The sequence below is a fragment of the Paraburkholderia kirstenboschensis genome (assembly GCF_032806925.1).
GTDB lineage: Bacteria > Pseudomonadota > Gammaproteobacteria > Burkholderiales > Burkholderiaceae > Paraburkholderia > Paraburkholderia kirstenboschensis.
Genome location: NZ_CP136513.1, coordinates 1266041 through 1381383 on the forward strand (window position 1 = coordinate 1266041; position 115343 = coordinate 1381383).

General features: G+C 63.3%; 100 protein-coding genes and 2 pseudogenes (2 of these 102 running past the window's edge). 44 read left to right on the forward strand and 58 right to left on the reverse strand.

Annotated features, from left to right (window positions below; genetic code table 11):
• From RW095_RS28330 to RW095_RS28345, 4 genes are all read right to left on the reverse strand, one after another.
• On the reverse strand, positions 1 to 69 hold the start of the coding sequence (locus RW095_RS28330; protein WP_394365202.1) for an AAA family ATPase. It extends 3555 nt beyond the left edge of the window; only the first 69 of its 3624 coding nucleotides appear in the window; the start codon lies at positions 67 to 69; its stop codon lies beyond the left edge, outside the window.
• 243 nt (positions 70 to 312) lie between these two features.
• Positions 313 to 591: a muconolactone Delta-isomerase gene (gene catC / locus RW095_RS28335; RefSeq protein WP_317022079.1), complete on the reverse strand. Its 279-nt coding sequence runs from the start codon at positions 589 to 591 to the stop codon at positions 313 to 315.
• A 74-nt stretch (positions 592 to 665) separates the two neighbouring features.
• Positions 666 to 1793 carry a muconate/chloromuconate family cycloisomerase gene (locus tag RW095_RS28340; protein WP_317022080.1) on the reverse strand — a complete coding sequence of 376 codons (1128 nt, stop codon included), beginning with the start codon at positions 1791 to 1793 and terminating at the stop codon, positions 666 to 668.
• A 104-nt stretch (positions 1794 to 1897) separates the two neighbouring features.
• On the reverse strand, positions 1898 to 2821 hold the full coding sequence (locus tag RW095_RS28345; RefSeq protein WP_317022081.1) for a LysR family transcriptional regulator: 924 nt from the start codon (positions 2819 to 2821) through the stop codon (positions 1898 to 1900).
• A 176-nt stretch (positions 2822 to 2997) separates the two neighbouring features.
• Here RW095_RS28345 and catA point away from each other — a divergent pair, with 176 nt between their 5' ends.
• From catA to RW095_RS28410, 13 genes and pseudogenes are all read left to right on the forward strand, one after another.
• Positions 2998 to 3933: a catechol 1,2-dioxygenase gene (gene catA, locus RW095_RS28350; protein WP_317022082.1), complete on the forward strand. Its 936-nt coding sequence runs from the start codon at positions 2998 to 3000 to the stop codon at positions 3931 to 3933.
• A 106-nt stretch (positions 3934 to 4039) separates the two neighbouring features.
• Complete coding sequence (locus RW095_RS28355) at positions 4040 to 5398, forward strand: Rieske 2Fe-2S domain-containing protein (protein ID WP_317022083.1); 1359 nt, start codon at positions 4040 to 4042, stop codon at positions 5396 to 5398.
• Positions 5395 to 5883, forward strand: coding sequence for a benzoate 1,2-dioxygenase small subunit (gene benB, locus RW095_RS28360; RefSeq protein WP_128597727.1), 489 nt, complete (start codon positions 5395 to 5397; stop codon positions 5881 to 5883). The genes RW095_RS28355 and benB overlap by 4 nt, the downstream gene beginning before the upstream one ends.
• 39 nt (positions 5884 to 5922) lie before the next feature.
• Positions 5923 to 6945, forward strand: coding sequence for a benzoate 1,2-dioxygenase electron transfer component BenC (gene benC, locus RW095_RS28365; protein ID WP_317022084.1), 1023 nt, complete (start codon positions 5923 to 5925; stop codon positions 6943 to 6945).
• Positions 6942 to 7718: a benzoate diol dehydrogenase BenD gene (gene benD / locus RW095_RS28370; protein WP_317022085.1), complete on the forward strand. Its 777-nt coding sequence runs from the start codon at positions 6942 to 6944 to the stop codon at positions 7716 to 7718. Before benC ends, benD begins: the two co-directional genes overlap by 4 nt.
• A 34-nt stretch (positions 7719 to 7752) precedes the next feature.
• Positions 7753 to 7887, forward strand: a pseudogene (locus RW095_RS28375) (RidA family protein); the annotation flags it as partial.
• A 432-nt stretch (positions 7888 to 8319) separates the two neighbouring features.
• Entirely contained in the window at positions 8320 to 8814 is a 495-nt protein-coding gene (phaP, locus tag RW095_RS28380) for a phasin family protein (RefSeq protein WP_128584285.1), read from the forward strand.
• 157 nt (positions 8815 to 8971) lie between these two features.
• Entirely contained in the window at positions 8972 to 9493 is a 522-nt protein-coding gene (locus RW095_RS28385; RefSeq protein ID WP_317022087.1) for a hypothetical protein, read from the forward strand.
• A 493-nt stretch (positions 9494 to 9986) separates the two neighbouring features.
• Positions 9987 to 10208 carry a hypothetical protein gene (locus tag RW095_RS28390; RefSeq protein WP_394365203.1) on the forward strand — a complete coding sequence of 74 codons (222 nt, stop codon included), beginning with the start codon at positions 9987 to 9989 and terminating at the stop codon, positions 10206 to 10208.
• A gap of 321 nt (positions 10209 to 10529) precedes the next feature.
• Positions 10530 to 11300 (forward strand): gamma-glutamyl-gamma-aminobutyrate hydrolase family protein, encoded by a 771-nt coding sequence (locus RW095_RS28395; RefSeq protein ID WP_317022088.1) that lies wholly within the window; start codon positions 10530 to 10532, stop codon positions 11298 to 11300.
• A gap of 60 nt (positions 11301 to 11360) precedes the next feature.
• On the forward strand, positions 11361 to 12695 hold the full coding sequence (locus RW095_RS28400) for a glutamine synthetase family protein (RefSeq protein WP_317022089.1): 1335 nt from the start codon (positions 11361 to 11363) through the stop codon (positions 12693 to 12695).
• A gap of 39 nt (positions 12696 to 12734) precedes the next feature.
• Positions 12735 to 14177, forward strand: coding sequence for an aspartate aminotransferase family protein (locus RW095_RS28405; RefSeq protein ID WP_317022090.1), 1443 nt, complete (start codon positions 12735 to 12737; stop codon positions 14175 to 14177).
• A gap of 187 nt (positions 14178 to 14364) precedes the next feature.
• Complete coding sequence (locus tag RW095_RS28410) at positions 14365 to 14826, forward strand: TerB family tellurite resistance protein (RefSeq protein WP_317022091.1); 462 nt, start codon at positions 14365 to 14367, stop codon at positions 14824 to 14826.
• Here RW095_RS28410 and RW095_RS28415 read toward each other — a convergent pair.
• A complete protein-coding gene (locus RW095_RS28415; RefSeq protein ID WP_317022092.1) occupies positions 14799 to 15680 on the reverse strand; it encodes a LysR family transcriptional regulator in 882 nt (293 codons plus the stop codon). The genes RW095_RS28410 and RW095_RS28415 overlap by 28 nt on opposite strands.
• 132 nt (positions 15681 to 15812) lie before the next feature.
• On the opposite strand from RW095_RS28415, the gene RW095_RS28420 reads away from it, so the two are divergent.
• Together RW095_RS28420 and RW095_RS28425 are read left to right on the forward strand one after the other, a co-directional pair.
• The gene (locus RW095_RS28420) at positions 15813 to 16565 is read left to right on the forward strand and encodes a TerC family protein (protein WP_317022093.1); all 753 of its coding nucleotides are present in this window, start codon (positions 15813 to 15815) and stop codon (positions 16563 to 16565) included.
• Positions 16566 to 16633: 68 nt separating this feature from the next.
• Positions 16634 to 16927 carry a TFIIB-type zinc ribbon-containing protein gene (locus RW095_RS28425; protein ID WP_317022094.1) on the forward strand — a complete coding sequence of 98 codons (294 nt, stop codon included), beginning with the start codon at positions 16634 to 16636 and terminating at the stop codon, positions 16925 to 16927.
• A 103-nt stretch (positions 16928 to 17030) separates the two neighbouring features.
• Here the strand turns inward: RW095_RS28425 and RW095_RS28430 are convergent, their stop codons facing one another.
• On the reverse strand, positions 17031 to 18428 hold the full coding sequence (locus RW095_RS28430; protein ID WP_317022095.1) for an MFS transporter: 1398 nt from the start codon (positions 18426 to 18428) through the stop codon (positions 17031 to 17033).
• Positions 18429 to 18812: 384 nt separating this feature from the next.
• Here RW095_RS28430 and RW095_RS28435 point away from each other — a divergent pair, with 384 nt between their 5' ends.
• Together RW095_RS28435 and RW095_RS28440 are read left to right on the forward strand one after the other, a co-directional pair.
• Positions 18813 to 19766: a 2-hydroxyacid dehydrogenase gene (locus RW095_RS28435; protein WP_317022096.1), complete on the forward strand. Its 954-nt coding sequence runs from the start codon at positions 18813 to 18815 to the stop codon at positions 19764 to 19766.
• An 88-nt stretch (positions 19767 to 19854) separates the two neighbouring features.
• Positions 19855 to 20754: a LysR family transcriptional regulator gene (locus RW095_RS28440; protein ID WP_317022711.1), complete on the forward strand. Its 900-nt coding sequence runs from the start codon at positions 19855 to 19857 to the stop codon at positions 20752 to 20754.
• Between the two features lie 122 nt (positions 20755 to 20876).
• Here RW095_RS28440 and RW095_RS28445 read toward each other — a convergent pair whose 3' ends face one another.
• Positions 20877 to 21668 carry a phytanoyl-CoA dioxygenase family protein gene (locus RW095_RS28445; RefSeq protein ID WP_317022097.1) on the reverse strand — a complete coding sequence of 264 codons (792 nt, stop codon included), beginning with the start codon at positions 21666 to 21668 and terminating at the stop codon, positions 20877 to 20879.
• Between the two features lie 262 nt (positions 21669 to 21930).
• Between RW095_RS28445 and RW095_RS28450 the strand changes: the two genes are divergently transcribed.
• Positions 21931 to 22863 carry a LysR family transcriptional regulator gene (locus tag RW095_RS28450; protein WP_317022098.1) on the forward strand — a complete coding sequence of 311 codons (933 nt, stop codon included), beginning with the start codon at positions 21931 to 21933 and terminating at the stop codon, positions 22861 to 22863.
• Positions 22864 to 22914: 51 nt separating this feature from the next.
• On the opposite strand, the gene RW095_RS28455 is transcribed toward RW095_RS28450, so the two are convergent.
• The 10 genes from RW095_RS28455 to RW095_RS28500 form a co-directional block, all read right to left on the reverse strand.
• Positions 22915 to 25905 (reverse strand): winged helix-turn-helix domain-containing protein, encoded by a 2991-nt coding sequence (locus RW095_RS28455; RefSeq protein WP_317022099.1) that lies wholly within the window; start codon positions 25903 to 25905, stop codon positions 22915 to 22917.
• Between the two features lie 113 nt (positions 25906 to 26018).
• Positions 26019 to 26534, reverse strand: a complete 516-nt coding sequence (locus RW095_RS28460; protein ID WP_317022100.1) for a DUF3331 domain-containing protein — start codon at positions 26532 to 26534, stop codon at positions 26019 to 26021.
• 72 nt (positions 26535 to 26606) lie between these two features.
• The gene (locus RW095_RS28465) at positions 26607 to 27596 is read right to left on the reverse strand and encodes an MBL fold metallo-hydrolase (protein ID WP_317022713.1); all 990 of its coding nucleotides are present in this window, start codon (positions 27594 to 27596) and stop codon (positions 26607 to 26609) included.
• 11 nt (positions 27597 to 27607) lie between these two features.
• Positions 27608 to 29335: an FAD-dependent oxidoreductase gene (locus RW095_RS28470; RefSeq protein WP_317022101.1), complete on the reverse strand. Its 1728-nt coding sequence runs from the start codon at positions 29333 to 29335 to the stop codon at positions 27608 to 27610.
• 82 nt (positions 29336 to 29417) lie between these two features.
• Positions 29418 to 31016, reverse strand: a complete 1599-nt coding sequence (locus tag RW095_RS28475) for an alginate export family protein (RefSeq protein ID WP_317022102.1) — start codon at positions 31014 to 31016, stop codon at positions 29418 to 29420.
• Positions 31006 to 31956, reverse strand: a complete 951-nt coding sequence (locus tag RW095_RS28480) for a VOC family protein (RefSeq protein WP_317022103.1) — start codon at positions 31954 to 31956, stop codon at positions 31006 to 31008. The genes RW095_RS28475 and RW095_RS28480 overlap by 11 nt, the downstream gene beginning before the upstream one ends.
• Before the next feature lie 38 nt (positions 31957 to 31994).
• Positions 31995 to 32273, reverse strand: coding sequence for a DUF1427 family protein (locus RW095_RS28485; RefSeq protein ID WP_317022104.1), 279 nt, complete (start codon positions 32271 to 32273; stop codon positions 31995 to 31997).
• A 23-nt stretch (positions 32274 to 32296) separates the two neighbouring features.
• Positions 32297 to 32938, reverse strand: a complete 642-nt coding sequence (locus RW095_RS28490) for a phosphohydrolase (RefSeq protein ID WP_317022105.1) — start codon at positions 32936 to 32938, stop codon at positions 32297 to 32299.
• Positions 32939 to 33242: 304 nt separating this feature from the next.
• Positions 33243 to 34712: a mechanosensitive ion channel family protein gene (locus RW095_RS28495; RefSeq protein WP_317022106.1), complete on the reverse strand. Its 1470-nt coding sequence runs from the start codon at positions 34710 to 34712 to the stop codon at positions 33243 to 33245.
• 64 nt (positions 34713 to 34776) lie between these two features.
• A complete protein-coding gene (locus RW095_RS28500) occupies positions 34777 to 36648 on the reverse strand; it encodes an amidohydrolase (protein ID WP_317022107.1) in 1872 nt (623 codons plus the stop codon).
• 436 nt (positions 36649 to 37084) lie between these two features.
• Between RW095_RS28500 and RW095_RS28505 the strand changes: the two genes are divergently transcribed.
• The 4 genes from RW095_RS28505 (at position 37085) to RW095_RS28520 (ending at position 43266) form a co-directional block, all read left to right on the forward strand.
• Positions 37085 to 37603, forward strand: coding sequence for a Dps family protein (locus RW095_RS28505; RefSeq protein ID WP_317022108.1), 519 nt, complete (start codon positions 37085 to 37087; stop codon positions 37601 to 37603).
• A gap of 351 nt (positions 37604 to 37954) precedes the next feature.
• Complete coding sequence (locus tag RW095_RS28510) at positions 37955 to 38776, forward strand: alpha/beta fold hydrolase (RefSeq protein WP_317022109.1); 822 nt, start codon at positions 37955 to 37957, stop codon at positions 38774 to 38776.
• A gap of 442 nt (positions 38777 to 39218) precedes the next feature.
• Positions 39219 to 40133: a helix-turn-helix transcriptional regulator gene (locus RW095_RS28515; protein ID WP_317022110.1), complete on the forward strand. Its 915-nt coding sequence runs from the start codon at positions 39219 to 39221 to the stop codon at positions 40131 to 40133.
• A gap of 175 nt (positions 40134 to 40308) precedes the next feature.
• Positions 40309 to 43266, forward strand: a complete 2958-nt coding sequence (locus tag RW095_RS28520) for an ATP-binding protein (RefSeq protein WP_317022111.1) — start codon at positions 40309 to 40311, stop codon at positions 43264 to 43266.
• 49 nt (positions 43267 to 43315) lie between these two features.
• On the opposite strand, the gene RW095_RS28525 is transcribed toward RW095_RS28520, so the two are convergent.
• From RW095_RS28525 to RW095_RS28540, 4 genes are all read right to left on the reverse strand, one after another.
• Positions 43316 to 45163 carry an HAD hydrolase family protein gene (locus RW095_RS28525; protein ID WP_317022112.1) on the reverse strand — a complete coding sequence of 616 codons (1848 nt, stop codon included), beginning with the start codon at positions 45161 to 45163 and terminating at the stop codon, positions 43316 to 43318.
• Positions 45164 to 45201: 38 nt separating this feature from the next.
• On the reverse strand, positions 45202 to 46257 hold the full coding sequence (locus RW095_RS28530; protein WP_317022113.1) for a glycosyltransferase family 4 protein: 1056 nt from the start codon (positions 46255 to 46257) through the stop codon (positions 45202 to 45204).
• A 145-nt stretch (positions 46258 to 46402) separates the two neighbouring features.
• The gene (locus tag RW095_RS28535; RefSeq protein WP_128591008.1) at positions 46403 to 46669 is read right to left on the reverse strand and encodes a hypothetical protein; all 267 of its coding nucleotides are present in this window, start codon (positions 46667 to 46669) and stop codon (positions 46403 to 46405) included.
• A 34-nt stretch (positions 46670 to 46703) separates the two neighbouring features.
• Entirely contained in the window at positions 46704 to 47012 is a 309-nt protein-coding gene (locus RW095_RS28540) for a DUF2934 domain-containing protein (RefSeq protein WP_317022114.1), read from the reverse strand.
• Positions 47013 to 47272: 260 nt separating this feature from the next.
• Between RW095_RS28540 and RW095_RS28545 the strand changes: the two genes are divergently transcribed.
• Positions 47273 to 47998 carry a DeoR/GlpR family DNA-binding transcription regulator gene (locus RW095_RS28545; protein ID WP_128589429.1) on the forward strand — a complete coding sequence of 242 codons (726 nt, stop codon included), beginning with the start codon at positions 47273 to 47275 and terminating at the stop codon, positions 47996 to 47998.
• Between the two features lie 99 nt (positions 47999 to 48097).
• Here the strand turns inward: RW095_RS28545 and RW095_RS28550 are convergent, their stop codons facing one another.
• From RW095_RS28550 to deoC, 7 genes are all read right to left on the reverse strand, one after another.
• Entirely contained in the window at positions 48098 to 49192 is a 1095-nt protein-coding gene (locus RW095_RS28550; protein ID WP_317022115.1) for an ABC transporter permease, read from the reverse strand.
• A gap of 15 nt (positions 49193 to 49207) precedes the next feature.
• Positions 49208 to 50755: a sugar ABC transporter ATP-binding protein gene (locus RW095_RS28555; protein ID WP_317022116.1), complete on the reverse strand. Its 1548-nt coding sequence runs from the start codon at positions 50753 to 50755 to the stop codon at positions 49208 to 49210.
• Positions 50756 to 50815: 60 nt separating this feature from the next.
• Complete coding sequence (locus RW095_RS28560) at positions 50816 to 51820, reverse strand: autoinducer 2 ABC transporter substrate-binding protein (RefSeq protein WP_128589423.1); 1005 nt, start codon at positions 51818 to 51820, stop codon at positions 50816 to 50818.
• Between the two features lie 101 nt (positions 51821 to 51921).
• A complete protein-coding gene (locus tag RW095_RS28565; RefSeq protein WP_317022117.1) occupies positions 51922 to 52998 on the reverse strand; it encodes an ABC transporter permease in 1077 nt (358 codons plus the stop codon).
• 34 nt (positions 52999 to 53032) lie between these two features.
• Entirely contained in the window at positions 53033 to 53995 is a 963-nt protein-coding gene (rbsK, locus tag RW095_RS28570) for a ribokinase (protein WP_317022118.1), read from the reverse strand.
• A gap of 138 nt (positions 53996 to 54133) precedes the next feature.
• Positions 54134 to 56521 (reverse strand): aldehyde dehydrogenase family protein, encoded by a 2388-nt coding sequence (locus RW095_RS28575; RefSeq protein ID WP_317022119.1) that lies wholly within the window; start codon positions 56519 to 56521, stop codon positions 54134 to 54136.
• Positions 56522 to 56533: 12 nt separating this feature from the next.
• A complete protein-coding gene (deoC, locus tag RW095_RS28580; protein WP_317022120.1) occupies positions 56534 to 57547 on the reverse strand; it encodes a deoxyribose-phosphate aldolase in 1014 nt (337 codons plus the stop codon).
• 198 nt (positions 57548 to 57745) lie between these two features.
• Here deoC and RW095_RS28590 point away from each other — a divergent pair.
• The 3 genes and pseudogenes from RW095_RS28590 to RW095_RS28600 form a co-directional block, all read left to right on the forward strand.
• Positions 57746 to 59204: pseudogene (locus tag RW095_RS28590) on the forward strand (sugar ABC transporter ATP-binding protein); the annotation flags it as partial.
• Between the two features lie 133 nt (positions 59205 to 59337).
• Positions 59338 to 60201 (forward strand): ABC transporter permease, encoded by an 864-nt coding sequence (locus RW095_RS28595; protein WP_317022124.1) that lies wholly within the window; start codon positions 59338 to 59340, stop codon positions 60199 to 60201.
• 118 nt (positions 60202 to 60319) lie between these two features.
• The gene (locus tag RW095_RS28600; RefSeq protein WP_317022125.1) at positions 60320 to 61420 is read left to right on the forward strand and encodes a substrate-binding domain-containing protein; all 1101 of its coding nucleotides are present in this window, start codon (positions 60320 to 60322) and stop codon (positions 61418 to 61420) included.
• A 193-nt stretch (positions 61421 to 61613) separates the two neighbouring features.
• On the opposite strand, the gene RW095_RS28605 is transcribed toward RW095_RS28600, so the two are convergent.
• Positions 61614 to 62324, reverse strand: coding sequence for an NADPH-dependent F420 reductase (locus RW095_RS28605; protein WP_317022126.1), 711 nt, complete (start codon positions 62322 to 62324; stop codon positions 61614 to 61616).
• 85 nt (positions 62325 to 62409) lie between these two features.
• Between RW095_RS28605 and RW095_RS28610 the strand changes: the two genes are divergently transcribed.
• From RW095_RS28610 to RW095_RS28625, 4 genes are all read left to right on the forward strand, one after another.
• Entirely contained in the window at positions 62410 to 63309 is a 900-nt protein-coding gene (locus tag RW095_RS28610) for a LysR family transcriptional regulator (RefSeq protein WP_317022127.1), read from the forward strand.
• A 424-nt stretch (positions 63310 to 63733) separates the two neighbouring features.
• The gene (locus RW095_RS28615) at positions 63734 to 64297 is read left to right on the forward strand and encodes a DUF2760 domain-containing protein (protein ID WP_317022128.1); all 564 of its coding nucleotides are present in this window, start codon (positions 63734 to 63736) and stop codon (positions 64295 to 64297) included.
• Entirely contained in the window at positions 64294 to 66153 is a 1860-nt protein-coding gene (locus RW095_RS28620) for an Hsp70 family protein (RefSeq protein WP_317022129.1), read from the forward strand. The genes RW095_RS28615 and RW095_RS28620 overlap by 4 nt, the downstream gene beginning before the upstream one ends.
• Positions 66150 to 69212: an Hsp70 family protein gene (locus RW095_RS28625; RefSeq protein ID WP_317022130.1), complete on the forward strand. Its 3063-nt coding sequence runs from the start codon at positions 66150 to 66152 to the stop codon at positions 69210 to 69212. The genes RW095_RS28620 and RW095_RS28625 overlap by 4 nt, the downstream gene beginning before the upstream one ends.
• 6 nt (positions 69213 to 69218) lie before the next feature.
• Here the strand turns inward: RW095_RS28625 and phnX are convergent, their stop codons facing one another.
• Both phnX and RW095_RS28635 read right to left on the reverse strand, forming a co-directional pair.
• Positions 69219 to 70022: a phosphonoacetaldehyde hydrolase gene (gene phnX / locus RW095_RS28630; RefSeq protein ID WP_317022131.1), complete on the reverse strand. Its 804-nt coding sequence runs from the start codon at positions 70020 to 70022 to the stop codon at positions 69219 to 69221.
• A gap of 43 nt (positions 70023 to 70065) precedes the next feature.
• Positions 70066 to 71319, reverse strand: a complete 1254-nt coding sequence (locus RW095_RS28635; protein WP_317022132.1) for a 2-aminoethylphosphonate--pyruvate transaminase — start codon at positions 71317 to 71319, stop codon at positions 70066 to 70068.
• A 133-nt stretch (positions 71320 to 71452) separates the two neighbouring features.
• Between RW095_RS28635 and RW095_RS28640 the strand changes: the two genes are divergently transcribed.
• Complete coding sequence (locus tag RW095_RS28640) at positions 71453 to 72331, forward strand: LysR substrate-binding domain-containing protein (protein ID WP_317022133.1); 879 nt, start codon at positions 71453 to 71455, stop codon at positions 72329 to 72331.
• Between the two features lie 137 nt (positions 72332 to 72468).
• Here the strand turns inward: RW095_RS28640 and RW095_RS28645 are convergent, their stop codons facing one another.
• Positions 72469 to 73215, reverse strand: a complete 747-nt coding sequence (locus tag RW095_RS28645; RefSeq protein WP_128596819.1) for a glucose 1-dehydrogenase — start codon at positions 73213 to 73215, stop codon at positions 72469 to 72471.
• A 548-nt stretch (positions 73216 to 73763) separates the two neighbouring features.
• Between RW095_RS28645 and RW095_RS28650 the strand changes: the two genes are divergently transcribed.
• Positions 73764 to 75107 carry a TAXI family TRAP transporter solute-binding subunit gene (locus RW095_RS28650; RefSeq protein WP_317022134.1) on the forward strand — a complete coding sequence of 448 codons (1344 nt, stop codon included), beginning with the start codon at positions 73764 to 73766 and terminating at the stop codon, positions 75105 to 75107.
• 39 nt (positions 75108 to 75146) lie between these two features.
• On the opposite strand, the gene RW095_RS28655 is transcribed toward RW095_RS28650, so the two are convergent.
• Complete coding sequence (locus tag RW095_RS28655) at positions 75147 to 75992, reverse strand: ProQ/FinO family protein (protein WP_317022135.1); 846 nt, start codon at positions 75990 to 75992, stop codon at positions 75147 to 75149.
• Between the two features lie 155 nt (positions 75993 to 76147).
• Between RW095_RS28655 and RW095_RS28660 the strand changes: the two genes are divergently transcribed.
• Positions 76148 to 77059 (forward strand): LysR family transcriptional regulator, encoded by a 912-nt coding sequence (locus tag RW095_RS28660; RefSeq protein ID WP_214884378.1) that lies wholly within the window; start codon positions 76148 to 76150, stop codon positions 77057 to 77059.
• A 48-nt stretch (positions 77060 to 77107) separates the two neighbouring features.
• Here RW095_RS28660 and RW095_RS28665 read toward each other — a convergent pair whose 3' ends face one another.
• The 9 genes from RW095_RS28665 to RW095_RS28705 form a co-directional block, all read right to left on the reverse strand.
• A complete protein-coding gene (locus RW095_RS28665) occupies positions 77108 to 78493 on the reverse strand; it encodes an MFS transporter (RefSeq protein WP_317022136.1) in 1386 nt (461 codons plus the stop codon).
• Positions 78494 to 78572: 79 nt separating this feature from the next.
• The gene (locus tag RW095_RS28670) at positions 78573 to 80321 is read right to left on the reverse strand and encodes a GMC family oxidoreductase (RefSeq protein ID WP_317022137.1); all 1749 of its coding nucleotides are present in this window, start codon (positions 80319 to 80321) and stop codon (positions 78573 to 78575) included.
• A 47-nt stretch (positions 80322 to 80368) separates the two neighbouring features.
• Complete coding sequence (locus RW095_RS28675) at positions 80369 to 81175, reverse strand: enoyl-CoA hydratase/isomerase family protein (protein ID WP_317022138.1); 807 nt, start codon at positions 81173 to 81175, stop codon at positions 80369 to 80371.
• Between the two features lie 5 nt (positions 81176 to 81180).
• Positions 81181 to 82761, reverse strand: a complete 1581-nt coding sequence (locus RW095_RS28680) for an AMP-binding protein (RefSeq protein WP_317022139.1) — start codon at positions 82759 to 82761, stop codon at positions 81181 to 81183.
• Positions 82754 to 83287 carry a (2Fe-2S)-binding protein gene (locus tag RW095_RS28685; RefSeq protein ID WP_394365220.1) on the reverse strand — a complete coding sequence of 178 codons (534 nt, stop codon included), beginning with the start codon at positions 83285 to 83287 and terminating at the stop codon, positions 82754 to 82756. Before RW095_RS28685 ends, RW095_RS28680 begins: the two co-directional genes overlap by 8 nt.
• A gap of 32 nt (positions 83288 to 83319) precedes the next feature.
• Entirely contained in the window at positions 83320 to 84141 is an 822-nt protein-coding gene (locus tag RW095_RS28690; RefSeq protein WP_128587725.1) for an FAD binding domain-containing protein, read from the reverse strand.
• A complete protein-coding gene (locus RW095_RS28695; protein WP_317022141.1) occupies positions 84138 to 87203 on the reverse strand; it encodes a xanthine dehydrogenase family protein molybdopterin-binding subunit in 3066 nt (1021 codons plus the stop codon). The genes RW095_RS28690 and RW095_RS28695 overlap by 4 nt, the downstream gene beginning before the upstream one ends.
• Positions 87200 to 87856 carry a UbiX family flavin prenyltransferase gene (locus RW095_RS28700; protein WP_317022142.1) on the reverse strand — a complete coding sequence of 219 codons (657 nt, stop codon included), beginning with the start codon at positions 87854 to 87856 and terminating at the stop codon, positions 87200 to 87202. The genes RW095_RS28695 and RW095_RS28700 overlap by 4 nt, the downstream gene beginning before the upstream one ends.
• Complete coding sequence (locus RW095_RS28705) at positions 87849 to 89333, reverse strand: UbiD family decarboxylase (RefSeq protein ID WP_317022143.1); 1485 nt, start codon at positions 89331 to 89333, stop codon at positions 87849 to 87851. The genes RW095_RS28700 and RW095_RS28705 overlap by 8 nt, the downstream gene beginning before the upstream one ends.
• A gap of 324 nt (positions 89334 to 89657) precedes the next feature.
• Here RW095_RS28705 and RW095_RS28710 point away from each other — a divergent pair, with 324 nt between their 5' ends.
• Positions 89658 to 90581, forward strand: a complete 924-nt coding sequence (locus RW095_RS28710; protein ID WP_128595168.1) for a LysR family transcriptional regulator — start codon at positions 89658 to 89660, stop codon at positions 90579 to 90581.
• A 19-nt stretch (positions 90582 to 90600) separates the two neighbouring features.
• Here RW095_RS28710 and hpnK read toward each other — a convergent pair whose 3' ends face one another.
• The 3 genes from hpnK to RW095_RS28725 are packed head-to-tail and all read right to left on the reverse strand — an operon-like array spanning position 90601 to position 93256.
• Positions 90601 to 91530, reverse strand: coding sequence for a hopanoid biosynthesis-associated protein HpnK (gene hpnK / locus RW095_RS28715; protein ID WP_317015499.1), 930 nt, complete (start codon positions 91528 to 91530; stop codon positions 90601 to 90603).
• Positions 91520 to 92893 (reverse strand): bacteriohopanetetrol glucosamine biosynthesis glycosyltransferase HpnI, encoded by a 1374-nt coding sequence (hpnI, locus tag RW095_RS28720; protein ID WP_317015498.1) that lies wholly within the window; start codon positions 92891 to 92893, stop codon positions 91520 to 91522. The genes hpnK and hpnI (RW095_RS28720) overlap by 11 nt, the downstream gene beginning before the upstream one ends.
• A 12-nt stretch (positions 92894 to 92905) precedes the next feature.
• The gene (locus tag RW095_RS28725; RefSeq protein WP_128592529.1) at positions 92906 to 93256 is read right to left on the reverse strand and encodes a hypothetical protein; all 351 of its coding nucleotides are present in this window, start codon (positions 93254 to 93256) and stop codon (positions 92906 to 92908) included.
• A 394-nt stretch (positions 93257 to 93650) separates the two neighbouring features.
• On the opposite strand from RW095_RS28725, the gene RW095_RS28730 reads away from it, so the two are divergent.
• Both RW095_RS28730 and RW095_RS28735 read left to right on the forward strand, forming a co-directional pair.
• Positions 93651 to 94310: a response regulator gene (locus tag RW095_RS28730; RefSeq protein ID WP_317022144.1), complete on the forward strand. Its 660-nt coding sequence runs from the start codon at positions 93651 to 93653 to the stop codon at positions 94308 to 94310.
• Positions 94310 to 95782 (forward strand): ATP-binding protein, encoded by a 1473-nt coding sequence (locus tag RW095_RS28735; protein ID WP_317022145.1) that lies wholly within the window; start codon positions 94310 to 94312, stop codon positions 95780 to 95782. The genes RW095_RS28730 and RW095_RS28735 overlap by 1 nt, the downstream gene beginning before the upstream one ends.
• Here RW095_RS28735 and RW095_RS28740 read toward each other — a convergent pair.
• The 5 genes from RW095_RS28740 to RW095_RS28760 form a co-directional block, all read right to left on the reverse strand.
• Positions 95779 to 96876: a flippase-like domain-containing protein gene (locus tag RW095_RS28740; protein WP_317022146.1), complete on the reverse strand. Its 1098-nt coding sequence runs from the start codon at positions 96874 to 96876 to the stop codon at positions 95779 to 95781. The two genes, RW095_RS28735 and RW095_RS28740, sit on opposite strands and share 4 nt — an antisense overlap.
• Before the next feature lie 143 nt (positions 96877 to 97019).
• On the reverse strand, positions 97020 to 98186 hold the full coding sequence (gene hpnI, locus RW095_RS28745; protein ID WP_317022147.1) for a bacteriohopanetetrol glucosamine biosynthesis glycosyltransferase HpnI: 1167 nt from the start codon (positions 98184 to 98186) through the stop codon (positions 97020 to 97022).
• Complete coding sequence (gene hpnJ / locus RW095_RS28750; protein WP_317022148.1) at positions 98183 to 99604, reverse strand: hopanoid biosynthesis associated radical SAM protein HpnJ; 1422 nt, start codon at positions 99602 to 99604, stop codon at positions 98183 to 98185. The genes hpnI (RW095_RS28745) and hpnJ overlap by 4 nt, the downstream gene beginning before the upstream one ends.
• Positions 99605 to 99835: 231 nt before the next feature.
• Positions 99836 to 100273: a hypothetical protein gene (locus RW095_RS28755; RefSeq protein ID WP_317022149.1), complete on the reverse strand. Its 438-nt coding sequence runs from the start codon at positions 100271 to 100273 to the stop codon at positions 99836 to 99838.
• Positions 100274 to 100310: 37 nt separating this feature from the next.
• Positions 100311 to 100514: a cold-shock protein gene (locus RW095_RS28760; protein WP_006052818.1), complete on the reverse strand. Its 204-nt coding sequence runs from the start codon at positions 100512 to 100514 to the stop codon at positions 100311 to 100313.
• 324 nt (positions 100515 to 100838) lie between these two features.
• Between RW095_RS28760 and RW095_RS28765 the strand changes: the two genes are divergently transcribed.
• Positions 100839 to 102284: an NAD-dependent succinate-semialdehyde dehydrogenase gene (locus RW095_RS28765; RefSeq protein WP_317022150.1), complete on the forward strand. Its 1446-nt coding sequence runs from the start codon at positions 100839 to 100841 to the stop codon at positions 102282 to 102284.
• Positions 102285 to 102392: 108 nt separating this feature from the next.
• A complete protein-coding gene (locus tag RW095_RS28770; RefSeq protein WP_317022151.1) occupies positions 102393 to 102971 on the forward strand; it encodes a GNAT family N-acetyltransferase in 579 nt (192 codons plus the stop codon).
• Between the two features lie 44 nt (positions 102972 to 103015).
• Here RW095_RS28770 and kdgT read toward each other — a convergent pair whose 3' ends face one another.
• Entirely contained in the window at positions 103016 to 104032 is a 1017-nt protein-coding gene (kdgT, locus tag RW095_RS28775) for a 2-keto-3-deoxygluconate transporter (RefSeq protein ID WP_317022152.1), read from the reverse strand.
• 315 nt (positions 104033 to 104347) lie between these two features.
• Here kdgT and kduI point away from each other — a divergent pair, with 315 nt between their 5' ends.
• The 3 genes from kduI (at position 104348) to kdgR (ending at position 107015) form a co-directional block, all read left to right on the forward strand.
• On the forward strand, positions 104348 to 105184 hold the full coding sequence (gene kduI, locus RW095_RS28780) for a 5-dehydro-4-deoxy-D-glucuronate isomerase (protein WP_317022153.1): 837 nt from the start codon (positions 104348 to 104350) through the stop codon (positions 105182 to 105184).
• A 69-nt stretch (positions 105185 to 105253) separates the two neighbouring features.
• Complete coding sequence (gene kduD / locus RW095_RS28785) at positions 105254 to 106054, forward strand: 2-dehydro-3-deoxy-D-gluconate 5-dehydrogenase KduD (RefSeq protein ID WP_317022154.1); 801 nt, start codon at positions 105254 to 105256, stop codon at positions 106052 to 106054.
• A gap of 85 nt (positions 106055 to 106139) precedes the next feature.
• A complete protein-coding gene (gene kdgR / locus RW095_RS28790; RefSeq protein WP_317022155.1) occupies positions 106140 to 107015 on the forward strand; it encodes a DNA-binding transcriptional regulator KdgR in 876 nt (291 codons plus the stop codon).
• Positions 107016 to 107041: 26 nt separating this feature from the next.
• Here the strand turns inward: kdgR and RW095_RS28795 are convergent, their stop codons facing one another.
• The 3 genes from RW095_RS28795 to RW095_RS28805 form a co-directional block, all read right to left on the reverse strand.
• Positions 107042 to 107974: a TauD/TfdA dioxygenase family protein gene (locus RW095_RS28795; RefSeq protein ID WP_317022156.1), complete on the reverse strand. Its 933-nt coding sequence runs from the start codon at positions 107972 to 107974 to the stop codon at positions 107042 to 107044.
• A gap of 161 nt (positions 107975 to 108135) precedes the next feature.
• Positions 108136 to 108951, reverse strand: coding sequence for a Crp/Fnr family transcriptional regulator (locus RW095_RS28800; protein ID WP_317022157.1), 816 nt, complete (start codon positions 108949 to 108951; stop codon positions 108136 to 108138).
• A gap of 232 nt (positions 108952 to 109183) precedes the next feature.
• Positions 109184 to 109738 carry a cytochrome b gene (locus RW095_RS28805; RefSeq protein WP_317022158.1) on the reverse strand — a complete coding sequence of 185 codons (555 nt, stop codon included), beginning with the start codon at positions 109736 to 109738 and terminating at the stop codon, positions 109184 to 109186.
• A gap of 476 nt (positions 109739 to 110214) precedes the next feature.
• On the opposite strand from RW095_RS28805, the gene RW095_RS28810 reads away from it, so the two are divergent.
• From RW095_RS28810 to RW095_RS28820, 3 genes are all read left to right on the forward strand, one after another.
• Positions 110215 to 110337: a hypothetical protein gene (locus RW095_RS28810; RefSeq protein WP_317022159.1), complete on the forward strand. Its 123-nt coding sequence runs from the start codon at positions 110215 to 110217 to the stop codon at positions 110335 to 110337.
• Positions 110338 to 110390: 53 nt separating this feature from the next.
• Positions 110391 to 110789, forward strand: coding sequence for a hypothetical protein (locus RW095_RS28815; protein ID WP_317022160.1), 399 nt, complete (start codon positions 110391 to 110393; stop codon positions 110787 to 110789).
• 83 nt (positions 110790 to 110872) lie between these two features.
• On the forward strand, positions 110873 to 111142 hold the full coding sequence (locus tag RW095_RS28820) for a hypothetical protein (RefSeq protein WP_128590921.1): 270 nt from the start codon (positions 110873 to 110875) through the stop codon (positions 111140 to 111142).
• Between the two features lie 134 nt (positions 111143 to 111276).
• Here RW095_RS28820 and RW095_RS28825 read toward each other — a convergent pair whose 3' ends face one another.
• The 4 genes from RW095_RS28825 to RW095_RS28840 all read right to left on the reverse strand — a co-directional run.
• On the reverse strand, positions 111277 to 111528 hold the full coding sequence (locus RW095_RS28825; protein WP_317022161.1) for a hypothetical protein: 252 nt from the start codon (positions 111526 to 111528) through the stop codon (positions 111277 to 111279).
• A gap of 156 nt (positions 111529 to 111684) precedes the next feature.
• On the reverse strand, positions 111685 to 112863 hold the full coding sequence (locus RW095_RS28830) for a 4-hydroxybenzoate 3-monooxygenase (RefSeq protein ID WP_317022162.1): 1179 nt from the start codon (positions 112861 to 112863) through the stop codon (positions 111685 to 111687).
• 254 nt (positions 112864 to 113117) lie between these two features.
• Entirely contained in the window at positions 113118 to 114689 is a 1572-nt protein-coding gene (ilvA, locus tag RW095_RS28835; protein ID WP_317022163.1) for a threonine ammonia-lyase, biosynthetic, read from the reverse strand.
• 242 nt (positions 114690 to 114931) lie between these two features.
• A protein-coding gene (locus tag RW095_RS28840; RefSeq protein WP_317022164.1) for an alpha/beta fold hydrolase crosses the window boundary here: on the reverse strand, positions 114932 to 115343 show its 3' end. Its footprint extends 1454 nt past the window's final position; only the last 412 of its 1866 coding nucleotides appear in the window; its start codon lies beyond the right edge, outside the window; it ends in the stop codon at positions 114932 to 114934.

A 115343-nucleotide genomic window follows, 5' to 3' on the forward strand; every position in this document is an offset into this window, starting at 1 on the left:
CGATGCAAACTTCGTGGCGTGCCCACCGAGGCCAATCTGCACCAGCCATGTCGTCAGATCGTCCTTCATCGTTAGAACTCTGCTTTGCCGTCGAGAACTATGATCGGCGTGCTGACGCGACTTGTCCATGCACGTTCTCGCCCATTCCATCGATTGCCCGATCAGGCGACGGAATGTCAGGCGCGCGCGGCGGCACCGCTTAAGTAAGAGGAACGAACATTGCAGCGCCTGGCGACCCTGCAATCAGCGATGCCGGGCTCCTCCCAGACCGGCGGGAGCCTACGTTCGAATGCCGTCCTAACGGCGCTGGCTCTATCGTATCGACGATGGGTGACGTGCAAGCGCGGTCACCTCGATCGTCATGTATGGAAATAGCGGTAGGCCAGAAAGAATTTCGTGCAGTTCGTCGTGCGAGTCGACGTCGAAGATACTGTAGTTCGCATACTGACCAACGACCCGGTGCAACTGCTGCCATTTCCCCTGTCGTTGTAGCTCTTGCGAATATGCCCTTTCACGGGCCTTGATTTCATCGGCTTGAGCAAGCGGCATATCCTGCGGCAGGTGTACATCCATTCTTGCGAGATACAGCATTTTTGCTCCTTACGAGACGCTTCTTGAGTTGCTGGGTGATTGCGTCATTTCGACTGTCGAATGACCGGGTGTGCTCAGGCCTTTTTATCCCGGCGGTAGAAAGCGAGCTTCTCTTCATCGATATGGAGTCCGAGCCCTGGCCCTTCAGGAATGTGCAAGTCGAAATCGCGATAATGCGGGCGAGCCGTCACCACGTCATCCTTGAGCAGGAGTGGACCAAAAAGCTCAGTACCCCATGACAGTTGAGGAAGCGCGCCGAATCCATGCGCGGAAGCAATCGAGCCGATGCTGCCTTCGAGCATGGTGCCGCCATACAGCGCCACGCCGGCGGCGTCCGCGATGGCCGCAGTCCGCATCATTCCGTAGATGCCACCTGACTTCGCAATCTTTAAGGCGAAAACGTCAGCGCAGGACCCACGTACGAGTTCGAGCGCGTCTTCGGGACCCGTTACCCCCTCGTCTGCCATTATTGGCACGATGAAACGAGCAGCTAGCCGGGCAAGTGCGCCGCGTTGGTCGCGAGGCGTGGGTTGTTCGATGAGGTCGATGCCGGCGGCTTCCAGCGCGGCAATTCCCATCGCGGCATCAATTTCATTCCATGCCTGATTCACGTCCACGGTGATTCTGGCGCGGTCGCCGAAGGCTGCCTTGATTTTTGACACGTGAGCTACGTCGTCGCGAACGCTACGCCGTCCGATCTTCAGCTTGAACGTATTGTGCCGACGTTCAGCGAGAAGCATTTCAGCTTCTTCTATGTCGCGATCGGTGTCGCCGCTCGCGAGCGTCCAGAGGACCGGAAGGGTCTTGCGAACGGCTCCGCCGAGCAGCGCCGACATCGGCACGCCAAGACGTTTGCCCTGCGCATCCAGCAGCGCCGTTTCGATACCGGACTTGGCGAACCGATTGCCACGGGCAGCCTTGTTCAGCTTGAGCATCGCGTCGTTAACGTTCGTCGCATCCTGCCCCACCAACACGGGAGCCAGGTATGTGTCGATGGTCAGTTTGATGCCTTCGGGACTTTCTTCGCCGTAAGAGAGACCGCCGATGGTCGTGGCTTCCCCAATGCCCTCGATGTCGTCGCTCGCGCGAAGGCGGATGATGACCATGGTTTGTTGCTGCATCGTCGCCATGGAAAGCTGATGCGCGCGAATGGTTGGAAGGTCAACTAGGATCGCTTCGACGGAGGTGATTTGGGGGTTCATACCTGAGGGGACGAGGTTGGAGAGTTGCTGAAGTATTGCGCGCGCAATCTTCCCCTGTCCAAGACCATCGACGTCTAGTGTCATACCGCCAAGGTATAACCGGCTTACCGCCCCTCGTCTGTGCGGGCGACGGAAGCGACCTGCTCTTCCTCGTACAGTCGATAAATGAGATCGAGCATCTCGCTGATGTCGCGCGACTCGTCCATCGCACGCACACTCATGATGATTGGCGACACCAGAGTCGGGTCGTCCAGTTCCTTATAACTCACGTCGTCTCGCTTAAGGCCATAAACGCTGCTCGGGACGATGGAAATCCCCTCGCCGGCCGCGACTAGCCCCAACGCAATCTGAATTTCCCGGACTTCATAGATTTTTCGCGGCTTCAATCCTCGGTCGTGAAAGGCGGCGAGGACCTGGTCTGCGTAGCTCGGACGTGGCGTTTTCGGGTAGATGATCAGCGTTTCGTTGACAAGGTCCCGCAACGCTGAAACAGGCTTGGAAATAGAGAGCGGGTGGCCGAGAGGAAACGCGACAATCATCTTCTCTTCTCGCAGGACCACTCGCCGAATGTTCGCATCCTCTAGCCGGATGCGGCCAAAACCGACATCGATCCGCCCGTCCTTGAGCGCCCTTATCTGGTCTGTGGTCGACATCTCGTGAAGGCTGAGCTCGACCGTCGGATTCTCGTCGCGAAAGCGGCGAATTATTTTTGGCAGCAACCCGTATAGGGTCGATGCGACAAAACCGACAGACATGCTGCGCTCGATGTTGCCCACTCGTCGTGTCATCGACTCGAGCTCCGCAGTCTGCGCCAGCAATTGCACTGCGTGGCCGTAAAAGAACTTGCCCGTCTCTGTCAGTTTCAAAGGGCGCGAGTTTCTTTCGAAGAGTTGCACGCCCAAGGTCTCTTCAAGTTGCTGTATCTGCCGACTGAGCGGTGGTTGCGCGATATGAAGGCGTTGCGCGGCCCGCGTGAAGTTCCGCTCCTCGGCAACCGCCACGAAGTACCGGAGGTGTCGCAGTTCCATTCAATACCTCTCAGATATAGCCCAATACTAAATCGGTGTTGGACCGGTCCATTTGCCGTCAACTATCCTGCATTCATACCGAGTTTCACAGCCCGATTATACCTTCTGAGCATACTTCAACCGGGCAGAAACAAGGGTTAACCCCATCGAAAAATACAGAGAGTCAGGAGCAGACAATGAACGCCAAAGTGTTCGAAACAAACGAAGTGCAGGCCCTTCTCAAGGCCGCCGCCAATCTTGGTTGCGAGGACGGCAATGCCCGCACCAAGGAGATTACCCATCGCTTGCTGGGCGACCTCTTTAAGGCCATCGACGACCTCGACATCACCCCCGATGAGATTTGGGCAGGTGTGACCTACTTCAATAAACTCGGACAAGACGGCGAAGCCGCGCTTCTGGCTGCTGGCCTCGGTCTGGAAAAGTATCTCGACATCCGGATGGATGCGCAGGACCTGGAGGCAGACATTCATGGCGGCACGCCGCGAACCATTGAAGGGCCGTTGTATGTCGCTGGCGCGCCGCTGCGTGACGGTGTATCGAAAATCGATGTCAATCCTGACGAAGACGCTGACCCGCTCATTATCCATGGCACTGTGACTGGGCCCGACCGCGAGCCCGTGGCGGGCGCAGTGGTCGAATGCTGGCACGCCAATTCGAAGGGCTTTTATTCGCATTTCGACCCGACTGGCGCACAGAGCGAGTTCAACCTTCGCGGCGCAGTGCGAACCGGTGCCGATGGCAAATATGAATTCCGCACACTCATGCCGGTGGGCTATGGCTGCCCGCCGCACGGCGCCACGCAGCAACTGCTGAACATGCTTGCCCGGCACGGTAATCGTCCGGCGCACGTGCACTTCTTCGTCACCAGCGATAAAACGGGCAAGCTGACGACGCAAATCAACATCGAAGGCGACCCGCTGATTTGGGACGACTTCGCCTATGCCACTCGCGAGGAACTCGTTCCTCAAGTCGTCGACAAGACGGGCGGCATTGCCCTGGGTCTCAAAGCCGATGCGTACAAAGAAATCCAGTTCGACATCGCGCTTAGTCCACTGATTAAGGGTAAAGACAACCAGCTCGTCAACCGCCCGCGGGCATCAGCTGCGGCGTAACCGCTCGACAAGGCGGCTTTCTGACCGGCTAGCTGCCTGATTCTCCGCATAAATCATTGAACCGATGCAAGGGCTCGTCCGCGGAGTCCGCATAGGGAGAGCAGACATGTGTGCAACTATCGACAAGGCGTTGAAGCTGGAAGACCTGCTGAGCAACGCCGTGCAGGACGACAAAGAAAACGGTGTTTTCCGTTGTCGCCGCGACATCTTCACCGATGCCGATTTGTACGAACTCGAGATGAAGCATATCTTCGAGAGTAACTGGGTTTATCTGGCGCACGAAAGCCAGATTCCTGATAACAACGACTACTACACCACGTGGATCGGTCGCCAGCCGATAGTTGTCACGCGCGACAAAACGGGTGAATTACGCGCGGTCATCAATGCCTGCGCGCACAAAGGTGCAATGCTGTGTCGTCGCAAGCACGGCAACAAGAGCAGCTTCACCTGCCCTTTTCACGGATGGACGTTCTCGAACGCCGGCAAGCTCCTGAAAGTAAAGGATGAGAAGACCACCGAATACCCTGTGCAATTCAACAAGCAAGGCTCGCACGACCTGAAGAAGGTTGCGCGCTTTCAGAACTATCGCGGTTTCCTGTTCGGCAGCCTGAATGCCGACGTCATGCCGCTCGAGGATTACCTCGGTGAGACGAAGGTCATCATCGACCAGATCGTTGCGCAAGCGCCGGACGGCCTGGAAGTATTGCGCGGGAACTCCTCGTATATCTACGACGGCAACTGGAAGATGCAGATGGAGAACGGCTGCGACGGTTATCACGTCAGCACCGTCCACTGGAACTACGCCGCAACGATGGGCCGACGCAAGGACGAAGGCACCAAGGCAGTGGATGCGAATAGCTGGAGCAAGTCGGTCGCCGGCGTGTACGGATTCGAGCACGGTCATATCCTGCTGTGGACCAACACCATGAACCCGGAAGTGAGGCCGGTTTATCGGCACCGCGACGAAATCACAGCGCGCGTCGGCGAAGACAAGGGGAGATTCGTCGTCAACCAGACCCGCAATCTGTGCCTTTATCCCAACGTTTTCCTGATGGACCAGTTCAGCACGCAGATTCGTGTGGTTCGTCCGATTAGCGTCGACAGGACCGAAGTCAGCATCTTCTGCTTCGCCCCCAAGGGCGAGAGTGCCGAAGACCGCGCGACCCGCATTCGCCAATACGAAGATTTCTTCAACGTATCGGGCATGGGGACCAGTGATGACCTCGAAGAATTTCGCGCGTGTCAGTCCGGGTACGCCGGTTCAACGACGATGTGGAATGACCTCTCGCGCGGTGCTCCGCTGTGGATTCACGGACCGGACGAAAACGCGAGGAGCATGGGCTTGAATCCGCTCATCTCTGGAGAACGTAGCGAAGACGAGGGCCTCTTTGTGGTCCAGCACGAATACTGGTTGCAGGTGATGCGCGATGCCTTGCGAAAAGAACAAGCGGAGGCGACGGCATGAGCTTCGATTATCAAAAACTCTGTCGCGCCCTTTATCAGGAAGCCCGTTTCCTGGATGACCGTCAATGGGACGAGTGGCTCGCCTGCTACACAGAGGACGTCACCTACTGGATGCCGGCGTGGGACGACGATGACACGCTGACGGAGGACCCGCAGAGGCAGATCTCGTTGATGTACTACGCAGACCGAGGTGGCCTCGAAGACCGCGTATTCCGCATCAAGACCGAACGAAGCGGCGCTTCGATGCCAGAACCGCGCACGAGCCACAACGTGACCAATGTGGAAGTGCTGGCTGAGCGTGATGGCGAAGTGGACCTTCGATACAACTTCAACACGCTTATTCACCGCTACAAGATCACGGACCAGTTCTTCGGCACGATGTACGTAACCTTGCGCACGGTCGACGACCGTCTGCTGATTTCCAGCAAGAAGATTGCACTCAAGAACGACTATATCCGACAGGTGCTCGACGTCTATCACGTTTGATGCCACCGGTCGGATGGAGACAAGGAAGTAGGAGACAACATGTCCAGCTACAACATTGCACTGAACTTCGAAGACGGAGTGACCCGCTTCGTCGAATGCAAGGCCGGCGAGAAGGTTCTCGATGCCGCCTTTCGCGCCAGGATCAACTTGCCGATGGACTGCTCTGATGGCGTATGCGGTACCTGCAAATGCCGGGCGGAGAGTGGCAGCTACGATCTGGGCGATGACTACATAGAGGACGCGCTTACCGACGACGAGAAGCAGAGCGGTCTCGTCCTCACATGTCAGATGGTTCCCGAGAGCAATTGTGTCATTGCGGTCCCGGCATCGTCGACGGCCTGCAAGACTGAGCACAGCAAGTTCGCCGCCACGGTCACAAAGGTCGAGGAGCATAACGACGCGGCCGTCGTGCTCGAGATGGACGTGGACGGCGACCCGCCCGTCTTCCTTGCCGGTCAGTACGTCAACATCGATGTACCCGGCAGCGGCGAACATCGCTCCTACTCGTTCTCATCGTCGCCCGGCGAATCGAAAATCAGCTTTTTGATCAAGAAGATTCCCGGTGGCGTAATGAGCACCTGGCTCGAATCGGCCCAGCCTGGTAACAAGGTTCAGCTAACCGGACCGATGGGCATCTTCTATTTGCGTCCCGTCAAACGGCCCTTGCTGTTCCTCGCAGGCGGCACGGGGCTCGCCCCGTTCCTGTCGATGCTGGAAGTACTGGCCAGTGCGAACTCCCAGCAGACGGTGCACCTCGTCTACGGCGCGACCCGCGACCTCGACCTGGTGTTGGTCGAGGCCATCCAGGCATACACGGAAAAACTTCCGAATTTCACGTTCAGCACCGTTGTGGCCGCGGCCGAATCCAGCCACCCGCGCAAGGGCTGGGTGACCCAGCACATGCCCGCAGAATGTCTGAACGACGGAGATGTCGACGTGTACCTGTGCGGCCCGCCGCCGATGGTGGATGCTGTACGCAAATACTTCGACGAAAACGGTGTAGAGCCAATGAGCTTTCACTACGAGAAATTTACCCCCAACGTAGCACTGGTGGACTCATGAACGCGCAAAGGTTCGAAGGCAAGGTGATGGTAGTCACGGGAGCGGCGCAGGGAATCGGGCGCGGCGTCGCCCTGCGTGCAGCATCGGAGGGTGCGAAAGTGCTGTTGGTGGACCGCGCCGAGTTTGTCTCCGATGTCGCCGCCGAGGCGATTGGTGCCCAGACAGCCGGCTTCGTCGCAGACCTCGAGACGTATGAAGGTGCAGCTTCGACAATGGCTTTCGCGGCGCAAAAGTTTGGCCGGATCGACATTCTCGTCAATGCGGTGGGCGGTGCGATTCGCATGCGGCCTTTCGCGGAATTCGAACCGGCCCAGATCGATGCTGAAATCCGCCGTTCCCTGATGCCGACCCTGTATGCGTGCCACGCGGTCCTCCCTCAGATGCTGACGCAAGGCCGGGGAACCATTGTCAACGTCTCATCGAATGCCACACGAGGTATTCGCCGCGTGCCCTACTCGGCTGCCAAGGGCGGCGTCAATGCGCTAACCCAGTCGCTCGCGATGGAGTACGGCGAACGCAACATCCGCGTGGTCGCTGCTGCTCCGGGCGGGACAGAGGCGCCTCCGCGACGCGTGCCTCGCAACGCAGCCGGAGATAACGACCAGGAAAGGGCCTGGATGAGCGAAGCCGTGAAGCAGGTGGCTGAGTCCAACTTCTTCAAGCGCTATGGGACGCTTGAAGAGCAAGTCGCGCCGATTCTCTTTCTTGCATCCGACGAAGCTGGCTACATCACGGGTGCCGTGTTGCCGGTTGCCGGCGGCGACAACGGCTAGAGCCTTGAACCCAAATTAGTCAAGAGACGCCGCTATGAAGGAACGCAAAGCCGTCGTGCCGGCCGGAATGGAAGCGGTGTACGAAAGAATTCGCTACGCTCCGGCGGTCAAGGTCGGAAGCACCATATACGTGTCTGGCCAGATTGGTCGCGACGACAAGATGAAACTCGGGGGCACAGCTGGTTATATCGTTGAAATAAAGGCTGTCGCTGTGTTGCCTGATTAACCGTGGAGCGACCAATTTCCCGAAACACCGAGTCAACGTGCCTGGCGAAAGTGGCCGGCAAGCAACCCGCGATGCTGCTGCAGTACTGCCTGGTCGAGCGGACGACGCGGCAGGATTGGGGATTGTGCCCGACTACGACGAGCCCTTCATCGCAGTCAGCCAGAAGTACAACCACGGAAAAGGCCGACTGCCCGACCAGCTCATTGGGGGCGGCACGTTTGCCGTAGCGAACACATCCGCGGAGAAATAGTTTGACTTGCTGACGCCACCCCGTACAATAGGCTTCATGCTGCAGTGCAGCATTTCACCTTTCTGCCATGCTGACGCCTGTCTGGTTCACTCGTGGCCCTGCCGCCTTACCTTTCGGAGTTATGAATGACCACATTTACCCCCCAGCAGTTGATTGCCGCGCAGCAAGCGAACGTTGAAGCCTTTTCTGGCGCGCTCAACAAGGCATTCGCGGGCTTCGAAAAGCTGGTCGCGTTGAACTTGCAGGTCAGTAAGGCGGCTCTAGCCCAAAGCCAGGAAATCGTGATCAAAGCCGTTTCGGCGGGCAATCCGGGCGCTCTGTTCGCATTGCAAGCAGGCCTTTCACAGCCGGTTGCAGAAAACGCGGTGGCGTACGGCCGTAGCGTTCATGAAATCATGACCGAAGTTGGAAGCGACATTTCGGCCGCTGCGACAGCGCAAGGCGAAAAATTGCAGCGCGATACGCAAGCGTTTGTCGAAGGCCTTAAAAAGAACGCGCCCGCTGGAAGCGAATCGGCTATAGCTGCGTGGAACTCCGTCTTCTCTGCGACGAACGCGACCTACGAATCGGCCAGCAAGGCTGCGAAGCAGTTCGTCGCTACGGTGTCCACCGTACAGTAAGACCGCGGCCTCTTACCGCACTTGCAGGTCGACAAATGCGAACTTCGGTTCGCATTTGTCCTTCCGGCATTGGGTATATCGGGAAGCACGTTAGGCGACCGCACAAGACCTTTCCGCAAACAGCATCAAGCTACGATTGATTCAACGGACATGCAGCATGGACGACCGATTTGATAGACGAGAACTGTTACTCCATCTTGGCGACATTCTCCACGCTTTGAACTATCTGACCGCCAAGGCCAAACCTGGCATCTCTGTGACGCAAGTCCTGCAGAAAGACGATGCCTTGCAGACCTTCGGGTTCCTCCGCGCATTAACGCCGCAGATGACGGTTGCAGAGTTCGGCGCAGGGGTCGCCAGTGCGTTCTCCCAGTGGCCGAAGGAACTGCTTGAGACAGAGCTAAATAGGGACGCGCTTGCCTCAGCCGTTAAGGACAACCTTTTTCAGGGCAACGTTGACGGCTGGAATGCATACGTCGCTCACATTCGAAAGGATGTGCCCTGGTTTGGGATCGGGCCTCGCGAAGTGAAGCGGACAGAATTGCCGGAGCCGGTGAACCGAGCCGCAGGTGAGACGACGACAGCCGAGCCGAACGCCCGCGTTCTGTCAGCCGCCGGAGCTGACGTACGTAACGAAAAAAGGGGCTGGCCATGGCCGGAGCCAAGGTTGACGTCCTGAAGCAGGAAACCGGCGCAGTCAGCGCGCAGGTTGGGATCGTTTTCATGGACCCATGCCGCACCGAGAATATCGATGCCTATGCAATTCCGCATCTTTAGCCATCCTGATCGATTATCTAAACGGTGCCTGATGTAGTCCCGGGCCACACCGCTCCAACGCTTTTTGAATTCCACGCCGCGGCGACAAACCGCGAATGAATTGAAATACCCATTACGCAACAGTCCTTCTTTTTAGCGACGAAGTTGCGGATCGCCTCGGGAAAGCACGGAGCGCATTTTTCCAAAAATCGTTTGACGGCGTTATTGGCTCGTATATGCTGGCTTATAGGCGTTCGCCGTCCGCTCATCGCAGAACATCTGCTTATGGTTTTGCGCTGCAGCGAAATCGCTTCACAGCGGTTGCAGGCGATCATCCCAATGTCCTGTTTCTTTAAACGCCCCGTGCGAATGAGCAAGCCGTTCAATACTTTCAACGTTGCCAGTCGAGTGTAATCGTGAGAGTCCGTGGCCCTTTGGTGAGATGGAACCGCAATCAGGCGAGTTGTCCTCGCGCTGACGGCGCCATCGCCGACGGCAGCAGCGGCAGCCTTGCGTTCCGCCGCTTCGTGTCCGTCTTCACAATCCTTTCGCGTCGTTCAGTTCGACGTCACAACTCTATCTCCGCCCGCGCCTTCATTGCTGTCCGTACGGACGAAGTCGCCTCGCTGTTGCCGTAGCGCCTCCCTCTTTTTCGCCGTTGGGTTCGTCCGTTTGCGCGAGCGCGTTCGCTTGAGCCGCGCGTTTGCGCATGTGCGGTGCTCAATGCCGTCCACGTGTCTCGCACATGTCGGCCCGGCTGTGCAGCGCACCGGGCCTTATCGAACGGCCAATCTGATCATCACGCGCGGCGCGTTCCGTTGACGGCGACCGCCTGCCCTGCTCCGGCGGCTTGACGCGTCGCGTCCGGCTGTGGACTGGTGCCGCGCTGACATTCACGGTGCTCATGCCGCGTCCCGCATCTGCTGCGTCCCGCGGCTGAACACGCACGTCAATTCGTTATGCGAAAGAAACCTCTAATCGGCATTAGTGCTGATCGAACGACGACAGGCGCTCATCCGTCGCACGTGGTCGGTGAGAAATACATCGCAGCAATCGTCGACGGGTCGCAGGCGCTGGCAATGCTACTGCCTGCGCTCGGCGAGCGTCAGTCCACGGAAGATGTGCTGGCCACTGTCGACGGTCTGTTCTTCACCGGCAGCTATTCGAATCTCGAGCCGCACCTTTACGGCGGCGAGCCCAGTGTGTCGGGCACGCTGCACGACGCGGCCCGCGATGCGACGACGCTGCCGCTGCTGCGCGCCGCGATTGCGGCGGGCGTGCCGGTGCTCGCCGTATGCCGTGGCATGCAGGAAATGAACGTGGTGTTCGGCGGGACGTTGCATCAAAGCATTCACGCGATCGCGGGCTTCAGCGACCATCGCGAGAACAAGGCGGAGAGCCTCGACCTGCAATACGCACCGTCTCATACGGTCTCGCTTACGCAAGGTGGCTTGTTGCAGCGGCTTGCTGGCGGTGCAAACGAAGCACGCGTGAACTCCTTGCATGGCCAGGGCATCGGGCAGTTGGGCATGGGTCTCGTGATCGAAGCCACTGCGCCGGACGGACTGATCGAAGCGGTGAGCGTGAACGGTGCGCGCGCTTTCGCGCTGGGCGTGCAGTGGCACCCGGAGTGGAAGCATGCGAGCGACTCGCTCTCCACCGCGATCTTTCGTGCGTTCGGCGATGCGTGCCGCGAACGCATGCGTGACAAATACGAGAGCCGGCTATGACACCCGGCTTGCCGCCGCCAGGCAGGCCTGCGCGAGAGCGCAACAAAACGAGAGAAAATCATGTATGACATCGACGAATTTCTGAAGAAGAATCACGTCACCGAAATCGAAGCGATCATCCCGGACATGGCGGGGATTGCGCGCGGCAAGATCATTCCGCGCAGCAAGTTCGAGTCGGGCGAGTCCATGCGCTTGCCACAGGCCGTGATGATCCAGACCGTCACCGGAGATTATCCGGGCGACGGCACACTAACCGGTGTCACCGACCCGGACATGGTGTGCGTGCCCGACTCCAGCACGATACGGATGATTCCGTGGGCCGTCGATCCGACCGCTCAGGTGATTCACGATTGCGTTCACTTCGACGGCACGCCGGTCGCCATCTCGCCCCGCCGCGTGCTGCGCCGTGTGCTCGAACTGTACAAGGCGAAGGGCTGGAAGCCGGTCATCGCACCCGAGCTCGAGTTCTATCTGGTCGACATGAACAAGGATCCGGATCTGCCGTTGCAGCCGCCCATTGGCCGCACCGGGCGCCCCGAGACCGGACGTCAGGCGTATTCAATAGAAGCCGTCAACGAGTTCGACCCGCTCTTCGAAGACATCTACGAGTATTGCGAGGTTCAGGAACTGGAAGTCGATACGCTGATTCATGAGGTGGGCGCCGCGCAGATGGAGATCAACTTCATGCATGGCGACCCGCTCAAACTCGCGGACAGCGTGTTCCTCTTCAAGCGCACGGTACGCGAAGCGGCATTGCGTCACAAGATGTACGCCACTTTCATGGCCAAGCCCATGGAAAGCGAGCCGGGGTCGGCCATGCACATGCATCAAAGCCTCGTCGACGGGGAAACCGGCCACAATCTTTTTACCGGCGCCGACGGCAAGCCCACGTCGCTCTTCACCAGCTACATAGCGGGCTTGCAGAAATACACGCCCGCGTTGATGCCGATTTTTGCGCCGTACATCAACTCGTATCGGCGCCTCTCGCGCTTCATGGCCGCGCCGATCAATGTTGCCTGGGGATACGACAATCGCACAGTCGGCTTCCGCATTCCGCATTCGGGGCCGGCCGCGCGCCGCATTGAAAACCGTATTCCCGGCGTGGACTGCAACCCGTATCTCGCGATAGCGGCGACGCTCGCGGCTGGCTACCTCGGCATGACGCAAAGGCTCGAAGCTACCGAGCCGCTGCTGAGCGACGGATATGGGTTGCCGTACCAACTGCCGCGCAATCTCGAAGAGGGGCTGACATTAATGGGCGCTTGCGAGCCCATTGCAGAAGTACTCGGCGACAAGTTCGTGCAGGCCTACCTTGCATTAAAAGAGACCGAATACGAAGCGTTCTTCCGCGTGATCAGTTCGTGGGAACGCCGGCATCTGCTGCTGCACGTCTGAAGCGAACGCAAATGCGGATGTGAGAAAACTGGAGGCTGTATGAGCTACAGAACAGAAGACATTGCTTACGTGCAAGCCGCCGAACCCGCGGCAAGCACACCCACCGCGCAGCAACGCAGCACCGCCGAGTATCGCGCGCTCGATGCCGCGCACCATATTCATCCGTTTTCCGATATGGGCGCGCTCAATCGCAGCGGCAGCCGCGTGATCGTGAAAGCCCACGGCGTGTACTTGTGGGATTCGGAAGGTAACAAGATCATCGACGGCATGGCGGGCTTGTGGTGCGTCAATGTCGGCTATGGGCGCAAGGAACTCGCCGATGCGGCGTACGGGCAAATGCAGGAATTGCCTTACTACAACACGTTTTTCAAAACCACTCACCCGCCCGTAATCGAGTTATCGGCTTCGCTCGCGGAACTTGCGCCGGAGTCGTTCAATCACTTCTTCTACTGCAATAGCGGGTCGGAAGGCAACGATACGGTGCTGCGTATCGTCCATCGATATTGGGCGACGCTCGGCAAGCACTCGAAGAAGGTCGTGATTTCCCGCAAGAACGGCTACCACGGCTCGACAATCGCAGGCGGCACGCTTGGCGGCATGGAGTATATGCACGAGCAGATGCCGTCGAAAGTCGAGAACATCGTGCATATCGATCAGCCATATTTCTTTGGCGAGGCGAAAAGCAATCAGACACCAGAAGAGTTCGCGCTGGCGCGGGCGCAACAACTCGAAGCGAAGATCCTTGAAACAGGCGCGCAAAACGTGGCTGCGTTTATCGGTGAGCCTTTCCAGGGCGCGGGCGGCGTGATCTTTCCGGCCTCAACGTACTGGCCGGAAATTGAGCGTATCTGCCGCAAGTACGACATTCTGCTCGTCGCGGACGAAGTCATTGGCGGCTTCGGCCGCACCGGGGAATGGTTCGCCCATCAACATTTTGGTTTCGAGCCCGATCTCATCACAATGGCGAAAGGGCTCACGAGCGGTTATGTACCGATGGGCGCGGTCGGGCTGAACGACCGGGTCGCAAAAGCCATTGTCGAGAACGGCGAGTTCAATCACGGTCTGACATACTCGGGCCATCCGGTGGCCGCCGCTGTTGCGGTAGCAAATCTGAAGCTGCTGCGCGACGAAAAGATTGTCGAACGCGTCAAGACCGATACGGGACCCTACTTCCAGAAGAAACTGCGCGACACCTTCGCGCACCATCCGATTGTCGGCGAGATTGCGGGTGCCGGACTCGTGGCGGGATTGCAGCTCGCGGAAGAGCCCGCATCGCGCAAACGCTTTGCCAATGGCGGCGATGTGGGCGGCGTTTGCCGGGACTTCTGCTTCAACGGCAACCTGATCATGCGCGCGAGCGGCGACCGTATGTTGCTGTCGCCGCCGCTCGTCATCAGCAGACAGGAAATCGACGAGCTTGTTTCGAAGGCGAAGAAGGCGATCGACGCGACGGCACAGCAACTCGGCATTTCTCAACGTTAGATCCTACCGGCATGGGTGCACGCATTGCACGCATGCCGGTAAAGCCGATCCGTGCCGCGATTGACAACGATGTGAAGCATCGGGTTTTTCGAACCTGATCTTCGCGATTAACAGCTTTATCCGATTCGGGTATTGCCGCAGACTGGGCTCACTCCAACCCAGACATCGTCTACGAAAGGACCCGATCATGCGAACCTATCCGCGTAACAGCCCCCAGGCAGCAGCACGTATCGTCGCGCTGGCCCTCACTTCTGACGGCCATGTGTGCAGCTCCGAAGAACGCGTGTTGGAGAAACTGAACATCGCGGGCGAACTCGGCCTCGCGCCGGCGCAATTCGCGCACATCGTGCAGACGCTCTGCGAAGATCGCTCGATTGCGCAGATGTCGTCCGCGCCTCCGATGGGCCGACTGGACGCGGCCATGCTAACAACACTCATCGACGAAATCGACGATCCCGTGTTGCGTCGCAAGATCATCCGGCTATGTTTTGCGGTAACGGTCGCGGACGACTATCTGGCCGACGGAGAGATTGCGTTGCTTGCTGCGGTGTTCAACGCATGGGGACATGATCTGAAACCGGCAGCGGCCCGCGCGGGGCTCACGTCGCCTGCGTTGCGCACTTATGGGCGCGCAGTGGCCACCACCTGAGAAGCCAGCGCGTGATGCTGGCCTCGGCGCGAGCGGATGGCGTGAATCTCTTCGATCACGCCGTCCGCGCGGCCAAGCCAGCGCAAGCCCCGCAGTAGCGACAGATCTTCCGCACCCAGTTCAGCGAGCGGAAATACGCCCAGGCCGCGCGCGGCGAACACCGCCATCAGCGCGCTGTCCTCGAATTCGCCGACGACGCGTGGCCGGATGCCCTGCGAATCGAACCAGCGGTCGAGCCGCCCACGCAACGCGGCGTGGCGCGTCGGCAGGAGCACTGGCAAGTCGGCAAGGCACTGCGGAAACCCCGCGCGCGCCGATTTGCGCGCGATTTCAGCAGGGCCGTACCAGTCCACCGGCGAACCGACGAGCCGCTGGCTCAGCACACGCAGGTCGGAATTGTGCGGCGCCGGCTGGCAAGCGAGCACGAGATCGAGCCGGTGCAGTGCAAGTTCGGATAACAACTGCGCGTGCTCGCCTTCGTGACACAAGAGCCTGAGCGACGGCGTACCGAGCACCGGCGCGAGCAGCGCGTGCGCCGCCAGCTTCGAAATACCGTCGGACAGGCCGACCGCCAACCGGGCCACGCCCTCTCCGCCCGCGTCGCGCATGTCATCGAGCAACGCCTCACCTAGCTGGAAAATCTGCTCTGCGCGACTAAACGCGGTCTCGCCGGCTTCCGTCATCTCGACGCCTCGGCCAGCGGGTTTGAGCAACTGGCGCCCAATCGACTTTTCAAGTTCGCGCACCTGCGCGCTGATCGTTTGAACGGCCATATCGAGCCGCTCAGCCGCGCGCGCGAAGCCGCCCTCCTTCACGACGATCCAGAAATAGTACAAGTGACGGTAGTTGAGCACGTAGGTGGCCCGTAACGATGAACTTCGGAAAAAACGATCTATCGATCAGATTAACACTGGTTTATCCGATTCCCGCGCGCGGCGATCATGATCGCTATTCCACCGTTATTCAATCATAAGCAGACGAACACCATGGACACCCTCCTCACACTCGCTGCCGACCCTGCCGCGTGGGTTGCTCTCCTCACGCTGGTCGTGATGGAGATCGTGCTCGGCATCGACAACCTCATCTTCATCTCGATCCTCAGCAACAAGCTGCCTGAGGCACAGCGCGCGCGCACGCAGCGTCTTGGCATCATGCTCGCGCTAGGGCTGCGACTCGGGCTGCTCGGTACGGTTGCATGGATCGCGCAGTTGACCGCGCCCGCCATCACCCTGCTCGGCCACGCGTTCTCATGGCGCGATCTGATTCTGCTCGGCGGGGGCCTCTTCCTCGTGTGGAAGGCAACGCGTGAAATGCATCATCACGTGGTTTCCGCGGAAGAAGAACGCAGCAGCGCAGGCAGCACCGTTCAATTGACCGTGGCCGGCGCGATCGGCCAGATCCTGGTGCTCGATATCGTGTTTTCAGTAGACAGCATCATCACGGCTGTCGGCATGACCGATCACATGCCGATCATGTTTCTCGCCGTCATCAGCGCCGTCATGGCGATGCTGTTCGCTGCGCGCCCGCTGTCACGCTTCATCGACCGCAATCCGACCATTGTGACGCTCGCGTTGAGCTTTCTACTCGTCATCGGCATGACGCTGATTGCGGAGGGCTTTGGAACGCATGTGCCGAAGGCCTATATCTACGTGGCGATGGCGTTCTCCGCGTTCGTCGAGGCGGTGAACATGCTGGTACGCCGCGCCAAAACGAAACGCGCGATGGTTACCGGCGAATGACTGGAATGGGCGGCGTGTCCAGTCGGGCACCCGGCGTCTTTGTACTTGTACTCTAGAGGAGCGACACCATGAAATGCCCTGCTTGCAAGACAACTGATCTGCTCATGACCGAGCGCCGCTCGATCGAGGTCGACTATTGTCCCAACTGCCGCGGCGTGTGGCTGGACCGTGGCGAGCTCGACAAGCTGATCGCACAAGACGCCGCAGACACCGACCTGCGCAGTGCGGCGCGGGCGAGCCGCGATGACCATCGGGATCGTGACCGTGCTTACGACAACGACCGCCGGTACGAAGATCATCGCTCGGGTTATCGAACGCACAAGAAGAAGCGCTCGATTTTCGACGTGTTCGATTTCGACTAAGCGTTCACGCCCGTTCGTCCATGTATGGCTTCGACGTGGTGGCCGAATCAACGGGCCGCCGCGTATCAACGCGTACCACCGCGCACCACCGCTACTCACGCTGTTATTTCGCCTTCCCCTCCGATACATCGCCGTGCCGCGCGGCAATCGGCTCGATCACGCTGAAGAGCAGCAGCAGGCACAACAGCGCGGTGCCGACCATATAGAGGAACACGCTCGTCCAGCTGTACCGGTCGAGCAGAATGCCGACGACAAGCGGCGCGCATGCACCACCAATCTGGCCCACGCAGTTCACGATGCCGAAGGCCGCCGGATACGTGGACTTCGTCGCGAGTCCCATCGGATATGCGGAATATCCTGCAAAGCCGATGCCGAGCATCAGGCCCGCGAGTATCAGCGCGACACCGAGATACGCGACACTGTCGGGCGCGTCGACTAGCAAAAGCATCATCAGCATGGTGCCGAGCGCGCCGAGCATCATCGTCGGCTTGCGGCGGCCGCCCAGCAGACGGTCGGAGATCACGCCGCCCAGCATGTTGCCGGCCACCGCGCCAATGAATGGCGCCGATGCGAGAAAGCCCATCTTTACCGACGTAAAACCCTTGACGGTCACGAGATACGTCGGCATCCACGACATGAAGATATTGCTGATCCCGATCATGCAACCGTAGCCGATCGCGACGCCCAGGATATTCCATGAGCCGAACACCTGCCGGATCGTCTCGAGCTGCGCAACGCGCCTCGTACGATTGAACGCGTCCAGATACGGAATATCCGCGACCTCGTTGCACCGCGACGCGTGCGCGCCGTGGGCCTGGCGCGGCGCATCGTCGGCGATGTAGCGTTGCTCGGCCTCGGAACAGAAGCGGTTCTCGCTCGGCGAGTTCGTCACCGTGAACATCCAGACTATGGCGAGCAGAATGCCTGGCACAGCGAACACATAGAAGATTTCTCGCCACCCCCACAACTGGATCACGACGATGCACACCGACGGTACGATCAACGGGCCGAGCTTCGACGCCGCGATCCAGAGTCCCGTTGCCGTGCCCTTCTCTTTCGCGGGAAACCAGCGATTGATCACGTTCGTGCAGCCGATGCCCAGCGGCCCTTCCGATAAACCCAGACCCACGCGGTATGCCTGCAACAGGAACACCGACGACGTGGTACCCATGAGACCCGTGAACACCGATGTGAGAATCATGAAGATCGAAAACAGAAACCCGGTGGTCTTTTCGCTGAGCCGTTTGTAAAGCAGGCCGACCGGTATCTGCACGAAGCCGTACGCAAACGAAAAGAGACTCACGATCAGTCCCGCCTGCGTGTTCGTAATGCCGTATTCCTTCTTCAGGTACGGCAATGCAATGCCGAAATTGGCGCGATCTGCGCAGGCAATCGCCCAGATGCAGAAAATGAGCCCCATCACGATCCAGCGGTGGCCGGTGCGCTTCTCCGCGACCGGCTGCGCGTTCGCGCCCGCGACGACACCCTCGGCATTGTTCATACCGGACCCCTCGGGGTGTTGCGTCGGGATGGGAGCGTAAAGGTAGTGGGCGTGATACGGCGGCACGTTTTCACGTTTGTCTCCAATGTGCTTGAAACTTATTTTCCCTTCCCTGCTGGGAAGTGGGCGAAGGAATGCTCCTTCTGACGCTTTCGATTCTGGCCGCCGTGCCATGCGCCGTCCAATCTTTTCTCGCTATTACTTGATGCCAGGATTGAATCGATAGCGCTCGCCCTTCACGCTTCGATCTGTGGATCAACTGATAGCGTTTTGGGATTGGACGTGGCAACCGAAAAAGCCCATCATCCGCCGACATTGCGACTCGATGCGTGCGTCCACTACGGCGCAGCGACGATCGCCAACTACAACAAAGGAGCGCACGGAATGAAACCGAACATTCTGCAACTGAACCCGATTCTGATTCCCGCGATCAACGACACGCTCGCCTCGCTCTATACCGTGCACCGCCTGTTCGAACAGAGCGACAAGGACGCGTATATCCGCGAGCATGGGCAGTCGATCAGAGGCGTGATCACCGGCGGCCATACGGGCATCGCAAACGACATGATTCAACGGTTGCCCGCATTGGAAGTGATTGCGGTGAACGGCGTGGGCACCGATGCGGTGGACCTCGAATCCGCGCGTTCGCGCGGCATTCCGGTCACGGCAACGTTCGGCGCCTTGACCGAAGATGTCGCCGACCTCGCCATCGGTTTGATGCTCGCGGTGTGCCGCGAAATCTGCGCGGGCAACGACTTCGTCAAATCGGGCAACTGGCAGAAAAATCCGCATCCGGGCGCATTGCCGTTGTCACACCGTCTGAGCGGCAAACGTGTAGGCATCGTCGGGATGGGTAAGGTCGGTCGCGCGATTGCGCAGCGAGCCACCGCGTTCAATTGCCCCATCACGTACACCGACTTGCGCCGCATGGACGATATTGCGTATCCGTTCGTTGCCGATCTGCTGTCGCTCGCGCGCGGTTGCGATTTTCTGGTGCTGGCGGCCGCCGCCGACAAGGCGCAAGGCATCGTGAATGCCGCGGTGCTCGACGCGTTGGGCAAGCAGGGCTATCTGATCAACGTGGCGCGCGGCAAGCTGGTGGTCGAAAGCGATCTGGTCGACGCGTTGCGTGGCGGCGTGATTGCAGGCGCGGGTCTCGACGTGTTCGTCGACGAACCGAATGTGCCACCCGCGCTCTTCGAGATGGACCGTGTCGTGCTGCAGGCGCATCGCGCGAGCGCCACGGTCGAATCGCGCACGGCGATGGGTCAAATGGTGCTCGCAAGTCTCGCGCAGGCACTGGCCGGGCAACGTCCCGAGGGCAGCCTCACGACCTGATACAGCGGCTGTCAGACCATGTCCGGATCGAGCGCGAGCGTGCGCACCTATAATGACCGTCGACTTCCCCATCCATGTCGATACAAGAATGCTCGATCTCGGACAAGTGCGTTGCTTCGTTGCGGCGGCGACAGAACTGAACTTCAGACGTGCGGCCGCGCTGCTGAACATGACGCAGCCGCCGCTGAGCAGACAGATCCAGTTGCTCGAAGACAACGTGGGCGTAATGCTGTTCGAGCGCATTGGCCGCACGGTCAAGCTGACGACAGAAGGCCGCGTCTTTCTCGCGGACGCCACGAGTCTGCTCAATTTCGCCGAGCAGGCCGAAAGCACGGTACGGCGCGCGAGCAAGGGCAAAACCGGGCGCGTGCGTCTTGGCTTCACCGGCGCGGCCGGCTACGAACTGATTCCCGAGTTGCTGGTGGCGGCAGCCGACGTGCTGCCCGAGATCGACGTCGTATTGCTCGAACTGGTTTCGGCCGCGCAGATCGAAGCGTTCGCCGCGAACACGATCGATCTCGGCTTTCTCCGGCCGCTGCCATCCAGGCAAAAGCTGGAGTTTCTTCTCGTCGATGAGGAGCCGTTGATCGTCGCGCTGCCGAAGCGGCATATGCTGTGTCAATTCGAGCAGATCGCATTGAAGCAACTCGACGAGCATCCGTTCATCATGCATTCGCCCACGCAAGGCAAGTACTTTCACGACCGCATCATGGGCATGCTCGCGACCGAAGGCGTGAATCTGAACATTGCGCAGTACATCGATCAGACGCCTACCATTCTGTCTCTCGTGCGCGCTGGGCTAGGCGTTGCAACTTTGCCCGCGTCGGCGCAGCGGTTCCATTACGACAACGTCGAATTCCGGTTTATTGCCCAACATTCGATTCAGGCAGAGATGAGCATGGCCTGGCGAGCGGATCAGGACAATCCGGCCGTCATTGCTTTCCGCTTGATGGCGGCGGAGTACTTTGCGCGCAAGGCGCGGGGCTGATTGTTCGGTCCATTCGCTCCACTCAGGGGCAATGGCAACAGACCATCGCGACACTTTGCAAAGTCCAGCAGCCCGGCAGCCCCTAACTCCCAACGCATCAAACGAAAGGCAAAAAACAACCGTCAATAAGCAAACTTTCGATACTGCTCGGCACCCGGCGCAGTATCCAGTTCCTCGACCCGCGGCATATATCGCAACAACCGTTTGCCCCGCGCGCTCAACTGATCGTAGACAGCCGCAGGTACGTCGATATGCACTTCCGGCCGGAAGTACCAGCTTCTGCTGTAACCGATCACGACCATCGGACGCGGCACGTCGGTTTTGTTCGGCGTGCCGCGATGCAGCGCACGCACGTCGCGGATCATCACATCGCCGAGTTTCATTGGAATCGCCTGCAATGGCAAACGCCCTTCGCGCCACGCCTGCAACGCTTCGTCCGAGCGCATACGATGCGTGCCGAGCGTGGTCTCGAACGGACCGTTTTCCAGCGTGACGTCGCATAACGGGAAGTTCACCGCAAGCTGGAACGAAGGCGTTTCCGGCTCGCCGTCGAAAAGCGCCGGCGTGTCGCGGTGTACGTCCTGATAGGTCGAGCCATTGAGCGGCGTGTCGGTGGCGAGTTGGCACATAACCGGATCGTCGCCGGCCACGCGCTCGACTATCGCGAGCACGTCCGCATCGCAAAAGATCGTTTCGTCGGCAAAGACGCCGGTAAACGGCAGCGTGATGTAGTGCCGGTTTTCACCGCGTACGGCCGTCGCTTTCGATGCAAGCCGCTCGTCGAGCAGCGGTTTGAAAGCCTCGGCCCATGCGCGAAGCTTCTCTGCCGGAAAATGGTTCCTCAGCATCACCATTCCGTCGCGCTCGAAGGCCGCGCCGAACTCGTCAAGCTGTTCTTCTGAATAGCGTCCCACTTTTGTCTCCGTGATTTTTTGTGCGGACTTCAAATGTACCGCGTCGTCGGCGCGCTGTCTCGATCGTTGAAAAAATCGCCCTGCGAACGAGCCGGCGAAGAGGTCCGGACATACGCCCGCCGCCATGCAAGCTTCGCTGTCGCCAAACGGTCGCATCGCGTGACGGGATAAGAAACGCAGCGACGAAGCCCTCGCGATCGTGATGAAATCCAGTATGCTGGGTGCTTCCGCCGTCCGGCCCAGATGAATTTCTCTCTTCGCCATGAACCTTTCCTTTGAAGTTCTCCAGGTACTCGACGCCGTCGATCGAACCGGCACTTTTGCAAGCGCCGCCGAAACGCTGCATAAGGTGCCTTCGTCGCTTACGTATCTGGTGCAGAAGCTCGAACTCGATCTTGGCGTCAAGCTGTTCGACCGCAGCGGCAGGCGCGCCACCCTCACGCATGCGGGGCGCGTGGTCGTCGAGGAAGGCCGCCGTCTGCTGGCGGCGGCGGAAGACCTCGAATGCAAGGCAAAGCGCATTGAGCAAGGTTGGGAGTCGGACGTCTACGTGGCCGTCGACGAAATCATTCCCTTCGCGCTGCTGTGGGACCACGTCGACGGGTTTTACGGGCTGAAGCTCGACACGCGCCTGCATCTTTCCAAAGAAGTGCTGGGCGGTTCGTGGGATGCGCTGCTCACACGCCGCGCCGATCTGATCGTGGGGGCCGCGGGCGATCCGCCGCCGATCCCGAACCTCGTCGCGAAGCCCATCGGCTCGCTGCGGCACGTGTTCGTGGTGGCGCCGCAGCACCCGCTTGCGTCGTTGCCCGGACCGCTGACGCTGGATGTAGTCGCACGTCATCGCGCGGTGGCGATTGGCGATACATCGCGCGATCTCGCGCCGCGCAGCGTCGCGCTTGCGAGTAGTCAGGAAGTGCTGACCGTGCCCACGCTCGAAACGAAGCTCGCCGCGCAATTGCGCGGGCTCGCAGCGGGCACGATTCCCGAGTGCCTCGCCATCGACGCGCTCAGGCGCGGTGAACTCGTCAGAAAAGAAGTGCTCGGCATGCGTGACGTCACGCACTTTTATCTGGCGTGGCGCGACGACGAGACGGGTAAGGCACTGCGCTGGTGGGTCGAGCGGCTGGATCAGCCGGACCTGATCGACAAAGCCGTGCAACAGCAGATGCTGCAGACGCAGGTGAATGCGTGACATGGCGAAAGCGCCATGCAACGCAGCGCAATCAAACGGCTCAACGCAACGCTAGCGGCCTTCGCTGACTTTCTGCCGCGTACGCTTCGGGAGACGCGGGCTCACATCGCTCTGCCTATCCACGCATGGCGGGACGACCCGGGACGCCACTCTCGCGGCATCGAGCAGTTGTTGCGCGGCTTTGAAGTCCTCGAGATCACGCCCCTGGCTCAGCCTCGCGCACGCGGATTCGACAAGGCGCACCGCATCGGCAGCACGCCCTTGCGCACACCACAACTGGCCGAGACTCGTCGCGGCGCGCAATTGGAATGACCGGCAACCTTCCGCGAGCGATTCCTCCATCGCGGCGGTCAAGCACGCCTGCGCATCCGTGACGACATCGCCACCTGGCGGCGAGCCCGCGGCTCCGAGCAAAAGCAGCTCGCCGTGCGCGCGCCGCAGTTCGACCACATACCAGTGATCGCCGCTTTCGTCGCACTGCGCCAATGCCCGCGTCACCGCCGCGATTGCCTCGTCGCGCCGCCCCGCGCGGCCCAACGCAAGACCGTACCGCGCGACGAGCATCGCGCGTTGAGCACCGTATTCCAGTGCGTCGAGTTCGTCCAGGGCGGCGCGAAACCCATTCAGCCGCTCGGGGCTCACGTCGTCGAGCGAGCGCAGATACTCGTCGAAACAACGGCCGCACGCCTGCGATACACCGAGACCCGTACGAGCCGACACATCGCGCAGCAACGCAATAGCCTCAGCCGCGCGCTCGCGTTTGCCCGACAGCAGCGCAAGCGGAATCTCCGCTTCGACCAGCACGTAGCAGGTGACGATTGCCTGGTCCTGCGCACAGGCGCTCGCGACACAGGCTTCGGACAAATCGAGCGCCTCGTCGCGCGAGCCCTGGAACCACAGCAGACGCGCAAGCGTGGCGCGCCCCACCACGCCCTGATCGATCGACTGCCCGAGCGGCAAGCCGTGCTGAAGCGTGTCCGTATGCTGAAGAAACCGTTCGAGCGACGCACGCGCCTGTTGCAGATGGCCCGCGTAGTGCGACGCAATGCCGAGAAGATGCGAAGCAAGAATGTCGTTGCTTGCGTCGCCCGTCTGCGCCGCGAGCGACGCGAATCGATGCGCGAACGCAAGTGCATTACGCGCCGCACCTGAAGACTGGCTCGCGTTCCACATACCCCACAACGCGCGCGCTTCGAATGCGTGGTCGCCGAGCGCGATGGCCAGCGCAAGCACCTCGGCCCAGATCGCGAGCGTTTCGCGGTTCGGTCCATTGACATAGACGAGCGCCGCACCGAGCGCGGCGAGCAGTTGCATGCGAACTCGCAGATGCCGCGTCGAGCCCGAGCCGCCATGGGTTTGCGCAACGCTGTCGAGCGCGCGCCGCGCCCACGCGCAGCATTCGTCCACGAGTGACAGCTCGTACAGCAGTGCGACCACTTTGACCGCGAGCTTTTCTCCGAGCGCGTCGTCGCCCTTCGACGAAAGCGCCCAGCCGAGCGCCGCGCGCAGATCGTCGAGCCATTCGCGCATGCGCGAATGCCAACGGTCGGCGTCGGCCTCCGCTGAGCGCGCTTCGGCCGACATGTAGCGTTCCAGCAAGCCCGTGAAATAGCGCGCGTGATTGAGCGTGACCGCGCGCCGCTCGCCGTTGTCGTCGAGCTTTTGCAGTGCGTAGGCGCGGGTGGTTTCGAGCAGCCGGTAGCTCGCCCGGCCGCGCTCCACGTTGGCGACGACCAGCGACTTTTCGACGAGACCCGACAGCGCCGCGATCACCTCCGGTTCCTGCAAGCCGATGTCCGTCACGACGCTGATGGCCGCGTTCATCGAAAAGCTGTTGACGAAAATGCCGAGCCTGCGCAGCGTTGCGCGCTCCGCGTCGTCGAGCAGACCGTGGCTCCAGTCGAGCGTGGCCTTCAACGTCTGATGCCGCGGCAGCGCCGTACGATTGCCGCCCGTGAGCATATTGAAGCGGTCGTCGAGATGATCCGCCAACGTTTCTATGCCGAGTATCGCCGCGCGGGCCGCCGCCAGTTCGATTGCGAGCGGTATGCCGTCGAGCCGGCGGCATACCGTGCCGGTCAGCTGGATGCTTCGCTCGTCGGACGACAAGCGTGCGTCCATCGCGCGGGCGCGTGACATGAACAGCTGCACGGCGCTGCACTGAAGCACGTGCTGACCTTGATCGTCGTGCGCAGGAACATCGAGCGAGGCGACCCAGTACAAATGCTCTTCGGCGACGCGCAGCGGCTCACGGCTCGTTGCGAGAACACGTACGCCAGGGCCCGCATTGAGCAGCGCCTCGGCAAGTTCCGCAGCCGGCCCAAGCACATGTTCGCAGTTGTCGAGCACGCACAACACGCGCCGTTCGCCCCACTCCCGGCTGACCCGCGTAAGCGTGAGCGGGCCGCTCGCCTTGTTCACGCCGACGCTCGCGGCGAACATCGCCAGCACGCTGTTTGCATCCGACGCGGACGCGAGCGAGACCAGATAGACGCCGTCCGGATAATGGTCGAGCAGACCGCGCGCGACTTCGACCGCGAGGCGCGTTTTGCCGATGCCGCCCGCGCCGAGAAGCGTGACATGCCGCGCCAATGCGAGCGTGCGCGCGACATCGCGCAACGCGCCGTCGCGGCCGATCAGCGGCGAAAAACTCGCGGGCAGATTGTGCGGCACCTGACCTGCAGAACGGACCTGCCGGTCATCGTCCACTCGGAGATCGTGTTGATCGACGCCGTTGGCGGGCGGCAGCGGCGACTGCCTTGCGACGAGCCTGTAGCCTCTGCCCGACACGGTCTGGATGAGTCCGCGGCTTTCGCCTAGCGCCTTGCGCAGCGCGGACATATGAACCTGAAGATTGTTCTCTTCAACGATGGTGTCGGGCCACACCTCTTTCAACATGTCGTTCTTCGATACCAGCTCGCCCTTCGCGGCGATCAGCACGGCGAGCATGTCGAACGCACGGCTGCCGATGCGCACGGGTTGTCCGTCGAGAAGCAGTTCCCGACTGGCAAGGTCCACTTGAAGAGGGCCGATGCGAATCATGAGGCGGTATCCAGGACGCAACCGGTGGAGAAGCGGCCGGGCAATAGCCGCCCGGCAACGAGTCCCCGAAGTCTAGACTAACCGCAACTTCGCATGCGCGGAAAAAACTGAAGCTATCGTTCAAAATTTTTGTATTGAACCAGCGGATGCTGCAGGTCGACGACCGACGCGAGAATCATCGCAGCCGCGTTGACCGGGACCGCGCTGCGCACCCTCGGTTTGTAGATCAGATCGTTACGGCGGATCGTCGCCCCGCTCACCGCGCAGCGTCCCTTCAGTCTGGCGCGGCAGCTGATCCACACCTGGTCCGCGTAACGGCATAGCGTCGCGTCCTGCCAGAGGACCGCGATCGACGTCTCCGACAGACGCTCGATCACCTCGACCTGCCGGTGCCGCGACGGTCCATTGGCGGCCTCGCGCGTGAGCGGCGCCGCAAGATAGGCTTCGCCTTCCGCTTCGCCGCGATAGCCGGCAAGGAGCCGCTTGATCACGTGGCTCCATACCGGCGCAAGGCTCTCGTCGTGCGTGGCCGCGTGATCGTCGTGCGCTGTGCGGCAAGCGTCATGATGCACGCCCGCTTCGTGCCTCGCTGCATTCGTGCATTGCCCGGCGGGGGATTCGATGTGCATCGTGATTCTCCTCGAGTGTTGGCGCGGCGCCCGTGACAGAAGTTGCTGGCAGCGTCGCCCGGCTACGCTTCTTCACTGACCGGGCGCCGCTTCGTAATTGACCGGCACCCAGTCGTACGTGTTGCCGTTCTTCCTGATGTGTCCGAGGCCCGGAAACGCGATATGCGCGGCGCCGATCAGATAACGTTCGCTCGCGGCGAGTTCGAGCGCGGTTCGGCGCGAACGTTGGGCCGCGGCGGCATCGGTGTCGTATTCGACCGATGCCGTCGGGTTCTGCAACTGGATCGCCGCCACGTGCACGATGTCGCCCCACACGAGCAGATGATTCGCGCCGCTCTGCACCAGATAGCCTGTGTGGCCAGGCGTGTGCCCAGGCAGCGCGACGGCGCGAATGCCTGGGACGAGCTCGACATCGCCCCTGAAAGGCTCGAAGCGGCCCGACGCGATATACGGGGCGACGCTCGCACTCGCGGCGTCGAAGAAAGTGCTGAGAAAGGCCGGCGCTTTGGACTTGTTGGCCGGGTTCAACCAGTAGTCGGCTTCGGTCTGGCTCACGCGCACCACAGCATTGGGAAAAGCCATCGCGCCGCTCGCCACGATGCCGCCCACATGGTCCTTATGCAGATGCGTGAGCAGCACCTCGTCGATCTGTTCGGGCCGATAGCCGGCCGCCCGCAGAGTGGCGAGCAGCTTGCCGCAACAATCGCCGTACAACACGCCCGCGCCGGAGTCGACGAGGATCAGCTTCGAGCCCGTGTTGATCAGAAACGCGTTGATCGAGCCTTGCACCGGCGCCTGCAGGAAATCGCGATCCAGGTCGCGCGCGATCTCCGCCTTCGGAACGTCTTCGATCACGGTGTCGATCGGAAACGGATGCGTGCCGTCAAGCAGCGCGGTCACTTCGAAGCTGCCGAGCATGATCCGGTAAAAGCCCGGGCCCTGAGTCCTGACCTGAGGCGCTGCGCCAAACCCCACGCCGCTCCACAGGCTCGTGACGACGCTCAATAGGACCAGGCAGCAGGCCGCCGCATGCAGGGCTGCGCTACGTTGAATCGACTTCATCATCTGCTCCGTCAGGGGTTGGCCGCGACCTTCGTCAACTGGCTCAGGTACGCATGAATCTGGGCGACGACTGCCGCGCCGTCGCCGACCGCGGCGGCCACGCGTTTCGCGGAATCCGAGCGCACGTCGCCGACCGCGAACATGCCCGGCACGCTGGTTTCGAGCGGATAGTGCGAACTGGCCGCCGACGCGCCCTGCGCGCTTCTCGCCACGCCGGTCACGAGAAAGCCGCGGTTGTCGAGCTCGACGCCGCTCGCCGCGAGCCAATCCGTTTTCGGCTCCGCGCCGATAAAGAGAAAGAGATGCCGCGAGGCCAGCACTTCCTCTTCGCCGCTCGGTTCGTGACGCACGCGAAGATGCGTGAGGCCGGCTTCGTCGCCTTCGAGCGCGCGCAGCGTACAGCCCGTGCACAACGAGACATTCGGCAGCGAGCCGATGCGGTCGATCAGATACTTCGACATGCTCGCGTTGAGGTCCTGGCCGCGAATCAGCATGCGGATGCTGCGCGCGAAGTTCGCGAGAAACACCACGGCCTGGCCCGCCGAGTTGCCGCCGCCCATCAGCACGATGTCCTGGCCTTTGACGAGCTTCGCTTCGATCGTCGACGCCCAGTAATACGTGCCGCGCCCCTCGAAACGTTCGAAGCCGGGCACTGTCGGCTTGCGGTATGCGGCGCCGCTTGCCACCACGACCGTGCGCGCGCTGATGCGCTGGCCGTCGACGAGCGTCAGCACGAACATGCCCTCTTGCCGCGTTACTTCGGTGACCTTGCCGGGAATCGCGAGATGCGCGCCGAACTTCAGCGCCTGCTGGAACGCGCGCGCGGCGAGCGCCTGCCCGGAGATGCCGGTGGGAAAGCCCAGATAGTTTTCGATGCGCGAGCTCGCGCCCGCCTGGCCGCCGGGCGCGCGCTGATCGAACACGGCCACCGAGAGTCCCTCGGTGGCCGCATAGACCGAGGCCGCCAGTCCGGCCGGACCGGCGCCGACGATCGCGACGTCGTACCTGTGCGACTGCTCGAAGGTCGGCACGAGCCCGAGGCACGACGCGAGTTGCGCCTCGTCCGGCGCGCGCAACACATGCCCGTTCGGGCAGAACACCAGCGGAAAGTCGCCGGGGCCGGTGGTCATGCCGCCGAGCAAGGTCACTGCTTCGGGATCGGAACGCGCGTCGATCACGGTCGCCGGATACGCATTGCGGCGCAGGAAGCCTTGCAGGCCTACGAGGCGTGCGTCGTCGCCATTACCGACGATGATCGGCCCGAGCCCCTGCTCGATCAGTCCGAGCCGGCGCAGAATCAGCGCGCGCATGATGTGCTCGCCGAGTTGCGCATCCGCGACGATCAGCGCTCGCAAACGCTCGGGCTCGATCACCAGCGTCTCGACATCGGTCAGAGCGAGGCCGTCGATCAGCGCGGGCTTGCCGGAAAGCTGCGCCATCTCCGCCATGAAATGGCCGTCGTCGTGCTCGGTCACGAGCGTCGAGCGGCCGAAGCTGTCGCGTGAAAAGATCCGCACGCGGCCATGCAGCAACACGAAGAGCCCGAGCGCGATCTGCCCGGTCTCGAAGATCAGCTCGCCTGCCTTGAAGTTCATCGGGCGTGCGAAGCGGCGCACGCTTTGAATCTCCGCAGGCGACAGACGCGGGAACATCTGATGTTGCCGGTATTCGAGCGACGAATACGGAAACTCCAGCTCGGACGGTTGCGCCACATCGGGCGATAAACCGGAAGTGCTCATAACGATGACCTTTGTTTTCGTAACGGCCTCAATCGATCCGATATCAGCCGCTACCAACCCCTACCAACCCTCTACCAAGCCTCTACCATCCGAACTTCAGTTCCGCGCCGACATAGTCGGCGTTGCGCGCGCCCAGTTCGCGCAGCGACGGTCCCACCTGAAAATGCACGGCTTCGAGTGCCGCCGCGAGATTCGCGGTGACTGCCCAGTCGGCGCGTAATTGGGTATAGAAACCGGTCCAGCGCGAGCCGTGCCCCGCCGTGCCCGGCACGACCGCCGAGCCTTGCTGATAGACAGCGTCGGCGGTGGTCTCGCGCCATTGCAGACCAACGCCCGCGAGCAGCGAGAGCTTGCTCGTCGGCTTGATGATCAGCGACGGCTTCACGTGAATCAGGTTCGTATAGCCGGTGTAACCCGCAAGCGCGAAGTAGTAGCCGTTCGGAAAGAGCGGATTGAAGGTGCCGACGCGGCCGTCGCCAGGATGAGTGTCGCCCGAAGCCGCATCCACCTGAATACCGATGCGCGGCGTCCACGGCGTCGACGCGAACGTATAGCCCGCGAGCGAGCCGACTGCCCACGCGCCGATCGTCTTCGTGCCGACATGCCCCGACTGATACATCGTCTCGATGTCCCAGTCGATGTGGTTCAGCGTGCCCGAATAGCGTGCATCGAATACATCGCGGTGTTCGTCGCCGGCCGCGTCGAGAAAACGCGCGTTGCTGCGGTTGTAGCGCGAGTAATACGCGGACACGTCGCCCGGGCCGACGGCTTTGCGCTCCACGCGCACGCCGCTGAACGTCAGATGCCGGTTCGACACATCGTCGAAATCACTGTTATTGCGGTACTGCACCGGCTGCGTCGCATACGCGATCCAGCGCCACAGACCCGTCTCGTAGTCGGCCCAGATCGCGTCGAACGCCTGGCGCACATTCGGGCCGTCGCGCACGGAAATGAAACGCTGCAAGTCGAACGCCATCTCCTGACGGCCGAGCCGAAACTTGACGACGCCCGGGCCGAGCGGCTCGACGATAGCGACAAAAGCCTGGCGCAAGTCGAGCGGATTCTTGTCGACCGGCGTGACATTGTCCTTGCCGTACGGGCGGGCATCCTCGAACTGAGTGAAGATCTGCACGTGAGGACCGAGGTGTACGTCGGCATGCACTTCCAGGCGTTGCAGCAGATACGTATCGTCGTGTCCCGCGCCGAGACCGAAGAGCGGCGCGTCGTTCATTTCGAGCCGCTCGCGCAGCACGACGCCGAGCGACACGTACGCGTCGGGATTGCCGAACAGCGGAATGTACTTGAGCGAGTCGAACGGGCGCCTGGGCACGCAAGGGTTCGCGAGCGCCGACCAGTTTTCCTGCCAGCGGTTGAACATCACCGCCGGGCGCGCGCACGAGGTGCCTGCTGCCGGAGCGCTCACGGCCGTGGTGTCGTCGGCGCTGCCGAGCGCGGTGTCGGCTGCCATTGCCGGCAGTGCCGCGGTGAGGCCCGCGGCCGCGAGCCCTACGGTCAGACTGGCCTTGAAGCTCGCTGCGGGCCCCTTGCCGAGCAGCCACGCGCGCAGCGCGGCGCCCCGCCCAGGCCGCGCTCGCGCCGCTCGCGCTGACGGATGCGGCCGGGGCGGCCGACGCGGACCCACTGCCAGCAGCGCCTTGATTGCGCGCGCTTTACCGGCCATCGTGCACTTCGGCGATATATCCGCCCGGGAATTCGAGCACTGCGGTCTTGCCCGTTGCGCTGTCATACGGCGCATAAACCACCTTTGCACCGGCCGCTTGCGCGCGTTGCAGCGTCTGTGCAAGATCGTCGACTGCATAGCCGGTCGTTTCGCGGCCGAACGGGAACGGCAGCTTGCCGTCGGTGACGAACACCACCATGCGGCCGAAGCCGGAAGCGATGCGAATCTCGCGGATCGTTTCGCCCGGGCGGCCGATCACGCCGGCGTCGGCGCGCGGGTTGTCCGAGACGATCTTGCCGTGCGAAAAGTGCAGCCAGCGGCGCACGAAGTTGTTCGCCTCGTAGCGCGACACATACACGCGGTTATCGGGCACGCTCTGCAGCGGCGCATAGTTCGGCGCCTTCGTGTGCCAGTAGAGCTGCATCGTCAGACCGCCCGGCCACTGGATGATCGCGTCCTTGCCGATGGGGTCGTCGAAGCTGTCCACCAACACATCCGCGCCCGCCGCGCGCGCGGCCTTCACCGCCTGATCGATGTTCGTGACCAGATAGCCTGTGCGCTCATTGCCGAACGGATACGGAACCGGCGTTTCGAAGCCGAACACCGACAGCATGCCGACCGGCGTCTGCACATATTGCGACGCGGTCTTGCTGGGCGTCGGCGTGACGGTGAACACCGCGCGCGGCGACGCCTTGCCGCCGAACGTCGCGATAAAGCTGCTGACGAACGCGTCCAGATCCGCGGACGCCACGTACACGTGCGTCGTGTCGTATTGCGGACCGACCGACACATCCGGCTGGCGCGCGGCGAGCGCGGTATTCGCGCTTGCGACTTCGGGCGGACCGGCATCGGCGTAAGCGGATGTGAGCGGCGCGAGGCCGATCAGCAACGCGGCGGAAACTGCCGCGAGAGGACGATAACGCTGAAGCAAATGGAACATGTGATTTACCTGATGATGTTGAAAGAATTCGAGTGCAATCAACCGCCCTGTTTCGAGGCGCCGGGCGCGCCCGCCTTCTGCGTGGACCCGTCAGGCATTGGCGCGGGAACCGGCAATGCCGACGATGGCGATGCCGCCTCCACCGCCGCGCTCTGTGCGAAGAACTGAGCCTTCACCACGGGTATCGCGTGTTCGCCGAGCACCATGCCGAGCAGGCCGGCGAGCGCGATCAGCGGCGGCGCCGGCGACTGCACCTTGAGCAGCCAGTAAAGGAGTCCGACGCCGAAGCCGACTCCCAATGAAATGATGTAGCCCATGCCAATCTCCTATCGAGGCCGGATCAGTTCGGCCATTCCGAACCGAGCACCAGCCCGCAAAAATTCAGACGCCGGTAATTCGGATCCCATCGGTCGAGCACGTCGGCGTTGACCGTGCCGAACGTCGTTTGCGGACGATGCTCCATGCCGCGCGCGTACTCCTCGAGAATCCGCTTCTTGAAACCCACTTCGCGCGGACACGCCTGCACGATTTCGTCACGCTCCTCTACCGCATATTCGTCGTAGCGCGCGCCGCGCACGTCCATCTGCACGCCCGCGGCGAGCAACGCGACAAGCGGCGCGAGATGCTCGGGAATGCCCGGCGTCGTGTGCAATGCGATCGCTATCCACACTTCGTCGATCGCGCTTGCCGCCGCCCGGTGCTCGCGCATGAAATCGCGCGCGGCATTCGCGCTGTCCACTTCGTAGCGGCACGACGAACGCCGATGCGCGCTATTCAGGCCAACGTTATGAAACATCGCACCCACATAAAGCAGTTCCATGTCGAAAACCATGTTCTGGCGATAGCCAGTCAGCGCACCGAACAGAAACGCCCGCTGCGCGTGATGGAACATCAGCGCAGACTCGGTCGCGCGGATCCGCTCGGTTGCCCCACGGGCCATCGCACTGTCGGGCATGTCGATGCCCGCAATGGTTTTCTTCATGTCACCTCCTCCATATGCCGCATCGCCGGCGATGCGCGCGGGCCTCGTCGCCAGAGAGCCCTCGTTTGCGCACGACGCCTACGAACGCGCGCATTCCAGCAGGTCCTGATGAACCGGTCCTTGTGCGTGAAGTAGACGGCATGCGGCGCGCCTTCGTAGACGGCCAGCTTCGCGCCGCTCACGAGCGCCGCCGCTCTGAACCGTCCGCGGTCCGGTTCCATCCAGCGTAACGATTGCCGTCGATAAAAGCTTTGGCGCCACCTTAAAAAGCCTTAAGCGAAGGCCGCATTCCAATCGGCGGCCCTCACAGTGCAAGGTCGTGGAAGCGCCGCACGCCGTCGCGGATCCATTGCAGCAGGCCGCCGCTGCCTTCGCCGGCGGTGGCCGATGTCGCAAGCAGCATCTTTTCGCTTTCGTGATGGACGGAGAGCAACCGGCACATTTCACGCGCGACTTCGGGGCGCCGCGCGAGGATCGGTGTAAGCGCGCTTTTGTCGAGCCGGAACACCGTGGCGCGCGTGAGCGCGCGCACGACCACCCCGGTTCTCACGCCGGCGAGTATTCCCGACTGCCCAACCGAGTCGCCCGGCGCGAGCCTGCGCAATTCCGCCTCGCCGCCGTCTTTCGGCACGACGACCTTGGCAACGCCGCGCGCGAGAATGTGCAACTCATGCCCGCCCTCGTCGGCGGCGGTATAGATGGTGCCGTCGGCATTGAACTCGTGCAGCGTCAGTTGGCCGGCGAGCTCGCCGATCTCCGCGTCGTCGAGCGTCTGGAAGATCAGCACGTTGCGCAAGAGCCGCTGCTTTTCGTCCGTGGGCTCGCCCGTGGGCTCCGCTACCGACAGTGGCCGCAACACCACGCCGCGCGAGAGCAGATGCCGGTGCGCGAGGTCGTAGAGGTCGTTGCGCACGCCGATCTTCTTGTTCCATGCGTCGACGTAGCAGACGATCTCGTACTCGATCGCGTCGTTTGTGGCGCGCTTCACGCTGACGAGCGGCTTCGGCTCGGCGAGCACCTCGGGCGAACTGGCGGCGGCGTGCATCAGCGCCTGCAAGACGGTCGCCGGACGAATCGACGGTTTCACCGGCAGCAGCACGCTCACGCCATGCGTATGCATCGGCTGGTTCGCGTTGACGATATTCGTGCGTGCCGCCGCGCTGTTCGGGATCACGACGATGTTGCCCTGTCCGTTCAGCAGGCTCGTCGCGCGCCAGTTGCTTTCCACCACCTTGCCTTCCACTTCGCCGACGGTGATCCAGTCGCCGATGCGAAACGGCTGCGTCGCATTCAACACCACGCCGGAGAACACGTCGTTCAACGTGCTCTGGATCGCGAGTCCCAGCACCACAGCGACCGCGCCTGAGGTGGCGAGCAGTCCGCGCACGGGCAGTTGCAACACAAACGCAATCGCGCCGATCGCGGCGGCCAGAAACACGAGAGCACCGAGCACGTCCTGGAAGAGGCGCTCCTTGTGCCAGGTCTCGGGCAGCACCATGCGATCGAGCACGACGGTAACGAGCCGCGCACCCTGCAGCCACCAGATCACTTCGAGCATCTGCGCAAGCAGATGGCGCACGGGCTCCGCGCGCCACGGCGCCTCGCGCAGCGGATTCATGCCGTGGGTGAAGAGCACGTAGCTCGACAGGCCAAACATGATCACGCGCAACGCGAGCCGCGCGCTCGCGTTGCGGCGGCCCATGAAGCGCCACGCGAGGAAGTCGAGAACCAGAATGCCGAGCCCATAGAGCACGCCGTCGGTCAGAGTCGGCATGTTGATTCCCGCTTACGACGAAGCACGATGAAGGTCGGAGCAACGTGGAGCAGCGCGCCGCGCGTCAGAACGCGAAGCAGCTGCAGCCGAGCGCGCCCCAGAACCCGTTGGAATCGCTGACGGGCACGTTCTTGCGCCATGCCCAGCCATGTGCATGAGCATGGACGCCGCACAAATTCACGCAGCCGTCCACGCAAGCAACGGCGGTCGGCTTATAGCGGCTATAGCCGCCGAACTCCGCGACTGGCGACCACGACGGACTCACCGGCAGATCGGGCGGCGCGAGCGGCGCGAACTCGTCGGCCGCATAGACGACCTTGCCGCCCACCACCGTCATCACCGATTCAAGGTATTTGATGCTGGTTTCCTCGACGCTGAAGTAGTCGTCGCTCAGCACGGCGAAGTCGGCGAACTGGCCCGGCATGAGCGCGCCCTTGCGGTCGTCCTCGTTCGAGAACCAGGCGCTGCCCACCGTGTAGCGGCGCAGCGCTTCCATGCGATCGAGCTTGTTCGCGCTCGAATACATTGCCGTGCCGCCCACCGTCTTGCCCGACACCATCCAGTACAGCGACACGAATGGATTGAAACTGGCGACGCGCGTCGCGTCCGTGCCCGCGCCGACCGGCAGGCCCGCGTCGAGCATCTTGCAGATGGGCGGCGTGTGCTTGACCGCCTCTTCGCCGTATTGCTGGATGAAGTACTCGCCCTGATAAGCCATCCGGTGCTGGATCGCTATGCCGCCGCCCAGCGCGCGCACCCGCTCGATGTTCTTCTGTGTGATGGTCTCGCAATGGTCGAAGAACCAGCGCAGGCCGTCGAACGGAATGTCGGCGTTCACGCGCTCGAACACGTTGAGAAAGCGCTCGATCGACTCGTTGTAGGTGGCATGCAGGCGGAACGGCCAGCGATTCGCGACGAGCAGCCGCACCACCGCCTCGAGTTCGGCTTCGAGCGTGTCGGGCAAGTCGGGTCGCGGTTCCAGGAAATCTTCGAAGTCCGCGGCGGAAAAGACCAGCATCTCACCCGCGCCGTTCACGCGCAGGAAGTCGTCGCCTTCGCCAGGCTTTGTCATCTTCACCCACTTCGCGAAGTCTTCGATTTCCTTCTTTGCGTTCTGCGTGAAAAGGTTATAGGCGATTCGCACGGTCAACTCATTGTGCTTCGCCATCTCCATGATGACGGCGTAGTCGTCCGGATAAGCCTGATAGCCGCCGCCCGCGTCGATCGCGCTCGTCACGCCGAGCCGGTTCAACTCGCGCATGAAGTGGCGCGTGGAGTTGCGTTGATCTTCCAGCGCGAGCTTCGGACCTTTGGCAAGCGTCGCGTAAAGCAGGCCGGCGTTGGGCCGCGCGATCAGCATGCCGGTCGGATTGCCGCGCTTGTCGCGCTGGGTCTCGCCGCCCGGCGGATTGGGCGTGTCTTTCGTGTAGCCGACCGCACGCAGCGCCGCCGCATTCAGGAGCGCGCTGTCGTACAGATGCAGGATGAACACCGGCGTATCCGGCGCGATCGCGTTGATCTCTTCGAGCGTCGGTCCACGACGCTCGGCGAACTGGAATTCGTTCCATCCGCCGACCACGCGAACCCACTGCGGCGCGGGCGTGCGGGCCACCTGCTTGCGCAACATGTCGAGCGCGTCCGCGAGCGACGGCACGCCGTCCCAGCGCAACTCCATGTTGAAGTTCAGACCGCCGCGAATGATGTGCAGGTGCGAGTCGTTCAGACCTGGAATGACCGTGCGGCCTTTCAGGTCGACGTGGCGAGTGGCGTCGTTCACGTGACGCATCACGGCATCGCGCGAGCCTGCGGCGACAACGCGGCCGTTCGCGACGGCGAGCGAATCGGCGAACGAGCGCTTCTCGTCCTGCGTCGCGATCTTGCCGTTGAAGAATACGACCTCGGCCGGGGTGAATCCGGGTGACAGGTCTTTGGACATGACGGGCTCCGTGTGAGAAAGGACAGGCAGGCTGATGAGATATGCCGCGCTCACCTGGATGGCGAGTCGAACTGGGAGGCAGTCTATCGGCGGCGCTTTGCCAGGTCCTTGTCGAAGCCCTTAATAGTTCTTAATGCGAGTTCTTAATGCGGGTTCCTAGAGCTGGTTCCTAGAGCGGGTTCTCAAGGCGGGTTCTCAAGGCGGGTTCTCAAAGCGAGTTCCTGATGCGGGTTCTCAAAGCGAATCCCCGAAGTAACTTTTTTGCAGGAACTGTCCGCGAAAACCACCGCGGCGAGTGTGCGCACGCGCCTCAGAAGTTTTCATTATTTTTGCAGGACTTTATGCACCCGCTCTTCCTACACTGACTGGGCGCTCAATGGGCATATGAACGGGCACGCTCGCAGAGCCACTCACCACCCTCGATCAAGGACTCGCCATGAAAGACGAAAAGCAGGCAGCGGCGCATCGCGCGGCACCGCTCAAGACGCCGACCCGCCTTACCGAAGACGCGACGCGCGACATCGCCGCCGCATTGACCACCCTGCTCGCCGATGTATTCGCGCTGTATCTGAAGACGAAGAACTTTCACTGGCATATGTCCGGGCCGTACTTCCGCGACTATCACCTGCTGCTCGACGACCAGGCGAACCAGATCTACGCGACGACCGATCCGATCGCGGAGCGCGCCCGCAAGATCGGCGGAAAAACGCTGCGCTCGGCAGGCCACATCACGAAGCTGCAACGTATCGCCGATAACGACGCCGAGTTCGTCACGCCCGGCGACATGCTCGCGGAACTGCGCGAGGACAACCTGGCGCTCGCCGGCTATATGGGCGAAACGCATTCGCTGTGCGATGAATACGGCGACGTCGCGAGTGCGAGCCTGCTCGAAAACTGGATCGACGAAGCGGAGCAGCGCGTGTGGTTCCTGTTCGAGTCGGGGCGCCACGACTGAACGCGCGCAAGCCGCCTTACGACGCGCCATTCCCAGCACGCGTTCGGTCACCCGCCTTAACAACAATTAAGCAATCTGAAGTACGGGGAATATTCGCGCCCGTACGATTCGAAACCCTGCGATGCCGCGTCACGAAGCGCCGGCACGCACATCACAACATCACAGGCACGGAGAACAAATTTGGCCAACTCATCCGCAATTCCATCGGCGAACCGCCGCCAGCTGCTCGCAGCGGGCGCAGGCGCGGCCGTTGCCGCTATCGCAGCGCCCAGCGTCGCGCTGGCGGCAACGGCTGGCGGCAGCAGCCATGCGGGCAATTCTTCTCACTCAAAGCACGGAGAGCGACACACCATGAACACGGTCACGACCAAAGACGGCACGCGCATTTTCTTCAAGGACTGGGGTTCCGGTAAGCCGGTTGTCTTTTCGCACGGCTGGCCGCTCGATGCGGACGCATGGGACGCGCAGATGCTGTTCCTCGTGCAGAAAGGCTACCGTGTGATCGCTCACGACCGTCGTGGCCATGGCCGCTCGGACCAGCCGTCGCACGGCAACGACATGGACACCTACGCGGATGATCTGGCCGCCGTGATCGAGGCGCTCGACCTGAAGGAAGCCACGCTCGTCGGCCATTCGACTGGCGGTGGCGAGGTCGCTCACTATATCGGCCGCCACGGCACTTCGCGCGTCGCCAAGGCCGTGCTGATCGGCGCCGTGCCGCCGATCATGGTCAAGACCGAAGCCAATCCGAACGGCTTGCCGATGTCCGTGTTCGACGGCATTCGCGCGAACGTGGCGGCAAACCGCTCGCAGTTCTACAAGGACCTGGCGGTGCCGTTCTACGGTTTCAATCGCCCGAACGCGAAAGTTTCGCAAGGCACGATCGACGAATTCTGGCGCGAAGGCATGCTCGGTTCGATCAAAGGCCAGTATGAGTGCATCAAGCAGTTCTCCGAGGTCGACTACACAGCGGACCTGAAGAAGATCGACGTGCCCACGCTGATCCTTCACGGCGACGACGACCAGATCGTGCCGATCGACGACTCAGCCCGCCTGTCGGCCAAGCTCGTGAAGAATGCGACGCTGAAGGTCTATGCCGGCGCGCCGCACGGCATGTGCACCACGCAAGCCGACAAGGTCAACGCCGACCTGCTCGAATTCCTGCAGAGCTAAAACCAGCCGGCGCGCGCCGCATTACAGCGGCGCCGCTTCCGCTTTTCCCTGCGCTTTTCCTTTCTTTCGACGCATTGCGCCGCTGCGCCAATCGCTGATGCAATCGGCTTCAAATTGCGAAGCCGATTAATAGAAGCTCAATGTATACATGAATTACCGCGAGTGGATTTTGTCCGCGAAAATCCATTACGGCGATATGTCGGTCAAAAATAAATCACATTGTGTTCGAGCGTTAGCTACGTGGGCTAACCGTGCAAAGCCCCATAGGCCGGTACTCGCGTAATACATATGATGTTTCGTGCTTATTATTTGAGCGCACGATAATTAGCGGGGTTTCCCAACTCCGGGAAGACCCGGCATAATGACAAATAACTTACACCTAATAAATTCGAGTAAATGACTACCGGCAGTTGAGGCGCTGCAACGACCCGAGGTGACGAACATGTTCAACGATCTTCATGCATCCGCCGCCACGGCCGCACGTCCCAAAGACTCCCTCGGGTGTCTGTCGAGTCAACTGCGCCAGGACCTCGAACTCGACACTGGCGAGTTCAAGTTTTATCGCAAATGCACGGTGGGCAGCGACACGAGCCCCGTCGCAATGGACGGCTCGGGCCGCGGTTTCCTGATTGGCGTATCGCTGCAAACAGGACACCGCCGGCGCATCTACTCGCAACATCGCTGGGTCACGCACGAGTTCGAGCGCGACAGCGTCTACGTCCGCGATTTCGCCGACGACTACCGCGCCGAACTGCTAGGCGGCTTCGACTTCGTGCTGATCGAACTGTCGCGCAATTTCGTCAGCGACGCCTGCCATGAGCGCGGCGGCAGCGGCCTCGCGCGCATCGCAACGGTTGCGGGCCGCAAAGACCCGGTGCTCGGTCATCTGGCGCAGATGCTCGCGCTCACGCTCAATGCGCAAAGCGGGGCAAGTCCGCTCTTCATCGAACAACTCGGCGTGACCATCGGCACGCATCTGCTCGATCGCTACGGCGAGGCCGCGCGTCGGTCGGACCGCAACAGCCGGGGCCTGTCCGCGTTGCAGGAAGCCCGCGCCAAAGAGATGCTGCTCGCCAGATCTCAGGGCAATGTGTCCATTGAAGAGATCGCCGGTGCGTGCAACCTGTCGCGCAGCTACTTCATTCGCGCGTTTCGCGAGTCCACGCGGCGCACGCCGCATCAATGGCTACTGGAGCGGCGTATCGAACAGGCTCGCGAACTTTTGAAACACTCGAACCATTCGCTCTCGGAGATCGCCATGGCTTGCGGCTTTTCCGATCAGAGCCATTTCACGCGCACGTTTTCGCAATTCGTCGGCATGCCGCCAGGACATTGGCGTCGTGAGGCTCGCCTATAGGCAGATAAAAAATCTCGCAGCGCACACTCTTCACGGTGCGCCGCCCACGCAAATGGACTTTCGTACAAAGCATCGCACTAACCGACAAGACGCGAAGGATTTGACGCGGTAATTTCCACTTGTCGTACTGCAGGTTCTTCTTACCAAGCTCGTTGTCCCGGAAGTTGAAAACGACATGATTGAACTAGGCCGCTTTCAAATAGATCTGGAACTGCGCACCTTATGGCGTGACGGCGAACGTGTGCCGCTCGGCTCGCGCGCCTTCGAAATTCTTGCGATGGTCGTCAAGGCCGGTGGACGTCTCGTCACGAAAGATGAGTTGATGGACGCCGTATGGCCGGAAACCATCGTCGAAGAAAATAATATCCAGGTTCATTTGTCCGCGCTGCGCAAGATTCTCGGCGCGGACCGCGATCTGATCCTGACCGTGCCTGGCCGCGGCTACCAACTCGTGCAGCGGCACCGTGCCGCGAGCGCCGCGAGCGCCGTGAAACCGCCGATGCCTGCGCCGGCTGGACGCCCTCTTCCGCCTCCGCGCACGCCACTCGTGGGGCGCGACACGGCCGTCGCTCAAATCCGCTCCATGCTCGAACACACGCGCGTGCTGACGCTAGCCGGCGCCGGCGGCATCGGCAAGACGAGCCTCGCTATTGAAGCTGCCCGTCATGCCGCCGTGGATTTTGCGGAGCCCGTGTGGTTCGTGGAACTGGCCACGCTCGGCACGCGCGACGAAGTGCTGGCCGCCACCGCGCAAGGCTGCGGGTTGCCCGTCGAACACGCGACCCCGGGCCTCGCGCAAATCGCCTTGGTGCTGGCGGACCAGCGCCGTCTGCTCGTGCTCGACAACGCCGAACACGTGATCGCGCACGTCGCTGAAATGGTCGAGGCATTGGTCGCCGCCAACGCGAACCTGCGGGTGCTCGTAACGAGCCGCGAGCCGCTGCGCATCATGGCCGAAGCGATTTTGCGGGTCGAGCCGCTCGACGTGCCGCAGCCTGGCTGCCCTGACGCGCAGATTCTGCAGCAATCGGCCGTCAGTCTGTTTTTGCTGCGCGCCAACTCGTTGCAGCGCGAAGTCGCCGCGGATAGCGCGGAACTGCGGCTCGTCGGCGAGATATGCCAACGTCTCGACGGCATTCCGCTTGCGCTCGAACTGGCGGCGGCGCGCGTGGTGACGCTCGGCGTGGCCGGCGTGCATCAACGGCTCGACGACCGCATGGCGATACTCGCGGGCGGCTATCGGACTGCGTTGCCGCGCCATCAGACCTTGCGCGCGACGTTCGACTGGAGTTTCGCGCTGCTCGATCCGGATTCGCAAGCGCTCTTCAGACGAAGCGCGGTGTTCGGCGGCGTCTTCAGCTTCGAAGCAATGTGCGCGGTGGCATGCGATGCGTCGCTGACCGTGGCCGATGCGATCAGCGCGATCAGCGAGCTGCTTGCCAAGTCACTCGTGAACGTGGAGTTCGACGGCCCCGTGGCGCGCTACCGTCTGTTGGAATCGACACGCGCGTATGCGCTCGAAAAGCTGCAGGCCGAAGGCGAGCGGCAGGACATGGCCGTGCGCCACGCGCGCTATCTGTCGCAATGTTTCATGGCGCACACGGCGCAAACGGCACAATCGGCACAATCGGCCCAAACGGTGCGTGGCAACGCGGACAGCGTCGCGGCGCTCAAGCACACGCTCGACGACGCACGCAACGCAGACGACTGGGCCTTCTCCGCAGACGGCGATGTGCAACTGGGCATCGAGCTCGCATCGAATCTCACGGGCGCGCTGCTGGACAGTGGAATGATCGCGGAATGCTGTGAGCGCGCAAGCCGCGCGGTCCATGCATTGGACACGCTGCCCGCCGGCAGCGTCGATGCGCTCGGCGAAATGCGCGTACGCGCGGCGTTGGCTTCGGCGCTGCCGCACGTGCGCGGCTCCGTCCCGACGTCCGAACGACTGTGGCGCAGCGTCCTCACGCTCGCGACCGAACACGGTGATGCTGGATTTCAGGCGCGCTCGCTGTGGGGCTTGTGGACCACCATGATTTCGAGCGGCAACATCCACGAGTCCATGCAGTTCGCGAAGCGCTTGCGTCAGCTTGCACAGCATTGCGCCAACCCGTGGCAGGAGACGCTCGCCGACCAGATTGCAGCGATTTCGCTGCATTGCCTGGGCCGCCATGCCGAGGCCAAAGCAGAACTGCTGCGCACGCGTGACCGCTTCGCGGAACTCGAATACAGCGGACTGCGCGACAACACGATCGCCGTGCATCCGCTTGTCTACTGCAATGGCACGCTCGCGCGCATTGCGTGGCTCGAGGGACATTGTGGCGAGGCGATGAAGCTCGTCGATACCCTCGTCGGCCTCGTGCGGCCCGACATCATGGAGCCGTTGCTCACGCACACGCTCGGCGCCTCGGCCGCGCCGCTCGCGCTGATGTGCGGCGACCTCAAGCGCGGCGCGGTGTATCTGGAGATCATGCGCTCGCAGGCGGCGCTGCATGGCCTCGACGTCTGGCGCGACTACTGCAACTGCCTGTGCGCGTATCGCGGCATTCTCGGCGGCGACGAGCAGCGAGGCGTCGCGCTGCTGGAGACCTCGCTCAACGCGCTGATCGAGCGTGGTTTCCGGCGCCTGATCACGCTGTTCATCACCGCCTATGCCGAGGCACTCGTGGCCGCCGGACGGATCGATGAAGCGTCGCGCCGGCTCACCGACACGCTGCAGTTTTGCGAGGCCAACGGCGAGATGGTGTTCGCGCCAGAACTGTGGCGCGTGCTCGGAGTCGCCGCGCACGCGCAGCGCAAGCTCGCCGACGCCGAAGCCTGCTTCATTAAGGCAATCGACATGGCGCGTTCGCAGGGCGCGAGAATGTGGGAACTGCGCGCGTCGCTTGCACTGGCCGGCTTGCGGCAGGAATACGGTCGCGCTGCTGAAGCGCTGCAAATGCTCGAACGCATGGCGCTGTATTTCGATGCGCCGTCGAACGCGACCGATGTGCAGACGCTGTTCGATACGCTCGCAACGATGCGCGGAGCGAAACGCAAGAGCGCCTCGCCGGCGGCCGCGGTGAATTCTGCGCCAACCGATTCGCGCAAGCGTGGCCCGCGCAAGGCGGGCGGGAGCCTCGCACGCGTCGACTAGCTGATGCGTGCCACATGCGGGTTTATTACGGTATCCATAACATCTGCCATTACGCCCCGCCATCCTTCTGAACCGGTGCGCCGCGCGCCGACGCGTCGGCGGCCGAATCGTCGGCCGCCGAATCGTCACGCTTCGTGGTCAGCACGGCCGGCATCGACGGATTTTCTGGCTGCGTATAGCGTGCCTGCACCGCAGCCTTGATCTGCGCGAGGCTCCCGGCTGCATCGAGCGAAGTGTCCTGCTCGATCCGCCGCGCTTGCGCCGCGAGATCCGGGTCGCCGATTTCCTTTTCGAACCACCGCGAATAGTCGCTCTGCTCGCGGTGATACTGCCAGGTGGCGGCGTCGACGCCCTCCGCAATCTCCACGAACAGCACCAGGTTATGCGCGCGCAGATTCAGTGCACGCTCGGGTCCGCGGAAATAGAAACTGCGCTCGGGAATCAGCAGCCCTTCCGCATATTTTCTTCGATGCCTGAGCCGGTGCTTGCTGCCCGGTTCGAGCCGGACCACACCTTCGGGCGCCGGCTCGGTGAGACGCCATAACAGCGCCTCGCCCGGTTGCAGTTGCGTTTGCCCCAGCATATCGTCGACGTTCGGCATAGCGCGGTCCGTGGCTTTCGCGAGTTCCTGCACGGCCTTGCCCGCGCTCGGACCCATCGCGAGCATCAGATTCACCTGGCGCAGGAACGCGCCGTCGAGTTGCTGCGGAGAAACCGTGATCGCAAGCGCGGTCTCCAGCGTCTGCGGAATAGTCTGGCTCGCACCCGCCCAGCCAGCCGGAAAGAGATGATGCGCCTCGTCGAACACGAGCCAATGCGGCCGCCCGGTGCGCACGCGCAACTGCTGCACTTCGAGCAGTAACGACGCGCAGAACGCGGGCCGCTCGGGCAGCGGCACGCGCAGCAGATTGACGGCCACCGCCGCGCGCGGAGGGCGCAGCAGCAACTGCACGACTTCCTCGATCTGCGGGGCGGTGTGCGCATCGCCCACCACGATCGTATCCTCGTCGTTCTGATAGTCGCCTTCCGGATCGATGATGCACAACTGCTGGTGCATGCCCGCCAGGCGTTCCAGGAGACCCGCGCACGCGGTCGACTTGCCGCATCCCGATTCACCGGCGAGCAGCGCGACCGTGCCGTGCGCCGCGCAATACCGATCCGCGGGCTCCTCGCCGTCGCGCGAATGTCCGACCAGAACGCGGCTGCGCGGCGTCACGCTTGCCCGTTCGCGCAGGTCGTCCTTCACGAGCGCGTCGATGAGCTCGGCGACACCAGCGCCCGCCGCGTGGCTCGTGATCATATCGGCTCGCTCCTTCAAGGCCGGCAATGCATTGGCAACCGCGACGGAAAACCCGCACGCGTCGAGCAGCGCATGATCGTTCTCGGCGTCGCCTACGCCTGCCACGTTGAAAGCCGACAGCGCCAGTTCGCTTAGCGCCTCCTGCAAGCCGCTTGCTTTCGATATGCCCGGCGAGACGATCATGACCGCTTCGCCGTTAAAGATGATCTGCAACCCGAGACCCAGGTCGCGAATCGCGGCAAGCGCGATCTGCTCGGCGGGCTTCATCGTCGCGACGAGCGTTTCGCTGACGCTGAAATGACACAGGCCGCGGCGCTTCAATTCTTCGACGAAAGCGGGCGGCGGCGGCGGAGCGAGGAGACGCCGTGTGCCCGTCGACGGCGTATACAACACGCCGCCGTTTTCCGCGACGACCCGTGAGAACAGGTCGAGCCGCGGGCAGACGGCGAGCAGGTCGTCCATCTCCCGGCCGCTCACGAGAATCGCCTGGCGGCCCGAGGCGCGCAGGCGTTCGAGCGCGTCCCACGTTGCGTCGGCGACGCGTCCGTCGGATGCGAGGGTGTTGTCGTAGTCGGTCGCAATGGCAAGAAATCGCATGGAAGGCGCTCCGTGATCCTGTTTCGTTTCCGCTTGCTTCAGTCGGCCTGCGCCGATTGCGCGTCGCAGGTGCCGCGCAGCATCGCTTCGTAAATGCGCGAATACTGATCGACCATCCGCTCGACGGAGAAGCGGCGCTCGAATGCCGCCCGGCAAGCAGCGCGGTCGATGGTGTCGATTTTCGCGAGCGCGGCCACCGCTTCGTCGACGGAATCGACGAGGAAACCGGTCACGCCGTGCTCGACGATCTCCGGCGCGGCGCCGTTGTTGAACGCGATCACAGGCGTGCCGCACGCGAGCGCTTCGATCATCACGAGGCCGAAGGGCTCGGGCCAGTCGATTGGGAACAGTAAGGCGCGTGCCTGGCCGAGAAAATCGTTTTTGCGCGCGTCGTCGACTTCGCCGCAATACTCGACGTGCGGCAACTCGAATAGGCCCGCGATTTCCTGCTCGAAATACTCGCGGTCACTATTGGCGATTTTCGCGGCGATGCGCAACGGCAGGCCCGCGCGCCGCGCAATTTCTATTGCGCGGTCGGGCCGTTTGGCGGGCGAGATGCGACCGAGAAACGCCACATAATCGCTCGGCTCTTCATGAAAGCGCAGCAGATCGACGGGCAAGCCGTGATGGACCGTCGCGCGCCAGTCGAGCCATGGAAGCGGCGCACGCTGCGCATCGGAAATCGACACCAGCGGCATATCGGCAAACTGGCGGTACAGCGCGCTTAAGCCCGGTATGTCGAGTCGCCAGTGCAAGGTGGTCAGCGAAGCGCATGGCAGCCGCCGCGCGAACGGAAAGCTCGTGTAGTCGGTGTGAAAATGCACGAGGTCGAATTTATCCGCGCGCCGCACCACTTCTTCCAGCATAGCGAAGTGAAAAGCCTGCGGGTCGGCCGTATCTTCGATCAGGCGAATCGCAGAGTCGCTGCCCGAGACGAGCCGCGCTCGCGTTTGGGAATCGCCGGTTGCAAAGAGCGTGACGTCGTGGCCCAGCGAGACGAGGCCGTCCACCAGCCATGCCACCACTCTTTCGACGCCGCCATAAGCGACAGGCGGCACTCTTTCATACAACGGTGAAACCTGGGCGATGCGCATGCGCTGCTCCGCTCGACGAACCGATACGTAGCGAGCCGCATGGTGCATGCCCGGCGAAATCACGCGTGACCCGCCGCGCTTTTCGTCGATGGAAAAATGTACCTGTCGGCGATGAAATTTAAACGTTATGGACGGTGACGCGCAGCTAGGCGATCGGGCCGCTGTAGCCGTCGGTTGGCGATGCGGGCTCGACTCGCTCGACATGCTCGTCGATCCAGTCCGTCGCCCGCTCGCGCGCGAACTCGATCGCCTCATGTTCGTCGACGAAATCGCGATGAAACTCCATGTCATGCGTATCGTCGCTCGAACTCACCGCACCTTGCGTCACCTCGATCCTCGCGTGCGCGACAATCGCGCCGTCGTCGACGCCCGCCGTGAGATGAACGATGCAGCCTCCATATTCGAAGTCCATGATGTCTTCTCCCGCGTGTAGTGGTTATGCCGCGCTAGCTGCGCTTCGCGCCGCCGTTGCCGCGCGACCTGGCGGCGGTGCGGGGCTGCGCTGCTTCCGCTGCCTCCGCTGCTTCCGCGCTCTCGTCGTCGATTGCTTCCGCCGCGCGTCGACCCTTCCCCGACTGGTCCGCAGCCGCCGGCGGCTCGGCGTCGCCCGCGTCGCCTTCTGCTTCGATCTGTGCCTGCGCGCGCAGCCAGTAATCGTCGGGCCGTCCTTCGGGCGAGCCGTCGCTTTCCCATAGCTCATACGCGCGCTTGCGAATTCGATCCTCTACTGTCGGTTCGACCGGTAAGCCTGCCATTGCAATCTCCATACGTGTTGTGACTCGAAAGCACGCGCGCAATGCGGCGGCTGCGCCGGTGAGGCAGCAAAGCCCGTTCCCATGCAGTACACGTCGAGGCTCGACGGCGTGAGTGCGCAGATGCTCACGAACGCAGGCAAAAACTCGCGATCACTCGCGCGCTTGCACGCTCGCCGTAGCATCGGCCAGTTGTTATAATTCTTTCAGCAGTTCTGATTCAAATATAACGCCGCTCACGCAGCCCACGCGCCAGGATCCCCATGCCGAAACCCGACCGTCTTCGTGCTCTCGCCGATGCATTGACGAGGCAAAACGTGATGCGTCTGCGCGACGCCGCGGCTTTGCTGGGTGTGTCCGAAATGACGGTGCGCCGCGACATCGCGGCGAACTCGGATCGCTTCACGTATCTCGGCGGCTACATCGTCAGCGCGACGGACGTGCCGAACAACGCCGGCTATTCGCTCGAACAGGAAAAGGACCACTTCGCGCAGGCCAAGGCAGAGGCGTCGTCAATCGCCGCGGGGCTTATCGGCGACAACGAGACGCTTTTTATCGATTGCGGCACGACGCTCACCACGCTCGCGCGGCTCATTCCTCCTGAGCGGCATGTCACGGTGGTGTGCTATTCGTTGAACGTGGCGGAGATTTTGCGGCGCAAACCAAATGTGCGGATGATCCTGCTTGGCGGCGTGTACGTGCCTTCTTCCGATTCGTTCGCGGGCGAAGAAAGCCTGGAGATGCTGCGCCGCATGGGCATCAACAAGGCGTTTATTTCAGCGGGCGGCGTCGACCCCGCGCGCGGCGTGACGTGCTGGAATTTTCACGAAGTCGCGCTGAAGCAGGCCGCAATGGCGAGCGCCGTCGAACGGCACCTCGTGGTAGACATGAGCAAGTTCGGCGTCGTCAAGGCCGTGCGCTTCTCGCAGGTCGACGACTTCGATTCGATCATCACCGAACTGGGCCAGGAACACCGCAAGCGCAGATAGCGCACATGCTCCGGTCTCTTCATGCGCCCGCGTCCGTTCTCGCGTGCGGCGCTGCGGTTCGATACCCGTGAAGCGCCGCCCGCGCCCGGCCCAGGACGCCTAGCGCTTGCGTTGCAGCGCGAAGAGCGTCCCGGCAAGCAGAATAAACGCGCCGATAATCGCCTTTTGCCAGGTGCTCGGCACGCCGACGAGTATCAGCACGCTCTTGATGAGCGTGACCAGCACCACCCCTAGCAGTGTTCCCACCACCGTACCCGTGCCGCCCGTAATGCGGGCGCCGCCGAGAATCACTGCGGCGATCACGTCGAGCTCGGAGCCGACCAGATCGAACGGATTCGCGAGGCGGTTGTTCGACACGTGCAGAATGCCCGCGATGCCCGCCAGCATGCCCGTATAGCCGAACACGAACAGATGGATCGCACGCAGGTTGTAGCCGAGGCGCTCCGCAATCGCAAGCGAGCCTCCCATCGCATAGACGCCGCGGCCCATCATCGTGCGATTCAGCAGCCACCACGTGACGACCGCGGCCGCGACCAGCGCGAGGACCGACACGGGCAACACCGCGCGCAAGCCGTCCGCGGTGTGATAGAAAAACAGCGGAATGCGTCCGAATCGATCCATGCTGTGCGGAATGTTCATGAAGAACGTCGTGCCGATGAACGTCAGCAACAGCCCGCGATACAGATATTGCGTGCCGATCGTGACGATCAGCGAAGGCGCTTTCAGCCGGTGCACGAGCAGCCCGTTCACCACTCCGAGCACGACGCCGCCGAGCGCGCCGGTGACGAGGATCAGCGCGAACGGCGCGTCCGGCCACCACGCGAACACGGCCTTCGTGATGCCGTACATGGTCAGCGCGGCAATCGCGGTGAACGACACGTCGATGCCGCCCGACGCGAGCACGACGAGCGTGCCGAGCGCGAACAGCGACATCGTGGTCGCCGAATGCAGCAGGTCGAACAGCGTTGCGAACTGGAAGAATCGTGGATTGATTGCGCCGACGATCAGGCACGTCACCACGATCAGCGCAACGGTAAACCACTCGGGGTTGCGCGCGATCCTCGTGCGCAACCCTGGCGGTTCGACGCTCGGCGCGACTTCGACGACGGTGGGAGTGGTCATGGTCTGCTTCTTGGGCGAGTCGATGGGCGAGTCTTCGGGCGAGTCGATGCGCGACTGGATGCGCGAGTTCATGGCGGTTGACGTCCTCTATGCCGCTTCGGAAAGCAGCGCGTGATACAGATCGGCTTCGCTCAGTTCGTCGGCGCGATATTCGGCGGCCACGCGTCCCTTCTTCATCATCAGAATGCGGTCGCAGTTCTGAAGAAGCTCGGGCAAGTCGTCGCTGATCAGAATGATGCCTATACCGCGTTGCGACAACCGCTGCATGATCCGGTAGATGATGTCCTTGGAGCCCACGTCCACGCCCACAGTCGGTCCGTGCAGAATCAGCACGCGCGGGTCGATGGCGAGCCAGCGGCCGATCAGCACGCGTTGCTGGTTGCCGCCCGACAGTGACTGCACCGGTTTGTCGACGCCAGGCGTTGCGATCTGCAAATCCTTCACGGTCTGTTCGGCGAGCGCCTGAGCACGCGTGCGGTCAATCTGACCGAAGCGGTCGCGCAGGCTTGAAATCATCGCGGTGATCACGTTGTCGCGAATCGGTTTGTCGAGAAAAAGGCCCTCGTTCAAGCGGTCTTCGGGCACATAGCCGATCCGATGGCGCTTCGCGTCCGAAGGCGTGCGCAGCGCGATGTGCTGCCCGTCGAGCAGCACGTCGCCCGACTGCGCCGGCGCGACGCCGGCCAGCGCGCGCGCAAGTTCGTTGCGCCCGGAATCGAGCAGCCCGGTAACGCCGAGAATCTCGCCGCCGTGCAGCTTGAACGAGACGTCGCTGAACTGGCCCGCGCGCGTGAAGCCGCGCACGTCGAGCACGATGTCCTGCGCATGCGCGCTCTCGCGGTAACGTTCGTTCGTCAGATGGCGGCCCGTCATCAGTTCGCTGATCTGCGCCTTGGTGAACTCAGCAATGGGTCCCTGCGCCATTTTCTGCCCGTCGCGCAGCACGATCACCTCGCCGCCGATCGCATAGCACTCGTCGAGCTTGTGACTCACGAACAGCACCGTCACGCCTTGCGCGCGAAGGTTCGCGAGCACTGCGATCAGATTGTCGACTTCTTTTTGCGTGAGCGACGTAGTGGGCTCGTCCATGATGACGAACTTCGCTTCGCTCGCAATCGCGCGGGCAATGGCGACGAGCTGGCGCGTCGCAAGCGGCAATTGCTCGATCAGCGTCGATTGAAACTCGCTGTTGCCGGGCAGGCCGACGGCTTCGAGCGCGCGCGCGGCGGTGGCGGCGAGCACGCGGCGATCGAACGTGCGCGCGAGCCGCCCTTCGTGTGTCGCAAGCTCCGACGTGAGCGCGACGTTTTCGGCGACGCTCATGTTGGGCAGCAGCGAGAGGTCCTGATATACGGTTTCGATGCCGGCGGCGAGCGCCTCGAGCGCGGAGAGCCGCGCGTGCGGCACGCCCTCGATAAGCAGTTGGCCCTCGTCCGGCGGTTGCGCGCCGGAAATGATCTTGATCAGCGTGCTCTTGCCGCAGCCGTTTTCGCCGAGCAGGTGATAGATCTGCCCGCGCTGGAACGAGAGGCTCACGCCACGCAATGCATGCACGCCGGTAAAGCGCTTATGCACGCCCACCACTTCCAGGAAAGGTTGCGGCAACGGCGCGGAAGATACGTCTTGTTGATTCATGATGATCGGTCGCGGTGCCGAGGCGCGCCCACCGGACGCGCCTCGAAGTGAACAACGGAATCAGAACGGATACTGCTTGTAGTTCGACTTGTCGACGTTCACCCAGCCCTGGCCGCGCACGATGATGCCCTTGCCCGGGCCCTTCGCGACCGTCACCTTCGTGTAGCCGGGAATGCCGAGATCCGCGCCGTTCTCCACTGCCTTGCCGTCCACCAGCATCTTCGCGACCTTGTTCATCGCGATGCCGGCGAGCTTGGGATCCCAGAACGCAATGCCGTTGATCGCGCCGCTTTCGAGGAACTTGCCGGCCTCGGTCGGCAGACCTGTACCGTACACGCAGATCTTGCCCTGCATGCCCGCTTCTTCGACGGCACGGCCAATCCCGATCACGTCCAGCGACGACGAGCCCTGGAAGCCTTTCAGATCCGGATGCTTGCGCAGTACTTCCTTCGCGACTTCATAAGCGCGCTCGCCGTCGTTGTTGGTTTCGAGTTTCGGCTCGACCAGATTCATCTTTGCGTATTTGGCCTTCGCGTTGCCGATGCCGCCGTCGGCCCATTGGACCTGCGAGCGGCTGCCGAGCGAGCCGACCAGCACGGCCCATTTGCCCTCGTTGTGCATGCACGAAGCAAGGCGTTCGTTCAGACCCGCGCCATAAGCGGTGTTGTCGAAGGCCTCGATGTCGACCATCGTGTTCTTCGCGTTGTCCGCTTCATGCGTGACTACCTTGATGCCGCGATCCATCGCCTTCTTCAACGCCGGTTCGAGCGTCGGCGGATCGTAGGGCACCACGGCGATCGCGTTCACTTTCTTCGCGATCAGGTCTTCGATGATCTTCAGTTGCTGCGCCGCGTCCGCCCGGCCGGGGCCCGTCTGGTACGCGGTCACGCCTGGGTTGTCCTTCGCGAACTCCTTGACGCCTTCGTCCATCCGGTTGAACCAGTTGATACCCGTCACCTTGACGACCGTGACAATCGTCTCGTTGGTCGCGGCCTGCGCCGCGGCGATCACGCCCACCGTAAGAGCGGCTGCTGCGAGCGCGGCGCCCAGTCGAGTCAATTTCATGCAAAGTCTCCTTTATCGTTCGATGTCGCCCGTGCTGGCCGTGTCAGCCGTCGCGAACAGGCAGGGCAACCTGTCCGCCTTTACCGAAAACCCGCTATGCGCTAACGCCTGGGCGTCGCGCCCGCACTGCCGGAAGCCGGCGTCTGCGCGGGCTGGGCGGAACCTCCTCCTCCGCCGCCGAGACCGAAGATCGCCCGCACGCGTTCACCGCCCGCGAACGCCAGCGAGAGCAGCAGCAGAAAGCCCCACGCGCAGTCGCCGAAAAACTGCGACACGCCGAGCAGATTGAAGAGGCTCGACAAAAACTGCAGCACCGTCGCTGCGAAAAACACGCAGACGATGCGGCCATGCCCGCCTGCGGGATTCACGCCGCCCATCACCGCGATCAGGATCGCGATCAGCAGATAGGAGTTGCCGTAGTCCCACTTCGCGCTGGATGTATGCGTCGCGCTGATCAGGCCGGCGAGAGAAGCCAGCACGCCGCACATCGCGTAAGTGGTGATCAGCATGCGCGCGCGCGGAATGCCCGCGTAGAACGCGGCCTTCGGATTCGTGCCCATCAGATAGAGTCGCAGGCCGAATGGGCTGCGCTTGAGCAGCCATCCCAGCACGATCACCGCAGCAAGAAAGATGCAGAACGCAATCGGCACCTGCAACACGGTGCCGTTGCCGATATCCGACAAGGGCTCGACATAATCGACATGCACCGACGCGCCGTTGCTGATCACGACCGCGAAGCCGGTAAACAGCAACTGCGTGCCGAGCGTGCAAAGAATCGGTGTGAGTCTGAGGCGCGCGATCACCACGCCGTTGAGCAGGCCGCCGAGCAGCCCCATGACGAGTACGATCGCGCAGAAGAGCGACGTGTACAGCACCGGCGAATCGTCGCCGTTGACAAAGCGCGGCACGAGCATCGCGGCGACCATGCCCGACAGGTTCGCGAGCCCGACACCGGACAGGTCGATGCCGCCGTTGCCCGACACCATCGACAGCATGATGCCGAGCGCGAGCAAGCCGAGTTCCGGCAGTTGGCCGCCCATCGACTGAAGATTGTCGATATCGACGAACTGGCCGCGCGAGAGCCACGTCGCGACCAGCACGACGAGCACGTTGACGATCAGCAGAAAATTAAGTTGCCGGTCGGCAAACAGTTTTCCCGCAGCAAACGAAGACTTCATGGCGCTGACGATCTCCCTGACACTGCACGAATGATTACGAAGCCTGCGCTGTCTGACCCGACTCGCTCAGTACACGGTTCACTTCGGCGAGCGTCGGCATTGAAGGCGCCGTGCCCGCGCGCGTGACGGATATGCCCGCGAGCGCGCAGCCGAAACGCATGGCGGAAATCGCGTCCTCGCCGCGCGCGAGTGCGGCCGCGAAGCCGCCTGTGAAGCCGTCGCCGGCGCCGGCGGTTTCGACCACCGCGCCGCAGCGAAACGCGGGCAACCATATCGATTGGCTCGCGTCATGCAGCAATGCGCCGCCCTCGCCGAGCGTCACGATCACGGTGCCGACGCCTTTCGCGAGCAGTACGTCGGCCGCACGCCGCGCATCGTCGACGTTCGCGATCGGCACGCCCGTCAGCGCGGCAGCTTCGGTTTCGTTCGGCGTGATGTAGTCGCACAACGGGAAGATGTCGTCGTCGAGCGGCAATGCGGGCGCAGGATTGAACACGGTCGTGACGCCATGCTTGCGCGCCACTTCCAGTCCGCGCCGCGCGGCCGGCAGCGGCTGTTCAAGTTGCGTGACGAAGACGCGCGAGCCCGCTATATCGGCTTCAATAGCGTCGACGTCGGCCGCGCTAAGCGTCCCCGCCGCGCCCGCAGCAACGATGATTGCGTTCATGCCTGTGGTGTCGTCGACGAAGATATGCGCGGCGCCGGTGGAGACGCCTTCGACAACCGAGGCGCGCGCCGTGATGCCTTCGCGCTCCCATGTTGCTTGTGCAATGGAGCCGAATGCGTCGTTGCCGATGCGCGTGCAGAACACGACCTCAGCGCCCGCGCGTGCCGCGGCGACTGCCTGATTCGAGCCCTTGCCGCCTGGCCCCATCGCAAACGCGGAGCCCGCGATGGTCTCGCCGACGAGCGGCATGCGCGCCGCGCGAAACGTCAGATCGGTCACGTAGATGCCGAGAATGACGACGCGTCCGCTCTGTTGTGGCTGCGAGCTCATGAGCGCAGCCCTCCTCGCGAGGTGTTCATCGCAGCGCGATGCGGCGCGTGCCGCACCGCGTGGTTCGTCAACAGCAGGTAAAGAGTGTTCAGCACGTTGTCTCCTCCATTTTCTGGTTGGCGTGCGTATGCTGCGCGGTCAGTCTCCGTACGGGATCCAGATGTTCTTCACCTGCACGGCCTGACGCAGGAACGCCACGCCCTCGCTCGCACGGTCGAACCAGTCGAACTGGCGGCCGTAGTCGGTGAAGGTGCGCTTCAGGTTGCCGACCGACTCACGCTCGATCAGCGTCGCATCCGCCGCGCTGCCGAAGGACCATACCGCGTCCACGTCGTCGTGCCGGGCGAGCGCCGGCAGCAGCGCTTCCCGTTTACCCGTGACAATGTTCACTACGCCGCCGGGCACGTCGGACGTCTCGACCACCTGATAAAAGTCCGTCACCGCTAGCGGACACACCTCGCCCGGCAGCACCACCACGCGATTGCCCATTGCCAGCGCCGGCGCGACGAGCGAAACGAAAGCAAGCAACGGCGCCTCGTCCGGGCAGGCGATGCCGATCACGCCGAGCGGCTCGTGCATGGCCAGCGCGACACCTCGCAGCGGCGGCGTATGCACCGCGCCATCGAATTTGTCGGCCCACGCCGCGTAGGTGAACAGACGCGTGACCGACGCTTGCACCTCCGCGTGCGCCGCGGCATCCGTCGCCCCGTTTCGCACGGCCAGTTGATGCGCGAATTCATCCGCGCGCACCGCCAGATTCTCCGCAAGATAGAACAGCACCTGCGCACGGTTATGCGTGCTCGCCTGCGACCACTTTTGCGCCGCTCGCGCCGCTTGCACCGCGTTGCGAATGTCCTTGCGATTGCCTTCGCCCACTTCGCCGACCGGCGTTCCATCCGGCGCATGAACCGGCAACGAATAGCCGCTGTCCGGACGCACCTGCTTGCCGCCGATAAAGAGCTTGGCCGTGCGGTCGATCAACGCAAGATTCGAAACCTGACGATCGTCGCTCGCATTGGTCGCCGCGCTAACCGGCTGGCGCTTCGGAAGATTGAGCCACGCACGCGGTTTCAGATATTCGTGAATGCCCTCACGTCCGCCCTCGCGTCCATAGCCCGATTCGCGATAGCCGCCGAAACCGACCGCCGCGTCGAACAGGTTCGTTGCGTTGACCCAGACGACACCCGACGCAAGCCGCGGCGCGACGTCGAGCGCGCGGCCGATCGTTTCGCTCCACACGCTCGCGGCGAGTCCATAGCGTGAATTGTTCGCGAGCGCGATGGCTTCGTCGGGCGTGCGAAAGCTCATCGTAACGAGCACCGGGCCGAAGATCTCTTCCTGTGCGAGTGTCGATGCCGGCGCAACGTTAGTGACGAGCGTCGGCGGATAAAAGCAGCCGTTGGCGGGCAACGCGGTATCCGATGCCTGCCAGATCGCGCAGCCCTCGCGCCGCCCGGTTTCGACGAGCGAGCGAATCCGCTCCAGTTGCACCGGATCGACGATCGCGCCCATGTCGATGCTTTTGTCGAGCGACGGCCCCACACGCAGCGTCTCCATGCGGCGCTTGAGCTTTGCGATGAAGCGCGCCTCGATGCCTTCCTGCACCAGCAAGCGGGAACCCGCGCAGCAGACTTGCCCCTGGTTGAACCAGATGGCGTCGACGACGCCCTCGACCGCGCCGTCGAGGTCTGCGTCGTCGAATACGATGAACGGCGACTTGCCGCCGAGTTCGAGCGTCAGCGATTTGCCCGAGCCCGCCGTGACCGAGCGGATCAGCTTGCCAACCTCGGTCGAACCGGTGAACGCAATCTTGTCGACTTGAGGGTGCTCGACCAACGCGGCGCCCGTCGAGCCGTCGCCGGTGACGACATTCAGCACGCCTGCTGGCAGACCGGCCCGATGCGCGAGTTCAGCGAACAACAGCGCGGTCAGCGGCGTGTATTCGGCCGGCTTCAACACGACGCAGTTGCCCGTTGCGATAGCGGGTGCGATCTTCCATGCGAGCATCAGCAGCGGAAAATTCCACGGCACGATCTGGCCGATCACGCCAAGCGGCGCATGGTCCGCGAACTCGCTGTCCTGCAACTGCGCCCAGCCCGCGTGATGCAGGAAGTGACGCGCGACGAGCGGCACGTCGAGGTCGCGCGTTTCGCGTATCGGCTTGCCGTTATCGAGCGCTTCGAGCACCGCAAAGAGCCGGCTATGCCGCTGCACCATACGAGCCAGCGCATACAGATGGCGCGCGCGCCCCGTGCCGCCCAGCGCGAGCCAGCCCGGCTGCGCCGCGCGCGCGGCGGCCACCGCGGCGTCGATATCGGCCGCGTCGCCTTGCGCAATATCGGCGAGTCGCTCGCCGCTTGCGGGCGCATGCGAGACGAACTGCGCGCCGCTCGCCGGCGCATGCCACGCGCCGCCAATGAAATGCCCGAAGCGCGCGTCATGTTGCGCGAGCCATTGGCGCGCGGGCTGATCGTCCTCGGGTGCGGGACCGTAATCCATCGAAGAAAAATACTCCGCTACGCTCATGGTTGGTCTGCTTCAGGCTACGGGGTGACGGTTGAAAGCGGAATAACGGCCGCTCACGTGATGTTCGAGTTGCCGTTCGATGTCGGCGAGCAGGCTCGACGCGCCGATGCGAAAGAGCTCCGGTTCGAGCCACGCGCGGCCGAGTTCTTCCTTCATCAGAATCTGATACGACAGCACCGACTTCGCGGTGGACACGCCGCCCGCAGGCTTGAAACCGATCGGCACGCCGGTGCGCTCGTGGTATTCGCGGATCATGCGCACCATGACGAGCGACACGTCGAGCGTCGCGTTCACGCCCTCCTTGCCAGTGGATGTCTTGATGAAGTCGGCGCCGGCCATCATGCAGACCATCGACGCGCGCGCGATGTTCGACAGCGTGCGAATGTCGCCGGTCGCGAGAATGGCCTTCAGGTGCGCGGGGCCGCAGGCCGCACGGAATTCGCGCACTTCGTCATAGAGCGCCTGCCAGTTGCCGGTGAGAACATGTTCACGCGTGACGACGATGTCGATCTCCGCCGCGCCGTCCGCAACCGACGCCTCGATCTCCTTCAGCTTCAGCGGATGCGGAATCAGCCCGGCCGGAAAGCCGGTCGACACCGCCGCGACCGGAATGCCGCTGCCTTTGAGGGCATCGACGGCCGCGCCAACAAAGCGGTGATACACGCACACAGCGCCCGTCGTGATGCGCTGCGGCGTCATGCCGAGCGCTTCGAGAAGGTCCGCGCGAACGGGCTGGCGCGCTTTCGCACATAGGCGCCGCACACGGCCTTCGGTGTCGTCGCCGCTGAGTGTCGTGAGGTCGATGCAGGTGACGGCCTTGAGCAGCCAGGCGGCCTGCGCCTCTTTCTTGACGGTGCGGCGCGTGGCGAGCGTCGCCGTGCGGCGCTCGACCGCCGACTGGTTGATGCGCAGACCGTCGAGCCATGACGCGTCGAACGGCATGCCCGGGTTGCGCACCGGATGAACGAGCGGCCCGCCGCGCAATGAGACGACCGAAGACGACGACGAGAAAGAAGGATCAGGCATGAGGCGTCCGGAATTTTGGTGCACGGCACAACGAGGCGCCGGCGAATGACTCGTGTCTATGCTACCTCGCATGACAGGATTATCACAAGAGTTACGCGTTAATCATCACAGATTGACAGTCGCGCATGGTGTGCGGCCGCAAATGTTATTGACGCACCAAATCCATGATGCGAAGATCACAACACAGGTAGTGCGCATGGCGTCCATGCATACGACGAGGGCGTCATTGAGATCGCCGGGGAGCGGGTCGTGTTCGACTCGCCTGCGCAATCGCGTGAGGCCGGAGTGGCGGTCGTCTATCAGGACCTGAGCCTCGTTGAATCGCTGTCGGTCGGCGCAAATCTCATGCTCGGACGCGAGCCTCGCACTCGCTTGCGCTTCGTCAAAAATCGCCAGTTGATGGCCACGGTCAGCGCCTTTCTCACGTCACATGACATTCCGCTCGACCCGCGCACACCGGTCGGCGCCCTGCCCTTCGCGTACCGGCAAATGACCGAAATCTGCAAAGCCTTGATGGGCGACGTGCGCGTGCTCATTCTGGATGAACCCACCTCGGCGCTGAGCGGCGGTGAGAAACAGATTCTGTTCGACGCCATTTCGCACGGTCACGGCGCGCGGCGTCGGCGTGATCTACGTCACACATCGGCTGAATGAAGTGTTCCGTATCGCGCAGCGTGTCACGGTGTTTCGCGACGGCGCAAATGCCGGCATGTTTTCGGTCGCGGAAACCGACATGAAGCGCCTCGTCGCGGCAATCGTCGGGCCGAAGCATGCCGCTTTGCAGGCAAAAGCAAACGCCGTCGAAGGAACCGTTGGGCCGGCCGACACGGCTACGTGTCCACCTGCTTCAGCGGCGGCAAGTGCTTCGAATACACCTGCGCTGAATATGTCCTGCGTCTGCAACGACCGTCTGCACGACGTCGATCTGAACGTCGAACAAGGTGAGATACACGGCCTCGCGGGTCTGATCGGCAGCGGACGCACCGAGATCCTGCAAACCATCTTTGGGCTTCGCGCGGTCGAGAGCGGCACCATTGCGATCGGCGGCAAGGCGCGTTCCCAGTTGAGGCCCGCCGACGCGATCAAGCTCGGCGTCGCCCTCGTACCCGAGGACCGTCATCTGGAAGGTCTGGTTCTCGATCATTCGATCGAACGCAATCTCACCTTGCCGCGCCTGCCTCAGTTTTCCCGCTGGGGTTGGTTGCGCAACCAGGCCGCGGTATCGCAGGCAAAGAGCGCGATGCAGGAGTTGTCCGTCAAGGCGCCAGGCGCTTCGACGCCGGTCAGGTTCCTGTCCGGCGGCAATCAGCAGAAAGTGGTGTTCGCCAAATGGAACCATCCGCGGCCGAGGCTCCTTCTTCTCGACGAACCGACGGTCGGCGTCGACGTCGGCGCGAGAGAGGAAATCTACGGCGTGATACATCAGGCGGCGCGGGACGGCACGGGCGTGCTCGTCGTGTCCTCGGATCTCGATGAACTGCTGCGCTTGTGCAACCGCATTTCGATCGTCGCAGACGGACGTACTGTTAACACCGTGGCGCGCGCTTCGCTCGCGAATGCCGAGGCGCTGCATCACCTGCTGCAACTTTCCCGTTCATCCATCGAGTCTCGCGAAGGGACTCCCCACGGGGCTCACCACGGGGCTCAAGCAACATGAACGACTCCGCTTCGCCGCTGACGGCTGAACGGCAGGCCGCCTCGGCGCCGCGCAGCCGCGCGCGACGCATCGCGCAACTGCTGCTGCAAGGCGACCGGCCGTATGCGCTTTATATCGCCTTCGCGGTGTGCTGGTGGTATTCAGCTTCGCCTCGCCGTGGTTTCTCTCGGTCGACAACTTTCTGAACATCGGCCGGCAGACCGCGCTGGTTTCGATCATCGCCATCGGCATGACGTTTGTGATCATCGCGCGGCAGATCGACTTGTCCGTCGGGTCGTCGCTCGCGTTATCGGGCATGTCCGCCGCGCTCGCGATGGCGTATATCGGCGATCACTGGCTGATCGGTGCGGTCGCCGGCATCGGCACGGGCGCGCTGGTCGGCGCGATCAACGGACTCGTGACCACGCGCCTGAACATTCCCTCCTTTCTCGTGACGCTGGGTTCGTTAAGCGCCGCGCGCGGACTCGCACTGCTCGTCACGACCACGAAGCCGGTCATCATCACCAACGACTCGTTCATCGCGATCTTCGGCGAAGGCGACATTGCGGGCGTCCCGGTGCCCATCATCTGGACGGTGCTCGCCGTCATCGCCGGCATTCTGCTGCTGCATTACAGCGTGTTCGGCCGGCAGGTTTACGCGGCCGGTGGCAATCCGACGGCCGCGCGCTACTCGGGCATCGACATCCGCCGCGTGACCACCCTCGCGTTCATTCTCACCGGCGTGCTGGCCGGACTTGCCGCGCTGGTGCTGTCCGCGCGCTCGCATGCGGCGCGGCCCGACGTCGTGCAAGGACTCGAGCTCGATGTGATCGCCTCCGTCACGCTCGGCGGATGCAGCCTGTTCGGCGGGCGCGGTTTCGTGCTCGGCACGCTGCTCGGCAGTCTCATCATCGGCACGCTGAACAACGGGCTCGTGCTGCTGGGCGTGAGTTCGTCGCTGCAGCTCGTCATCAAGGGAATCATCATCGTTGCAGCAGTCGCATTTACGAAGAAGTGACGAGGCACGCCGATCACTCGTGAAACGCGGACCCCGGCGCGAACCGCGCGTGAGGTTCCCCGACCGGCAGGAGACTTATCCCCGACTCAATACAGACGTAAGACCAACGGAGGAGAACATGAAACATTGTCATGGCTCGACAACCCGGGCGGCACGTGGCGTGAGTTCGTCAATGGCATCCGTCGTGGCCGTCAGCGCCGCACTGGCCGCCGCACTGGCTTGCACCAGCGCCGGCGCGCAATGCGTGAGCAGCCTGCAGGCGGGATCGATCGGACCGAAGTCGATTGTCGGCCAGGGACCGAACGGCGAGAAAGCCGCGTCGGTCGACGCCGTCCAGCTCACCGCCGCCAAGGCGGCCAAGGTGAAAGCGGGCAAATTCAAGGTCGGCATTTCGATGCAGACGATGAACCTCGACTGGTCGCAATTGCAGGTGCAAGGCATTACCGACACGCTGAAGAAATACGACGTCGACGTGATCGGCACTGCGTCGGCCGAGTACCAGGTCGACAAGCAGATTGCGGATATCGAGAACACGATCCAGCGTCATCCCGACGGCATCATCTCGATTCCGGTCGACGGCACAGCGACCGCTGCGACATACAAGAAGGTCTCCGCCGCCGGCATCAAGCTCGTGTTCATGGACAACGTGCCGACCGGGCTCAAGCATCCTGAGCAATACGCGTCGATGATTTCCGCCGACAGCGAAGGCAACGGCCAGATCGCAGCCAAAGTGCTCGCCTCGTGCGTGCCGCAGGGCGCGACCATCGGGCTCGTCAATTTCGGCGTCGACTACTTCAGCACGAAGGAGCGCACGAAGGCGGTCAACGACTGGATGAAGAAGAACCGTCCGGACATCAAGATCAAGCAGGTCGACTTCACGGACCCGTCGAAGGTCGGACAGATTGCAGGCGACTTCCTGACCGGGAACCCCGACGTCAAGGGACTCTTCGCCGTGTGGGATCAACCGGCGCTCGACACGTTGACTTCGATGCGCGCGCAAGGCGTGAACATCCCCGTCACCACCGTCGATCTCGGTCTTCCGTCGGCAATCGAGATCGCCAAGGGCGGACCGCTGAAGGCGACCGGCTCGCAGCGTCCGTACGATCAGGGCGTGGCCGAAGCAATGGCGATGATGAAAGCGCTGATCGGACAGACGCCGCCCGCATGGATCGGCGTGCAGTCTTTGCCCGTGGTTCAATCGACGGTGCTCGAAGCCTAAAAGACTGTGTTCAAGAAAGACCCGCCGCCGCAACTCGCGGACGCGTGCAAGAAAGCCAAGCCGGCTTGCGGATAAGCTGCGGTCAGCGCGTCACATGATCGCCCGCGAGGTTGGGCGATCATGTGCAGGAGTGCGGAACGGGCCGTGCCTTCACCACTGCAGACATGGCCTGGCTGATTCATTCAACGCAACATCAATGCCGCCACGACCCATGCGGCAATTCCACATCTCGCTGAGCGGCCGCGAGGCCCGCGACCATGCCCGCCCGGTCATGCGGGATGCAGTACACCGGTTTCGCGCGCTCGAAGCGCCAGCTGTCCGCGAGCGGGCCCGCATCGACGGGATCGAAGCCGAATTGATCCACCAACTCGCTCACGACGCGTTTAGCCTGCTCGTCTTCGGCGGCTAGCGGCAACGCGCGGCGATTCGGTGTGCCGGGCGCCGCACCGTCCGTTTCGAGGTCTTTCGCGAGAATCGCATTGAACGCCTTCACCACTCTCGCGCCGGGCAACGCGGCGGCGAGCAGCTGGCTCGTCGTCGTGACACCGTTCTGCAGTGCTTCGATCGGACCGTCGCGGTCCGGATAGTGATTCCAGGTATCGATGACGTTCTTGCCGTCGAGCGCCGCAACCGGCAGCCGATCGATCTGCCCGAACGGCACCGCAACCACGACGACGTCGCCGAACTTCGCCGCCTCCTGTGCCGTGCCCGTCGCGCAGCCGAGCGCCGCCGCCGTGCTGATCAAGGTGTTCGGATCGCGCGAGTTGGCGATCATCACTTCGTGGCCGTGGCGCTGGGCGACAGTCGCCATCGCGCGGCCCAGAAAGCCCGCGCCGAGAATGCCTATTTTCATCTTCCACACTCCATGCATGTCTGAGGATCGCTCCCATGAGCACACGTTCATCGGTGACAAGCACTATGATTCAAAACTCAGGCGTGATAAACGCGCAAATATCGATGAGTGTCGAAAGCAACAGTGGGGAATGTGCATGGATCGGCTCACCAGCATGGCTGTGTTCGTCAAAACCGCCGAGAGCGGCTCGTTCGCGGCAGCCGCGCTCGCGTTCGGCATCTCGTCGCAGATGGCCGGCAAGCATGTCGGCATGCTCAAGGAGCGCGTCGGCGCGCGACTGCTGAATCGCACGACGCGCCGCCAAAGCCTCACCGAGATCGGCCAGATTTTTTACGAACGCTGCAAGGCGCTGCTCGCGGATGCGCAAGCGGCGGAGTCGGTCGCCCAGGAATTGTCGGCCTCGCCGCGCGGACGCTTGCGGATCACCGCGCCCGTTACGTTCGGCGCCTGCTGCCTCGCGCCAATGATCACCCGTTATCTGGAAGCGCATCCCGACGTGCGGGTCGAGTTGACGCTGACCGACCGCTTCGTCGATCTGATCGACGAGGCTTATGAGGCCGCGATCCGGCTCGGCGCGCTGTCCGATTCGACGCTGATCGCGCGGCCGTTGATGCCGTACCGGCTGGTCGCGTGCGCGTCGCCGGCTTATCTCGCGAGGCGCGGCGAGCCGGCCGCGCCGCAGGCGCTGGCCGCGCATGACTGCCTTGCGTTCGCCTTCACGAGCATGCCGGCCGCAACCGAATGGCGTTTTATCGACGACGCCGACCTTGAGCACGTCGTCCCGGTTGCAGGCCGCTTCGAGGCCAACGACGTAAAAGCGCTGGTCGCGGCCGCGCTCAACGGCGCGGGGATCGTGCTCGCGCCGGAAGTTGCCGTGCGGAACGACCTTGCGGCGGGACGTCTGGTGCGCCTTCTGAACGGCTATGAAGCGCCGCCGCGGCCCATGCACCTCGTGTTTCCGGCGAGCCGCGTCACGCCGAAGCTGCGCGCGTTCATCGACCAGGCGGTTGCGGAGTTTGGGCCGTCTGGCGCTTGAGCACCTGAAGCGCGCGAGGAACCCACCGCGGCCACCGCGGCCACTGCGGCGCAATGGGCTGGCGGCGGCCTTTCACCCGGCCTTATATCGAATGCACGGAATGCGCGCCCGCATGAAGCCATGGATATGTGAGCAAAAACCGGCTTTCAGTGCAGTCGCCGGCCGGCGCTCCCACGCTCCCCGGAAAGCCGCCAATCTCGCTGCATTGCCCGCGAGAATCCTCGGCTTTGCCCGCGTTAGGCGCCGCACAAGGCAAAATACGGGTTTTGCGCGCGCGAAGCGCGGCGGGACGGGAAGCGATTGCGCACCGGCCGACGCCGCGCCGCGCGCCCTCAAAACATCGCGCGACGGCGGTCATGCAGGCCCGTCGCGTGTGGCGCACTCAGGACAGCTCGTCCTTTAACAGAGCATCTCAGGAGCATTTATGACCGATTCGAACCCGTCCTTCCTCGGCAGGATTTCACTGGCCGTCAGCGCGTTTTTCCGCATTCTCGGCGACGGCGAATTCGCCGCCGGCGTGCTGCGCGTGCGTGACGGCGGCACGGCTGCCCAGACACGGACGCAGGCGCCCGCGCCCGCTCCCCAGCCCGCGCCCTCGCTGAAAGAAGCCAACCCCGACGCCGCGCTGCAACTACTCGGCCTGCTGCAACGCGACGCGCGTTTCATCGACTTCGTCGAGGAAGACGTCAAGCGTTTCAGCGACGCCGATATCGGCGCCGCCGCACGCCTCGTCCACGAAGGTTGCCGCGCGACGCTGCGCGAGCACTTCACGATCCGCCCGGTGCGCGACGAAGCCGAAGGCAGCCGCGTGACGCTTCAGGAAGGTTTCGACGCAAGCGCGATCCGGCTGACCGGCAACGTCGTCGGCAAGGCGCCGTTTAGCGGCAACATCAGCCATCGCGGCTGGCGCGTCGAAGAAGTGCGTCTGCCGAAGCTCGCGGAAAGCCACAACGCGAAGGTGATCGCGCCGGCCGAGGTGGAGCTATGAGCGGCGCGCGCTATTCCATCGGTATCGACCTGGGCACGACGCACTGCGCGCTCTCCTATGTCGACACGAGCGCAAGCGACGGCGAGAAGACCACGCTGACGGTGTTGCCCATCGCCCAGCTGACCGGACCCGGCGCGATTGCCGACCTCGATCTGCTGCCCTCGTTCCTGTATCTGCCGCACCCGGACGAACTGACTACCGGCGACCTGCACCTGCCGTGGACCGGCGAGCGCCAGTTCGCCGTCGGCGAATTCGCCCGCAGCCGCGGTGCGGCCACGCCGATCCGGCTCGTATCGAGCGCGAAAAGCTGGCTGTGCCACCCGGGCGTCGATCGCCGCGCGGCGATTCTGCCCAACGATGCGCCGCCCGAAGTGGCACGCGTCTCGCCGCTCGAAAGCTCGGTGCGGTATCTGACGCACTTGCGCGAAGCCTGGGACCATCTGCACCCCGATGCGCCGTTTATCGAGCAGGACATCACGGTAACGATTCCCGCATCGTTCGACCCGGCCGCGCGCGAATTGACCGCCGAAGCCGCCGAAGCCGCCGGCTACGGCCGCATGACGTTGCTCGAGGAACCGCAGGCCGCGCTGTATAGCTGGATTCAGAAAAGCGGCGGCCAGTGGCGCAAGCAGGTCAAAATCGGCGACATCATTCTGGTGGTCGATGTGGGCGGCGGCACTACCGACCTGTCGCTGATCGCCGTCATCGAGCGCGACGGCAATCTCGAACTGCATCGCGTGGCGGTCGGCGAACACATTCTGCTGGGCGGCGACAACATGGACCTCGCGCTTGCGCACGTGGTCGCGCGCAAACTCGCGGCTCAAGGCACTCAGGCCGACGCGTGGCAGTTGCGCGCCCTCACCTATGCATGCCGCGCGGCGAAGGAAACGCTGCTGAGCGACCCGGCCACGGACACCGTACCGCTCGTCGTGCCGAGCCGCGGCTCGAAGCTGATCGGCGGATCGATCCGCACCGAACTCACGCGCGCGGAGTTGACGCAGACCATCCTCGACGGCTTCTTCCCGCAGGTCGACAGCGGCGCACGTCCGGTGAGCCGCGCGCGCGCCGGTCTCACGCAACTCGGTTTGCCGTATGCTCAGGACGCCGGCATCACGCGGCACCTGGCGGCGTTCCTCGGCCGTCAGGTCGGCGCGCTCGCCGAACTCGAAGGTCCGCGCGAGACGGCCTCCCACGACGCCGCGCAAAGCGCTAGCTTCCTGCATCCCACGGCGGTGCTGTTCAACGGCGGCGTGTTCAAGTCGGCGCTGCTCGTCGAGCGCATCATGGGCACGCTCAATGGCTGGCTCGCGGCTGAAGGCGCAGCGCCGGCGCGGCTGCTCGAAGGCGCCGATCTCGATCTGGCCGTCGCGCGGGGCGCGGCCTACTACGGCTACGTGCGACGCGGCCAGGGCGTGCGGATTCGCGGCGGCACGGCGCGGGCTTACTACATCGCGATCGAGTCGGCGATGCCCGCCGTGCCCGGACTCGAGCCGCCTATCCAGGCGCTGTGCGTGGCACCCTTCGGCATGGAGGAAGGCACCGAGGCGGAACTCCCCGCGCAGGAGTTCGGGCTCGTCGTCGGCGAGCCGGTGCACTTCCGGTTCTTTGGATCGTCGGTGCGTCGTCAAGATCAGGTTGGAACGCTGCTCGATTTCTGGGGGCCTGACGAGTTGCAGGAACTCGAGGAGATTCAGGCCACGCTGCCAGCCGCGGGCCGCACAGCCGGTGAAGTGGTGCCGGTCAAGCTGCACGCGCGTGTGACGGAAGCTGGCACGCTCGAACTCGAAGCCGTGCCGCGCGGCACCGACGAGCGCTGGAAGGTCGAGTTCGACGTGCGCGGCAACGCGAATGCATGAGTGAAATGAAGCGGTACAGCGTCGGCATCGATCTCGGCACGAGCAACACGGTGCTGGCTTATGCAGAAGCCGGGTCTGATGAGATTCGCGTGTTCGAGATCGAACAGCTTGTGAGTCCCGGCGAGGTCGCCGCGCGTGCGCTGCTGCCGTCGGTGCGGTATCACCCTGCGCGAGGCGAGTTGAGCGCGGGCGATCTGCAATTGCCGTGGAGCGACGGGGAATTGGCTTCATCCCGAGATGTGGGGCAGCGCGCGGCTCGAACGGCAAGTCAACGCGCGAATGACACCGCCATGTTAGCAAACGATGGCGCGGATGCGCAGCCCGTCGTGATCGGCCGGCTCGCGCGGCTGCTCGGAGCCCAGGTTCCGGGGCGGCTCGTGACGAGCGCGAAAAGCTGGCTCTCGCATGCATCCGTCGACCGCGTTGCGCCAATTCTGCCTTGGGGCGCCGCCGACGACGTCCACAAGGTCTCACCGGTCGAAGCCAGCGCGAGCTACCTGGCGCACGTGCGCGCGGCGTGGAATCAACGCTTTCCCGACGCGCCGCTCGAACGCCAGGACGTGGTGCTCACGGTGCCGGCCTCGTTCGACGAAGGCGCCCGCGCGCTGACCGTGCAAGCGGCGCGCATGGCGGGCCTGCCCGCGCTGCGGCTGCTCGAAGAACCGCAAGCGGCGTTTTACGACTGGCTGTTCCATCATCGCGAACGGCTCGGGGCGGAACTCGCGCAGACGCGCCTCGTGTTGATCTGCGACGTGGGCGGCGGCACCACCGATCTCACGCTGATCGAAGTCGGCATGGCGGACGGCGAACCGCAACTCACGCGTATTGTGGTGGGCAACCATCTGATGCTCGGCGGCGACAACATGGACCTCGCGCTCGCGCATCTGGTCGAAACGCGCCTCTCCGGCGGCGGCGAGCGCACGCGTTTGTCGGCGGCGAGCCTTTCGCAACTCGTCGAGCGTTGCCGCGGCGCGAAGGAGCTATTGCTGGGACCGCAGGCGCCCGACTCGGCGTCGATCACGCTGCTCGGCGCGGGCTCGAAGCTCGTCGGCGGCGCGCGCACGGCTCAGATCACGCGCGATGAAGTGGAGCGCGTGATCGTCGACGGATTCTTTCCGGCGGTTCGGTCCCACGAACGGCCGGGGCGGCCGCGCGGCGCGATCGTCGAGTTCGGTTTGCCCTATGCGACCGATGCCGCGGTCACGCGCCATATCGCGGCTTTTCTGAGCCGCTTCGAGGCGCAGTCGCGCAAGGCGTTGAGATGGGATCAGAGCGATTTTGGGGGCGGGATCGGGGATGGTGGCGTTAGTGCTCGCGGCGATGCGGCCGCGGGCGTCGGTAGTGATGCTGGCGTTGGCACGGACGCCGGGCACGCCGCTAGTCCCAACGGTGTTTCCGGCGTCGAACCTGCATCAAATGCCAGCGGGCAACCACCGCTCCCCGTGCCCGACACCCTGTTGCTCAACGGCGGCGTGTTCCGCGCGCACGCATTGACGCAGCGCCTCGCGAGCACCCTAGGCATGTGGCGCGGCGAGCCGCTTAACGTGCTGCACAACGACAATCCCGACGTCGCAGTCGCGCGCGGCGCGGTCGCCTATAGCCTTGCGCGGGCGGGCGGCGCGCCGAAAATCGGTGGCGGCTCGCCGCGCAGCTACTTTCTCGTACTCGACGAACCCGCCGGCGGCAAACGGGACTCACAGCACGAGGAATCACAGCCCGCGCAGCGCGGTATCTGCCTGCTGCCGCGCGGCACCGAAGAAGGCCACGAAATCCTGATCGCCGAGCGCACGTTCGCGCTGCGGCTCGGACATCCGGTGCGCTTTCACCTCGTCTCGTCGAGCGCGGACACGGTATATGCGCCCGGCGAACTCGCGGATCTTTCGAGCGGCGACTTCGTTCGCTTGCCGCCCATCGCGACGATCGTGCAGCCGCGCGGCGCCGGCAGCGCGCGCGAGACCGCGGTGCGGATCGCCACGTCGCTCACCGAGGTCGGCACGCTCGAAGTGCACTGCATCGACCGCGACAATCCCGCCGAGCGCTGGCTGCTCGAATTCCAGCTGCGCCGCGAGGACGCGCAGGTGAACCTCGCCGGCGATCCCGCGCAGGCGCGGCACCCACGGCTCGACGAAGCCATCGAGCAGATCGACCGCTGCTTCGGTTCGCGCTCGCAAAACGTCGATAAGAAGGAAGTGAAACGCTTGCGCTCGCAACTCGAACAGTTGCTGGGCCCGCGGGAAAGCTGGAACAGCGCGCTGCTGCGTCAACTGTTCGGCGCCCTTTGGGAACGCGCGCGCAGGCGCCGCCGCTCGGCGGATCACGAGCGGCTGTGGCTCAATCTCGCCGGCTATTGCGTGCGGCCAGGCTTTGGCTATCCACTCGACGAATGGCGCGTCGAGCAACTGTGGTCGCTATTCGACGACGGTATTCAGTACGTCCAGGAAAGCCAGGTCTGGTCCGAATGGTGGACGCTCTGGCGCCGCGCCGCGGGTGGCCTCGACGAAGGCGCGCAACTGCGCGTGCTCGATGCGATGCACTATCTGCAGACGGCCGCGCAGTCGCGTCACAAGCTGCCGTTCGACGTGTCGAAAACAGGCACCGCCGATATGGTTCGCCTGAGCGCGTCGCTCGAACGCATTCCTGTCGCGCGCAAGATCGAACTCGGCGAATCGGTGCTCGCGCGTTTGCAGAAACCTTCAGAGAATCATCAAGGCTGGTGGGCGGTTGGGCGCATCGGCGCGCGCCGGCCGTTTTACGGCAGCGCGCACAGCGTCGTGCCGGCCGACGTGGCGAGTCAGTGGCTTGACGCAATTCTCGCGCTCGACTGGAAGAAGGTGGACCCGGCCGCCTTTGCCGCGGCTCAGATTGCGCGCATGACGGGCGACCGTTCGCGCGATCTGCCCGCCGAGATGCGCCATGCCGTGCTGCGCAGACTCGAAGCGGCGAGCGCGCCGCGCGCATGGATCACGATGGTCGCTGAAAACGTCGAACTGGATAACGCCGACGAAGGCCGCGTATTCGGCGAGTCGTTGCCGGCGGGGCTGAAACTGATCTCGGACTAGCGGCGCTCAGGGCCGCTCGCCTCGCGCCAGCCGCGCGTCGATATCGTGGACGACGGGCATCAGATCCGCGACGCTGTCGATCACATAATGCGCGCCCGCGGCCCGCAATCGTTCGACCGCCGCGTCCCGGCGCCGCGCAAAGTCAGCGGGCGCGAGCGCCTTCACATCGTCTTCTGCCATCCCAAACGCGTTGCCGCTCACGGCCACGCCAACGGCCCACGTGCCGCCGTTGATTCCTTCCTCGATGCCGACCTCGGTATCGTCGACCTTGATGGCCTCTTTCGTGCGCCACACGCCGAGTTCGGGCAGCGTCTTATAGATCATGTAGGGCGACGGCCGCCCTTCCGGCGTGTCGCCCGTGCAGACGATGCTGTCCGGCGAGAAGCCTTGCGCCGCCGCGCCCGGCACGATCTCCGCCATGATCTCGCGCGTGTAGCCGGTCGTCGTGCCGATGCGAATGTCATCGCGGCGCAATGCGCTCGCCACTTCGGCGACGCCTGGAATCACCGAGCTATAGCTCGCGGCTACCGCAATGTTTTTCGGCACGAACACGTTGTACACCGCGTCGATGTCCGCTTCGCGAGGCGCATGCCCGTACTTGGCGGCCCATGCACGCGAGATGCGCGGCAGCGCCATCAGCGCAGCAATGTGCGGCCGCTTGGCCATGCCCATCGGTCCGCGCGCTTCGTCGATCGTGATGGATACGCCGAACTGCTCGAACGTTTCGACGAACGCGCCCATCGGCGCAAGCGAACCATAGTCGACCACCGTGCCGGCCCAGTCGAAGATCACTGCTTTAACGTGTTTCATTGACTTCCGTTTCGTGTTGCCGCGTTTGTTGTCACGGTGTTGTTCAGGCGGCCTCGGCGAGCACCTTGCGCTCTTCGATGGCGGCCGCTGGCGGCGCGGCGTGATTAACGCCCATCGTTCGCAGCGAGCTTGCGCACGCTTTGACGACGCGGCGCATCACATGCTCGCCCACCTGGCCGATACAGCCGATCCGAAAGCTCTCCACCACGGTCAGCTTGCCCGGATAGATGATGAAACCCTGCTGCTTCATCAATTCATAGAACCGCTCGAAGCTGAACGACGGATGCGCCGGCGAGAAAAACGTCACGATGATCGGCGAGCGCCAGCGGGCGTTCAAAAGCGGCTCGAAGCCGAGTTCACGCATGCCCGCGACGAGCACGTCGCGATTGTTCGCATAACGCGCGAGACGCGCCGGCTGCCCGCCTTCCAGTTCGTGCAGACGCAGCGCCTCGATAAACGCGGCCACCGTATGGGTCGGCGGCGTGAAGCGCCACTGGCCGGTGCGGTTCATCACGTCCCATTGATCGTGCACGTCGAGCGCGAGCGAATGGCTGCATCCGCGCGCATCCTGGAGCGCGCTCTTGCGCGCGATCACGAAACCGAAGCCCGGCACGCCCTCGATACATTTGTTCGCCGACGACACAAACGCTTCGCACGCAATCTCGCGCACGTCGAGCGGCACGGCGCCGAATGCGCTCATCGAGTCGATCAGCAGCTTGCGGCCTTTGGCGGCCGTGACCGCGGCGATTTCTTCGATTGGATTGAGAATGCCCGAGCTCGTTTCGCAGTGCACAGCGACGACATGCGTGATGCCCGCGTCCGCGTCGAGCATGCGTTCGACTTCCACTGCGCGCGGCGGCAAATAATCGCCCTTGTCGAGCACGGTGTGCGTGCGGCCGAGGTAACGCAGCGTGGTCGCAATGCGCTTGCCGTATGCGCCGTTGGCCAGCACGAGCGCGTGGCCGTCGCGCGGAATCAGGCTGCCCAGCATGGCTTCGACGCAATAACTGCCGCTGCCTTGCAACGGCACGCAATCGTATTCGCCGGCTTCGTTCCCCGCGATTTCGAGCAGGCGGCCGCGCAAGTGAGCGGTCATCGCCCGGAAATCGCCGTCCCACGAGCCCCAGTCGCGCAGCATCGCCTGCTTCGTCGACAAAGCGGTGGTCAACGGGCCGGGCGTCAGCAGATACGGTTCGCCTTTTGCCGGTTCGTCCATCGCGGGTTTGTCCCGTGACAGCGGCGCGCCTGTGGCGCTTGCTTGCGCTGTCGCCGGGGCACTGCCAGTCGCGCTTACCATGCCGAATCTCCAGTCTTGCTCATTTGGATAGCGCCTACAGTACCGAAACGCCACGCATCGGTAAAATCGATATAATCGATGTACATATCGTAAATACTTATAGCTAGCCCATTCCACTGCGACGGAGGCTTACGTGCAATACGCGCAATTGCGGGCGTTTCATGCGGTCGCCGAACACGGCGGATTTTCGCGGGCGGCACAGGCGCTGTCGCTTTCGCAGCCGGCGGTGTCGGATCACGTGCGCAGACTCGAGCAGGATTACGGCGTGAAACTGTTCGAGCGCGGACCGCGCGGAGTGGAAACCACCGAACTCGGGCTGCGCCTGTTCAGCGTGACGCGGCACATGCTCAGCTGCGAGCGCGACGCGCGGCAACTGCTCGAATCGGCAGGCGGGCTGGAGTCAGGCTCGCTGTCGCTTGCTGCAGACGCACCGGATCTCGCGGTCGCGCTAATCAGCGCGTTTCGCAAGCTGCATCCGGGCATTGTGGTGACGCTGTCTATCGCCAACGCGGCGGACTGCATGCAGCGGGTGCTGTCGGGCGCGGTGGACGCGGCCATTACCGCCGCGCCGCAGGTGCATAGCCGGCTCGAATCGCGCGTGTTGCGGCGCGATCCGTTGGTCGCCATGGTGCCGGTGCGCTATCCGGTCGCGAAGAAACGCAAGCTGAGCTATCGCGAGCTCGTGCAGCAGCCGATGATCTTTCGCGAGCCGCAATCGGTCACGCAGCAACTGCTGGAGATCGAACTGGTACGCGAGTCGCTGCAAGTGGAGCCGGTCATGTACGTGGACGGCCGCGAGGCGCTCGAAGAAGCGGTGGCCCAAGGCATGGGCGTTGGTGTGATTGCCCGCGCGGAATTCAACCAGTCGCGGCGTATCAGGATGATCCCGCTCGACGATTGCCAGGTGCGGATGATCGAATCGCTCACGCGGCTCGCGGAGCGGCCGGGGTCGAACCTGCTCGATGCGTTATTTGCTGTTCAGTTGCCGGGCATCGAGGCAATGAGTGTGTGACAACAGGCAAGCGGCGCTTTTTCGCGGCCTTCTGCGCCGCTTGCCTTCGTGCTGCTTCTCTTCAATCTGTACGAGGCACTGGAATCGGCGTGCGAATCAACCGGCGCGGGCCCGGTTAAAGCGCACGCGCGGTCCTCTTAACGCGCTCCGCCGCTTGCGATCAGGCTTTCGCCGGTGAGCCAGCGTGCTTCGTCGGAGGCGAGGAACGTGACGACGTCGGCGATATCGTCCGGCTGACCGATGCGGCCGAGCGGCGTCGTGCTCACCGCCCACGTTTCGAAGTCAGAACCGATAATGCCCGCGCTATGCGTGCCTTCGGTCGCGACCATGCCCGGGTTCACCGAGTTCACGCGAATCTTGCGCGGCGCCAGTTCTTTCGCAAGCACGCCCGTGATGCCGTCCACCGCGCCCTTCGTCGCCGTATAGACCGCGCTGCCCGGCGGCGTGATGCGGCTGACAACCGAACTCACGTTGACGATGCTGCCGCCTTCGCCCAGATGCTTGACCGCTGCCTGCGTGACCAGCAGCAGGCCTAGCACGTTCACATTGAAGTGCTTATGGAAATGCTCTTCGGTGATCTCTTCGATCGGCGAGAAGCCGTACACGCCGGAGTTGTTGACGAGAATATCGAGGCGGCCATACGTCTCCACCGCCGCGTCGACGATTCCTTTCGCATCCGCGGCTTTCGACACGTCGCCTGCCACGGCCACCGCTTTGCCGCCGGCGGCGGTGATGGCGGCCACCACGTCGTCGGCACCGGCCTTGCTCGACGCGTAGTTCACTACCACCGACGCGCCTTGCGCGGCAAGGCCCTTCGCGATCGCCGCGCCGATACCTTTCGATGCACCCGTTACAACTGCAACCTTGCCTGCGAGCTTGCTCATGATCGTTTGTCCTTGAGTTGGGTTAGCGCCTGCGTGCTGCCGCGACGATTCGCGGCATTCACGCTGTTTCAGCAAAACTGCTGCGGCGCTGGCACTGGACACAATGTAAGCACGACGGCCATGCGGATAAAGCGGCTCGCAGCGAAAAGATACGTCGGGGCAGCCGAACAATCGGCAAGCGGACTGAAAGGGGACCGGCTTGCCGACCTGCTCGTTCGCCGGCCTGGCGGCACAGCTTCAGCGCTTGCGCACGAGCACGATATGCGTGGCGATGCTCAGGAGCACCGCCAACGCACCTAAAGTATCCAATGCAGCAGACAACACGATCGTCTCCTTGCTAGCGTGGCCACTGCTTGAGGAACGATTGGCTACCTGATCGATTAAAGGACTTTTGTGAAAATCCGGCAACTGTGCGCGCTCGACGAGACGGCTTAGCCGCCTGCGTTCCGCATCGGGTCGCGCCTCGTCGTCAATAGAGCAAACTGCCGACGACAACTCTGCCTGTCACGGTGGACAATGCCCTATCCCGGCAATCGCACGGAATGCTTATGAAAGCGCGTCGTCCGCGTCGTCCTCCGCAGTTTCCTCGCGATTCTCCGCACGCCGAGTGGCGCGATCACACGCTGCCTTATATCGTCGTGGCCGCGGTGATCCTGCTCGTGGTCTCGCTGATCGTATGGCTCGTCGACCCCGCTCCGCCGAAAACGATCACGCTCAGCGCCGGCCCGCACGACAGTTCGTTTGTCATCGCCGCCGATCAATACAGAAAAATCCTCGCGCGAAACGGCGTCACGCTGAAGGTGCTCGAGTCCGACGGCTCGGTGCAGAACCTGCAGCGCCTGCTCGACCCGAAGCAGCATGTCGACCTCGCGCTCGTGCAAGGCGGCGTTGCGGACGGGCTCGACACGTCGTCGCTGATGTCGCTTGGCAGCGTCTTCTATGTCCCCGTGGTGGTGTTTTATCGCGGCACCGGCGTGACGCAGCTGTCGCAACTCGAAGGCAAGCGGATCGCGGTGGGCCGCGAAGGCAGCGGCACGCGGCTGCTCGCGCTCAAGCTGCTCGATGCAAACGGCATCGAGCCGGGCGGCGAGACGACGCTGATGCCGAGCGACGGCCTGCAAGCGGCCACGCAACTCGTCAAGGGCGACGTGGACGCGGCGATCCTGAGCGGCGATTCCGCCACGCGCGGGCTGATGCTGCGCCTGCTTCGCGTGCCTGGCATTTCGGTGATCAACTTCGACGAAGCCAGCGCCTATACGCGGCTCTTTCCGTATCTGGATCAGATCGATCTGCCGCCGGGCGTGCTCGATCTCCGGCACAAAATTCCGCCTGAGACCGTGCATCTGATCAGCCCGACGGTCGAACTGGTGGCGCGAACCAATCTGCATCCGGCAATCTCCGATCTGCTGATCGAAGCGGCGCAGGAAGTGCACGGCATGCCGGGCCTGTTACAGCGCGCGGGCCAATTCCCAAGCCCGATCGCGCGCGAGTATCAGATCAGCGAAGACGCGCAACGCTACTACCGCACGGGCAAGAGCTTTCTGTACCGGACGCTGCCGTTCTGGCTCGCGAGCATCGGCGACCGCACGCTAGTGTTGTTGTTGCCGGTGGCCGTACTGCTCTTTCCCGCCATGCGGCTGATCCCGGCGCTGTACGCGTGGCGCGTGCGCTCGCGCATCTACCGCTATTACGGTTCGCTGATTGCGATCGAGCGCGGCGCGCTCGCGGAGACGACCGACGAAGAGCGCAAGCGGCTCTTCGCGGAACTTGATCAGATCGAGGAATCGCTGAATCGGCTGCGCATGCCGCTCGCCTATGCGGACGCATTCTATGTATTGCGCGAACACGTCGGCTTCGTGCGCGGCAGGCTTGCGGCTGCGGCGCATGAGTGAGCGGCCACCGTGAGTTTCAGGTGGCCGGCCTCTACATCATTAGGCTTCAGGATCGGTAGGAGTCATAGCTGAGACGTTGGCGGATTGCGCAGCGGCTTTGTCGTCAGACGACGCATCCGCGGAACCGGCTTGTGCCTTCGCCTCGTCGCCTGGCCGTGAAGCTTTGAGCGAAGCTTCCTGCGACGCTTCTTGAACAGGCGCCGCGGCACTCACGGAATCTGCGGCAGGCGTTTCTTTCTGCGAATCGGCCGACGCAGCCGCCGCCTTCGCGCTCTTCGCAGCGCGATGGGCCTGCAAACGTTGCGCGCCCGCTGCTTCCTGCGCCGTGACCTTGCCGGCCTCGGCGCCCGTCAGATCCACGCGGGGCGCGCCTTCGACGAGAGACTTCCAGTAGCGGCTGCCGCGGCACCAGGTCTTGATCGCGTCGCGCAGTTCGGCTTCGCTCAGCGACAGGTCTTTCGCGTGCACCACGAGGTCTTCGAAGATGCCGACCTTCAGCGGCAGCTTCGGCGCCGGGTTCTTCGGGAACGCATTGGGGAAACGCTTTTGCAGACGCCCGATGGACTTCACCACCGGATCGACCGGTTTGGCGTCTGCCGCGGGCGCCGCTGCAGGCCTCGCCGCGCCACCACCACGGCGCTGCTGCGACGGCTTGCCGGCAGGCCGCCGGTCCGCCTTCGCGCCGGGCGCAGAGGCGGGATTCGCGGGATTCGCAGGCTTTGCGGGCTTCGCACCAGGCTTGCCGTCATTCCTGACATCGCGCCTTGCGTCGGACCTGCCCTCGGCCTTGGCGCCGGACCGGGCATCGGCCTTCGCGGCAGGCGCAGCCTGGGCGCGTGCCGCGGCCAGTTGCTTCTTCAGTTCAGCGAGTTGTTCGAAACCCATAGCGCACAACCAATCGAGAAAGACGAGATTGTAGCAGCGCTCGGTAAGACCTTCGTGACGGCGTTGCAACGCCGTCCGGGCCGCCGCCGCGAGGTTTGCGCCAGCTTGCGATTACACTCGACGTTTCAGGCATTTCCAGCTGGCACTCGCGCTTCATGGACCTCAGGCAAATTCAGTACTTCATCGCACTTTTCGAGGACGGCTCGGTCACGCGGGCAGCCAAGCGGCTCAATATCGTGCAGCCGGCGCTCAGCATGCAGATTTCGAAGCTGGAAGCCGAACTGCATCAGAAGCTGTTCGAACGCGGGCCGCACGGCATGACGCCGACCGACGCCGCGCGCCAGATGTATCGCCTCTACACGCCGATCATGCGCGACATCGAGCGCGCGCGCGAGCAGTTGAGCAGGCGCGATGCGATCGTCACTGGCCGCGTCGCGCTCGGCATGGTGTCGTCGGAGGCGGAAAGCGTGCTGCCGGAATCGCTGGCAAGATTCAACGCGATGTTCCCGCAAGTCGAGGTATCGGTCGCGGACGGCTTCAGCGCGCAACTGATCGACGCGGTCGAAGCGGGCCGACTCGACGCGGCCGTCATCAACAAGCCGCGCGGACGTTTGACACTGGACGTCGTGCCGCTGCTCGACGAAGAGATGGTGCTCGTGACGAGCGCCGCGCTCGGTCCGCAACTCCCGCCGACACTCGAGCTTGCCGCGCTCGCCGACGTGGAACTGGTGCTGCCCACGCGGCGCAACGGCCTGCGCGGCGTGCTCGACGCCGCGCTCCTCGCAGCGAATGTGGTGATCAAGCCGAAGTTCGAGATCGACCTGCTGAACACGATCGTACAGTTCGTCGAACAAAGCAGCGTGGCGACGATCCTGCCGCGCGTCGTCGTGCAGCGCAAGGTCGATCAAGGCGTGCTGTGCGTGCGTGCAATCGCGTCGCCGCCAATCGTGCGGCACATTATCCGCGTGAGTCATCCGAAGCGCCCGCTCGGTCCTGCCGCGCTGGCGCTCATCGACATCATCACCGAAGAGATTCGCAGGGTGACGACCGGCACGGCGCTCGCGTGAGCGCCGTGCGTCTTCGCGGCAAGCGAACGGCCGTCGCGCTGCCGGCTCTTATACCGGTTCCCGAACCCCGCCCTGATCGAGCTTGCCGAGCGTTTCGGGCACGATGAACGCGCCGGTCAGGAAGATCACGCTGATCGCCCCGACAAAGATCGCGAGCGTCAGCGGCAACTGGCTCGCATCTTTCGCGACGAGCGAGACCGCCGTCGGCATCATCCCGCCGATGGCGAAGCCGATATTCCACGACAATCCCGTGCCGGTCGCGCGAATCGCGGTCGGAAAGCGTTCGTTCAGGAAAATCAGAATCGGCGCGTAACCGGCGCTGCCGAGCGCGCTGAGAATCACCGCATAGACGCCGACCATCGTGATGCTGGATGCGCCCGGCAACAGCAGGAACAGCGCGGGCAACGCGAAGAGACGAATCAGCCCGAGCCACACGAACGCCGACTTGCGGCCGATGAAGGTGCTCAGATGCCCAGCCGCAACCGATGCAATCAGCACCGCCACGCTGCACAGCATCAGGATCGCCGCGGCCGCGCCGTTCGGCGCGTGGCTCACCACTTTCAGGAAAGTCGGCAGATAACCCGACGTGAGGTAATAACCGCTGCCGCCGCCTACCGTCAGCAGCAGATTGACGAAGAGGATCGAGCGGTAGTCGCGCGAAAACAGCGTGCGCAACGGCGAGCGCACCACTTCGACTGGCGCCTTCACCGTCGACGTGGATGCAGCCGCGGCCTTGGCGGCTTTTTCGGCCGCGAGCTTTTTCCACAGCGGCGATTCTTCGAGGCTGCTGAAGACAAACAAACCGAGCACCGAACTGACGATGCCGGTAAAGAACATGCAGCGCCAGCCCCAGACTTCGAAGAGCTGGCCGGGGAACAGCGTGGACATCGCGAGATACGTGAGCGACGCGAGCAACGCGCCGAGCCCCGCTCCGCCGCCGCCGATCAGACCCGACACCGCGCCGCGATATTTCGGCGCGACGGATTCGGTGCCGATCGTGTGAGTCGACGCTACCACGCCGCCGACGAACACGCCCTGCACGAGACGCAGCACGAGAAAGATGATCGGCGCGGCAAGGCCGACCTGTGCGACGGTCGGCAGTGCGCCGAACGCCGCCGTGGAAAGGCCTACGCCGACCACGGCGATAATCATCGCGCCCTTGCGTCCGTGGCGGTCCGCATACGAGCCGAACCAGGCCGAACCGAGCGGGCGCATCAGCAACGTCACCGCAAACGACGCGTAAACCGCCGCTAGCGAAAGCATCGCGTGTTCGGACGGAAAGAAGAGCCGCCCGACCACTGGCGCGACGAACAGCAGAACGAACAGGTCGAACAGATCCAGTGCCCAACCCAGGCACGAGGCGAATACTGCACCCATCACTTGCCGCTGATCCATCGCGGGCAAGGCGGCGCTATTTTGCGCTGCTACGGACATCGTCATCTCCTTGACTGTCTGCGGACGTCTCTCGATCGTCCGGAATTTGGCGCACGTTCTTTCGCGTGCTTTGGTGGTGTTAAGAAACCTTCGGGAATGCGTGGCGATAACCGGAGCCGTACGCAACGCCCGCATGCCCGTGCAAGCGCCGCGCGAGTATTGCGTCGGCGATCTTCTCGGCCATCATGATGGTCGGGATGTTCGTATTCGCAGACGGCAGTCGCGGCATCAACGACGCGTCCACGACGCGCAGGCCCTGTGCGCCGCGCACGCTGCCCGCCGTATCGGTGACGGCCGCCGGATCGTTGGCGTCCCCCATGCGGCAGGTGCCGCTCGCGTGCCAGACACCGAACACGTTCGCGCGAATGAAATCCTCGAGCGCGGCCTGATCGGCGAGCAGATCCCCGAGCCGCTGACCACGCGTGAAGAAGCGCTCGATCAACATGCGCCGCAGCGGCGCGGGTCCGTCGAGCAAACGGCCGAGCAGCGACGTCAGCAGCGCATTGCCCCTGCCTACGCGGCTCAGCGCTTTTACGCGCGCTGAAAACGCGGCGGGAAAGAAGTCGCGCGAGTCCTCGCCGAAACCCGAGCCCGCGACGATTTGCGCGAGCATCCGCACGCCGCGGACAAGCCGTGCGATATCGCGCGGGTCGTCGAGCAGGTTCAGATCGACGCGCGGCGGCGCGGCGGGATCGGCGGATGCGAGTTGCACGCGGCCACGCGAGTACGGACGGTTGCACCAGAGAAAAAAGAGGCCCAACCGATTGCCGAGTTCATGCCAGGCCGCACGGGTCGCACTCGACAGATACAGGTCGGACGCTTCGCCGCCCTCGATGCCCGAACTCAGGCGCGCGGCCATCATGCTTGCGCGTCGCCGCGACAACGGCATGCGCAAGCGCGGTTCGAGAAAATGACAGAACGTGAGCGACGGATGATCCTGCAGATTACGTCCCACGCCCGGCAGATCGATCACACAGTCGATGCCGAGCGCATTCAATTCCGCCTTGGCGCCGATGCCCGCGCGCATCAGCATCGCGGGCGACTGCAGCGCGCCCGCGCACAGCACGACTTCGTTCGCGTTGAAACGAACCCGCTCGCCGTTGCGTGCGAGCCCGACCACACCACGCGCCACGCGCCCTTCCATCACGATGCGCTCCACTCGCAGATCGGCATGGATATGCAGATTGGCGCGCTTGCGCGTTGACTCGTCGAGATACGCGATTGCCGTGGACACGCGGCGGTCGTCGAGATTCGAGAACGCTGCGGGAAAGAAGCCGTCGCCGAATTGCGCATTCTGGTCGTGCAGCGGCGCGATACCGTTCTCGCGCATGCCGGTGGCGAACGCGTTGCAAAACGGCGGCCAATCGGCGGGCATGATCCGCCTGATCGGCACCGGTCCTTCTTTGCCGTGCAACTCGCCGTCCGGGAAATCGACGTCGCGTTCGAGCTTGCGAAAATACGGCAGCACGTCTTCCCAGCCCCAGCCGCTCGCGCCGTTCGCCGCCCACCCGTCGTAGTCGCGCGGCAAACCGCGATTGGCCGACTGCACATTGATGCTGGAGCCGCCGCCCATCACGCGCCCCTGTTCATACACGCGCGGCGCCGAATCGCGCGTTGCTCGCGCCATCAGTTCAGACCAGATATACGTGTCGCCGCAAAACACCGGCATCGGATAACTGTCGAGAATCTCCGAGGGCACGCGGCCCGGCGGCGTGTCCGCGCCGGCTTCGATCAGCGCGACACGCAGCGACGGCACCGCGGAGAGGCGCTGCGCGAGCACGCACCCCGCCGATCCGCCACCGACGATCACGTAATCGAAGTGTTCCATCTGCGTGTCTCCTGAATCGTTTTATCTGCTATGGCACCGCGGGTCGCTCAACTGCCGCGAAACACCGGCTTGCGCTTGCCATGAAACGCCTCCACGCCTTCGCGGAAATCGTCGGACGTGCGCAAGCGGCTATAGCAATGTCCTTCCAGTTCGATTGCGATCGACAGTGGCGCGTCTTCGGTATCGTTGAGCAGCTTCTTTGCGGTTCGCTGCGCGAGCGGCGAGAACGCGCGCAGTTCGTCGACGAGCGCGTCGGTGGCCGCTTCCAGTTGCGCGTCGGCCACGCACTCGACCGCGATGCCCCACTCGTATGCCTGTTTGCCCGGAATGCGGCGCGAACGCATCACAATGTCCTTGGTGCGGCCGACGCCGACCATTTGCTGCAAGCGCGCCGAGCCGCCCGAGCCTGGAATCTGTCCGAGCTTCTGTTCGGGCAGCGCATAGAAAGTGGTGTCGGTCGCTATCCGGAAGTCGCATGCGAGCGACAATTCGAAGCCCACGCCGAAGCAGAAGCCGCGATTGGCAGCGATCACAGGCTTCGAGCAGCGGGCTGGCGCGGCGATATTCCACGCGAGCTTCGACACATGTTCCGGCGACGCTTCCAGGAAGCCCTTGATGTCGCCGCCGCTCGAAAAATGCTCGCCCTTCGCGCGCACCACGATCACGCGCACGCGCTCGTCTTCGTCGAGTGCCTCGAAGGCTGCGCGCAACTGATCGCGCGCATGCATCGAAATCACGTTGAACGGCGGCCGGTGCAGAACGATGTCGGCGCGTTGGCGTTCGGCGTCGATCTCGATCGAAAAGCCGTCGAGGTCTTGCAGCAGGCTCTGGCCGCGGTGGGTCAGCTCGGTCATGAGATTCACTCCTTGTTGATTTCAGTTTGCTTCTGAATGGTTTCGCAGCCGCTCTCGTCTTTCAGGTATTCACCCGCGGACAGCTTGCGGCGCAAAATCTTGCCGACCGGCGACTTCGGTATGTCGTCGACGAACACGTATTCGCGCGGACGCTTGAAGTTGACGAGGTCGGAGGTGCGGCAGTACGCATCGAGCGTTTCGGCGTCGACGTATTCACGCCGTTTGATGAAGGCCACCACGCGCTGGCCCCAGCGTTCGTCCTTCACGCCGGCCACCGCGACGTCGTCCACGGCCGGATGCAGCGAGAGCACCGACTCGATATCGACCGGGGAAATGTTCTCGCCGCCGCTGATGATCATATCGTCGACGCGGCCGGACACGTACAGATCGCCTTCGCTGTCGATAAAGCCGGTGTCGCCCGTGAAGTACCAGCCGTCGCGCAACGATTTCGCGTTCGCGTCCGGCCGGTTCCAGTAGCCTTCGAACGCTTCGTCGCCCAGCAGGTCCACGATGATCTGGCCTTCTTCGCCGACGTCCGCGAAATCGTCAGGCGTGCCGGCGTCGAGCTTCACTACCCGCAGACGTGTGTTGATGCCCGCACGCCCCGCGCTGCCCGGCTTCTTCGTCGCGTCCTGGTCGATACTGAACGTGTAGACCTCCGACGAGCCGTAGTGATTGACGAACAGTTCGGGTTCGAACGCCGCCGAGAGCCGCTTGAGCAAACCATCGTTCATCGGCGCGCCGGCAAAGCCGAGCTTGGTCACCGTGGACGTATCCGTCGACGCAAACGCAGGGTCTCCGAGCAGATCGTGATAAAGCGTCGGCACGAGATAGAGACACGTGACCTTGTGCCGCGCGATAGTCTCGAGCGCGAAACGCGCATTCCAGCGGCGCGCGCAAACGAACGTGCCGTCCACGAGCGCCATGGCGAGAAGCGAGCGCACGCCCATCGTGTGATAAAGCGGCATCACGCCGAGCGTGCATTCGCCATGACGGTAGAGGTTCTGAGCGACGTGCGCGAGCGCTGCCGCGCGTTCTTGCCGATGACGCCGCGGCACGCCCTTCGCCTTGCCTGTCGTACCCGACGTGTAGAGGATCAGCGAATAATCGTCCGCGTTGGCATGCGCATCCGCGTCGGAATTCGCACGGCCGGCAACCTCTGTGAGCAGGCTGTCGAAGCCCGCGCTGCGCCCAGGCGCAAGGTCGAGTCCGATACGCGGCACGCGTTGTGCCGCGGGACTTTGCATCACCGCCTCGGCGCATACCGGCTCGTAGACGATTGCCTTCGCGCCCGCGTCGATCACGCAGTAATCGAGCTCCTCGGGTTTTGCGCGCCAGTTCAACGGCACGATCACGATGCCCGCAAACTGACACGCCCAGTGCAGCGTCGCCATCTCCCAGCGGTTTTGCAGCACCGCAAGCAAGCGGTCGCCGTGCGCGAGGCCGAGTCCACGCAGACCGTCGGCCACATTCACGATGATGCGGTGCCACTCCGCATACGTGAGCGCAAGCTCGCCGTCGACGAGCGCCAACGCGTTGGGGCTGCGCTCCACGCTTTGCAAAAAAGTACGCCCGAGGTCAAGCATGGCTCGCCTCCAGCGCTTCGCCCGTCTCATTGCGATGCCGGCGGCGCGCGGCCACATCGAGCACGGCCGCGACGATCGGCGTATAGCCCGTACAGCGGCACAAGTGGCCGGACAGCATCTCGCGCACCCGCGCTTCGCTCGGATCGGGCACGCGTTGCAGATAGTCGGCGCACGACATCAGGATGCCTGCCGTGCAGAAGCCGCATTGCAATGCGTGATGGCGCTGAAACGCCTCCTGCAGATCCCCGAGCACCATCTCCGGCGCCAGGCCTTCGACAGTGTCGATGCGCTGCCCTTGCGCCTGCACGGCCAGCATCAGACAGGAACGCGCGGCAACGCCGCCTACCTGAACGGTGCACGCACCGCACACGCCGTGCTCGCAGCCCACGTGCGTGCCCGTCGCGCCCAGTTCATGACGGATGAAATCCGACAGCAGTTCGCGCGGTTCGCAATAAGCGCTGCGTTCGCGGCCGTTGAACGTCAGCGTCACGCACTGACGTTCGTCACGTCGCACGATTTGCGGCAGTCCTTCTGCCGTTTTTACATTGGATGTGTTGCTCACTTTGCCTCCTCGATCACGCGCCATCCGAGTTGCCGGACCAGATGCCGGCGATAGCTCGCACTGATATGCGCGTTGTCCTGCGCGCCCAGCTTCCAGCTCAAATCGTTCAACGCCCCGCGCAAATCGTCGCCGGACAGATGCGGCCATTGTTCGACCACCGGCCGGTCCGCCACGCCGCCCACGGCGAGACGGATTGCATCGTCGGTGACCACCGCGGCGCACGCGACAATCGCGAAATCGCCATGACGTGCCGAGAATTCCGCGAAGCCATAACGCTCGCCTTCACGCTTTAGCGGGAAACGCACGGCTTCGACGAGTTCGTCGGGCTCGCGTGCGGTCATCAACATGCCCTGAAAAAACGCGTCCGCGGGCAGCACGCGTGGCTTCTTTTTCGAGCGCAGCATCACGTCGCCGCCGAGCGCGCTCAGCACGAGCGGCAGTTCGGCGCTCGGGTCCGCATGCGCGATCGAGCCGCACACGGTGCCGCGATTGCGAATCTGAAAGTGCGAGATGTGCGGAAAGGCCATCGCGAGCAACGGCACTTCATCGCGCAGCGACGCGCGCCATTCGACGCTGCCTTGCGTCGCCGCCGCGCCCACTGTCAACGAACCGGCCTTGCGGTCGACGCGCACCGCTTCCAGTTCGCCGGTGCGCGAAATGTCGATCAGCATCCGCGGTTGCGCGAGCCGCATGTTCAGCACGGCCATCAGCGATTGGCCTCCGGCGAGCACGCGTGCGTCTTCGCCGTGTTGCGCCAGTGCGTCGAGCGCATGCTGCGCGGTCATCGCGCGCAGGTAATCGAACGGCGCGGGTTTCATCGGTGTCTCCTGAAGCGGGCCAACAAGCGCGACAGCCACGAGCCGCCGCCCTCACCGGAACTGTGGGCAGACGCGTCGAGCGGCTTGCCCGCGGCCTGGCGTCCCAACGATTCGAACAGTTGACGCAACACGACTTTTGCCGCGCCTTCCAGCATTCGCGCGCCGACCGCCGCGACTTTGCCCGAGACCTGCGCCTCGTAGTCGTACGAAAGACGCGTGCCGTTCGCGATCGGCGTCAGTTCGACAAGACCGCTGCCGCGCGCGCTGCCGAGCGACGAAATGCCCGCGCCTGCAAGGCGCAAACGGTGCGGTGCGTCGATCTCCGACAGACCGATCTTCGCTTCGAACCGCGCCTTGATCATGCCGACGCCCACCGTCACGTCCGCGCGATACTGATTCGGACCTTCGGTTTCGAGCGCGTGGCAGCCGGGAATCACCTTCGCGAGCGCCTTCGGATCGAGCAGCACGGCAAACACGGCTTCGGGCGTCGCGGGCAGATCCACACTGCCTTGCGCGGTCAGCGCCTTGCCGCCGCCGGACATCGCCGGGTTCTTCGGCGCGGGCGCTTCGCGCAACTCGGGGCGCGAAGGCTCGGGGTCATCTATGCCGATCAGCCCCATTACTTTCGACGGCGTGAGCGGCAAACGGATGTCGTCGACGTCAAGCGCATCGGCCACCGCATTCGCGATGCAAGGCGGCGTGCTCATGTTGTTGCCCTCGCCGAGTCCTTTCGCGCCGAGCGGTGTGAACGGCGACGGTGTTTCCAGATGCACGATCACCGGATCGGGCACCTCGCACGCGGTCGGCATCAGATAGTCGGCAAGCGTGCCCGACTGGAAGCTGCCGTCCGCGCCATAGCGGAACTCTTCCATCAGCGCCGCGCCGAGTCCTTGCGCGAACGCGCCGCGAATCTGGCCGTCGGCGAGCGCGGGATTGAGCAACGTGCCGGCGTCGTGCGCGGTCACATAACGGTCGATGCGCACGCGGCCCGTTGCGCGATCCACTTCGACACCGCACATGTCGAACACAAAACCATAGGCGGCCGAAGTATTGACACGGTCGTTCTCATCGGGCGCCGCCATGTTCGGCGGATTCCAGAACACCGTCTCGCGCAAACCGGGCTCCTCACCTTCGGGCAGCAACGCGGGCGCCCAATGCGGCGCGTTCGCGGCGACCCGGCCGAACGGTTGCGCGCGATCCTCCGCGCCTTGCGCGAAGATGCGACCGCCTTCGAAGCAGACATCTTGCGGCGCACAGTTCAGCTGCTTCGACACGATGCGCGCGATCTTCTCGCGCACGCGCACGGCGGCAAGATGCACGGTGCCTGCGACCGCGCCCGCAAAGCGGCTCGAATAATTGCCCGCCGCGACCGACCACGCGTCCTTGTGCGTATCGAATTCGACGTTGACGGCCACCTCGTGCGGCGAAATTCCGAGCACGTCGGCCACCACCTGCGCGCATACCGTCATGTGGCCCTGGCCCGCAGGCGTCGATGCAATCGTGACGACCACGCCGCCCAGAAGATCCACACTGACCGTCGCGCTTGCAATCGCGCCGCTTTTCGGACCGGCCTTGCGGCGCGCCTCAGCGGGCATCGCGGTCGTGATGTAGCCCATGTTCGACACCGACGGCTCGACGATCGCCGAGAAGCCGATGCCGTACAAGCGCCCTTCGTTACGTGCGGCCTCACGGCGCGCTCGCAGTTCGCCATAGCCGCCTTCGTCGAGCGCGCGGCGCAACGCTTCCGGATAGTTGCCGGAATCGAGCAGCGCGCCTGCCGCAGCGCGATACGGGAACGCATCGGCGCGCACGAAGTTGCGGCGATACACGTCGAGCACATCGAGCCCGAGTTCGACCGCGATGCGCTGCACGAGCCGTTCGAGCGCGAAGTACACCTGCGGTCCGCCGAAGCCTCGCACGAGTCCGGTGGGCGTCTTGCTGGTCAGCACGACGCGGTTGCGCACGAGCAGATTGTCGATCGCGTAGGCGCCCGTCAGACACCCATGCATGCGATAGAACGTTGCGGGTTCCGGCGCGCGCAAGTATGCGCCGGTGTCTTCAAGCTGATCGTAGGAAAGCGCGGTGATGCGGCCGTCGTTTTCGACCGCCGCTTCGATCGTGGAAAGGCGCGCTGTCGCGGACGTCGCCGCACTCAAATGCTCGAGCCGGTCCTCGACCCATTTGACCGGCGCGCCGGCTTTGCGCGACGCGAGGCACATCAGCACCACATACGGAAACACCGCCTGCTTCACGCCGAAGCTTCCGCCCGAATCGCGCGGCGCCTTGTGACGCAGACGATTCGCCGGCACGTTCAGCGCCATCGCCATGACCGCGTGCAGCGAGAACGGCCCCATGAAATTCGACGTGACGTCATAACCTTCGTCGCCCGGCAGATACTCGGCAATCACCACGCCGCACTCGATCGGCGCACACGTATTGCGCGGATAGTGCGCGACCAGTTTCACGCGATGCGGCGCTTTTTCGAACGCCGCTTCCGGCTCGCCATAACGGAAATGCCGGTCGCTGATCACGTTGCTGCCCACCTTCTCGTGCAGCACGGCAGCGTTCTCGCCGACAGCTTCCTCGATCGACGTGACAGCCTCCAGCGTCGCGTACTCGACCTTGATCAGATCGAGCGCGTCCTCAGCGATAGCGCGAGATTCGGCCATCACGACTGCCACCGGCTCGCCGACATAACGCACGCGGTCCATCGCGAGCGCCCACTGCTCCATCGGCGATTTGACGCCGACCACGAACGGGCGCGACCATGCGCGCAGATCGTCACGTGTGAGAATCGCGCGGACACCACGTAGTTGCGACGCGGCTTGCGTGTCGATTGCAAGCAGTTCCGCATGTGCATGCGGCGAGCGCAAAACGGCCGCGTGCAGCGTGCCGGGGCGCACGCCGATATCGTCGCCATAGCGGCCGCGGCCCGCGAGAATCGCGGGATCTTCGAGACGCTGCATCGGGCGCCCTACGTGACGCTGTGCGCCTTTCGCAGGTTCGGCCTCGCGTTCACGTGTAGCCGCGTCGGCTGTATTGAGCAGATCGCGCTGGTTCATTGCTCGCCTCCCGCTTGCCGTTGTGCGAATTCATCGGCCAAGCCGCTCCAGCGTTGGGCGATCTCGCCGTGCTCAATACCGAACAGATCGAGAATGCGCCCGACGGTGTGATCGACTACGTCTTCGATGGTTTTCGGATGCGCGTAAAAGGCGGGCACCGGCGGCATCACGATGGCGCCCATCTCGGTCGCGTGAGTCATGTTGCGCAGATGCGCGAGATTCAACGGCGTTTCGCGCGCGACCAGCACGAGGCGGCGACGCTCCTTGAGCATCACGTCGGCGGCGCGCGTCAGCAGGTTGTCGGCGAAACCGTTCGCCACGCCCGCGAGTGTTTTCATCGAGCACGGCGCGATCACCATGCCGGCCGTGATGAACGAACCGCTCGCCACGGCCGCGCCGATATCACGCACGTTGTAGACCACGTCGGCCAGGCTCTCGAGGTCGCCGCGCGTCATGCCGAGTTCTTGCGCGGCCGTGACCGCGCCCGATGCCGACACGATCAGATGCGTCTCGTGTGTGCCGAGACGGCGCAATGCAGCGAGCAGGCGCGCGCCGATCAGCGCGCCGCTAGCGCCTGAAATGCCGACGACGATGCGCTGCGCCTGAGCCGCGCGCAGATCTTGCCGGGTGTTGTCGAGCCTCGCTTCAGACATGACCGTCACCGAGATAAGTGTCGAATGCAGCGTTATCCGCCTCGACCAGCGCGTTCAGATCCACCGTGTCCTCTCCGGGAATCCGCACGCGCGTGAACACGTGCGATGCATAGGCCACCGGACGCGTCGCATCGAGTCCCATCTTCGCGCTGATGCCCTGCAGATAAGCAGGTGCGTCCTCGGGCTGGCCGACTGTAGTCGACGGATCGAGTGGTGAGCCTTGCGCTCCTTCGATCACGACGAGATCGCGATCGGCCTGGAAGCGCGTGGCGATTGCCCATTCGATTTCGGCGGGATCGTGCACGTCCACGTCCGTATCGACCACGACCACCTGCTTGATGTCGTAATGCGCGCCGAACGCGCACAGAATCACGTTCTTCGCCTCCCCCTCACGCTTCTTCTCGAACTGCACCCACAGGTGATAACGGCACACTCCGCCGACGGACAGGTGCACGTCCTTCACGTTCGGATGACTGCGTTGCAGATGCGAGAGCAGCGTCGCCTCGCGGGGAATCGCGCCGAGCAGCAAGTGCTCCATTTCGGCCGGCACGATCGTATGAAAGATGGGGTCCTTGCGATGCGTGACGGCGGTGACCTCGATCACCTCGCGTGCTTCCTGCGCGCTGTAGTACTTCGGAAACTCGCCGAACGGGCCTTCCATCTCTCGCACGTTCGGCAAGATGCGGCCCTCGATCACGATTTCAGCGAAAGCCGGTACATGTACTCCGTTGCTCACGCATTGCGCGACCGGCAGCGGTGCGCCATGCAACGCGCCGGCGATCTCGAGTTCGTCGCAGTCGATCGGAGAAATAGCTTGCGACGCGAGCATCGTGAGCGGATCGACGCCTATCGCAACGGCCACGTCGAGCGCGTCGCCGGCCGCTTCCGCCGCTTTCTGGAATGCGTGAAGATGACGCGGCAACAGCAGGATCGCCATGCGGTCCGCGGCGTGCACCTGAATCCGGTTGATCGACACGTTCTGCACGCCGGTACGCGGATTGCGCGCAATCACGAGACCGGCGGTGATGTACGGGCCGTTGTCATGTTCGCTATGCGTCGGAATCGGCAGTAGCGCGTGAAGGTCGATGTTCTTCGTATGCACGACCTGCTGGCACGGCGCTTCGTCGCGCGAGACGAGTCGAGATGCGAGCGGACGTTCGGCAGCGTCGCTAAAGCGCGCGAGTAACTGAGTTTCATCCACCCCCAGCGCTTCTGCGATCCACGCGCGCCGGGACATGAAGCCGCTCACCACCGGCACGCGGTGACCGCCTGCTTGCGTGAAGAAAGCCGCCTTCGTGCCGTCGAGGCGTTTGGCAATCGCCGCCAGCTCGTGTTCCAGCGCGACCGGTTGGTCGATCGTCGCGAGGCGTCCGCTGCGCGCGAGATGCGCGAGCCAGTCGCGCAAAGCAAGCGCTCCGCCTTTGCGGGCCCAGCTGAAATGTGAGGTGTCGTGCGGCGCGGCTTCGCGTGTGTTCATCTGCGTCTCCATCGGTGGCTGGCTTCATGCCCCGCTTGAATTCCGCTTCATGCCGGAACGGAGCGCCAGTTGATGATGAAGCGTAACGAGATTGGCGTATAACTTCTAATATGGAATATTGATGCTTTGAATCATTCCCGATGATATGAGTGTTAGCACCAATGACAGCCGTTTGTAGGCGGGTTATCAATTCAGCATCCGCATGTAACGGTACATGCACGAGTCCGGTCATCACTGTCGATGACGTACCCCTCGGTCCGCAGCGTGTGTTCTGATAAGCCGCGCCCCGCTCATTATGTTTGCTGATGCTTTATTCATACCAACATGGACCTCCGGCAAATCCAGTACTTCATCGCGCTGTTCGAGGACGGGTCCGTCACCCGCGCCGCTAAACGGCTGAATATCGTGCAGCCCGCGCTCAGCATGCAGATCGGCAAACTCGAAGACGAACTGCATCAGCAACTATTCGAGCGCAACGCCCACGGCATGGCGCCGACCGCGGCCGGGCGGCTGATGTATCGCCTCTTTCTGCCGATCATGCGCGACCTCGCGCACGCACGTCAGCAACTCGTGCAGCGCGACGAAGTGGTGACCGGGCATGTGTCGATCGGGCTGATCGCGTCGGTGACGGAAAGCGTGCTCGCCGATGCGTTGTCGCGCTTTCACGCGCGCTATCCGCATGTCGATGTGACGGTGGCAGACGGGTACAGCGCAACGTTCATCGACTGGGTGGCGGGCGGCCAGCTCGACGCGGCGCTCATCAACAAACCGCGCGCGCGTCTCTCGCTCGACGCGCAGCCGTTGCTCGATGAGGAAATGGTGCTCGTGACAAGCGCGGCGAACGGCCCCGAGTTGCCTCACGCGATCGAACTCGCACAGCTTCCCGAACTCGAACTAGTATTGCCGACGAAGCGCCACGGCCTGCGCGGCGTGCTGGATACGGCCGCCCAGCACGAGGACGTGCTGCTCGCACCGCGCTTCGAAATCGACGTATTGAGCACGATCGTGAAGCTCGTGGAGAGCACACGCTTTGCGACTATCCTGCCGCGCATCGCGGTGCAGCGCGCGGTGCATCAGGGCACCCTGCGCGCGTATCCGATCCTGGCGCCGCGCATCGTGCGGCACATTGTGTGCGTAACGCATCCGCGGCGCCCCTTGAACGCGGCAGCGGATGCGCTCGTGTCGGTGATCGCCGACGAGTTGCGCAAGGTGTCGAGCGCGTCGGAGATAGAGGCCTCGATCGAGTAGCAACGCTGGGCGCGAACCGCTAACCGTTGGCCACATCGGCGAAGCCGCCGAGGTTTGCGCCGAGGGCTCGAATCGCGCGAGCGACGTCCGGCGAAAGCAGCGCTTGGAGCTCGTCGGCGTGGCGGTAATCGCGCATGCCGTCGGTCAATGGGCGCTCGCCTGCAATGGCAGGATGGCAGTAGATTTCCGCGACCCCGCCTCTGAGCGAAGCGAGCGCCGCGAGCCACGCGGCCTCATCCATGCGGCCGCTGCCGGCGATGCCGACGACATAGTCGTTGTGAAAAATGCCTGCGCGGTCGAGCCGCGCTTTGACCAGCGCGATCCACGGTCTCAGCCACAGCGGCGCATTCCACTCGAACGGCAAACGCATCGCCTTCATGCCGAATTCGCGGCCAATCTCAAGGATCAAGCCAAGCACCGTCGGATGCAGATGAAAATGCTTGTGCGTGTTCACGTGATCGAGCGCGAGTCCGGTCTTTGCAAACGCCTGGAACTGCGCGCGAATTTCGCGCGCAAGCTGCTCGCGTACATGCGGCAGAAAAAAGAACCGCACGCCGTCGCGGACCATGTTGTCGCCGAAGCGTCCATGCTCGTCCAGCAATGCCCCAATGCAGGTGCGCGGCAATACCGCGTCGCCATCGGCGAGGACTAGATGGAGGCCCACGCGCAAGTGCGGCATTGCGTGCGCGCGCTCGACTGCATCCGTCGCGGCGGGCGCGCCGATCATCAGGCTCGCGGCCGTGAGCACGCCGTGGCGATGCGCCTGCTCCACGGCCACATTCACACGGGGGTGCAAGCCGAAGTCGTCGGCGGTGATGATCAGCGCGCGGGGCCTCGCGGCGCACGGCTCGACCGGACGCGGCTCGAATGCATGCGGCCTGGACGCATGCGGCCTGGATGCGAGCGGCTTTAATGCGTGAGACTCTGCCACATCCACCTCAGCGGCCATCGGATGCCTCCATCACGTCCATCGAGCGCAGTGGCCTCGCACCTGCAGCCGAACGCGAACTTCCGACCGGAACGCGTGCGCCCCGCCAGGTGACATGCGAACCGAAAGCCGCAGCGAGCCATTGGAATAACAGCAGCGTATCGCGCAACGGCAGAAGCGGAAGATCGCGCCAGAACGCACGCGCGAGCGAAGCCGCCGCTTCACCGGGAAATGCGCACCGTAATGCAACGTTATGGCGCACGGCACGCAGATGCAGCAGCAAACGCGCGGCAAGCCCCGCCATTGTGCCGGCCGCGCCGACGAGCGCGCCCCAGGCAGGCGCGCCACCGTTCGCGCCGGCAGCGAACACACCCGTCAGACATGCACCGGCAATGAGCCACGGAGTCGGAAATGTGATGAACAGAAAAGCGAAACCGGGCGGATTCACCGAACGTATCGTGCGCAACCAGCGGGTCTCGCGTTGCCACAGTTCCGCAAAGGTGGGTTCGGTCACATCGGTGGCCACCATCACGCGCGAGAGCACCGTTTGCAACCCTAGCGCGCGCGCATGTTCGGCTAGCCAGTAGTCGTCGGCAAGACAGTTCTTGAGGGCCTCGAAACCGCCGATGCGTTCGAGCGTTTCACGCCGCAACGCGAGCGTCGCGCCGAAACCGAAGCGGCGCGAACCCGCCATGTGCGCGACGCGTACCGAGGGCGCAAACCATTCGTTGACGAATAGCGCGCCCACGCGCGGCCAGAAGCCGCCCACGCCTTGCGCGGCATAAAGACAGGTGAGAACGCCGATGCGCGGGTCAGCGAGGGGCGCTGCCACGCTCTCCAGATAATCGGCCCGCACGGCGATATCGCTATCGGCAATCACGATCACGTCGTGACGCGCGCGCTCGGCCATATTCATCAGATTGCTGACTTTCAGGTTGCTGCCGTGAACCCGCGTGTCGATCGCAAGTTCGATATCGAGCAACGGATACGCAGCTTGCAAACGACGCGCGACGGCAATCGCGGGATCGTCAGGAGAACATACGCCAAGAACAAGCTGGAAATTCGTGTGACGCTGCTCGCAAAAAGTTTGCAGGTTCTCATAGAGGCGCGGCTCGGCGCCACACAGCGGCTTGAGAACACTCACGCCCGCATGGGGGAACGGATAAGCCCGACGTGAAGCAGGTGCGCCGAGCTCCGCACCGTGCACGAGGCTTGCCGGATCGACTGCGGGAGCGGCTGGCGAAAGACCGTCGTGGCCAAACGCGGCGCGGCCACGAACGGTGGAGAACGGCATCGCCACCGCCGCGACCAGCGCATACAGCGACGCCGCGATGCAACCGGCGAGCAGAATCCATTCGCCTACTGTGAATGCGTGCGCAACCATTGGCGGATTCCGTCAGTGTCCGCGCAAGACGAACGGTGTGCCAGTGAGGCGAAGATGCAAGATGACGAGCCAAAGCCGCGGGCAATCGGACGCGACGGCGACTGGCCTGGCGTAGAGTCCAGCAGCGTTCGCGTAGCGGTCTTCAACGGCAAGGTGGAATGCGGCCTGCGCCACCTGGCGCGCGACGATCACACCGCCCACTACCATGGCGAGCGCGGCGAGCCGGAAAGCCGCGGAGACAAACAGATGCTGCGCGCCTGGCAGCGCCGCTACCGTCACACAGGCGAGCACGTCGGCCGCGAGAGCTGTGAGCGAGGCCACCATGAGATGGGCTCGCAGCATATCGACTGTGACTGGCTTCATGGCTTCGTTTCGTGGCCTGATGAACGCATCGTGCGGCTTCCCGTAGGCAGCCAGCGCCCGCGCTTCGACGCATTCGTCAGCAAGAAGAAAGACGGTCACTACGGCCACGCGCCTGCCGTGAATCCGTCGATGTACTTACGATTTCATTTCGGTACGCCGACAACAAAAGGCGATGCCGCGTGCTCTGTCGCAAGTTCATTTAGCGAATCCCTATCGCCAATACAACAGTAAGCCGTTGATGAGCGATAGTATCGATTCAAGCTGAAGGGAACCTTAAGCAAAACGCGGTATAACGCAGCTAGCGAACCGCATGGCTGACGCTCGGAGTTGCAGCCGCTGCGTTCATTCGATGCGTGCCGCCACACGATAAAAACATCTACGGAATTTATGCCCCATGCGTGTACTCCTCGTTGAAGACGACGATCTGATCGGCTGCGGGATCGAAGCAGGTTTGCGTCAAGCAAGTTTCACTGTCGACTGGGCGCGCGACGGCCACAAAGCCAGCCTCGCGCTCGACACCACCAGCTATGCGCTCGTCGTGCTCGACCTCGGCCTGCCCCGTGTGTCGGGCATGGACCTGCTCAAACGGCTGCGTGAGGCCGGCAATGACGTGCCGGTGCTCGTGCTGACCGCGCGTGGCACGGTGGTGGACCGCGTGGGCGGTCTCGAAGCAGGCGCGGACGATTATCTCGGCAAGCCTTTCGACCTCACCGAACTCATCGCCCGTTGCCGCGCGTTGCTGCGACGCGCGCAAGGCCGCAGTGTCGAGCTGATCCGCTATCGTGAGCTCACGGTGAATCCGGCTTCGCAAACAGTCGAAGTGGCCGGCAAACGCGTGTCGCTCACGTCGCGCGAATGGGCGATCCTGATCCAGTTGCTGACCAATCAGGGCATTCCGCAATCGCGCTCGCGTCTCGAAGAAAGCCTGTATGGGTGGCAGGAGGAGATTGAAAGCAATGCGATCGAGGTGCACGTGTCGAACCTGCGCAAGAAGCTCGGCGCGAAGCTCATACGAACCGTGCGCAATATCGGCTACGTGGTGGAGAAACCGTGATGAGCGCATCCATTCGCCGGCGGCTCATGCTGCTCGTGCTCGCCAGCATCGCGCTCGTCTGGGCGATCGCTCTTGCGTCCAGCTATCGCCAGGCCACGCGCGAAGTGGCGGAGTGGGAAGAAGCTCGGCTCGCGGAAATCGCGCAGATGCTCGCGTTGCTAGACCAGTCCAATCTCGTCACGCTCGCCAATGCACACATCGACGTGCGCGAGGAAGAACGCGGCGGACAAACAAGTGCGAATGACACGGACGACGATGATTCGCTGCCGCGCGACGCACTCTTCCAGGTGCGCACGCGCAATGGCGACGTGATTGCGGGCAGCCCGCCCTTGCGCGCGCTCAATGCATGGGATTTGCCGGTGCCGCCCGTCACCGGCGTGCAGGACCTCGTGCTCGGTGGCCAGACGTACCACTCGTTTACGCTGCGGGATACGCCGCTCGGGCACACGGTACGCGTATTCGAACAGGCCAACACCCGCAGCGATCTCGTGAGCGGCGTCGCGAGCCGCATTGCGCGCCCTGCATTGATCGCGCTGCCGGTGCTGGCGCTGCTCGTGTGGTCGAGCATCGGCTGGAGTCTCGCGCCGCTGCGCACGCTCTCCGGTGCGATCCGTTCGCGAGACATCAATCGTCTGGAGCCTGTCGATATCGGCCATGCGCCGATCGAGGTGCGGCCGCTCGTCGACGCGATCAATCTGCTGCTCTCGCGCCTGTTGCATTCGCTAGAACGGGAACGCGCATTCACTGCCGACGCCGCGCATGAGCTTAAAACGCCGCTCGCCGCGATCAAGGTTCAGGCGCAAGTCGCGCTGGCCGAACCCGACCCCGCGCGTCAGCGGCTCGCCATGGAGCGCGTCGTGCAAGGCGTGGATCGCAGCGCGCGGCTCGCCGAGCAATTGCTGTTGCTCGCGCGTCTGGACATGCAGGAGAAACTGGCAACGGCGCCGCTCGCGCCTGGCTCCGTCGCGAAGAACGCATTGCTGGCCAACGCGGGCAATGCGCAGCAGAAAAATATCCGCGTGACACTGAACTGCGACATGCGCGCGGAGATCGATGCAGAGCCCGTGCTGATCGGCATTCTCTTCGACAATCTGCTGGATAACGCGATCAAATACGGGAGCGACGGCGGCACCATCGAGATCGCGGTGCGGCGTGAGAAAGAGCAGGTTCTAACTCCGCTTGGAGAGCACCTGGGAGAGCCGCTCAAAGAGCGCATTCTGGTGAGCGTGCGCGACGACGGCCCCGGCGTCGCGCCTGAGGATCTGGCCCGTCTCACGAACCGCTTCTTTCGCGCGACCGGCAACCAGGCGACCGGCAGCGGCCTCGGCCTGTCTATCGTCGCGCGCATCGCGCATCACTTCGGTGCCACCGTGCGATTCGGCACTGGCCTCGACGGCCGGGGGCTCGCCGTCGACGTATCGTTTCCCGCTTATACGACGGCGGCCGCCGAACGATTGAAGCCTGCAGCCTAGCGGCGGTTCGTTTCGCCCGCGACGCTGCCTTCAGCGAGGGGTGCCTGCCGCGGGCCGCGAGCCGCTTCGCCGTGCACACGGGGATGCCCGGCGCGGCTCGCAAGCAGCGTCGGATTTTGCACGCGTGCGCGCTTCGACGTCTCCGCAAACTGCCATGCGAGCAGCCCCGGCACGAATATCAGCAGATCGCGAATCCGCCGTGCGCCCGCAAGCGCCAGACAGGTCGACGGATCGAGGCCCAGCGCACCGCCGATCAGTATGAAGCCGCCCTCCTGCACGCCGAGGCCGCCCGGCACGAAGAAAGCTGCGCTGCTGATTGCCTGGATCAACGACTCGATCACCACGGCTTCCACAAGCGTCACTCGCGCACCGAGAAAATACAGCGCAAGCCAGATTTCGAGCGAGGTCAAAAAGCACTGCAGCGGCTGCCAGAAAAACAGATAGCGCAGCACGACGCCGCGGCGTCGCCAGATCAGCTTGATGGCCCGATCGATCTGCGCCGACTGCCCCACGAGCGCCGTGAGCTTGCCGCTCGTCATGTGATTGAGCGCGCGCGTCATGCGCTCGAACGGACTGGCGTGCTGCACGAGCGCGAACAACACGAGCAGCGGCGTCAGCACGACCACACCCCACGCGAGTTGCCCGGCGAGCCGCAGCGTGTCGGAATGGGCATGCGCGAACAGAAAGCCGATGCCGACCATCGTGAAGAGCAACTGGCTGATCACGGTCAACTGCATGTCGACGATGATGCTCGCCACCGCCGTCGACGATCTCACGCCCCAACGCCTGAGCATGCGAAACGACACCACCTCTCCACCGATGCGCGCGACCGGCAGCATGCTATTGACGGATTCGCGCACCCACACGAGGTGCAGCATGTTCGGAACGTGCGGCCGGTTCGCGCCACGAATCAGCGAACGCCAGTCGCACGCATTGGCGAGCATCGGCAGCACATGCGCGAGCGCCGCGAGCACGAGACCCGCGCCAGCCGCGCGCAACGCGCCGAGCACTGCACCTGGGTTGTCCTGCCAGACGAGCCACAGCGACGCGATGAGGCCCGCGAGCGCGGCGACGCGGCCGAGATGCTTCATCATGCGGATACCTCGTGCGCACGGGTCGCACGCCTCGTGCAGGAGGCTTGCCGCTCATCGTTCGATTCAGAAGACCTGCGCGTCATTGCTGCCCTAACCTCCCTTCGTCCGCCATCTGTTCGCGCCAAATCGCAGCTCATCGCGCCTCATCGCGACTCGTCCCGCGCGGCCGACAGCAGGCCGTCGCCGTCCACCTCGAAGCTGAACCCGCGCCAGATCACGCGCGAAGAGCCGAAGCTCGCCACGAAAATCGCAAACAACACGATATCCCAAATCGGCAGCAGCCATAGCCCGCCATGCGCCTGCCGCAACGCGCGATCGGCGCAAAGCTTCAATGCGAAGCGCGCAAACAGGGCGAGCGCCGCAATCGCCCAACCCCATGACGCGCCGCCCGAGAACACCACGGCGAGCAATGCGAACGCCAGCGGATGCATCAACGCGGAGCCGAGATGGCCGAGCGGATCGACGCTGCGGATCGTCCGGCTCCAGCGCAGCTCGTGCGAGACGAGTTGCGCCGCGCTGGCCTCCACGCAAGCATGCGAAATGGTGAACGGCGGAATCGCCACTTTCTCGCCGATTGCGCGTACCGCTTCGCCAATGGCGTGATCTTCCGCGAGATGACGCACGAACGGCATCAGGCCGCCAATCTTGTCGAGCGTGGCGCGCCGCATTGCAATCGTCTGTCCAAAGCATGGCCGCGCGAGACCGAGCGCGATACCGGTGACGACCCCCGGCAAAAACTGATAGTGAGTCGCGGCTGCCGACAGGCCCGGCCAGAAGCCGGGATCGGGCTCGCCGCGATATGGGCACGTCACGAGTCCAACGCCGGGCTGCTCCAGTTCGCCGACGATGTGGCGCAGATAGTCGGGCCCCACGCCGACATCGCTATCGGCAAACACCAGCACGTCGTGCCGCGCGTGCGGCAGCATATTGATGATGTTGCTGATCTTGCGATTCGGGCCGTACAGCCCGTTGTCGGCAATCACCGTGATGTCCGCCTGTGGATACAGGCGCCGCAATTCATCGACGGTTTGCAATGCCGGGTCCGCCGGGTCGTGTACGCCGAACACGTACTGCACGGCGCCGGCATAGTTCTGCTCGCAGAAACTCGACAGATTGCGCAGCAGCGCGCCTTCGCTGCCGTGCAGCGGCTTCACGACCGTTACAGCCGGAAAGCTGCCGGGCTCGGCCACTGCACGTGCGAAGAACCGCCCGATCAGCACGCTCGCCACGAGCGTATAGCCGACGCCGGACACGGCGCACGCGGCGCATGCATACGCGGTGGCGACGGCGAACCAATGGGCGCCGTTCACGCCTCGTGTGCGCGCAGGAAGCGGAAGAACTCGACGCCTTCCCGCAAGCGCCGTTTCATCATGTCCCAACTGGTCAGCATTTCGCGCACGATTTCCCAGATTTTCGAGGGACGGAAATAGAAGCGCTTGTAGAAGTTTTCGAGCTGGTGATAAATCTCTTCGCGCGACAGATGCGGATAGCCGATAGCCGCGAGCTGAACGCCTTCTTTGCTGACGAGGTTGATCACCTTGTTCTGTTCAAGCCAGCCGTTCTCAACCGCCTGCTCATAGAGCCGCGTGCCTGGATACGGCGCGGCAAGCGACACCTGGATTGTGTGCGGATTGATCTGCTTCGCGTATTCGATCGTCTTCTGAATGGTCTCCTGGGTCTCGCCGGGCAAACCCAGAATGAACGTGCCGTGAATCTTGATGCCGAGCTTGCGGCAGTCGTCGCTAAAGCGCCGCGCGATGTCGGTGCGCAAACCCTTCTTGATGTTCAGAAGGATCTGGTCGTCACCGGATTCGTAGCCGACAAGCAGCAGCCGAAGGCCGTTTTCCTTCATGATCTTGAGCGTAGCGTACGGCACGTTCGCTTTCGCATTGCACGACCATGTCACGCCGAGTTTGCCGAGACCACGGGCGATGTCCTCGACGCGCGGCTTGAAGTCGGTGAAGGTGTCGTCGTCGAACATGATCTCCTTGACTTCGGGCATGTTGTCGCGAATCCACTTCACTTCTTCCAGCACGTTCTCGACCGAACGCGTGCGATAGCGATGCCCGCCCACTGTCTGCGGCCACAGGCAGAACGTGCACTTCGAGCGGCAGCCGCGTCCCGTGTAGATCGACACATACGGGTGCTTCAGATAGCCGATGAAGTAGTTGTCGATCTTCAGATCGCGTTTGTAGACCGGTGCGACGAACGGCAGCTCGTCCATGTTTTCGAGGATCGGGCGCGCCGCGTTGTGCTCGATCGAGCCGTCCGGTGCGCGATAGCTGAGGCCGGGAATCTGTGTGAACGGTTTGCCCGCGGCGACATCGGCGCAGGTGAAGTCGAATTCCTCGCGGCAGACGAAGTCGATCGCCTCGCTCGCCGTCAGCGAGTTGTGCGGGTCGACGGCGACCTTCGCGCCCACCATGCCGACCAGCAGCGACGGCTTGCGCTTTTTCAGATCTTCCGCGAAAAGCGCATCGGTCGGGAAAGACGGCGTGCTGGTGTGAATGATCACGAGATCGTATTGCTGCGCGAGATCGAGCGTCGCATCGACCGACAAACCATCGGCGGGTGCGTCGAGAACACGACTGCCGGGAACGAGTGCGGCCGGTTGCGCAAGCCACGTCGGATACCAGAACGAGCGGACTTCACGCCTCGCCTGATAACGCGAACCGGCGCCACCATCGAAGCCGTCATACGACGGCGCCTGTAAGAACAGAGTTTTCATGGATGCTCCAGCAAGCCTTGAACAGGCGCTTTCTGTTTTCTGTCGAACAACTGTCGGAGGGGCGCTCGCCACGCGGCGAGCGAAGACATGAATTCGCACAGATGCTACGGAGCAAAGCTGAAGGAAACCTTAAGCAGAATGGCGCGAGCGGGCGTTGCGCCCGCTCGCATTACCACGAGATTTCGGCATGTTTACCAATCACCTGCGAAGCTATCCGGAACAACAACCGGATCAACGCGCAAGGTGTCGTGCCCAATCGAGCCACCCGAGATTGAGTGCGGCGTTCACGGCGACGCCGAGGGCCGACGCGATGGCCGCGATCATCGTCCAGAATGCAGATCGCCGCGCGGCGGTTGCGGAGGTATGCGCGGCATTGGCCGCATCGCGCGACGCGCTCGCCGCCACCTGCGCCCCATGCGACGTGGACTCCATCTGCGCGAGCGACTTCATGGCGAAGCCGCGCTCGTCGTTGGCGCGCGCCTGATCCTTTTCAAACAGATAGCGATGACAGAACGGCGTGAGCGGTGCCTCGGGATTTTGCGCAGCGAAGAACTTCGCATACGCTTCGCCGCCGTTAGCGTCGATTTCCTGTAAGCGGATTGCCTGTTCACACGAACCTCGCCTGCGCGCCGCGGCGATCGACGTGCCGGCCATGCGCCGGGCGCGCATGCCGGCCGCCGCCGCTTCGCTAGCGTCTCGCTTGCCCCTAGATGGGCTTGATATCCGCTGCCTGCTTGCCCTTGGGCCCCTGCTTCACTTCGAAGCTGACCTTCTGGTTTTCCTGCAACGACTTGAAACCCTCCGAGCGAATCTCGGAGAAATGGGCGAACAGGTCTTCACCTCCGTCGTCGGGTGTGATGAAGCCGAAGCCCTTCGCGTCGTTGAACCACTTCACTGTACCGGTAGGCATGTCGATTCCTCATGTGCATCTGGTTGACTAAACTGGCAATTCTCGGGCGGGGACTGCCGCTCGACTGTACGCCTGTTTGCGCGGCGTCGCAGCGACTGCGGTTGCTTCACGCGCCTCCAAGCCTGCTCAGGCAAGTAAAGGCCCACGGTCCCCAAAACATTTGAGCAAGACGCGTGCCTCGCCCGCGCGAACGCAGCGGCCGCCGGTGCATTTGGGCACAATCAGATAAGATGTTCGTATCGGCAGTCCATTCTCGGCAGCGCGGGTTCGGCTCATTATCCGAACGCCGCGCAGCCTGTCGTTTTCCCATTTACAGGAACCAGCATGGCAATTTCGAGCTATACCGATACCCGACTTCTCATTAACGGCGAGTGGTGCGATGCCGCGAGCGGCAAGACCATCGACGTCGTCAACCCCGCCACCGGCCAGGTCATCGGCAAGGTGGCCCACGCCGGCATCGCCGATCTCGACCGCGCGCTGGAAGCGGCTCAACGCGGCTTCGAAGCATGGCGCAAGGTGCCGGCTCACGAGCGCGCCGCGGTCATGCGCAAGGCAGCCGCGCTCGTGCGCGAGCGCGCGTCGGACATTGGCCGTCTGATGACGCAGGAACAGGGCAAGCCGTTCGCCGAAGCGAAAATTGAAGTGCTGGCCGCGGCGGACATCATCGAGTGGTTCGCCGACGAAGGCCGCCGCCTCTATGGCCGCGTCGTGCCGTCGCGCAATCTCGCCGCGCAGCAACTCGTATTGAAGGAGCCGATCGGTCCGGTCGCCGCCTTCACGCCGTGGAACTTCCCGGTCAACCAGATCGTGCGCAAGCTGAGCGCGGCGCTCGCAAGCGGCTGTTCGTTCCTCGTGAAGGCCCCGGAGGAAACCCCTGCGTCGCCGGCGGGCCTGCTGCAGGCTTTCGTCGAAGCAGGCGTGCCGGCCGGCACGGTGGGTCTCGTGTTCGGCGATCCGGCCGAAATCTCGAGCTACCTGATTCCGCATCCGGTCATCCGCAAAGTCACGTTCACCGGCTCCACGCCGGTCGGCAAGCAACTGGCCGCGCTGGCCGGCGCGCACATGAAGCGCGCCACGATGGAACTGGGCGGTCACGCGCCGGTAATCGTCGCTGAAGACGCCGATGTGGCGCTCGCCGTCAAGGCAGCGGGCGGTGCGAAGTTCCGCAATGCGGGCCAGGTCTGCATTTCGCCCACGCGCTTTCTGGTGCACAACAGCATTCGCGAAGAGTTCGCCGCGGCGCTCGTCAAGCACGCCGAAAGCCTCAAGCTCGGCGACGGTCTCGCGGAAGGCACGACCCTCGGGCCGCTCGCCAACGCACGCCGTCTGACGGCCATGAGCAAGGTGCTCGACGACGCGCGCAAGACCGGTGCGAAGATCGAGACAGGTGGCGAGCGCGTCGGCTCGGAAGGCAACTTCTTTGCGCCGACGGTCCTGACCAACGTGTCGCTCGAAGCCGACGTGTTCAACAACGAGCCGTTCGGCCCGATTGCGGCAATCCGCGGTTTCGACAAACTCGAAGAAGCGATCGCGGAAGCTAACCGTCTGCCGTTCGGCCTCGCCGGTTACGCGTTCACGAAGTCGTTCAGCAACGTGCATCTGCTGTCGCAGCAGCTCGAAGTCGGCATGCTGTGGATCAACCAGCCCGCCACGCCCACTCCGGAAATGCCGTTTGGCGGCGTGAAGGATTCGGGCTACGGTTCGGAAGGCGGGCCGGAAGCAATGGAAGCGTATCTGGTCACGAAGTCCGTGACGGTGATGTCGTCCTAAGGCGTCTGGTCGGGCAAGCAACGGCTGATCGTTGCTAACTGCACCGGGTCCGCGAGTTCAAGCTCGCGGACTTTTTTATTGCCATCGACAACAGCGTTCCGTGAGCACATGCAACCCACGCTGACCGGAGAGACGGTCGAACTGAGGCCGCTTGAACGCGGCCACGTCCAAGCGCTGCTCGAAGCAGCCGCAGACGGCCAGTTGTGGAATCTCAAGCTGACTGTCGTGCCCGGGCCCGACACGGTCGGCGGCTATATCGACACCGCGTTGGCGGGACGCGATGCGGGAACGGTGATGCCGTTCGTGATCGTGCGCCGCGATACCGGCACGGTGATCGGCAGCACGCGGTTCTGGAAAATCGACCGCGTGAATCGCAAGCTCGAAATCGGCCACACGTGGCTACGTGCATCGGCTCAACGCTCGGCGGCCAATACAGAGGCGAAATATCTGCTGCTGCGCCATGCATTCGAAGCGATGCAATGCGTGCGCGTGCAATTCACGACCGACGAGCTCAACGACAAATCGCGAGCCGCGATTCTGCGCATCGGCGCGAAGCAGGAAGGCGTGGTCCGCCATGAACGCATCATGCCGGACGGCCGTAAGCGCAATTCGGTGCGCTTTAGCATCGTCGACGACGAATGGGCGCAGGTGAAGGCCATGCTGCAAACCAGGCTGGGGCCGCGTTGAAGCTCGGGCCCCGGCGTGCTTTGCCTGGCGCTTGCCAGCGAGCCTCACACATGCACGTCGCTTTCCTTCAGCGGCGGTGCGGTCGGCACCAGCAACTCCTCGCGCAGCGTATCGCGCGCGTGATGCCTGCGCACCCATAGCGCGGTCAGCATCGGCACAAGAATCGCGGTGACGAGGCACGCGGTTGCAACCATTGCGGTCGCGGCCGGCACGAGCGGCTTGAAACTCGGAATCATCTCGCCGATGATCGCCGGGTTCGCCACCGCCGCGCCCGCCGTCGACGACGCCGCGAGTCCCGCCGCGCCATTGCCGCCCGCGATCCAGCGGTCCGCGAGAATCAGCGGAATGCCCGTCACGACGATCACCGCGAGACCCAGCAACACGCCCGCCATGCCGCTCCTCGCGATCACGTTGAGGTCGATGCCGTTGCCGAGCGCAAAGCCGAAAAACGGAATCAGCGGATGCACGCAACGGCCGAAGAACTCGCGCAGGTCGCTGTCGATGTTGCCGAGTGCGAAGCCGATCAGGAATGGCAGCACGGCGCCGACGAAAAGCCGCGGCTCGAAGAAAGCAACGCCCGTCGCGCCCAGAATGATCATGCTCACGAGCGGCCCCGACTCGACCGACATCAGCACGAACGCGCCCGCTTCCTCTTTCGTGCCGTACTGCTGCATCACCGCCGCGTAGAGACCGCCGTTGGTCATGTCCATCGACGTGGTGATCGCCAGCACGGAGAGCCCGGCGAAGAGCCCGCCCTTGATTCCGTCGATCGGAATGAAATGCGACGCCACGATTGTCGCGATCCACGCGACCACCATTTTCGTGACGAGCAGCGTGCCGGACTTGCGCAGCACGGTGCCGGTGGCCCGCAGGTCGATCGTCGCACCCATGCAGAAGAACCAGACCGCGAGAATCGGCACGGTGCCGGCGATCAGTCCGTTGGTGAACGACCCGAAGTATTTGCCCGCGCCCGGCGCAAATGTATGAACACAGGCGCCGAGCAGCAGCGGCACCAGCATCAGCCCGCCAGGAATGCGGTCGATGGCCTTCTTGAGCTTCATTGTCTCCTCCGTGGACTTCGCGTCCAGTGATCGGGTGAATCCGGCTGGATAAGAACCGGTCTCGCGCCGGCTGCTCCCTTTCGGCGCAATATAGCACCACGAAAGGAACGTCGTTCCGAATATTTGCGGCGCAAGGGTAATCGTTTACCCGGCATTTTTATGGGCCGTTTTGCTGGCGCACTGGCGTGCCGCGAAATATTCCGGACCACTGTTCCGAAATCGCGAATAACGCGCTACAGTCGATGCCACACACTTCGCCGGCGCAGCGATGCGCCAGGTCGACCCAATCATCGGAGACAGATCGTGCAAGCGAGCATGCAAGTGAGGCAGGCCGTCAACAGCGAATACGCAAAGACGCTGGATACCGCCGGATTGCGCAAGGAGTTCCTGGTGGACCAGGTGTTCGAACGCGACGCGCTGCGGCTCACCTATAGCCACATCGACCGGATCATCGTGGGCGGCGCGTGGCCGGTCGCGCGCGCCGTCGAAGTGCCCGGTTCGCTCGGCCAGTCGATCGGCGTCAACTATCTGCTGGAGCGGCGCGAGCTGGGCGCGATCAACATTGGCGGCGATGGCTGGGTCGACGTGGACGGCACGCGTTACACAGTGCGCAACGAAGAGGCGATCTACGTGGGCCGCGGCGCGCAGTCGGTTGCATTCGGCAGCAGCGACGCGTCGCGGCCGGCCAGGTTCTACCTGAACTGCGCGCCCGCCCACGAGACGCACCCGACCCGCACGATCTCGCTCGGCGAGGCGTCGCCGCAAACGCTCGGCGACGCAGCCACGAGCAACCGCCGCACGATCTACAAGTTCATCGTGCCCGAGGTGCTGCCCACCTGCCAGCTTTCGATGGGCATGACCAAGCTCGAACCCGGCAGTTTGTGGAATACGATGCCTTGCCATACGCACGAGCGGCGCATGGAGGTGTATTTCTATTTCAATGTCGCCGACGACGCCGCCGTCTTCCACATGATGGGCGAGCCGAACGAGACGCGGCACATCGTCGTGCATAACGAACAGGCCGTGATCTCGCCGAGCTGGTCGATTCACTCGGGCGTCGGCACGCAGGCGTACACGTTCATCTGGGGCATGGTCGGCGAGAACCAGGTGTTCAGCGACATGGACCACATCGCCGTGCGCGATCTGCGTTGAGTGTCCTTCGCGTGTATCGGCCGCATTCGCGACCGGCACCTTCGCTATGCAACACACGCAACACACGACATGGGCTCTGACATTGTGAACATCCCGGCGATAAACCGCTCCACGACAAATCCCTTCGACCTTAGCGGCAAGGTGGCCATCGTCACCGGCAGCAACACGGGCCTTGGCGCCGGCATGGCGCTCGCGCTTGCAGAGGCGGGCTGCGATATCGTCGGCGTATCGCGGGCCGATGCGGGAGATACGCCGGCGCGTGTCGAAGCCTCCGGGCGGCGATTCGCGGACGTGCGCGCCGACCTTTCGTCCACCGCGCCGGTCGACGACATCGTGCGCGCCGCGGTCGAAGCGTTCGGACGCCTCGACGTGCTCGTCAACAACGCGGGCGTGATCCGCCGCGAGAACGCGCTCGGTTTCACCGAGGACGATTGGGACGCGGTCATGGACCTCAATCTGAAGAGCCTCTTCTTTCTCGCGCAGGCCGCCGCCCGGCAGTTCGTCAAACAGCAAAGCGGCGGCAAGATCATCAACATCGCGTCGATGCTGTCGTTCCAGGGCGGCATACGCGTCGCGTCGTACACGGCGTCGAAAAGCGGCGTGCTCGGCCTCACGCGGCTTCTTGCGAACGAATGGGCCGCGCAGCGTATCAACGTGAACGCAATCGCGCCGGGCTATATGGCGACGGCGAACACGGCCGCGTTGCGCGAAGACGCGCAGCGCAACGATGAAATCCTGAGCCGCATCCCGGCCGGCCGCTGGGGCGCGCCGGACGATCTTGCGGGACCGGCGGTGTTCCTCGCATCGTCCGCGTCGGACTACGTGCACGGGCATACACTGGCAGTAGACGGCGGATGGCTCGCGCGCTGACTCGGCAGAAAGCGCGAGAGACGGTATGCTCCGGGCGTTCGTCAACACGCGGTACAGAAAAGAGTTCGATCAGGGAATTACGGAAATGGCAGCAACCGGCAAACAGCGCAAGGACGACCCCGCAGCCCTCGCGCACGACGCGCAGAGCGTCGAGTGCGGCAACGACAAAGGCGAATCGGCTTCGTCCATTGGCCGCGTGTTCGCTCTTCTCGGCGCGATCGGCGACAGCGGACAGATCGGCATCAGCGAGTTGTCGCAACGTCTCGGCATGTCGAAGACCACCGTGCACCGCGTGGTTCAAACGCTGAAGGCACTCGGCTACGTCACGCAGGAAGTCGAGACCGAGCGCTATCGCCTGACCATCCGGCTGTTCGAACTGGGCGCGAAGGCGCTCGAAAGCGTGGATCTGGTGCGCGAAGCCGATGTGGAAATGCGCCGCATCGGCGCGGTGACTCGCGAGGCGGTGCACCTGGGTGCATTCGACGAAGACGCGATCATCTACATCCACAAGATCGACGCCGACTACGGACTGCGCATGCAGTCGCGCATCGGCCGGCGCAATCCGTTGCATAGCACGGCGATCGGCAAAGTGCTGCTCGCGTGGATGGACCCGGCCGACGCGCGCGAGGTGCTCTCTCACGTCGAATTCCGTAAGTCGACACAAAAGACGCTGTCGTCGGCGGAGGCCGTGCTGAGCATTCTGCCGCGCGTTCGCGAGCAAGGCTACGGCGAGGACAACGAGGAACAGGAAGAAGGTTTGCAGTGTCTCGCAGTGCCGGTCTTCGACCGTTTCGGCCGCGTGATCGCGGGACTGTCTGTTTCGTTTCCGACGATGCGCTGCGGCGCCGACACCAAGTCTCATTACGTCGCGCTGCTGAAGCAATCGGGCCTCGCGATTTCGACACGGCTTGGCTATCGCGAGGCGGCCGCCCCTGAGCACGCGGCCGCCCAGCCCGGCTAAGCGGATGCCTGTGCGGCGCGCGCGCTTTATGCCGCCTTTGCTGCAGGATTCGGTTCGACGGTGCGCGTGAAGCTCCTGCGGCCGTCCACGCTTACCGGCACATCGCCCTTGAGCGTCACGCGCCGCACCACGCGGTGTTCGTTGCCGTAGTCGTTGACCGCGTAGTGCTGGGTCGCGCGATTGTCCCAGATCGCGACATCGCCTGCCTGCCAGCGCCAACGCACGATATTCTCTGGGCGCGTCACATAAGACTGCAGCAGTTCGAAAAGATGCGCGGACGCGCTCGGCGTCACGCCCACGAAACTCTTCACGAAGTGCCCGAGAATCAGCGTCTTTTCGCCTGACTCCGGATGCACGCGCACTACCGGATGCTCGGTTTCATAGCGCGTCGATACGAACGCTTCGCGATGGCGCTTGTGTGCTTCGACGTCGCGTCCGCGCTCGCCGACGTTCGCGTGGTTCGCATAGTCGTAATCGTTGCTGTGCACGGCCCATAGTTGCTCCGCGAGCGCCTTGAGCGGCGGCGGCAGATCGTCGTACGCGCTCGCGGTGTTCGCCCACACGGTGTCGCCGCCCACAGGCGGAATCGTCACGGCGCGCAGAATCGATGCTTGCGGGTAGGCGTCCACGAAGGTCACGTCCGTATGCCACGAGTTCGCGCGGCCGCCGCGGTCGGAATCGAGTTCAAGCAGATAGTCGGTACCGTCGACGACGGGCACGGTCGGATGCGCAACCGGCTCGCCGAGCAACCGCGCGAAGCCCTCCTGCGCCGCATCGGTCAAATGCGTCTGGCCGCGGAAAAAGATCACCTTGTGACGCACGAGCGCGGCGCGAATCGCTTCCAGAGCGCCCGGTTCAAGCTGATCCGACAGACGCACACCGCGAATTTCCGCGCCGATACGCCCGCTGACGGGGTGAATGTCCAGTACGTTGGACGTCGCGAGACTGAGATTCGACATGCTGGGAGCTCCCTGGTTGGCGAACGGTCATTATCGACAGACGCGCCCGCGCAAATCTGTCACGCCGTGGACACTTGTTAGAAGCGCTTTCTATATCGTTATCAGGTTCCCGCGAGGTTCTCGCGAGGTTCTCGCGAGGTTCTCGTGAGTCGTAGCGTTGCTCACACCGCGTCGCTCACTTCCTGCAGCGCTTTCATATCGATCACGGTAAAGCGGCTATAACGCACCTCGACGATGCCGTGTTCCACGAGCCAGCGCAGTTCCTTGTTGACCCTCTGCCGCGACGCGGCGAGCAACGCAGCGAGATCTTCCTGAGTGAGCTTGATCGCGAGCTCGACGCCTCGCGCGGTCGCCCTGCCGTGCCATTGCGCGAGCACGAGCAACTGGTCCGCGAGGCGCGCGCGAAATCCCGCGAGCGCCGTCTTGCCGATGCGCCCGTGCAGCGCGCGGCTGCGCAAGCAGATGAGATCCAGCACGTTGCGCAACAACGTGGGCTCGCGCGTGAACAACTCGAATAACGCGGCAGCGGGAATGTGAAAGAGCGTGGTCGAACCATGCGCGCGCTGGTCGTGCATCGAGCCGCGCCCGTCGAGTACCGGAATGAAATTGATGACCTCGTTCGGCCACATATACACAGCGACTGCGCGCACGCCGGCTGCATTGGTCCAACTCATTTCGATCGCGCCGCCAAGCACGACCTGAATGTCGTCACAACGTTGATCGCGTGCGAAGATCAGCTCGCCCGGCGCCCATGTGCGCAGCTTGCCTGCGTCGTACAAGGCGTCGATTGCATGAGCCGGCCAGCTTTTCAGGCAGGCGTTCGCGGTGAAGGCGGCGTGAATCGCCCGGCGCGGATCCGCGTCGAGCGCGTGCTTCTCGCGATGCGATGAAGCGGATTGCGGCAATGACGGCGCCATCGCGCGTGCGAGCGCATGCGCCGAAGAATCGGCCTTGCGTGCTGCGGAAAGTGTGCTCATGACTGGTCCGCGAAAAGGCGGTTGGTGCATTCGGCTCGGCTGCGTACAGCCAATGTCCGATCTAACCAGTCTTGAGCGTGCGGGTAAAAGACTTGTTTCTTATGTGCTTATCACGCACGAGGCGGCGATCGCCAGGCGCCGTCGCGATCACGGAAAAATCGTTGGCATATCGGCACAGCGCAATAGATTAATAGCGCTGAGGCTGCGCCGATGCGCACGTGCACGCTTTCGCTCAAGGCAACATGCGCTGCAAGACCTGATCCTTGAGAACGAAGCGATGATAAAGCGCGCCAGCGACATGCAAGCCGATCAGCGCCAGCAACACCCAGGCAAGATAACCGTGGATGTCGCCCATTTCATGACCGACGCTCGAGCCGACAGGCGAGATCGACGGATAAGGCAGCAGACCGAAGAGCTTCACCGACCAGCCGCGCGACGACGCATTCGCCCATCCCAGCACGGGCACGATGACGAGCGCGAGGTACAGCAGACCGTGCGTGACATGCGAAACGATGCGAAGGAAACGCGACACGGGCGCGGGCCCGGGCCGGTGCGTGAGTCGCCAGACGATTCTGAGAACCACGGCTGCGACGAGGGTTGCGCCGACTCCCAGATGCCACGCGATCAGCCCTTCGGGCCGCGTACCCTTGTGAATGTCAGGCATGGTCCAGCCGATCACGAATTGCGCCGTGATCAGCGCGACCACGAGCCAGTGAAGGAATTTGGCGACGCCATCATAGCCGGCCGCGTAAAGGTGCGAACGTGTATCGATAGATTGCATGTTCATGGGAGGTGGCCGTTGTCAAAGCGTCATTGGAAGCCGCGTGTCGCGGCCGCTTGGGAGCCAGTATGCTACGGCGCGAATCTTAAGAAAAGCTGACGTCTCGCCGCGCGCCACTTCCGGCAGGAGTGAATGTCGCCAGAGGCTCGACACGAAGCGCCAGTCTGCAACCGAATGTATCCGCGAGGCATACGTGCGGCTCCTTGTCTTCGTGGCCGCTCGCCGGTGTCCGCAGCACCGAAGCTTCAACGCGCCGCAACTGGTTGAGTCCGCAATGACTCGGCGTTTTCGCAGCAGGCTCAACGGCTTGCCTGTCGCGAGCACCACCTCGCAACCAACTCCGCTGTCCTTACCCGCCCTCGCCCGCCCACGTACCGTGCAATGCTTTCGCGCATTGCAATCGACACGTCCTGTTACACACGAACACAACGGTAATGCCACCTCTCAGTAGAGTTCGGATCAACAGGAAAAGGAGCAATGTCATGAAACGAATTTTCGCGCTGGCCATGCTGGCGGTAACGCTCGGCACCGCGCTGAGCGGTTGCATCGTGCTCCCCGACGGCGGCGGTTATCACGACCATTATCGTTACCACGATCGTTACTGATCGAGGCTTACGCAGACCGTCCACGCTCAATCATAAAAACGCGGGAACCCCACATGAATCAAACACGAAACCGCTTGCTGTCCATTGCAATCGCCGCGGGTCTTGGTGTCGGCGTGTCGAGCGCCGCGCTCGCTCACGTCGACGTCGGCGTGAACATCGGCGTGCCGGGTGTCGCGTATGCGCCCGAGCCCGTCTATGCGCCGCCTCCGCCGCCCGTGTATGCGCCGCCGCCACCGGTTGTTGTCGTGAGCCCGGGCTGGTATGGCGAGCGTTACTACGACGGCCACCGCTATTGGGAGCGGCGCGAGTGGGAAGAACGTCATCGCGAACGTGAATGGCGTGACGCGCGCGGTCCGCACGGCGACTGGCGCGGTCACGGCAACGGCCGCGGCCACGATGAATGGCACGGCAACGGCCATCGTGAATGGCACGGCCACGGCGGCGATCATTGACGCTTGCCGCGCGGCGCTATTGTCGATGAACATCGCGCCGCCCGGCGTTTGCTTGCGCGTCAGCACTTTGCAGGAGCGACAGTTTGCTACGCACTGATCCACGGCGAGTCACCGCGCAGGTAGACGGCATGGTCGTCTGCGCGGAATACAGCGAACAGACCGGCCAATTGTGTTTGCGCCAGGACGGCACGCTCGTTCGCGAATGGTTTCCACCGCACTCGTGGACCGCGATTGCTTCGGTGGCCGGCGCGCGGCATTGGGGCACGCGTCCGACCGACGACGATCTGCTCGCGCTGCTACGCAACGAGATGACCTTGTTGCGCTCGCCGCAGGGAAATGCCTCGCAGAAGTAAAAGGCGCGCGACGCATGATGCGTCGCGCGCCTTTTGATCGGCGTCTCACAAGATTCTCTTGTAAAACTACGGTCGCGGGCTTCGTTTCAAAGCCCCTAATTTCAAAGCCTTTTCCGCAACCGCTTATCAGCCACTTATCGTGCGTTGTAGACCGGCGGCGAGTACGAACTGAACGTGACGTCACCGCCGCGGCCCGCTTGCCCGGTGCCGTGGCTGCCTGAACCATAGCCGCTGTTATCGACTCGCGCGAAACCCTGCTGACCGGCGGCCTGCGTTTGCACGGCCTGCGTGTCCTGCGTCGCGGCCTGCGCAGACGGCTGCGCGAACGAAGTGATCGGCGCGCCAAGCGCCGCAGCAATTGCAACAGCCTGAATGAGCGATTTCATTTTGACCACCTCCGGTCATGTCTTCTGCGTATGCTGCAAACGGGATTTGCTCGCAGCGACGAAGGCAGTGTAGGCGCGTGGCGGTACGGGATAAATCCGCTAATCCTGAATTCACTGTTGCTGTTGCGCCGACAATCGGAAGCGGTTTTGCCGCGCTCACTCCTGCGGCACAGCCACGCCGACGTAGTTCTCCGCCATGACGGTGGCCGCCGAGCGAGATGTAGTCACGTATTCGAGTTCCGCCACCTGAAGCTGCCGCTCGAACGGCGACGCGCCTTCGATACGGTGCATCATGCTCGTCATCCAGTACGAGAAATGCTCCGCACGCCAGATGCGCTTGAGCGCCGTTTCGCTATAGCCGTCGAGCAGGTCCGTGCGGCTCTCGACATAGAACGCGTTCAACGCTTTCGTGAGCAGACGCACATCGGCGACGGCAAGGTTCATTCCTTTCGCTCCGGTCGGCGGCACGATATGCGCGGCGTCGCCCGCGAGAAAGAGCCGGCCGTGCTGCATCGTGGCCGATACGAAGCTGCGCATGCCCACGATGTTCTTCTGGAAGATCTTGCCGTCCACCACGTGCTGGCCGTCGTGCGAATCCACGCGAGCGTGCAGCTCGGCCCAGATGCGATCGTCCGACCAGTTGTCGACGGAGTCCTTCGGGTCGCACTGGAAATACATGCGCTGAACGTTGGCCGAGCGCGTGCTGATCAATGCAAAGCCGCGGTCGTGGCGCGCGTAAATGAGTTCGTCCGACGACGGCGGTCCTTCACACAGGATACCGAACCATCCAAACGGGTAGACGCGTTCGAAGTCGCGTCGCAATGCCTGCGGAATCGCCGCGCGCGACACGCCTTGCGAACCGTCGCAGCCGATCACGAAGTCGCATTGCAACTCGCACGCTTCGCCTTCGTGACGATAGCGGATCGACGGCCTGTCGGTATCGATGTCGTGCAGCGACGTTTCCGTTACGCCGAAGCGCAACGCACCGCCCGCAGCGACGCGCGCCGCGACGAGATCCTTGATCACCTCGTGCTGAGCGTAGACAGTGATCGAATGGCCGGTCAGTCCGGTCAGATCGATCCGCCGACGCTTGCCTTCGAACGCCAGCTCGAAGCCATGATGCAGCGCGCCTTCCGCCTTCATGCGCTCGCCGACGCCGGCTTCAGTGAGAAGATCCATCGTGCCCTGCTCGAGCACGCCGGCACGGATCGTCGATTCGATCTGTTCACGCGTGCGCGTCTCGAGCACGACCGACTCGATACCGCGCAGATGAAGAAGATGGGAAAGAAGCAGGCCCGCGGGCCCTGCACCGATGATGCCAACCTGGGTGCGCATGATGTGTCTCCTGAGTGCAAGTTTGATTTGCGCCCAGTTTGACGATCGGCCCTGCTATCGCGCAACGCGATATGCGAGATACGCTCTATCCAGTTTTGAGATAACGCACCTGCGTCTCAAGCGCTACTGAAAGGCGCCGATGCCACGCGACGCCCTGCTGACGGCACTTGCAACGCGGCCATTCGTCATTCGGCTGCATCGAGCGCCGGAAAGGCACTCAAGGTAAACCCCGAGCGCGATTTCAGTCGCAAAGTTCAGGCAAGAAACAGCCGATACACCGGATTGTGCGTCTCTTCCCAATGCGGATAACCGAGTGTGGCGAGAAAGCGCTTGAACTCCGCGTTGTCCGTCTCCGGCACCTGAATGCCGACGAGAATCGAACTGTAGTCCGCGCCCTGATTCCGGTAGTGAAAGAGGCTGATGTTCCAGTCAGGCGCCATCGACGATAGAAACTTCATCAGCGCGCCCGGCCGCTCGGGAAACTCGAAGCGGAACAGGCGTTCGTCGTGCGCGAGCGGCGAGCGGCCGCCGACCATGTAACGGATGTGCTGCTTCGAGAGTTCATCGAACGTCAGATCGACGGTGGCAAAATTATGCGCCTCGAAGGCGCCCGCGAGCTGCGCCGATTCGCTGCGGTTCCTGATCTGCACGCCGACGAAAATATGCGCGGACTCGGCCTGCGCGATCCGGTAATTGAATTCGGTGACGCTGCGCGTGCCGACCAGTTCGCAAAAGCGCTTGAAGCTGCCGCGCTCTTCGGGAATCGTCACCGCGAACACCGCCTCGCGCGCCTCGCCCACTTCCGCGCGCTCGGCCACGAAACGCATGCGGTCGAAGTTCATGTTCGCGCCCGACGTGATCGCGATCAGCGTCTGGTTCTCGATGCCTTCGCGCTCCGCATACTGTTTTGCGCCCGCCACCGCGAGCGACCCCGCCGGTTCGAGCACGCTGCGCGTGTCCTGAAAGACGTCCTTGATCGCGGCGCACAGCGCGTCGGTGTTCACGAGCAGCACGTCGTCCAGATATTCGCTGCACAGGCGGAAGGTTTCTTCGCCGACGAGCTTCACCGCGGTGCCGTCGGAGAACAGGCCGACTTCGTTTAACGTGACGCGCTCGCCGGCTTTCAGCGATGCCGCCATCGCGCACGAATCGTCGGTCTGCACGCCGATCACCTTGATCTCGGGACGCACCGATTTCACGTACGCCGCGACACCCGCCGCGAGTCCGCCGCCGCCGATCGGCACGAAGATCGCGTGAATCGGGCCCTGATGCTGGCTGAGGATTTCCATTGCAACCGTGCCTTGCCCGGCGATCACATACGGATCGTCGAACGGATGCACGAAGGTCAGCCCGCGCTCTTGCTGCAGTTGCACCGCGTGACCGTATGCATCGCTATACGATTCGCCGAACTGCACGACCTCGACGGTCGGGCCGCCATGCGCGCGCACCGCGTCGACCTTGACCTGCGGCGTGGTGACCGGCACGACGATGATCGCCTTCACGCCCATGCGTGCCGCGGACAGCGCCACGCCCTGCGCATGATTGCCCGCCGACGCGGTGATCACGCCGCGCGTGAGCGCCTCGGCGGGAATATGCGCCATCTTGTTGTACGCGCCGCGCACCTTGAACGAGAACACCGGCTGGTTGTCCTCGCGCTTCAGATAGACCGGATTGCGCAGGCGCGCCGACAGTTGCGGCGCGCGTTCGAGTTCGGTCTCGCGGGCTACGTCGTAGACGCGCGCGGTGAGGGTTTTCTTCAGGTAGTCGTGTCGAAGCGCGACGCTGTGAGCAGTTTCGGCGACCTGTTCGAGTTCGTGTGACGGCAAGGCAAGCTCCTGTGCGGCGAGGACGTAGCATCGAAAAGTGACCAGGAGGCGGGAGCAAGCGGACATAAAAAAACCCGCCTCATGGGGCGGGTTATGTGTGACTGCTATCAGACGCGCGCTAACCCACCATTCGATGAATGATGCTAATAATCAGCGCAATACGGATGTCGAGGCAGTTCATGTGGCCGATCTTCGTTGACTTGTCGTGGTTTGTCAATGCCGGTGCCGTGAGCCGCGACCTCTCATGGCCGCTGCGGTTTCAGCTTCCGCTGCGGTTTTGCTTCCCGCTGAGGAACGCGCGGTCCGCCTGCAACGGCTACGGATCCGGCGCGCGCGCCGAGTATGCGCTCGCGCAAAAACGCTTCTAGCTGCGCCATCATCACTTCGCGCGCGCAGCGTGAGAAGAGCGCGTGATCGACCTTGCCTATCTTCTTCACCGAAATATTCTTCAGCTTGCGCAACCGATTGCCGTCAGGGCCAAAATGAATGTCGAGTTCGTCGAGGCCTTCGTCCAAGGTTCCGTAAAGCAGCGCGGTTTGCACGCCTTTGCGCTCCAGTTCGAGCACGAGTCTGCGAATGTCGCTGCCGGGCGTGCGCTCGCCGAGCAGCTTTTCAAGCACGGTGCCTGCGCGCGCGGCGACGCGCGCCGACAAT

Bases quoted from the DNA above. Each gene is read 5' to 3' on its own strand.
- catC (WP_317022079.1), bottom strand. From the start codon at position 591: ATGCTGTATCTCGCAAGAATGGATGTACACCTGCCGCAGGATATGCCG.
- RW095_RS28340 (WP_317022080.1), bottom strand. From the start codon at position 1,793: ATGAACCCCCAAATCACCTCCGTCGAAGCGATCCTAGTTGACCTTCCA.
- RW095_RS28345 (WP_317022081.1), bottom strand. From the start codon at position 2,821: ATGGAACTGCGACACCTCCGGTACTTCGTGGCGGTTGCCGAGGAGCGG.
- catA (WP_317022082.1), top strand. From the start codon at position 2,998: ATGAACGCCAAAGTGTTCGAAACAAACGAAGTGCAGGCCCTTCTCAAG.
- RW095_RS28355 (WP_317022083.1), top strand. From the start codon at position 4,040: ATGTGTGCAACTATCGACAAGGCGTTGAAGCTGGAAGACCTGCTGAGC.
- benB (WP_128597727.1), top strand. From the start codon at position 5,395: ATGAGCTTCGATTATCAAAAACTCTGTCGCGCCCTTTATCAGGAAGCC.
- benC (WP_317022084.1), top strand. From the start codon at position 5,923: ATGTCCAGCTACAACATTGCACTGAACTTCGAAGACGGAGTGACCCGC.
- benD (WP_317022085.1), top strand. From the start codon at position 6,942: ATGAACGCGCAAAGGTTCGAAGGCAAGGTGATGGTAGTCACGGGAGCG.
- phaP (WP_128584285.1), top strand. From the start codon at position 8,320: ATGACCACATTTACCCCCCAGCAGTTGATTGCCGCGCAGCAAGCGAAC.
- RW095_RS28385 (WP_317022087.1), top strand. From the start codon at position 8,972: ATGGACGACCGATTTGATAGACGAGAACTGTTACTCCATCTTGGCGAC.
- RW095_RS28395 (WP_317022088.1), top strand. From the start codon at position 10,530: ATGCGAAAGAAACCTCTAATCGGCATTAGTGCTGATCGAACGACGACA.
- RW095_RS28400 (WP_317022089.1), top strand. From the start codon at position 11,361: ATGTATGACATCGACGAATTTCTGAAGAAGAATCACGTCACCGAAATC.
- RW095_RS28405 (WP_317022090.1), top strand. From the start codon at position 12,735: ATGAGCTACAGAACAGAAGACATTGCTTACGTGCAAGCCGCCGAACCC.
- RW095_RS28410 (WP_317022091.1), top strand. From the start codon at position 14,365: ATGCGAACCTATCCGCGTAACAGCCCCCAGGCAGCAGCACGTATCGTC.
- RW095_RS28420 (WP_317022093.1), top strand. From the start codon at position 15,813: ATGGACACCCTCCTCACACTCGCTGCCGACCCTGCCGCGTGGGTTGCT.
- RW095_RS28425 (WP_317022094.1), top strand. From the start codon at position 16,634: ATGAAATGCCCTGCTTGCAAGACAACTGATCTGCTCATGACCGAGCGC.
- RW095_RS28430 (WP_317022095.1), bottom strand. From the start codon at position 18,428: ATGAACAATGCCGAGGGTGTCGTCGCGGGCGCGAACGCGCAGCCGGTC.
- RW095_RS28435 (WP_317022096.1), top strand. From the start codon at position 18,813: ATGAAACCGAACATTCTGCAACTGAACCCGATTCTGATTCCCGCGATC.
- RW095_RS28440 (WP_317022711.1), top strand. From the start codon at position 19,855: ATGCTCGATCTCGGACAAGTGCGTTGCTTCGTTGCGGCGGCGACAGAA.
- RW095_RS28450 (WP_317022098.1), top strand. From the start codon at position 21,931: ATGAACCTTTCCTTTGAAGTTCTCCAGGTACTCGACGCCGTCGATCGA.
- RW095_RS28455 (WP_317022099.1), bottom strand. From the start codon at position 25,905: ATGATTCGCATCGGCCCTCTTCAAGTGGACCTTGCCAGTCGGGAACTG.
- RW095_RS28460 (WP_317022100.1), bottom strand. From the start codon at position 26,534: ATGCACATCGAATCCCCCGCCGGGCAATGCACGAATGCAGCGAGGCAC.
- RW095_RS28465 (WP_317022713.1), bottom strand. From the start codon at position 27,596: ATGAAGTCGATTCAACGTAGCGCAGCCCTGCATGCGGCGGCCTGCTGC.
- RW095_RS28470 (WP_317022101.1), bottom strand. From the start codon at position 29,335: ATGAGCACTTCCGGTTTATCGCCCGATGTGGCGCAACCGTCCGAGCTG.
- RW095_RS28475 (WP_317022102.1), bottom strand. From the start codon at position 31,016: ATGGCCGGTAAAGCGCGCGCAATCAAGGCGCTGCTGGCAGTGGGTCCG.
- RW095_RS28480 (WP_317022103.1), bottom strand. From the start codon at position 31,956: ATGTTCCATTTGCTTCAGCGTTATCGTCCTCTCGCGGCAGTTTCCGCC.
- RW095_RS28485 (WP_317022104.1), bottom strand. From the start codon at position 32,273: ATGGGCTACATCATTTCATTGGGAGTCGGCTTCGGCGTCGGACTCCTT.
- RW095_RS28490 (WP_317022105.1), bottom strand. From the start codon at position 32,938: ATGAAGAAAACCATTGCGGGCATCGACATGCCCGACAGTGCGATGGCC.
- RW095_RS28495 (WP_317022106.1), bottom strand. From the start codon at position 34,712: ATGCCGACTCTGACCGACGGCGTGCTCTATGGGCTCGGCATTCTGGTT.
- RW095_RS28500 (WP_317022107.1), bottom strand. From the start codon at position 36,648: ATGTCCAAAGACCTGTCACCCGGATTCACCCCGGCCGAGGTCGTATTC.
- RW095_RS28505 (WP_317022108.1), top strand. From the start codon at position 37,085: ATGAAAGACGAAAAGCAGGCAGCGGCGCATCGCGCGGCACCGCTCAAG.
- RW095_RS28510 (WP_317022109.1), top strand. From the start codon at position 37,955: ATGAACACGGTCACGACCAAAGACGGCACGCGCATTTTCTTCAAGGAC.
- RW095_RS28515 (WP_317022110.1), top strand. From the start codon at position 39,219: ATGTTCAACGATCTTCATGCATCCGCCGCCACGGCCGCACGTCCCAAA.
- RW095_RS28520 (WP_317022111.1), top strand. From the start codon at position 40,309: ATGATTGAACTAGGCCGCTTTCAAATAGATCTGGAACTGCGCACCTTA.
- RW095_RS28525 (WP_317022112.1), bottom strand. From the start codon at position 45,163: ATGCGATTTCTTGCCATTGCGACCGACTACGACAACACCCTCGCATCC.
- RW095_RS28530 (WP_317022113.1), bottom strand. From the start codon at position 46,257: ATGCGCATCGCCCAGGTTTCACCGTTGTATGAAAGAGTGCCGCCTGTC.
- RW095_RS28535 (WP_128591008.1), bottom strand. From the start codon at position 46,669: ATGGACTTCGAATATGGAGGCTGCATCGTTCATCTCACGGCGGGCGTC.
- RW095_RS28540 (WP_317022114.1), bottom strand. From the start codon at position 47,012: ATGGCAGGCTTACCGGTCGAACCGACAGTAGAGGATCGAATTCGCAAG.
- RW095_RS28545 (WP_128589429.1), top strand. From the start codon at position 47,273: ATGCCGAAACCCGACCGTCTTCGTGCTCTCGCCGATGCATTGACGAGG.
- RW095_RS28550 (WP_317022115.1), bottom strand. From the start codon at position 49,192: ATGAACTCGCGCATCCAGTCGCGCATCGACTCGCCCGAAGACTCGCCC.
- RW095_RS28555 (WP_317022116.1), bottom strand. From the start codon at position 50,755: ATGAATCAACAAGACGTATCTTCCGCGCCGTTGCCGCAACCTTTCCTG.
- RW095_RS28560 (WP_128589423.1), bottom strand. From the start codon at position 51,820: ATGAAATTGACTCGACTGGGCGCCGCGCTCGCAGCAGCCGCTCTTACG.
- RW095_RS28565 (WP_317022117.1), bottom strand. From the start codon at position 52,998: ATGAAGTCTTCGTTTGCTGCGGGAAAACTGTTTGCCGACCGGCAACTT.
- rbsK (WP_317022118.1), bottom strand. From the start codon at position 53,995: ATGAGCTCGCAGCCACAACAGAGCGGACGCGTCGTCATTCTCGGCATC.
- RW095_RS28575 (WP_317022119.1), bottom strand. From the start codon at position 56,521: ATGAGCGTAGCGGAGTATTTTTCTTCGATGGATTACGGTCCCGCACCC.
- deoC (WP_317022120.1), bottom strand. From the start codon at position 57,547: ATGCCTGATCCTTCTTTCTCGTCGTCGTCTTCGGTCGTCTCATTGCGC.
- RW095_RS28600 (WP_317022125.1), top strand. From the start codon at position 60,320: ATGAAACATTGTCATGGCTCGACAACCCGGGCGGCACGTGGCGTGAGT.
- RW095_RS28605 (WP_317022126.1), bottom strand. From the start codon at position 62,324: ATGAACGTGTGCTCATGGGAGCGATCCTCAGACATGCATGGAGTGTGG.
- RW095_RS28610 (WP_317022127.1), top strand. From the start codon at position 62,410: ATGGATCGGCTCACCAGCATGGCTGTGTTCGTCAAAACCGCCGAGAGC.
- RW095_RS28615 (WP_317022128.1), top strand. From the start codon at position 63,734: ATGACCGATTCGAACCCGTCCTTCCTCGGCAGGATTTCACTGGCCGTC.
- RW095_RS28620 (WP_317022129.1), top strand. From the start codon at position 64,294: ATGAGCGGCGCGCGCTATTCCATCGGTATCGACCTGGGCACGACGCAC.
- RW095_RS28625 (WP_317022130.1), top strand. From the start codon at position 66,150: ATGAGTGAAATGAAGCGGTACAGCGTCGGCATCGATCTCGGCACGAGC.
- phnX (WP_317022131.1), bottom strand. From the start codon at position 70,022: ATGAAACACGTTAAAGCAGTGATCTTCGACTGGGCCGGCACGGTGGTC.
- RW095_RS28635 (WP_317022132.1), bottom strand. From the start codon at position 71,319: ATGGTAAGCGCGACTGGCAGTGCCCCGGCGACAGCGCAAGCAAGCGCC.
- RW095_RS28645 (WP_128596819.1), bottom strand. From the start codon at position 73,215: ATGAGCAAGCTCGCAGGCAAGGTTGCAGTTGTAACGGGTGCATCGAAA.
- RW095_RS28650 (WP_317022134.1), top strand. From the start codon at position 73,764: ATGAAAGCGCGTCGTCCGCGTCGTCCTCCGCAGTTTCCTCGCGATTCT.
- RW095_RS28655 (WP_317022135.1), bottom strand. From the start codon at position 75,992: ATGGGTTTCGAACAACTCGCTGAACTGAAGAAGCAACTGGCCGCGGCA.
- RW095_RS28660 (WP_214884378.1), top strand. From the start codon at position 76,148: ATGGACCTCAGGCAAATTCAGTACTTCATCGCACTTTTCGAGGACGGC.
- RW095_RS28665 (WP_317022136.1), bottom strand. From the start codon at position 78,493: ATGTCCGTAGCAGCGCAAAATAGCGCCGCCTTGCCCGCGATGGATCAG.
- RW095_RS28670 (WP_317022137.1), bottom strand. From the start codon at position 80,321: ATGGAACACTTCGATTACGTGATCGTCGGTGGCGGATCGGCGGGGTGC.
- RW095_RS28675 (WP_317022138.1), bottom strand. From the start codon at position 81,175: ATGACCGAGCTGACCCACCGCGGCCAGAGCCTGCTGCAAGACCTCGAC.
- RW095_RS28680 (WP_317022139.1), bottom strand. From the start codon at position 82,761: ATGCTTGACCTCGGGCGTACTTTTTTGCAAAGCGTGGAGCGCAGCCCC.
- RW095_RS28690 (WP_128587725.1), bottom strand. From the start codon at position 84,141: ATGAAACCCGCGCCGTTCGATTACCTGCGCGCGATGACCGCGCAGCAT.
- RW095_RS28695 (WP_317022141.1), bottom strand. From the start codon at position 87,203: ATGAACCAGCGCGATCTGCTCAATACAGCCGACGCGGCTACACGTGAA.
- RW095_RS28700 (WP_317022142.1), bottom strand. From the start codon at position 87,856: ATGTCTGAAGCGAGGCTCGACAACACCCGGCAAGATCTGCGCGCGGCT.
- RW095_RS28705 (WP_317022143.1), bottom strand. From the start codon at position 89,333: ATGAACACACGCGAAGCCGCGCCGCACGACACCTCACATTTCAGCTGG.
- RW095_RS28710 (WP_128595168.1), top strand. From the start codon at position 89,658: ATGGACCTCCGGCAAATCCAGTACTTCATCGCGCTGTTCGAGGACGGG.
- hpnK (WP_317015499.1), bottom strand. From the start codon at position 91,530: ATGGCCGCTGAGGTGGATGTGGCAGAGTCTCACGCATTAAAGCCGCTC.
- hpnI (WP_317015498.1), bottom strand. From the start codon at position 92,893: ATGGTTGCGCACGCATTCACAGTAGGCGAATGGATTCTGCTCGCCGGT.
- RW095_RS28725 (WP_128592529.1), bottom strand. From the start codon at position 93,256: ATGAAGCCAGTCACAGTCGATATGCTGCGAGCCCATCTCATGGTGGCC.
- RW095_RS28730 (WP_317022144.1), top strand. From the start codon at position 93,651: ATGCGTGTACTCCTCGTTGAAGACGACGATCTGATCGGCTGCGGGATC.
- RW095_RS28735 (WP_317022145.1), top strand. From the start codon at position 94,310: ATGAGCGCATCCATTCGCCGGCGGCTCATGCTGCTCGTGCTCGCCAGC.
- RW095_RS28740 (WP_317022146.1), bottom strand. From the start codon at position 96,876: ATGATGAAGCATCTCGGCCGCGTCGCCGCGCTCGCGGGCCTCATCGCG.
- hpnJ (WP_317022148.1), bottom strand. From the start codon at position 99,604: ATGAAAACTCTGTTCTTACAGGCGCCGTCGTATGACGGCTTCGATGGT.
- RW095_RS28755 (WP_317022149.1), bottom strand. From the start codon at position 100,273: ATGCGCGCCCGGCGCATGGCCGGCACGTCGATCGCCGCGGCGCGCAGG.
- RW095_RS28760 (WP_006052818.1), bottom strand. From the start codon at position 100,514: ATGCCTACCGGTACAGTGAAGTGGTTCAACGACGCGAAGGGCTTCGGC.
- RW095_RS28765 (WP_317022150.1), top strand. From the start codon at position 100,839: ATGGCAATTTCGAGCTATACCGATACCCGACTTCTCATTAACGGCGAG.
- RW095_RS28770 (WP_317022151.1), top strand. From the start codon at position 102,393: ATGCAACCCACGCTGACCGGAGAGACGGTCGAACTGAGGCCGCTTGAA.
- kdgT (WP_317022152.1), bottom strand. From the start codon at position 104,032: ATGAAGCTCAAGAAGGCCATCGACCGCATTCCTGGCGGGCTGATGCTG.
- kduI (WP_317022153.1), top strand. From the start codon at position 104,348: ATGCAAGTGAGGCAGGCCGTCAACAGCGAATACGCAAAGACGCTGGAT.
- kduD (WP_317022154.1), top strand. From the start codon at position 105,254: ATGGGCTCTGACATTGTGAACATCCCGGCGATAAACCGCTCCACGACA.
- kdgR (WP_317022155.1), top strand. From the start codon at position 106,140: ATGGCAGCAACCGGCAAACAGCGCAAGGACGACCCCGCAGCCCTCGCG.
- RW095_RS28795 (WP_317022156.1), bottom strand. From the start codon at position 107,974: ATGTCGAATCTCAGTCTCGCGACGTCCAACGTACTGGACATTCACCCC.
- RW095_RS28800 (WP_317022157.1), bottom strand. From the start codon at position 108,951: ATGAGCACACTTTCCGCAGCACGCAAGGCCGATTCTTCGGCGCATGCG.
- RW095_RS28805 (WP_317022158.1), bottom strand. From the start codon at position 109,738: ATGAACATGCAATCTATCGATACACGTTCGCACCTTTACGCGGCCGGC.
- RW095_RS28810 (WP_317022159.1), top strand. From the start codon at position 110,215: ATGAAACGAATTTTCGCGCTGGCCATGCTGGCGGTAACGCTCGGCACC.
- RW095_RS28815 (WP_317022160.1), top strand. From the start codon at position 110,391: ATGAATCAAACACGAAACCGCTTGCTGTCCATTGCAATCGCCGCGGGT.
- RW095_RS28825 (WP_317022161.1), bottom strand. From the start codon at position 111,528: ATGAAATCGCTCATTCAGGCTGTTGCAATTGCTGCGGCGCTTGGCGCG.
- RW095_RS28830 (WP_317022162.1), bottom strand. From the start codon at position 112,863: ATGCGCACCCAGGTTGGCATCATCGGTGCAGGGCCCGCGGGCCTGCTT.